74 protein-coding genes (2 of these 74 only partly in view) are annotated in these 115,343 nt (G+C 43.9%); 46 read left to right on the top strand and 28 right to left on the bottom strand.

Annotated features, from left to right (window positions below):
- A protein-coding gene (locus ONT18_RS14950) for an endo-1,4-beta-xylanase (protein WP_264906445.1) crosses the window boundary here: on the top strand, nt 1-577 show its final stretch. 1,655 nt of this gene lie to the left of the window's left edge; the window shows 577 of its 2,232 coding nt (coding positions 1,656-2,232); the start codon falls outside the window, past its left edge; it ends in the stop codon at nt 575-577.
- Nucleotides 578-604: 27 nt separating this feature from the next.
- Entirely contained in the window at nt 605-1,039 is a 435-nt protein-coding gene (locus tag ONT18_RS14955) for a hypothetical protein (protein WP_118150870.1), read from the top strand.
- A 577-nt stretch (nt 1,040-1,616) separates the two neighbouring features.
- On the opposite strand, the gene ONT18_RS14960 is transcribed toward ONT18_RS14955, so the two are convergent.
- Nucleotides 1,617-2,741, bottom strand: coding sequence for an ATP-binding protein (locus ONT18_RS14960; protein ID WP_218435378.1), 1,125 nt, complete (start codon nt 2,739-2,741; stop codon nt 1,617-1,619).
- 365 nt (nt 2,742-3,106) lie between these two features.
- Here ONT18_RS14960 and ONT18_RS14965 point away from each other — a divergent pair, with 365 nt between their 5' ends.
- From ONT18_RS14965 to ONT18_RS14980, 4 genes are all read left to right on the top strand, one after another.
- Complete coding sequence (locus tag ONT18_RS14965; protein ID WP_264906449.1) at nt 3,107-4,606, top strand: glycoside hydrolase family 43 protein; 1,500 nt, start codon at nt 3,107-3,109, stop codon at nt 4,604-4,606.
- Nucleotides 4,607-4,863: 257 nt separating this feature from the next.
- Nucleotides 4,864-5,652, top strand: a complete 789-nt coding sequence (locus ONT18_RS14970; RefSeq protein ID WP_264906451.1) for a DUF1593 domain-containing protein — start codon at nt 4,864-4,866, stop codon at nt 5,650-5,652.
- 312 nt (nt 5,653-5,964) lie between these two features.
- Nucleotides 5,965-6,756, top strand: coding sequence for an HNH endonuclease (locus ONT18_RS14975; protein WP_264906453.1), 792 nt, complete (start codon nt 5,965-5,967; stop codon nt 6,754-6,756).
- A gap of 3 nt (nt 6,757-6,759) precedes the next feature.
- On the top strand, nt 6,760-8,994 hold the full coding sequence (locus ONT18_RS14980; RefSeq protein WP_264906455.1) for a sialate O-acetylesterase: 2,235 nt from the start codon (nt 6,760-6,762) through the stop codon (nt 8,992-8,994).
- 412 nt (nt 8,995-9,406) lie between these two features.
- Here the strand turns inward: ONT18_RS14980 and ONT18_RS14985 are convergent, their stop codons facing one another.
- From ONT18_RS14985 to ONT18_RS15000, 4 genes are all read right to left on the bottom strand, one after another.
- Nucleotides 9,407-9,865 (bottom strand): hypothetical protein, encoded by a 459-nt coding sequence (locus ONT18_RS14985; protein ID WP_264906457.1) that lies wholly within the window; start codon nt 9,863-9,865, stop codon nt 9,407-9,409.
- 367 nt (nt 9,866-10,232) lie between these two features.
- On the bottom strand, nt 10,233-10,691 hold the full coding sequence (locus ONT18_RS14990) for a transposase (RefSeq protein ID WP_264906459.1): 459 nt from the start codon (nt 10,689-10,691) through the stop codon (nt 10,233-10,235).
- 159 nt (nt 10,692-10,850) lie between these two features.
- Nucleotides 10,851-11,762: an Rpn family recombination-promoting nuclease/putative transposase gene (locus ONT18_RS14995; protein WP_153113300.1), complete on the bottom strand. Its 912-nt coding sequence runs from the start codon at nt 11,760-11,762 to the stop codon at nt 10,851-10,853.
- 1,238 nt (nt 11,763-13,000) lie between these two features.
- The gene (locus ONT18_RS15000; RefSeq protein ID WP_437183742.1) at nt 13,001-14,875 is read right to left on the bottom strand and encodes a sialate O-acetylesterase; all 1,875 of its coding nucleotides are present in this window, start codon (nt 14,873-14,875) and stop codon (nt 13,001-13,003) included.
- A 394-nt stretch (nt 14,876-15,269) separates the two neighbouring features.
- On the opposite strand from ONT18_RS15000, the gene ONT18_RS15005 reads away from it, so the two are divergent.
- The 17 genes from ONT18_RS15005 to ONT18_RS15085 all read left to right on the top strand — a co-directional run bounded on the left by ONT18_RS15005 (nt 15,270) and on the right by ONT18_RS15085 (nt 44,745).
- A complete protein-coding gene (locus tag ONT18_RS15005) occupies nt 15,270-18,371 on the top strand; it encodes a SusC/RagA family TonB-linked outer membrane protein (RefSeq protein WP_264906464.1) in 3,102 nt (1,033 codons plus the stop codon).
- A 19-nt stretch (nt 18,372-18,390) separates the two neighbouring features.
- Nucleotides 18,391-20,187, top strand: coding sequence for a RagB/SusD family nutrient uptake outer membrane protein (locus ONT18_RS15010; RefSeq protein WP_264906466.1), 1,797 nt, complete (start codon nt 18,391-18,393; stop codon nt 20,185-20,187).
- A gap of 143 nt (nt 20,188-20,330) precedes the next feature.
- Entirely contained in the window at nt 20,331-20,858 is a 528-nt protein-coding gene (locus tag ONT18_RS15015; protein WP_264906468.1) for a hypothetical protein, read from the top strand.
- Nucleotides 20,859-20,874: 16 nt separating this feature from the next.
- The gene (locus ONT18_RS15020; protein WP_264906469.1) at nt 20,875-21,195 is read left to right on the top strand and encodes a hypothetical protein; all 321 of its coding nucleotides are present in this window, start codon (nt 20,875-20,877) and stop codon (nt 21,193-21,195) included.
- 330 nt (nt 21,196-21,525) lie between these two features.
- Complete coding sequence (locus ONT18_RS15025) at nt 21,526-22,551, top strand: hypothetical protein (RefSeq protein ID WP_264906472.1); 1,026 nt, start codon at nt 21,526-21,528, stop codon at nt 22,549-22,551.
- A gap of 24 nt (nt 22,552-22,575) precedes the next feature.
- Nucleotides 22,576-25,902: an RHS repeat domain-containing protein gene (locus ONT18_RS15030; protein ID WP_264906474.1), complete on the top strand. Its 3,327-nt coding sequence runs from the start codon at nt 22,576-22,578 to the stop codon at nt 25,900-25,902.
- Entirely contained in the window at nt 25,899-29,099 is a 3,201-nt protein-coding gene (locus tag ONT18_RS15035; protein WP_264906476.1) for a DUF6443 domain-containing protein, read from the top strand. Before ONT18_RS15030 ends, ONT18_RS15035 begins: the two co-directional genes overlap by 4 nt.
- Nucleotides 29,100-29,101: 2 nt before the next feature.
- Nucleotides 29,102-29,605 (top strand): hypothetical protein, encoded by a 504-nt coding sequence (locus ONT18_RS15040; protein ID WP_264906478.1) that lies wholly within the window; start codon nt 29,102-29,104, stop codon nt 29,603-29,605.
- 78 nt (nt 29,606-29,683) lie between these two features.
- On the top strand, nt 29,684-30,034 hold the full coding sequence (locus ONT18_RS15045) for a hypothetical protein (RefSeq protein ID WP_264906481.1): 351 nt from the start codon (nt 29,684-29,686) through the stop codon (nt 30,032-30,034).
- Between the two features lie 84 nt (nt 30,035-30,118).
- Entirely contained in the window at nt 30,119-32,629 is a 2,511-nt protein-coding gene (locus tag ONT18_RS15050; RefSeq protein WP_264906483.1) for a glycosyl hydrolase family 8, read from the top strand.
- Between the two features lie 154 nt (nt 32,630-32,783).
- The gene (locus tag ONT18_RS15055; RefSeq protein ID WP_264906484.1) at nt 32,784-33,347 is read left to right on the top strand and encodes an acetylxylan esterase; all 564 of its coding nucleotides are present in this window, start codon (nt 32,784-32,786) and stop codon (nt 33,345-33,347) included.
- A gap of 20 nt (nt 33,348-33,367) precedes the next feature.
- Nucleotides 33,368-34,858 (top strand): family 43 glycosylhydrolase, encoded by a 1,491-nt coding sequence (locus ONT18_RS15060; RefSeq protein ID WP_264906491.1) that lies wholly within the window; start codon nt 33,368-33,370, stop codon nt 34,856-34,858.
- 66 nt (nt 34,859-34,924) lie between these two features.
- On the top strand, nt 34,925-37,462 hold the full coding sequence (locus tag ONT18_RS15065) for a glycoside hydrolase family 31 protein (protein WP_264906492.1): 2,538 nt from the start codon (nt 34,925-34,927) through the stop codon (nt 37,460-37,462).
- 114 nt (nt 37,463-37,576) lie between these two features.
- Nucleotides 37,577-40,183, top strand: coding sequence for a xylan 1,4-beta-xylosidase (gene xyl3A, locus ONT18_RS15070; RefSeq protein WP_264906493.1), 2,607 nt, complete (start codon nt 37,577-37,579; stop codon nt 40,181-40,183).
- Between the two features lie 64 nt (nt 40,184-40,247).
- Nucleotides 40,248-42,644 (top strand): TlpA family protein disulfide reductase, encoded by a 2,397-nt coding sequence (locus ONT18_RS15075; RefSeq protein ID WP_264906506.1) that lies wholly within the window; start codon nt 40,248-40,250, stop codon nt 42,642-42,644.
- A 129-nt stretch (nt 42,645-42,773) separates the two neighbouring features.
- Nucleotides 42,774-44,405 (top strand): ATP-binding protein, encoded by a 1,632-nt coding sequence (locus tag ONT18_RS15080; protein ID WP_264906508.1) that lies wholly within the window; start codon nt 42,774-42,776, stop codon nt 44,403-44,405.
- A gap of 85 nt (nt 44,406-44,490) precedes the next feature.
- Nucleotides 44,491-44,745: a PD-(D/E)XK nuclease domain-containing protein gene (locus ONT18_RS15085; protein WP_264906896.1), complete on the top strand. Its 255-nt coding sequence runs from the start codon at nt 44,491-44,493 to the stop codon at nt 44,743-44,745.
- 405 nt (nt 44,746-45,150) lie between these two features.
- Here the strand turns inward: ONT18_RS15085 and ONT18_RS15090 are convergent, their stop codons facing one another.
- Both ONT18_RS15090 and ONT18_RS15095 read right to left on the bottom strand, forming a co-directional pair.
- Nucleotides 45,151-45,903 (bottom strand): LytR/AlgR family response regulator transcription factor, encoded by a 753-nt coding sequence (locus ONT18_RS15090; protein WP_264906510.1) that lies wholly within the window; start codon nt 45,901-45,903, stop codon nt 45,151-45,153.
- Complete coding sequence (locus ONT18_RS15095; protein ID WP_264906512.1) at nt 45,900-46,904, bottom strand: sensor histidine kinase; 1,005 nt, start codon at nt 46,902-46,904, stop codon at nt 45,900-45,902. The genes ONT18_RS15090 and ONT18_RS15095 overlap by 4 nt, the downstream gene beginning before the upstream one ends.
- 249 nt (nt 46,905-47,153) lie before the next feature.
- On the opposite strand from ONT18_RS15095, the gene ONT18_RS15100 reads away from it, so the two are divergent.
- Nucleotides 47,154-48,212: a DUF4848 domain-containing protein gene (locus tag ONT18_RS15100; protein WP_264906514.1), complete on the top strand. Its 1,059-nt coding sequence runs from the start codon at nt 47,154-47,156 to the stop codon at nt 48,210-48,212.
- Nucleotides 48,213-48,380: 168 nt separating this feature from the next.
- On the top strand, nt 48,381-48,908 hold the full coding sequence (locus ONT18_RS15105) for a hypothetical protein (RefSeq protein ID WP_367398936.1): 528 nt from the start codon (nt 48,381-48,383) through the stop codon (nt 48,906-48,908).
- Between the two features lie 98 nt (nt 48,909-49,006).
- Here ONT18_RS15105 and ONT18_RS15110 read toward each other — a convergent pair whose 3' ends face one another.
- The 8 genes from ONT18_RS15110 to ONT18_RS15145 all read right to left on the bottom strand — a co-directional run bounded on the left by ONT18_RS15110 (nt 49,007) and on the right by ONT18_RS15145 (nt 60,049).
- Nucleotides 49,007-49,483 carry a hypothetical protein gene (locus ONT18_RS15110; RefSeq protein ID WP_264906516.1) on the bottom strand — a complete coding sequence of 159 codons (477 nt, stop codon included), beginning with the start codon at nt 49,481-49,483 and terminating at the stop codon, nt 49,007-49,009.
- A 12-nt stretch (nt 49,484-49,495) separates the two neighbouring features.
- Nucleotides 49,496-51,700, bottom strand: coding sequence for a peptidase domain-containing ABC transporter (locus tag ONT18_RS15115; protein WP_264906517.1), 2,205 nt, complete (start codon nt 51,698-51,700; stop codon nt 49,496-49,498).
- 3 nt (nt 51,701-51,703) lie between these two features.
- Nucleotides 51,704-53,761: a hypothetical protein gene (locus tag ONT18_RS15120; protein ID WP_218414975.1), complete on the bottom strand. Its 2,058-nt coding sequence runs from the start codon at nt 53,759-53,761 to the stop codon at nt 51,704-51,706.
- Nucleotides 53,762-54,174: 413 nt separating this feature from the next.
- The gene (locus ONT18_RS15125) at nt 54,175-56,982 is read right to left on the bottom strand and encodes a type 2 lanthipeptide synthetase LanM family protein (protein ID WP_264906521.1); all 2,808 of its coding nucleotides are present in this window, start codon (nt 56,980-56,982) and stop codon (nt 54,175-54,177) included.
- A 257-nt stretch (nt 56,983-57,239) separates the two neighbouring features.
- Nucleotides 57,240-57,989, bottom strand: coding sequence for a hypothetical protein (locus ONT18_RS15130; RefSeq protein WP_264906523.1), 750 nt, complete (start codon nt 57,987-57,989; stop codon nt 57,240-57,242).
- Between the two features lie 32 nt (nt 57,990-58,021).
- Entirely contained in the window at nt 58,022-58,972 is a 951-nt protein-coding gene (locus ONT18_RS15135) for a relaxase/mobilization nuclease domain-containing protein (RefSeq protein WP_264906525.1), read from the bottom strand.
- The gene (locus ONT18_RS15140; protein WP_264906527.1) at nt 58,969-59,382 is read right to left on the bottom strand and encodes a MobC family plasmid mobilization relaxosome protein; all 414 of its coding nucleotides are present in this window, start codon (nt 59,380-59,382) and stop codon (nt 58,969-58,971) included. The genes ONT18_RS15135 and ONT18_RS15140 overlap by 4 nt, the downstream gene beginning before the upstream one ends.
- Before the next feature lie 184 nt (nt 59,383-59,566).
- Nucleotides 59,567-60,049, bottom strand: coding sequence for a DUF3408 domain-containing protein (locus tag ONT18_RS15145; protein ID WP_264906529.1), 483 nt, complete (start codon nt 60,047-60,049; stop codon nt 59,567-59,569).
- A gap of 397 nt (nt 60,050-60,446) precedes the next feature.
- Between ONT18_RS15145 and ONT18_RS15150 the strand changes: the two genes are divergently transcribed.
- Nucleotides 60,447-60,758: a helix-turn-helix domain-containing protein gene (locus ONT18_RS15150; RefSeq protein WP_008628599.1), complete on the top strand. Its 312-nt coding sequence runs from the start codon at nt 60,447-60,449 to the stop codon at nt 60,756-60,758.
- Nucleotides 60,759-60,840: 82 nt separating this feature from the next.
- Entirely contained in the window at nt 60,841-61,149 is a 309-nt protein-coding gene (locus ONT18_RS15155; protein WP_008145366.1) for a helix-turn-helix domain-containing protein, read from the top strand.
- A 238-nt stretch (nt 61,150-61,387) separates the two neighbouring features.
- On the opposite strand, the gene ONT18_RS15160 is transcribed toward ONT18_RS15155, so the two are convergent.
- The 3 genes from ONT18_RS15160 to ONT18_RS15170 form a co-directional block, all read right to left on the bottom strand.
- Nucleotides 61,388-61,750 carry a hypothetical protein gene (locus ONT18_RS15160; RefSeq protein ID WP_264903560.1) on the bottom strand — a complete coding sequence of 121 codons (363 nt, stop codon included), beginning with the start codon at nt 61,748-61,750 and terminating at the stop codon, nt 61,388-61,390.
- Entirely contained in the window at nt 61,747-62,958 is a 1,212-nt protein-coding gene (locus ONT18_RS15165; RefSeq protein WP_264906531.1) for a site-specific integrase, read from the bottom strand. Before ONT18_RS15165 ends, ONT18_RS15160 begins: the two co-directional genes overlap by 4 nt.
- Before the next feature lie 64 nt (nt 62,959-63,022).
- The gene (locus ONT18_RS15170) at nt 63,023-64,255 is read right to left on the bottom strand and encodes a site-specific integrase (protein ID WP_153083897.1); all 1,233 of its coding nucleotides are present in this window, start codon (nt 64,253-64,255) and stop codon (nt 63,023-63,025) included.
- A gap of 757 nt (nt 64,256-65,012) precedes the next feature.
- On the opposite strand from ONT18_RS15170, the gene ONT18_RS15175 reads away from it, so the two are divergent.
- The 18 genes from ONT18_RS15175 to ONT18_RS15260 all read left to right on the top strand — a co-directional run bounded on the left by ONT18_RS15175 (nt 65,013) and on the right by ONT18_RS15260 (nt 105,143).
- Complete coding sequence (locus ONT18_RS15175) at nt 65,013-66,359, top strand: glycoside hydrolase family 43 protein (RefSeq protein ID WP_264906533.1); 1,347 nt, start codon at nt 65,013-65,015, stop codon at nt 66,357-66,359.
- Between the two features lie 233 nt (nt 66,360-66,592).
- Nucleotides 66,593-69,103 carry a glycoside hydrolase family 5 protein gene (locus ONT18_RS15180; protein WP_264906534.1) on the top strand — a complete coding sequence of 837 codons (2,511 nt, stop codon included), beginning with the start codon at nt 66,593-66,595 and terminating at the stop codon, nt 69,101-69,103.
- A 492-nt stretch (nt 69,104-69,595) separates the two neighbouring features.
- Nucleotides 69,596-72,694, top strand: a complete 3,099-nt coding sequence (locus ONT18_RS15185; protein ID WP_264906537.1) for a SusC/RagA family TonB-linked outer membrane protein — start codon at nt 69,596-69,598, stop codon at nt 72,692-72,694.
- Nucleotides 72,695-72,707: 13 nt separating this feature from the next.
- A complete protein-coding gene (locus ONT18_RS15190; protein WP_264906539.1) occupies nt 72,708-74,618 on the top strand; it encodes a RagB/SusD family nutrient uptake outer membrane protein in 1,911 nt (636 codons plus the stop codon).
- Nucleotides 74,619-74,640: 22 nt separating this feature from the next.
- The gene (locus ONT18_RS15195) at nt 74,641-77,517 is read left to right on the top strand and encodes a SusC/RagA family TonB-linked outer membrane protein (RefSeq protein ID WP_264906541.1); all 2,877 of its coding nucleotides are present in this window, start codon (nt 74,641-74,643) and stop codon (nt 77,515-77,517) included.
- 51 nt (nt 77,518-77,568) lie between these two features.
- Entirely contained in the window at nt 77,569-79,380 is a 1,812-nt protein-coding gene (locus ONT18_RS15200) for a RagB/SusD family nutrient uptake outer membrane protein (protein WP_264906543.1), read from the top strand.
- 23 nt (nt 79,381-79,403) lie between these two features.
- Nucleotides 79,404-80,357: a DUF5627 domain-containing protein gene (locus ONT18_RS15205; protein ID WP_264906545.1), complete on the top strand. Its 954-nt coding sequence runs from the start codon at nt 79,404-79,406 to the stop codon at nt 80,355-80,357.
- 27 nt (nt 80,358-80,384) lie between these two features.
- Nucleotides 80,385-82,046 (top strand): endo-1,4-beta-xylanase, encoded by a 1,662-nt coding sequence (locus tag ONT18_RS15210; RefSeq protein WP_264906547.1) that lies wholly within the window; start codon nt 80,385-80,387, stop codon nt 82,044-82,046.
- On the top strand, nt 82,040-84,637 hold the full coding sequence (locus ONT18_RS15215) for a glycoside hydrolase family 98 domain-containing protein (RefSeq protein ID WP_264906549.1): 2,598 nt from the start codon (nt 82,040-82,042) through the stop codon (nt 84,635-84,637). The genes ONT18_RS15210 and ONT18_RS15215 overlap by 7 nt, the downstream gene beginning before the upstream one ends.
- A gap of 35 nt (nt 84,638-84,672) precedes the next feature.
- The gene (locus tag ONT18_RS15220) at nt 84,673-85,386 is read left to right on the top strand and encodes a hypothetical protein (protein WP_264906551.1); all 714 of its coding nucleotides are present in this window, start codon (nt 84,673-84,675) and stop codon (nt 85,384-85,386) included.
- A 165-nt stretch (nt 85,387-85,551) separates the two neighbouring features.
- Nucleotides 85,552-87,165, top strand: coding sequence for an alpha/beta hydrolase family esterase (locus ONT18_RS15225; protein ID WP_264906553.1), 1,614 nt, complete (start codon nt 85,552-85,554; stop codon nt 87,163-87,165).
- Nucleotides 87,166-87,544: 379 nt separating this feature from the next.
- A complete protein-coding gene (locus ONT18_RS15230) occupies nt 87,545-91,423 on the top strand; it encodes a response regulator (protein WP_264906555.1) in 3,879 nt (1,292 codons plus the stop codon).
- Between the two features lie 77 nt (nt 91,424-91,500).
- Nucleotides 91,501-93,915, top strand: a complete 2,415-nt coding sequence (locus ONT18_RS15235) for a glycoside hydrolase family 127 protein (RefSeq protein WP_301331985.1) — start codon at nt 91,501-91,503, stop codon at nt 93,913-93,915.
- Nucleotides 93,916-94,340: 425 nt separating this feature from the next.
- Complete coding sequence (locus ONT18_RS15240) at nt 94,341-96,908, top strand: glycosyl hydrolase 115 family protein (RefSeq protein ID WP_264906557.1); 2,568 nt, start codon at nt 94,341-94,343, stop codon at nt 96,906-96,908.
- Between the two features lie 218 nt (nt 96,909-97,126).
- Complete coding sequence (locus tag ONT18_RS15245; RefSeq protein WP_264906559.1) at nt 97,127-97,258, top strand: hypothetical protein; 132 nt, start codon at nt 97,127-97,129, stop codon at nt 97,256-97,258.
- A 159-nt stretch (nt 97,259-97,417) separates the two neighbouring features.
- Nucleotides 97,418-100,357, top strand: a complete 2,940-nt coding sequence (locus tag ONT18_RS15250) for a family 43 glycosylhydrolase (protein ID WP_264906561.1) — start codon at nt 97,418-97,420, stop codon at nt 100,355-100,357.
- Between the two features lie 105 nt (nt 100,358-100,462).
- On the top strand, nt 100,463-102,886 hold the full coding sequence (locus ONT18_RS15255) for a glycosyl hydrolase family 95 catalytic domain-containing protein (RefSeq protein ID WP_437183731.1): 2,424 nt from the start codon (nt 100,463-100,465) through the stop codon (nt 102,884-102,886).
- A 118-nt stretch (nt 102,887-103,004) separates the two neighbouring features.
- The gene (locus ONT18_RS15260; protein WP_264906562.1) at nt 103,005-105,143 is read left to right on the top strand and encodes a family 43 glycosylhydrolase; all 2,139 of its coding nucleotides are present in this window, start codon (nt 103,005-103,007) and stop codon (nt 105,141-105,143) included.
- Between the two features lie 82 nt (nt 105,144-105,225).
- On the opposite strand, the gene ONT18_RS15265 is transcribed toward ONT18_RS15260, so the two are convergent.
- The gene (locus tag ONT18_RS15265; RefSeq protein ID WP_118139904.1) at nt 105,226-105,972 is read right to left on the bottom strand and encodes a porin family protein; all 747 of its coding nucleotides are present in this window, start codon (nt 105,970-105,972) and stop codon (nt 105,226-105,228) included.
- 223 nt (nt 105,973-106,195) lie between these two features.
- Between ONT18_RS15265 and ONT18_RS15270 the strand changes: the two genes are divergently transcribed.
- Nucleotides 106,196-106,363, top strand: a complete 168-nt coding sequence (locus tag ONT18_RS15270; protein ID WP_022120089.1) for a 4Fe-4S binding protein — start codon at nt 106,196-106,198, stop codon at nt 106,361-106,363.
- A gap of 198 nt (nt 106,364-106,561) precedes the next feature.
- Here the strand turns inward: ONT18_RS15270 and ONT18_RS15275 are convergent, their stop codons facing one another.
- The 9 genes from ONT18_RS15275 to ONT18_RS15315 all read right to left on the bottom strand — a co-directional run.
- Complete coding sequence (locus ONT18_RS15275) at nt 106,562-107,983, bottom strand: tetratricopeptide repeat protein (RefSeq protein WP_264906566.1); 1,422 nt, start codon at nt 107,981-107,983, stop codon at nt 106,562-106,564.
- A 41-nt stretch (nt 107,984-108,024) separates the two neighbouring features.
- The gene (locus tag ONT18_RS15280; protein ID WP_118200629.1) at nt 108,025-108,990 is read right to left on the bottom strand and encodes a PstS family phosphate ABC transporter substrate-binding protein; all 966 of its coding nucleotides are present in this window, start codon (nt 108,988-108,990) and stop codon (nt 108,025-108,027) included.
- A 4-nt stretch (nt 108,991-108,994) separates the two neighbouring features.
- A complete protein-coding gene (locus tag ONT18_RS15285) occupies nt 108,995-109,843 on the bottom strand; it encodes an energy transducer TonB (protein ID WP_218434902.1) in 849 nt (282 codons plus the stop codon).
- 33 nt (nt 109,844-109,876) lie between these two features.
- Nucleotides 109,877-110,524, bottom strand: a complete 648-nt coding sequence (locus tag ONT18_RS15290; protein ID WP_022120093.1) for an ExbD/TolR family protein — start codon at nt 110,522-110,524, stop codon at nt 109,877-109,879.
- Entirely contained in the window at nt 110,525-111,169 is a 645-nt protein-coding gene (locus ONT18_RS15295; protein ID WP_022120094.1) for an ExbD/TolR family protein, read from the bottom strand.
- A gap of 30 nt (nt 111,170-111,199) precedes the next feature.
- A complete protein-coding gene (locus ONT18_RS15300; protein ID WP_022120095.1) occupies nt 111,200-112,036 on the bottom strand; it encodes a MotA/TolQ/ExbB proton channel family protein in 837 nt (278 codons plus the stop codon).
- 254 nt (nt 112,037-112,290) lie between these two features.
- Complete coding sequence (locus tag ONT18_RS15305; protein ID WP_006849146.1) at nt 112,291-113,484, bottom strand: pyridoxal phosphate-dependent aminotransferase; 1,194 nt, start codon at nt 113,482-113,484, stop codon at nt 112,291-112,293.
- A gap of 112 nt (nt 113,485-113,596) precedes the next feature.
- Nucleotides 113,597-114,808: a bifunctional 3,4-dihydroxy-2-butanone-4-phosphate synthase/GTP cyclohydrolase II gene (locus tag ONT18_RS15310; protein WP_264906572.1), complete on the bottom strand. Its 1,212-nt coding sequence runs from the start codon at nt 114,806-114,808 to the stop codon at nt 113,597-113,599.
- 28 nt (nt 114,809-114,836) lie between these two features.
- Nucleotides 114,837-115,343, bottom strand: partial view of an LptF/LptG family permease gene (locus ONT18_RS15315; RefSeq protein ID WP_264906574.1) — the final stretch only. Its footprint extends 1,392 nt past the window's final position; only the last 507 of its 1,899 coding nucleotides appear in the window; its start codon lies off the right edge, out of view — the gene reads right to left on this strand; its stop codon occupies nt 114,837-114,839.

A 115,343-nucleotide genomic window follows, 5' to 3' on the forward strand; every position in this document is an offset into this window, starting at 1 on the left:
GCTCTTTATCAACGATTATAACCTGGAGTCTGACTGGGACAGCAACAAGAAGGTGAAGTCGCTCGTTTACTGGATTGGCGTATGGGAAAAGAAGGGTCAGGAACTCGGCTGGAACACCAAGATTGATGGTATCGGATCACAGATGCACATCAGCTACTACGAGAATCCACAGACTCTGGAAAGCAAGAAGAAGGCCATCCAGAACATGCTCAAGATCATGGCAGAGACTGGCAAGCTCGTCCGTATCTCAGAGATCGATATGGGCTATGTAGATAAAGATGGCAAAGATGTTACTACTGCTCAGCTGGAGAAGCTTCCTATTGAAGAGCGTGTGGCTAAGGAAAAGGCTATGGCTGAACACTACAAGTGGATTATCGAGCAGTATTTCAAGATCGTTCCTGTCAGTCAGCAGTATGGTATCTGCCAGTGGTGTCTCACCGATTCACCAACAGACAGCGGTTGGCGCCCTGGACAGCCTGTAGGTCTTTGGAACCTCAACTATCAGCGCAAGCCTGCTTACGGTGGTTTTGCTGATGGTCTTGCTTCTTCTGCTAAAGGAGAAAGTGATGTAAAATAATTAATGATTAATTTAAAATAATAAACTATGAGGAAATTTTTATTGACTTTCGTGGCAATTATTGCATCGTGCATGGCCATGGCTGCATCGATTGCAGAAAATGAAGTGGATTATTCGTATCTACGAGGTACGTATACTACTAGTGCGTATCCAAATACTTATGAATTGTTAGAAGAAAATGGATTTCCTAAAAGAGCATGTACAATAGGCGTTCAAATGAAAGCTTTGCCTTATGGTTACCATTATTCTTGGAAAATATTAAAAGGTAATGGTGATGAGGTCCTTCAAGTACAACCTGGGACAAATTTTGCATATATAGGCCAGAATGGACACACTGATGTTTTTGAGTTTTCTATAAGCATAATAGATGAGACTACAGGTCATCCTATAATGTCAAGAGATATTAGTTTTGTATTTATTGAAGGTTTTAACAAGCCGATTGTTCCACCTGTTGGTCAATAAAGTTTTGTAAGTAGAACATTAGTTTTAGGTTTTATCATACAAAGATTAACCGAAAAAAGATGTTAGTCGTTAAGGTTGGCTGTGTTGTGATGACACGGTCAACCTTTTTGCATTTTTTTAATGATGAAAATATTCTCTTTCTCCTATGTGTCATTCTTGAAAGAGATTGTCTAGTGTGACTTCGCTGTTTACTATACTTGAATGGATGCCATTGGCAACACCAAATGTAAGCCTCGCTAGCCACGCCACCAATATTCAATGCCTTGCGTATTTGGCTGATATGGAACAAACAGAGTATTTTCCTTAAAATGGCACGAAAACGCACTTTTTCTCACTTTTTTTTCGAGAAAAAGTGCGTTTTCGTGCCAAAATCTTTAATTTGGCTTCCCAGAGAAGGACGTGATGTATTAGGCCATCCTACAAGCGGAATCTTTATTCACAAGGGTAGAAAAATTGTGATGAAGTAGTTAGGTTTTGTGATAAAATAAAAATAGTTTTGTTGTTTAGATGTCCTTTCACCTTTCATCTATCTTCTTGCATTTCAGATAGATGAAAGGTGAAAGGACTTTTTTGTTTCTTATAGGTGCTCTAGCCAATTCTCGGGAGTGATGATCGTTTTATCCTTCACATCGTATGTGTTTAGGAAGGAAGCAGGAAACTGAGTATTTGCTCTCTTTGGATTCCATTTCATTTCGAAGAGAGTAAACTGTCCGTCGCTTTCCTCGATGTAGTCTATCTCTTGCTGTTGGTTGGTTCGCCAGAAATAGCTGTTTACATATCTTCCTTCATACTGGTTAGCTTTTATTCTTTCGCTGATAACGAAGTTCTCCCACAAGGCACCAACATCTTGTCGAAGGGCCAAAGGCGCAAAGTTTTGCAATATGGCATTTCGGATACCATTGTCGTAAAAGTAAAACTTCTTGGCTCGTTTCAGTTCTGTGCGCAGGTTTCTGCTAAAACCATTTAGCTTGAAGATGATATAGCATTTTTCTAGCAAGTCTACATATTTTTCCACGGTTTTGCTGTCCGTACCTACTGTCTGTGCCAGCTCATTGTATGAAACTTCGCTAGTAACTTGCAGTGCTAAAGCAGTGAGTAGCTTGCTAAGCAATGCAGGTCGGCGTATACTCTCTAAGGTGAGCAAGTCCTTATAGAGATAACTATTGGACAGATTGTACAAGATGTCTTTTGCATCTTTTGTATGATTGATGACATCTGGGTATGAGCCATAGATGAGGCGATTCTCTAGTGTTTGCTTTACTGTAAGTAAGCCTTGAGATTCGAGTAATTCACCAGTGGACAATGGAAAGAGATGATACTCAAACTTTCTGCCGGTCAGTGGCTCATTGAGCTTGTTTTGTAATTCAAATGAGGAAGAGCCTGTTACCAGTAATTGTACTTCAGGGAAGTTGTCGGTAATCAATTTTAGGGTTAGCCCTATGTTTTCTACTCTTTGTGCCTCGTCTATCATGACAATCTTGTGTTTGCCAATGAGCAATTTTAGTTCTTGGCTATTCACCTGGGATAGCATTTCTTTTACTTCTGGCTCATCACAGTTTAATTGCAATATAGGTTCCGTACGTTTTTCAAGTATCATTTTGAAAAGCGTACTTTTTCCTACTTGTCTGGCACCTATTATAATAATAGCTTTACCACCAAACATTCTGGTCTCTATCGTTTCTTGTAGTTTCCTTCTTATCATTTTATTCTTATGTTTAAATCTTCTGCAAAGGTAATGAAAATATTCGCTAATCCAAAAAATAACACTGTTTTTTTGGATTATAATCCGAAAATTCGTACTGATTTTTTGGATTAGGGACATTTTTGAGCTATTTTTACCTTGTTAATAGGGTGCCATGTAACTTTAGTTTATACCCAATGTTACTTACGTCACTTGTAGGCATCAAGCCCTACGCTTGTAATCATTCAGTACTGTGAGGGCAGGTAACAAACCTGCCCTCCCAGTGCATTTTGATACGTTTGATAAAGTATTTGATATATGGCGCAAAGCCTATGTCGGATTATTCTTGTAATTTTGCAACGAATAAACAATTTAATCATATACGAATGAAAAAGAAAAATATCCAGACCCCTGTTTTATCAATGGCCATTGCTGCATGTATGATATCTCACCAGCAAAATGCGCAGGCCGGAGAAAATCCGTCCCTGCAAAATGATTCCGTGCCTTATGTAACCATGCCGGATGTTTCCCCTAAACTCACCACAGGGGATGGAAATCCCCTGCTGGATTTTATGTTTACAGCGGATCCAACTGCAGTAGAATATAATGGCAGAATTTATGTGTACGCAACAAACGATCAGCAACAATATGATTCAATAGGCGGTTACGGAAAAAACTCCTACGAATACATCAAATCTCTGGTGATGATGTCTTCCGATGACATGACAAACTGGACCTATCACGGAATTATTAAAACAGACAGCATCGCCCCATGGATACAAACATCATGGGCACCGTCGATCGCAAAACGTGAGGAAGCGGACGGCAAGACTCACTTTTACCTCTATTTCTCCAATAGCGGGGGTGGAACCGCAGTGCTGACATCCACATCCCCCATAGGACCGTGGTCAAGCCCGCTGAATCATAGTTTGGTAGACACAAACACTCCCGGCATAGCAGGAGAATGCAAAGCCGCTTTCGATCCGGGTGTAGTCATCGATGACAAAGGAAAAGGTTGGCTGACAGTAGGCGGAGGATGTGCTCGCATTATGCGTTTGGGAAAAGACATGATTAGTGTGGATGGCCCGATAAAGCCCATCAGGGCTCCCCATCATTTCGAAGCTAACGAATTAAACTACATCAACGGCACATACGTTTATACTTATAACATAGATTGGCAAGATTTTAGCGACTGGCCTCTCCCGACAGAGAAACCAACCACCTGTTGCATGAGTTACATGACTAGCAAAACTCCGCTGGTAACCAAAAGTTGGAAATACCAGCACAACTATATGAAAAACCCTGGAGATTATGGATTTGACTACAGCAACAATCATACACATCTACACAAATTCCGCGGGAAATGGTATGTATTCTATCACACAATGAGTTTGCAACATAGTTTCAATACAACAGCTGGTTTTCGTAATGTTTGTGTCGATGAAATACAAGTTGACGAGAATACTGTGAATATCCACATGGGTAATCAGACTCTGAAAGGCGTAAAACAGATACAGCCTATGAATCCGTTCATCATCCAGCAGGCCGAAACCACAGCAGCCACACAAGGTGTCAAGTTCACAAATGGAAAAAGCATCGGGGACATGTATGCCGTTACCGTTCCCAACAAGACTGGCATCATTGCTGTCAGAGGTGTGGAATTCAACAAAGTACCTTCCAGTCTGGAAATTAAGGCATCCGGAAACGGAATCATAGAAGTTCGCCGGGATAGGCCGGACGGAGAAGTCATAGCTTCAATCAAAGTCGGTACCCTGCAAATGAAACTCATAGAATCCCAACTTCAAAAGAATATGACAGGCACAATGGACCTCTGTTTTGTCCTGAAAGGAAACAATATCACATTCGACGAATGGAAGTTCAAATGATACCTTACTGATGACAAGGAGGGTGCATTGCCCATTATGATGCACTCTCCTTAACTTCCTGTACGTATCCCGCGCTGAGGAGACTTTGCATGGAAGCTGTGCTATCGTTGGATTCTCTTGTTTGTTTTTGCAACACTAAGATAAGTGAATTCTTCGACATGGCAAAATCCTGGGCCGCTCGGCTCTGCCGCTTGACTTTTTCAAGAACTTTTTGCTGCTTAGGTGTTTAAAAAGTTTAATTTATAATAGTGTCCCCTGTGGATTATGCCTTCAGTTCTCATCAATGGATCCGCAAGACTTGCGGCAAGGATATCCGCTTTTTCTGGGACGACAGCGCCTGGATCGTGCAGAACGCCATAGGAAGCCAGAATTGGAACGAATACGCAACTCATATACAAAATCACGGGAATCTAGGGAAAATATATCCGAAAAACAAATACGGAGTGGAAGGCGACACTCCTTCTTTCCTACATGTAACCCCAAATGGATTAAACGATCCGACCGTATGTAGCCAGGCAGGTTGGGGTGGCTATTTCCGATGGGGACTGTCACCAGACAGTCTGACAACATGCTACACAAATGCAGATCCGGCAGTCAGATGCATATCGGAGAAATATGAAAAATACTTCTATCCCGCAATATTCGCCAACTTCATGGCACGTATGGATTGGGCTGCATACGGCAAAGGAAACCGTAACCCGATAGTCATCGTAAATGGTGAAAAGGGATTGAACCCGATTATAATTGAACCAGAAACAGAAGAGGAATTCCAATTAAACGCTTCAAAATCTGTGGATCCGGATAAAGATAAACTGACATTCCACTGGTGGATATTGCCGGAAGCGGGTACTTACACCTCAACGGTAAGTATCAGAGAGGCAGACAAAGCTAATGCCATTCTACGTATCCCCCAGGATGCAGCAGGAAAAGAACTGCATATAATCTGTGAAGTGACAGACAATGGGACTCCGGCGCTGACCAGTTACAGAAGGGTCATCATCCGCCCAAAACTTGGCGAGACATTCAACCTTTCTGGGCAGCGATAAACATAACTATAAAGGCAATGTTATCAGAAAAAGATAATTCAGTAATTGATATTTAACATATAACAAATTCCCAGAGAAGGACGTGATGTATTAGGCTCATCTGTATATTTTTCCTTTTCAAATAGGTTTGATGGTGTATCATTTTCGTTATAATGTTGGCTATCAAACCTATTTGGTACTTCTCACAAAGTATTTGTTATACCACGCAAAGTCTTTTTCAGCCTTTTCTGTTATTTTTGCAAGCGGAAATGAGAAACATTTCTCGTTCCACGAATGAACAATTATTATCAATAAACTTAAAATTAAAAGCGTATGAAAAAGATTTTTACTTTGATTGCTGCTGCCTTGATGGCAGTTAACGTGAGTGCAGCTAACAAGGTGCTGAAGATTACTGGCACCGCTGACAAGGCTAATGCTTGGGATAGCCAGTGTTTTATCAACCTTAAGAATCTAGAGAAGGGCAAGCCTTATGTCGTGAAGTTTGATGTGTACACTACAGCTGGTACCGAATTCAAAATCGGAACAGAGGCTATTGACGAGACTCAGACAGAGCATATGACGGAGTGGAATGCTTCTGCAGTGTTCAGTTATACTGAGGAACTTACCTTGACTAATCAAAAGTCAGAGGCAGTAATAAACTTCCCTGGTAAGACCACGGTTACTTGTCACTCCCACTGTACTGCAAAGCCAGGAATGGAGATAGATCATACAAATGGTAATACCAAAAATTGTGATCCGGAAATTTTGGAGAATTATGAGTATGCTGCTACTGCACTCTTGCTGAATGTAGGAAAGATGCCTAAGGATGCAGCCATCTATATTGGTAGCATTAAGGTGTATGATGCAGATGGCACCCTCCTTTCAACAGAGAATTTTGATAATGCAACAGTTGGTGAGTATGATACTAATAAGACTGTTCACTATCCAGGTTGGCAGAATGCTGCTACATTTGAAATTGTAGAAGAGCCTACTACAGGCATTTCTAAAATTGAGAGTGCAAATGTAGCTAAGGATGGCAAGTGCTTCAACCTCGCTGGTCAGCAGGTAGGTAAGGGTTACAAGGGCATTGTGATCAAGAATGGTAAAAAGATGGTTATCAAGTAATAGATGAGACGTTTTACAATGCTCGCATCTCTCCTCATGGTTCTGTGCCTACAAATGGCGGCACAGACCTGGGAAGATGTAAAAGTGGGGACTTCTACTCGCAAGACCCTCACTTATGTACCAAGGAATGTAGAGAAATCACCAGCTCTGGTGATTTCTCTTCATGGTATGAATCAGGACCCTGGGTTTCAGCAGAATCAGACGCAATGGAATGCGCTGGCTGATACCGAGGGTTTTATTGTTACTTATCCGCTGGGTAATAACAGAATGTGGGATACCAGCGGTATGGGTGATGTGATGTTTGTGGAGGCTGTCATGAAGGATATGGAGCTGAAGCACCATGTGGACAAGAACCGCATCTATCTCTCGGGTTTCTCTATGGGTAGCTGGCTGGGGTATCATTGTCTGGAAACGCTTGGCGATCAGATTGCTGCCTTCGGACCAGTAAGCGGTGTGGATATCGGTGAGCAGCCTAGAGCTAACCGCATGGTGCCTATCATGCATATTCACGGAACCGCTGATGATGTGTTCAAATATACGGGCGATCCTCATCACATGGCTGGCGGTTATCCTAGTATTGAGGAATATGTAAAGAAGTGGGCAGCCTACGAAGGTTGTGATACAAGCAATCCGCAGGTAATCCGTCCTTATCCTGCCGGCAGAAATACTGCAAATGATACCCGTACTATATATAATAATGTGAACGATGATGTAGAAGTGAACCTTATCTCTATTGACGGTAAGGGACATTGGCATTCCAACGAAGCAAACGGGGTAAATTCTACCCAGAAACTGTGGAACTTCTTCAAGCGTCATCAGTTGAACCAGCATTCTACTCCAGATCCTAATTTTCAGATTTATCTTTGTTTCGGACAGTCGAACATGGAGGGTAATGCCGTTATCGAGGCCCAGGATAAGACGGGTGTGAACCCTCGTTTCATGGCAATGTATACGCTCGATAATGCCAGTGCCGGATGGACAAAAGGCAAATGGCATACTGCTACTCCGCCTCAGGCTCGTCCTTACACCCGTCTGTCGGTAGTAGATTATTTCGGAAGAAAGATGGTTGATAATCTGTCTGACGAGGTGAAGGTGGGAACCATCACCGTAGCTGTAGGCGGTGCTAGCATCGATCTCTTCGATAAGGATAAGTATCAGTCTTATCTCAATGATGCCAATACACCCGACTGGCTCCGCAATTATGCCAAGGAGTATGGCGGTAATCCTTACGCCCGTCTTATCGAGTTGGCTAAGATAGCACAGAAGAGTGGTGTTATCAAGGGCATCCTGCTGCATCAGGGCGAAACCAACAACTGCGATCAGACCTGGCCTTCTAAGGTAAAGAAGATTTATGAGGATATTCTTGCTGACCTGGGACTTGATGCCAAGAATGTGCCATTGCTCGTGGGCGAGTTGGGACAGAAAGATCAGGGCGCAGCCTGCTGGGGACATAATGCCATCATCGACAATATCGCAGCTACGATTCCTACTGCTCATGTGGTTTCTTCCAAGGATTGTCCGCTGCAGAGCGATAAACTCCATTTCACAGCAGAGGGCTATCGTATGTTTGGTAAGCGTTATGCCGATGTGATGCTCGAACTTCTGGGTGTGGTACCTGTGGAAAACCGCAACTATTTCATCCGTTACGAGAGTACTGTGGGCGAGAACCTCTGGGACCGTCAGGCTGTCTACACCTTGCCAAAGGCTTTGGAGAAGGGTGCCAAGTATTCGCTGACCATGAAGATGAGAACTTCAGCAGATTGCGCTGAGCTGGGATTCTGGCCTATCTGGAATGCAAGTGAAAACAAGAACCAGTGGGGTGGAAGTGATGATGTGCAGTATGAGGCAGCCTATCCTATAGAGGCTGGCGACTGGAAGACGCTGACCTGGAATTTCACAGCCAACTTCACCTTGGATACCTTCCAGTTTGTATTTGGCAAATACGGTGGTACACTCGATATTGACGACATGGTGTTGGTGAAGGAAGGAACATCAGAGAATCTGATAGCCAACGCCGATTTCTCAGCCCGCAATATTCAGGGCTGGAGCATCAACTGGAAAGGTCCAAGCTATTTTCTTGACAACGAAGCCTATGCATCAACAGGCATCGAGAAGCCAGCTGTGGCAACCATGATGAAATCTGCGGATAAGGCATACTACACCCTTCAAGGTGTGAAGGTTATTCGTCCTACCAAGGGTATCTATATCCATGGTGGTAAGAAAATCGTGATTAAATAACAAACTGAAGTTTCGCATGTGGTTTAAGTACGGGCTGAAGGTCCAAAAGCTCCAGAAGCAGCACGCCCTGAAAGGGCAGAAGCTCCTAGCCCAGGGCATCGCCCTGGGTATAATGGCAATCAGTAAGGCGCCCTGTAAGGGCAAAAGCTTTATATTTTGTCTGGAGTTTTAAAGCTTTTGCCCTTACAGGGCGACAGGTTTGCGTCCGTAATTACCCAGGGCGATGCCCTGGGCTAGGAGCTTCTGCCCTTTCAGGGCGTATGGGGCTTACATGCGAAACTTCTGTAACGAATTAATCTATATAATATAAATATTAAACAAATGGTATAAAAAATCCCAGAATCGCTTTTCCAAGCGGATCTGGGATTTATTATGGTGATATTTGTCATCAATATCTCCGCTATTATATTTTTTATGTATTGCTCAGATTCTTAATGATTTCCAAAGGTAGCTGGGTAGCTTTGGAAACCTGTTCGGCAGAAAGTCCCATTGCCAGCAATCGTTGTGCTGTTTCTGTGTTGGCCTCATGCTTGCCTTCTGCTCTACCTTTCTCCATACCTTTTTCCATACCTTTCTCCATGCCTTTCTCCATGCCTTTTTCCATACCTTCTTCCATTCCTTTCTGATATCTGTCATCCAGAAGGGTTCTTTCAACACTTACCGAATCCCAAAACTTGTCATAGGCTCTGAGCTCGGCATCTGTAAAACCGGAAATCTCCAGTTCTTCTGTTGTCGGCAGATATTGTTGCTGTCGTATCAGTTCATCTTCATTGAGTGACTGAAGGGTATTCAGAAGGTTTTTCAATCGATCGGGATGATTGCCGAATATCTTCTTGAACGTAAGGTCTGCCTTAGGATCTAAGTACTTCATAACCATCTGTTTTAAAATTCTATAGCGCAAAGTTACGGTTTTATTTTCATATCTGCAAGGGATTTCTGGGAAAAGTTTATGAAAAAGTAAGAGATTGCGTTTCTTATGTGACAGGACAAGGGTCTATATGCCACGATGACAAGTGGTGTATAGACCCTTGATTATATGGAGATTTTCGTAATCTACATCTCCGCTTTCAGCATCTTTATCTCCTCTGTCGAAGGAAAAAGAAGAAGCAGAACGTAGGCTAAACGCAAGCAGCACGCCCTGAAAGGGCAGAAGCTCCTAGCCCAGGGCATCGCCCTGGGTATGATAGCAAACAGCAAGGCGCCCTGTAAGGGCAAAAGCCTTACAACACCAATCTTCCTTAATCCCGGAACACGAATTTTTCATTATATTCCACATTATATAATTCCAAGAATGCTCTATATTCCTCTGCAAACGAATGCTTGGTGTGATGCTCTTTCTGATTATCAATATATTGCGATGTTTTGTCCACAACGGATTGACTGATGGAATATGCGGCATAACCACCCTGCCATGCGAAAAAATGATAATAACCCGGATCAAGGTCCTTTATCCATCTACTGCTGTTTCGCTTGATTTCCTCAACTATTTCGGAAATCGTGACATCTTTTGATAATATGAACAATACATGAACATGATCGCCTATACCACCAGCCTTTATCTCGGTACATCCCGCTGTCTTTACAAGTTTGCCGATATAACAATGGAGTCGTTCCAAATCATTTTCACGGATTTGGGGGCTCGTTGATTTGATGTGGAAAATCAAATGGATGTAAATCTTTGATAAGGATTGCGCCATATTTTTAAAGCTTTTGCCCTTACAGGGCGTTGGTTTGTATATCATAATACCCAGGGCGTTGCCCTGGGCTAGGAGCTTCTGCCCTTTCAGGGCGTGTGGGGACATGATGGTGTTCTGATGCCTGGGGCGTGTGGAGCTTACATGCGAAACTTGAGTTTTTTATGTATTGCTCAGATTCTTAATGATTTCCAAAGGTAGCTGGGTAGCTTTGGAAACCTGTTCGGCAGAAAGTCCCATTGCCAGCAATCGTTGTGCTGTTTCTGTGTTGGCCTCATGCTTGCCTTCTGCTCTACCTTTCTCCATACCTTTTTCCATACCTTTCTCCATGCCTTTCTCCATGCCTTCTTCCATTCCTTTCTGATATCTGTCATCCAGAAGGGTTCTTTCAACACTTACCGAATCCCAGAATTTATCATAGGCACGGAGTTCGGCATCCGTAAAGCCGGAAACTTCAAGATCTTCTACGGCTTTTCCAATCTCTGGATCATTGAGCAGGTCGGCAGGAATATCCTTCGTATTGGAATTTATTTCTGTGAGGAAACGGAGCCACAAGACCATCATGCGCTTATCGGCAATGGAATGAGGAGTGAACTTAGGGAGTTCAATGAAGGTGAAATGCAAGCCCTCGATGACCTTATTGCTGTCCTTATCGTGCACGATGCGGTAGTTGTGAATGAAATCCGGAGTATCATGCGCAAAGATATCATTTATCAGGTTGAGAGAATATACGGGTTGGAGTTCGCTGTATTTTCCTCCCTTTTTTGCCTGACTCACATAGAGCTTAGATGCATTGAACAGTACTCGCTGCTGGAAAGCGTCAGACCATTCCATCTGCATTTCCACGCAGAACTTCCTGCCTCTGACATCGGTGCAGAGTACATCCACTATGGTGTTCTTGCCCCCTTCGAGCTGAGGCACAAGTTCTGTAGGCAGATACTTTATCTCGTGTATCTGCTCTTCTTCGCTGAGTGGCAGGAGGGCGTTCAGGAGACTGATCAGTCTTTTAGGATGATTGCCGAATATCTTCTTGAACGTAAGGTCTGCCTTGGGATCTAAGTACTTCATAACCATCTGTTTTAAAATTCTATAGCGCAAAGTTACGACTTTATTTTCAAACCCGCAAGAGTTTTCTAGGATTTTTAAAGGTAAAAAAGTAAAAAGGTAAAAAAGTAAAGATTTTGCTATCCCCAATACTATCTGATAACTTTTTCTAAAACTTTTCGACCTGTACGGTTGAAATTACCCACACGCCCTGAACCAACGGTCATCGGCCGAAGGGAATTGAAAATCGCTGGCCGAAGGGTAAAGCAAAGGTAAAGCCCATAAGCTCCAGAAGCAGCACGCCCTGAAAGGGCAGAAGCTCCTAGCCCAGGGCAGCGCCCTGGGTATAATGACAATCAGCAAGGCGCCCTGTAAGGGCAAAAGCTTTATTAATGGTCTTGTATTTTAAAGCTTTTGCCCTTACAGGGCGACAGGTTTGCGTCCGTAATTACCCAGGGCGTTGCCCTGGGCTAGGAGCTTCTGCCCTTTCAGGGCGTATGGGGCTTACATGCGAAACTTCAGTAACGAATTAATCTATATAATATAAATAATGAACAAATGGTATAAAAAAATCCCAGAATCGCTCTGCCAAGCGGTTCTGGGATTTTTTATGTCTGATAGTTTGCCATGATGTGCTTCCGTTTGCCTACAGATATGGCTGCGTGGGGTTAAGAATATGACTGCATTGGGTTACGGATACGACTCCGTTGGGTTACGGATACGACTCCGTAGGCTAACGGAGACGTATCCTTCGGCTTGTCGAGATATCTGCGTCAGCTGATTGAGTCACTTGAGTTAGCTGATTGAACTACTTGAGTTAGCTTACTGAACTACTTGGGTTAGCTGATTGAACTACTTGAGTTAGCTGACTGAGTTATATCAGTATTCTGTAGTATTACATGTGTATTTTTTTCTAATTTAATGCCACATTTGCCACACTTATACTTAACTCTTTGATTATTAGGGGATAACGTGTGGCAATAAGGTGTGTTTTTATTGTCACCTTATTGCCACCTATTACCACTTTTGGCATAAAATCAGCAAAATAACGGTGTTTTTGAGGGATTTGCTACGTCCTGATGCAGTAAAAAATGCGTCCCGATGTAGCATTTGCTACGTCCCGACGCAGCAAAAGTTACGTCCGGACGTAGTAAAAGATACGTCGTGACGTAATTTCAGTGCGGGAATTCAATGGCAAGAAGTATATAAATAAATCCCAGAATCGCTCTTCCAAGCAGTTCTGGGATTTATTGTGTCTGATAGTTTGTTTACCACTTAAAGAGGGGAGGAACAAATTCCTTGAAGCAGCGGCGCCAGGTGAGCCACTCATGATGAGTGCCTGGTGATACATAAACATCGAGCTTGATGCCCAGCTCCTTCAACTGCTGTGCCATCTTCTCGGTACCGAAGTTCTCTTCCGAACCGCAGCCCATAAACATATAATGAATGTTCTTGTTGTATTTCTCTGCATCGGCAAAAACTCCATTGAAACAGGTCTTTACATCCACGCCAAAGAGTGCACCGCTAAAGGTTCCAAGGGCAGAGAACTTGTCCATGTGAGGCAATACCGTGTTGAATGTCTGGCAACCGCCCCATGACAATCCAGCCATCGCACGATGCTCACGGTCGGTATAAGTGCGGAATGTCTTGTCAACCATCGGAATCAGATCCTTGATAATCACATCATAGAAAGAAGCTCCATAGTGGCTGCGCTCTTCATCTACATTCTTGCCTGGACGGGCAACGAAAGGCTTCTTTACATCGCCACTCTCCATGACCACAATCATAGGCTCTGCCTTGCCTTCTGCTATCAGGTTGTCCATGATGTGCTGCATCATTCCCTGCTTGCTCCAGCCCGTCTCGTCTTCGCCCATGCCATGCTGCAGATAGAGCACAGGATAGCGCTTGGTGGTGTTGGTTTCATATTCGGCAGGGGTGTAAACCATGGCACGGCGGAATTGCTTCTGGGAGGCTGCATAGTAAGATACTGAGCGAACCTGACCGTGGGCTACGCCCTGCTGAGGACGATAGTAGTTGCCTTCTGCTCCTTCTGGAACTTCCAGACCGCCTGCTTCACGGCAGCAGCCGAAGTAGGTTTCGCTGGCAGGGTCAACTACCTGCACGCCATCTACATTCAGAAAATAGTAGTGGAATCCTACTACCAGCGGATCGCTCACGCCGTACCAGTCGCCATCCAAATCCTTTTTCATCTCATATTGCTTGCCGCAGATGTCGAAGATTACTTTCTTTGCCTCAGGAGCATGGAGCTTTACATAAGCTCTGCGGTCCTTATCTACACGCGGATAGTTGCTGTCTGGAATGATTCCCTGCAGGGCGAGCATCATGTTTGCATAGCGCTTGCCCATGGTGCGGTAGCTTTCTGCGATGAAGTGGAGACCGTCGCCACGCTGTGGACAGCCCTTTGAAGAAATGACGTGGGCTGTAGGAATGGTCTTGGCAATATCATCAACGATGGCGATATGTGCCCAGCATTTTCCGCCCATATCCTTCTGTACGGTTTCGCCTACGAGCAGAGGTACGTCTTCTGCCTTCAGATTCAAATCCTTCAAGATGTCGTTATAAACAGTCTTTACTCGGTTAGGCCAGTTGGCATCGCCGTTGTTGGTTTCGCCCTGATGCAGGAGGATGCCCTTGATAACACCCTGCTTCTTGGCTATTTTTGCCAGTTCTATCAGTCGGGCGTATGGATTTCCGTTGTACTGGGATGCAAAGTTCTTCATCCAGTCGGGTTGTTTCTTGAGATAAGCCTTATAGGTACGCTTATCGAAGAGGTCGATGCTGGCTCCGCCCACGGCCACGGTGATGGTTCCCACCTTGATGCTGTCTGGCAGGTTATCCACCATCTTTCTTCCGAAATAGTCAACAGAAGTCAGTCCTGTAGAGGGTCTTGCCTGTGGCGGCACAGCGGTGTGCCATTGTCCCTTCTTCCATCCTGCCTTTTCATCATCCACGGCATACATAGCCTGGAATCTCGGGTTCACGCCCGTTCGGTCGATGTCTTCGATAGCCGCATTTCCTTCCATGTTCGACTGTCCGAAGCAGAGATAAATCTGAAAATTAGGATCAGGCTTTTCCTGAACCTTACTGCCCGTTTTCTGTGCCATCATAGGTAGGCACGCCATCGCGAGCATCGATGCTAAGATTGATAATCTATTCATAGTTTATATTTAATTAAATTATTAGATTGATTTTCATCTTCTGTTCTGTTTGCAAAGTTATGAAAAGATTTCCATACGTGCTTTGTCTCATATATCAATAACTTTTCCCTTTGTTATATAATAAGGTGATTCTTTTGTCTCAGGTTTCAGAATATGTTTCATTTTGTTTCTTTTGGGGTAGATGTTATTTGTGATAAAGTATTTGTTACTTGAGATAAAATGCGTTTTAATGTTTTTATCTATTTTTGCGACGTGTTTCAGCATCCTTAATGAAATTTTAGAGAATTTAGGATGTATATATAATAATGTAATATTAAACAACTGACTAGTAAAGTAAAACTATTAATCTATTTTTAAGATGAAGAATTTAAAAATGATTGAAAAGCCGTTTGTTTTGCTATTCCTGCTCTGTTTGCTTCCTTTGGGAGTTTCGGCTCAGAGCATAGTGAAAGGTATAGTGACTGATCCAAGTGGAGAACCTGTGATTGGTGCTACTGTTAAAGTAGAAGGTAGCAAACTGGGTGTTGTTACCGACTTGGATGGTAAGTTTAGCGTTGATGCTGCTCCTGATGCAACATTGACTATTACCTATGTGGGTATGGAGCCTAAGACCGTGAAAGCTGAGGCTGGTAAAACCCTTTCCATTACCTTGAAGGATGATTCTAAAGTTCTTAATGATGTCGTTGTCATCGGTTATGGCGTTCAGAAGAAGAGCGACCTGACTGGTGCAGTTGCATCTATCAAGAGCGATGACATCAAGGGTTTGTCTGCTACCGATGCCGGTGCTGCCCTCCAGGGTAAGGCTGCCGGTGTACAGATTATCAACTCGGGTGGTCCGGGTGAGGCTGCCGATATCCGTATTCGTGGTTATTCTTCCAATAGTGGTAATATCGGTCCGTTGCTCATTGTCGATGGTCTGAAGGTGGATAACATCCAGTACCTGGATCCATCTATGATCGAGAGCATGGAGGTATTGAAGGATGCCGCTTCTGCTGCCATCTATGGTGCGCAGGCGGGTAATGGTGTCGTTATCATTACTACCAAGACGGGTGCAGCCAATGGCGGTAAGGCTCAGATTTCTTACAGCAGCAAGTTCACCATCCAGTCTTTGGGAAAGAGGGCTGAAATCTTTGATGCTCCTGAGTATATTGAGTATCATAAGTACTTGGGTGATATTGATGATGCCTTGCTCCAGAAAAACGGTTATAATGGACAGAATACCAACTGGTATGACGAGGTATTTGAGAATTCCTTGGCTCACCAGCATAGTCTCACCGTGCAGGCAAGCAATGGCAAGGGCCGTTTCCTCGCCAGCTTGAATATCCTGAACAATGATGGTATCGTTAAAGGTAGTAAGGATACTTATAAGCGTTTCACTGGTCAGATCAATGCCGATTATGATGTTTACAAGTGGTTGAACATTACTACCAATACATCTTTTGAAAAGTGGAAGACCAAAGGTGTAACTAGAGGTTATGGTTCATTGCTGAACTCTGTGGTTTCTATCGATCCTTTGACTCCAGCTTATATCAGTAATGTGGAGGATTTGGCTCCTGGCATGAAGGCACAGGTAGAAGCCGGTGGCCCTGTTCCAAGAGATCCAAGCCATAACAATGACTACTATGGTACTTCTAAATATGTAGAAGATGCTACTGGTAACCCTCTCTATCAGCGCGACCGTCATGATACATGGAATTCTGGTATCAATGTACGTGGTACCGTTGCTGCCAATATCAAGCCATTCAAGGGCTTTACATTTACTTCTCGCTTAGGTTATCGTATCACTCAGAGTAACTATCATAACTACGAGACTCCATATTGGTTAACATCTATGGCACATAGTGAAAACTATACCATTGAAGCGAATACCAATAATGGTTTGTACTATCAGTGGGAGAACTTTGCCAACTATTTGACAACAATCGGCAAGCACACTATTGGTGCCATGGCAGGTATGTCGTTTACCAAGAATCATTGGGATAACAGTTCCATCAGTTCTACAGGAGGTAACATACTCACATCTTATGAGCCAAACTTCCATTACATCAACTACTTGTTGGCTGATGCAACCAAGAATGTAGGTAACGCTCCTTCAGATGCAACAGAGTTATCTTACTTTGGCCGTGTATCTTACAGCTATGACAACCGTTACTTCATGCAGGTTAACTTCCGTCGTGATGCTTTCGATACATCAAAACTTTCAAAGAAGGCACGTTGGGGTAACTTCCCATCAGTTTCAGCAGGATGGGCTATCAGCAATGAGAAGTTCTTCAAGGACAATATAAGCCGTGATGCCATTTCTTTCTTGAAACTTCGTGGTTCTTGGGGTCAGAATGGTAACGTCAATATCTTGAGCGATTATCGTTATGCTTCTACCATAGCTCTTAATCAGAGTTTCTATCAGTATAATCCTTCTATCGGAGATGGTAAGCTGACTTTAGGTTCTAAGCCTTCCGGACTTGCTAACCCAGACTTGAAGTGGGAAACTTCAGAGCAGGTTGACCTTGGACTTGATGCGCGATTCCTTAACGACCGTTTGACTTTGGGCTTAGACTGGTATCGTAAGACAACCAAGGACCTCTTGATTGAAATCACTCCTATTCCAGAGATTGGTGTAAACACGAGAGTTGTTAATACAGGTAAGGTACTTAACTCTGGTCTTGATTTCGAGTTGGGTTGGAGAGATCACATCAAGGACTTTAAGTATAGTGTGACCGTAAATGGTTCAACTCTGAAGAATGAGGTGAAGGAGGTTTCTAACCTTGTAAGCCGTTTGACCGAAGTAGGTATCGATGGATTCAATAACCAGCTTAAGCCTACATTCGAGGCTGGCCATCAGGTATGGTATTTCCGTGGTTACAAGTATGCAGGTGTAGCCGAAGATGGTAGCGCTCTCTATTATAATAAGAATGGCGAAACAACTTCAGCTCCAACCGATGAAGATAAGCAGGATTTGGGCTCAGGTATTCCTAAGTTTACTTATGGTATTACTCTTAATGCAGAATATAAGGGCTTTGACCTCACCGTATTTGGAACAGGCTCTGCTGGCAACAAGATTTACAACTTGATGGTTTCTGCAGACCGTCCGTTGATCAATGGAATTGATACCTACTGGAAGGATTCTTGGAGAGCAGACCGCACCAATGCTAAATATCCTGATATGAAAAAGGTTGCTACAGACTGGAAGTTCTTCAGTTCTGATGCTGCTGTGTTCAGTGGCTCGTATTTCAAGATCAAGCAGATTCAGTTGGGTTATACATTGCCAAAGGCTATCTCTAGCGTGGCAGGTATCAGCAATCTTCGTGTATATTGCTCACTGGATGATTTCTTCACCATCACCAAGTATCCTGGTGCTGATCCGGAGACTGCTTCTATCAACAGTGGTGCTTCTCGTGGTTTTGATAATGGTACTTATCCAACTTCCAAGAAGGTGGTATTTGGTATCAATGTAACATTCTAACCTTTAATATTCAAAAACAATGAAGAAAATATTATTTTCAACAATATTGGCTCTTGCTGCTACAGGAACAATGACGCTCACTACATCTTGTGAGGATCAGCTTGACATTGAGCAGAAGGGTGTAATACTTACCGAGAACTTCTATAAGACCGATGCTGATGCAGAGGCAGCCCTCGTTGCTGCATACGAAGGCTTTATGTGTAATGTGGTGGGACGTAACCACGATGGTGGTGGCCCAAGTATTTATACTCCATTGAAACTGATACTCAATGAGTGTGGAGACGATGTGTTGGCAGCAGGTGCCAACTCTGGTGATAATACGTTTGGTATCATGCTCAATCAGTTCTATTATGATGCTGAGGCTGAAGTGCCAAAGCATATGTACACAGGCCTCTATCACTCTGTATATACCTGTAACCTTGTACTCGATCACTTTGCCAAGGGTACTACCGCTGTGCAGAAACGTTGCGCCGCAGAGGCTCGTGTGCTTCGTGCTTATGATTATTTTCTGTTGGCTAATCTTTGGGGTACTCCACCATTGGTAACTAAAGCTCTGGATCCTTCTGCACAGCCTTTTAATTGTGATAAGGATCCTGAGCATCCTATGAATCACCAACAGTTGATAGAGTGGATTGCGCAGGAATGTGAGAATGCTGCCAACGATTTGGATGAGCGTAAAAGTAAGGATGACAAGGATGGAGCAGTGAAGGTAACCAAGGGCTTTGCATATGCTCTTGCCGGAAAGGCTTACCTTTTCGCCGGTAAATATGAAGAGGCTAAAATTGCCCTTAAAAAGGTTATAGACTCGGAAAAGTATGATCTTGTTCCTGGTGAGCAATATGCCGACAACTTCCATATCGAGGGTGATGCCAACGAGGAGAAGGTATTTGAAATCAACTTCGAGTATAATACAGGTAAGTCCAATTGGGGTGGTATGATTCAGCGTTCTAGCTGGATGGAGACCAACTATTGGGATTGGCGTGCTGATCACTTTGTGGTTTCTCCTAACAAGGTTTATTGTGGCGGCGTTGATGGCTGGGGTGGCCTTGGCGTGCCTCAGTGGTTTGGTGACGAATTCTATAAAAATGATGGTGATCACTCTTATCGCTTGAATGCTACTTTAAAGCATATTGATGATGCGGTTTATCATATGCCTTACGGCAAGAAAGAAATCGATAATATGACTGACGAGCAGAAGAAAACCAGTGACAAGATTGGCATCAATGACCCTGTTCAGGGACTCTACGGCAACTCTACCTGGTTGGCGTTCAAGCAAATAATGAGAGCTCCTGATACTCAAGGCAAGAAATATGGTGATAACATTCGCTTGAATAATTATCTTGTCATGCGTTACGCTGAGGTTTTGCTCAATTATGCAGAGGCTTGTATTCAGACAGGCGATCTGGATGAAGCTAAGAAATATATCAATAAGATTCAGGAACGTGCTGGTTCCAAGACAGTCAGTGAAACTGTTGATATGGATGTGTTGATGAAAGAAAAGTCATATGAACTTTGGCTTGAAGGCTGTCGTTGGTTCGATATCATGCGATGGAATGATACAAAGGCCAAGGAGCGTTTGACTAAGGCTGGTACAGTCGTGCCACATTTGTTTGATAAGGTTTTCAGAGCTCCAAAGGCAGACGACCAGGATGTAACTTGGGAGCATGGATCAGAAGCAAACAGCCGTTTCTATACGACCAACACTCCTGAGACTAATTTCAAGGTAGGTTTCAAGGAGGGCAAGCATGAGTTCTTCCCTTATCCACAGACCGTGTTGGATAAGAACCCTAACCTGAAGCAGAATCCTGGTTGGTAATCATGAAGTTGTTTTGTTAATATAGTGTTTTTAGTTTAAAGAACTATAGATTGTTTGACAATTAGGGGGTGTTTTGAAAAAAAGCACTCCCTTTTTTTCTTCTTTAAAGGAATTTGCATATGAAAACATGGATCATTAGAATAATGAAAAATTTAATTGTATTTATGCTGTTGTTTTGTATGCTTTCTTGTACACAGGAGAGAAGAGAACGACATATGGTTTCTTTTATAGTTAAAGACTTGGAAAGATATCCAATGGGTAAGAATTCTTATTTGATTGTAAATTCTAAAGATGTACCAATATGGTATAATCGCATTAAAGGTTCATATTGGGTAGGTCCTTTTTATGAGGATTTGATACAATCTCCTTTTGGATTCTCTTTTTCTAGTGGAAATGTATACAAAATTGCAGCTAGTGAGAATGTATATATGTTTGATAAACATATGAAAAGCAAAGATACTATCTCGATTTGTTATGCTGTTCGGGATTCTGTACCAATTGTTAATTCTGAAAATGCTAGTGATACGATGTTTATCAATAAAACTCCATTTATTAATTATACCAAAAGAGCAAGGATGTATAAAAGACATCGAGATAGTGTTTGGGTTAATTATCAACCCGATACGCTTGTAATGCCTAAAATTAAACGAGATACATTAATAGAAAAATAATATAGTTTATCGTCTTATGAAAAGATTTATAATACTTGTAGTATTCAAGGATGGAGCAAATGCGGACGTGGAGTATTTCTATGATACCAATGGCGCATTGGTCAAGGACTTGAACAAGGGCATCAGCAATATAGAGTATGATATTCTTGGTAACTTGAAGTGCATCACTTTCTCTAATGGCTTCAAGACGGAATATATCTATGATGCCGCTGGATACAAGCTAAGAACCACCCATGAATCAGCCGTAACAAATACGACTGACTACATCAGTAATTTTATATTCGAAGATGGCAAACTGGATAAGTATCTCTTTGATGGTGGTTATTGCTATATTTAATTTGCAAAAACAATTATCGAAATGATGAAAAAAATATGTTTTAATACTTTTGTTATGTATACATTTTTATATGTTATTTTCCCAATTGGTATATTGGATGCTGGATATAAACTATGGAGATTTATACTATATAGGCGAATCATTGTTTAGTCGTACTAAGATAGGATATGATGCGGTGGAGAGCTTATATAACCAGATTATGTTTGGTATGTATTATAGTATTTTGTCATCAATTATTTTAATTTTATTGATTAGAAAATATTACAAAAAATGATGTTTACAATGAATAGAAACCTGCTTTTTACAAGCTTGATGTTATGCTGTAGTGTAATGGCTATATCACAACAAGCCAAACTTTCTTGCTTCACCAATAATCTTATAGTTGGTGATAGTATCCGTTATGACTTAGTGGATATAGAAAAACTCTGTATCCCAGAGAATGATGAATCGACATGGGATTTCTCAAATCTTAAGTATTTGGGAAAGGAGAGAGAAGTGTCCTTCTATGGTAAGGATTCTGCAAAGGTTAGGATGATAGGGCAAGACGAGATGCTGGATTTCGTGCAAACTACAGCAGGCTTGTACTTGTCTCAGATACAGACATCCCTTGTGAAGATAGATTTCGTTGATACTTTTGAGTATCTTCGCTATCCCTTTGTTGCTAATGACTCCTTAGTGTGTAACATCAAAGGGCACGGAACTTATAGTTCAAAGATAAATTTTGTTCTGAGGGGAATAAGTAACACTAAGGCTATTGATATTGGAAAAATCATCCTTCCAGACAATGAATCTTTGTCCAATACCTTATTAATCAAGAGGAGTGTTAATGGAGTCATTATTCCTTTGAATGATAGCACGGAAGTAATGCCTAATGCCGAAAAGATGCAGTTGGAGGTTAATTCTTATGATTGGTATGCCCAAGGTTATCGCTATCCTGTGTTCAAGATATTGCTGGCATCTTTGAAAAATGCCAATCGAGAAATCTTGCAGAGAAAATATGCTTGCGTGGCCAATGTTGAGTGCTTCGAAAAGTTGGAAGATTCTGAAAATGTAAAGTTGCGAGCTGGGCAGCAAGGTAAGGAAACTCAAGAGCCGAAGACGTCTTCTCATATCACCTATCACGTAACGATTTCGGGTAAGCAATTGCACATAGCATATTCCTTGTCCTCAGACAGTCAGCTGCGGTTCGTGCTCAGTAACACATCAGGTATGCTCTTGAAGTCATTCAACCAGTATCAACCAGCAGGTGATGGATATGAGCAAGTAATAGATTTTGGCAATTTGCCACGAGGTGAATATGTCTTATATATTAATGTAAACAATCAGATGCTTTCAGAGAAAGTCTCCGTTGAGTAATTTAACTATAATAATGCGTTTCTTATGAAAAGTTTTATTTTCTATGATTTCTATTCAATGCAGCAGAGGAGTTGTAAAAATATACTCTGTTTGTTGTTTGTTGTTTGTTGCAATGTTCCATTTTCATTTTCCCAAGAAAACTCTTTGAGCATAGATAAGCTGTTACCAGATTTTAATCATCTGACTCCAGAGGCAGCTTCATTAGGAAAATATGGAACGATTGCGATGACAGAATATACAGGTACCCCGAACATTAGAATACCATTGCTTGAGGTGAAGTCTGGTGACGTATCATATCCAATAGAACTATATTATGATGCCTCTGGAATAAAAGTGGAGCAAAATGCGACTTTCGTAGGCTTAGGATGGAACTTAAGTTGTGGTGGCTATATAAAACATATTGTTTGTGGACGCGATGATTTTCTGCAAACACCTAATAGTCCTCAAAGTTATTTTGAAAGCAATTTTCATGTGTACTCGGCTTATAGTCCTTTTTATGCCCATTATATAGCTAATATGGGTATGGTTGTGTCGGGCTCATCTGTTGATATTTGTTTGCCACCAGGAAATGAAAAGCAGTATTTAATGTATTCTGATCTAGTCAGGGGATTTTATACTCCAGATGTTTTCCAAGGTAATTTTTGTGGAAACTCAGTATCGTTCTATATTGACAGGGAAAGGAATGTGGCAATCCCATTGGATGAGAACACTAGCAAGTATAAAATTGTTATTTCTGATTTTCAATATCATTATCCTGCAAATATTATATTGACGGATGAACATGGCGTCACCTATGAGTTTGAGGCTTTTAAGGAATATTCGAATAAGGATTCATATTTTTTGACTCATATATACGGATTGGATGGAAAAAACGGTAAGAGCCATATAGAACTCCAGTATGTTCAGCATTTTATGAATTATAGTAAAGGTATGGGAAGCGTAAAGACCTTTTATTCACAAGCAAAGCTTGATGAAAAAAGCAATTATCCCAATGATATAGGAGGCCAAATGATGTCGCTTATGGGTGAGAATAAAACGTATATTAATACAACAGGTGATCCTTCTGGATTTTTTTACAAAGTATATCCTTCCAAGATAATCACTTGTCGTGATTCTGTCAGTTTTAGCATAGCAGATAGAATGGATTTAGATGGTGCAAAATCAATTGCCGGCATTGTAAGAAAATCTACTGTTAGGGGCAATGTTCTTGACAGAATATCTTTTAGTTATGATTATTTTAAAGAATCTTCTCCTCAGAATGGAACTTCTGGTAAACGTCTGAAACTTACAGGGGTAAAGGTTAACTCTAAAATATATGAGCTGGCTTATGAAAATTCAGAACTGCCTTCTCCTAGAAGCCTTTCTCAGGATTACTGGGGGTATTTTAATGGTATTGATAATGGTCGTACATTATGTGGCTCGCCAAGGTATAGCTTACAAGGTGAATTGGTGAACCCCGTATCTTATCTGGGTAATGCCAATCGTTATGCATCGGAAAAATATTCTAAGGTAGGAGTGTTGACTAAACTCACATATCCAACAGGCGGCTATTCATGTTTTGAATATGAGCCTAATCGCTTTGATGACGAATATTACTATCCGGATGCAGCCGATAGGTTTGTTGTTTCTGTTGTTGGGTGTAGTGCCAATGCTTATGGTACTGGAGGATTTAGTCATCAAAAGAAGGAAATCACAGTGACGGAAACAACAGAATATAGCTTTCGTGTTTCTTTGTATACCCCAGACTTGAACAGATATACAGCAAAAGCTTGTTTGAAAAATGAGGATACAGGTGAGATTATTAAAAGCTATTCAACTTCTGATTTTTCGATTGGAAGTCCGTATGGCAACACCATGCGATTGACATTGGCTCCAGGAAAATACTCTTTGGAGGTTGAGGTGCCGGAGTGCAAAGGTTCTTCGATACCTGTGGCAGAATGTTCCTTAAGTTATCAGATAGTAAAAGTAAGTGATACTTCTGGAAGAGAAAAAGGAGGAATGTCACTTGGCGCAGGTTTACGAATTAAGAATATCAAAAATTATGATTCAACTAATGAATTGCTTGGTGAAACCAGATATGAATATCAAAACGGCAAGTTGTTGATACCTACACAAAGATTGGAAAAACATTTTGTGGATTATTCATATATTGGTGTAAATGATCATGTGGAAAAATCCGTAAATGTTGCTTTCGATTATGCAAGTTCTGAACCAAGTTATTCTTACATATGCTCGTTGAGTAATCCGGCAATGGTTGGCTATTCTAAAGTCACTAAATATGACTTAGATTCTTCTGGCATGTTGTTGAAAAAGACTTTGACAGAGTATTATAACCAAGGGTATAGTCTGGACAATAGTATCAATGCGAGGGTTAATAATGCTTTCTTTTATAATTCGAAGGGTTATTTGAATGGAAAAATAAAAAGTGAAACGGTGTTTTCTACAGATGGCATGCCTTTGCGTAAGTTGGAGTATTCGTATGATAAGAAAGAGTTGGGATATGCCTTGTTTCCAAAATGTGTGCCTACTCATCTGCCAAGTCGATCCCTAACAGTAGGAAAATTTGATTTAGCTATATTGAGGAAACCTATAGAATGGTGTTATCTTACAAGGGCAAAAGAAATCAATTATGAACAGGGAAATGTCAAGCTCGCCAAAGACATAAACTATTCGTATAATCAACAAAATATGCAAATATCGTTAGAAAATATTGCAGATGAGTATGGGAAACAAACGGCTGCTACGTATTATTGGTATCCGTGTGATGATAAATCAGCAGGCTCGGCTTTACTTGTTGACAAGCATTGCATGAGCAAAATCACAGGGCAAGAGTTCTATCGTAATGGTACTTTTACTGGAGGCGGACGATATGATTTTACACAATCAAATGGATTGCCTGTAATAAATAAGTGCTATTCGATAATACCTAGCAGAACTTTGGTGACAGAAGCTACTGTTGATGCTTATGATGAGCATGGTAATATATTGCAATATGAGGGAAAGGATGGTGTGCCTGTAACATTGCTATGGTCTTATAATTATCAATGTCCTGTTATGAAAATCGTAGGGGTGACCTATGCAGAAATGAAAGGTCTCTCAAGTTATGTCGCATCATTGGGTGGTCGGAATTACTTATCAAAAAGTATGCTGCTGTCTATTTATGAGGCTGCGCGAAATAAGGGATGCCAAACGACAGCTTATGTGTATGATGAACGTTTGAATATATCGTCTGTCATCAATCCAAATGGATACGAAACGAGTTATTCCTACGACTCGGAAGGCAGGTTGGAAAGCGTTAGAGATCATATTGGTGTTTTGCATGGATATTCATATAATTTCAAACAAAGATGAGAATAATAAGAATTGTAAGTATGTTGCTTCTTCTTTGTGCCTTGACCATTTCTTCCAAGGCACAAAGTCCTACTCAAAACTATGTGATGAGTAAGGAGGTGCTTGACGTGGACGGAACTCACGCCATAACGACTGTTACGTATTATGATGGTTTGGGGAATCCTGTGGAGACTGCAACCAATGGGCTTGGTGGTACAGGAAAGTATGCCTATACATTACAGGAACATGATGCGCTTGGCAGGGAAAAGCAGAGCTGGCTTCCTGGAACAGCGCAGTCAGGTTGCTCCTTCGTGTCCCCCTCTGAACTGTCTTCCTCTCTCATAGCTTTTCATAACGACCAAAATCCGTACTCATTGAATCGTTATGATGTCTTGGATAGACAAATCTCCACATTAGGGGCAGGTGAGTCATGGCACAAGGCGAAGAAGTCTGTAAACCAACGCTACAGTTCGAATGAATCGAATAGCGTGAAACGTTATCAAGTGAGTGGGTCGGGTACTTTAGAGGAAAATGGCTATTATGCAGCCAAATCCCTTTCTATGTTGGAAGAGACAGATGAAGATGGAAAAACTAAGCAGACCTTTAGCGATTTATTTGGTCATAAGGTGTTGGAACGTAGGGATGGAAACAACGACACCTATTATATATATGACAATATCGGTCGGCTTCGCTATGTGCTTTCTCCGTCTTATCAGGAATATTCAGATTTGCAAAAGTTTGGCTATGAGTATCGTTATGACAAATATGGCAGATGTGTGTGGAAACGTCTGCCAGGTTGTGAATATCAACAAATGTGGTATGATGCGGCCGACAACTTGATGTTCTCTCAAGATGGCGAACAACGCAAGAAGGGGTTGTTCGTGTTCTACCTCTATGACAAAATGAAACGCGAGGTTCTCATGGGTACGACAACCAGCATGAATGCCTCATGCACTTCTGCTTTGGCTACTTATGGAGAGCTGTCCTCGGGCTTGTGCAACAGTGGCTACACCCCATTAGGAAACTTAGGTCTTAGGAATGAACAGCTTCTAAGCGCCAAGTATTATGACAGCTATAGTTTTTTGAATCGTCAGATGGTCAAGAAGCTGACCTCGAAAAGTTTGTCAGCGAAGACTTCTGGTTTGCAGGAATCCTACAATATTGGCTCACAAACAGGTATTGTGACACGAAACACGGATGGTGACCTCTTGGCTTCCGTGTCCTACCATGACTTGCGTGGGTTGGTCGTTGAGTCAATGCAGATCAAGCCTGATGAAGTATTTTTGAGGCAATCCATCAAGTATAGTTTTACAAGAAAACCAATTGAAGTCAAGGCGGAATTGACGAAAGGCGACATGACAAAGAATGTTACTCAGCTGTATGTTTATAATCCAAACAATGATAAAATCGAGACAATGACAATACAAGTTGGAAATGTAACAAGGACAGTGGCATCGTATAGCTATGATGACATCGGAAGGCTCGTCTCTGTCAATCGAAGCGGCAACGCTGGCAGCGTGCATTACGCCTACAATATCCGCAACTGGCTTAAGGAGACGAAGTCAGACAGATTCAAGCAGAATCTGTATTATGAGTCCACAAAGGAAAATCCATGCTTCAATGGCAACATCAGCCGTATGCAATGGCAATCAAGCAAGGACAATGTGCTCCGTGGCTATGACTTCATCTATGATGGCTTGAACCGCTTGGAGGAATCTGCCTATGGAGAGGGGGCGGACTTGAGCCAGAGCAAGAGCCATTACTCCGAGCATGTGTTGTCATATTCTCCGAATGGCTCCATCGAGCGATTGCAGCGATATGGCAAGAAGAACAATGGGTCGTTTGGTCTCATTGACGACTTGACGTATGCGTATAATGGCAATCAGATCAAGTCGATTTCAGACAAAGCAGGTAGTCTGCTGTATGATGGCTCCTTTGATTTCAAGGATGGAGCCGATGCGGACGTGGAGTATTTCTATGATGCCAATGGCGCATTGGTCAAGGACTTGAACAAGGGTATCAGCAATATAGAGTATGATGTCCTGGGCAACTTGAAGTGTATCACCTTCAATAATGGCTTCAAGACGAAGTATGTCTATGATGCAGCTGGCAATAAGCTGCGAACCACCCATGAGTCAGTCGTGACAAACACGACCGACTACATCGGTAACTTCATATTTGAAAATGGTAAGCTTGACAAGTATCTCTTCGATGGTGGCTATTGTTCCTTCGACAATAGCCAGAATCCTACGTTCCATTATTACGAGAAAGACCATCTTGGCAGCGTAAGAATGGTTGTAAACGAGAAAGGTACAATAGAGCAGGTAAACCATTACTATCCATTCGGAGGTGTATATGGTGATTTGTCATACAATGCAGAAATCCAGAAAAGCAAATACATTGGTAAGGAATTCGACCATATGTATGGTTTGGACTGGTATGACCATGGTGCAAGAATGTATGATGCGGCTGGCTTGTTTTGGGATAGAAAGGATCCTTTGTTTAGTAAATATTATTCTTTAAGTCCATATTTGTATTGTGGAAATAATCCCGTATTGTATCTCGATATAGATGGCTTGGATTGGTATCAAGAAAATGGGCTTTACTTGTATTCGCCAGACGTGCACTCTGGTAAGAACTTGAAGAAAGGGCAAATATATATGGGTAGTTCTTTTACCACAGGCAAGGGAAGTAATTTAGCTACTTATAATAATGATGGTAGTGTTATGTTTGCAAATGAAACTCAGGCATATAACTATATATGGCAAAAAGCAAATTATAAGAAGCGTGAAGTTGGAGGCTTCTTGTTGCAAAACAACAAAGTGTTAGTATTGCCTGATTATAAAAATGACGCTACGACGACAAAGCTGAATGCTTATGAAGGATATTCTTTTCAAGGGCGAATCCTTTCAAATAAATTAGGACGTTATACTGTAAAAGCCCAAATACATAGTCATCAGAACCGTTTCACTTCCGCAGAACCATCTTATTATGTTGGCAATACCTATGGAGATGCAGGTTTATCAAAGAACCATTTTAGCATGCCTGTTTTTGTCATGGGGCATGATAATGTGCTTTATCTTATTCGAGGAGTAAAAAGTAACCATGTGGTAGAAGTTTATCCTTTAAACTGGGGACAAAAATCTTTGGGAAAATTACTAAAAGGTAATATTAAATTATCAAAAGAAATTTTTAAATTAAAGCCAATAATAAAATGAGAATGTATATAAAAATAGTAATCTTTATTCTTTCTGTTCTATTAATGGGGTGTAGGGACAATGTATTTGATAAAATTCTTTGCGATTTAGAAACAGATTCACTGAATTATGCATCATATCTAATTATAAATTCTAGCTATATACCTATTTGGAAACAAAAAACCAATGGATATTGGGTTGGTCCATTTTATAAAGGTCTTTTATTTCCGCCTCATGATAAATTTATAAAAAAGAGATATATATATAAAATGTTTAGTAATCGTAACATTTATATGCTTGACAGTACCAATCAAGAAGGATTTGTAACTGATTTTGTTTACTGTAAGCAAGATACGATACCATTAATGGATGGTAAGGATACTGTGATGATGAGTTCTGATTCTTTTGTTACTTATACAATGAAAGCAAAGCTGTATGAGGAAGAAAATGGTAAAGTCAATGTTAATAACCAACCTGATACATTGGTAATGCCTGTTGTAAAAAAAGACGAACTGATAGGTGAGTAATTTTGCAATATTTTGATATTAGTATGAATGTTACTCAACATAAAAAAGTATAACAAATATAATAACAAAATAGAGACAATGACATTAAGTGCCGGAAATGTAACAAGAATGGTGGCGTCATATAGTTATGATGACATCGGAAGGCTGGTCTCCTTGAAGCGAAGCGGCAATGTGGGTGTCATAAACTATGCCTACAATATCCGCAATTGGCTGAAAGAGATGAAATCTGATAGATTCTCTCAGAATCTATGGTACGAAACCACAGGAGCATACCCATGCTTCAATGGAAACATCAGTCGTTTGCAATGGCAATCAGGCAAGGACCATGTGCTCCGTGGTTACGACTTTGCCTATGATGGCTTGAACCGCTTGGAGGAATCCACCTATGCGGAGGGTACGGAAAAACAAGATAAAGTTTTTGCAACATGAGACAAAGTGTATATGAAGGAAAATATGTAATTTTGCAGCATCAACTAATAATTTTAATATAAAAGAATGAATGTTCGGAAAATAATGAGATGCATTGCTTTGGCTGTATTGTCTTATGACACAGCCTTGGCGCAGAATCCAATCATCAATAGCCAGTTTACGGCAGACCCAACGGCTCGCGTGTTTAATGGGAAGATATATCTCTATCCTTCTCATGACATACCGAGTCCGATAGAGAAACTGAAGACTTGGTTTTGTATGCCTGATTATCATGTCTTCTCATCCAGCAATCTGACGGATTGGCAGGATCATGGAGTCATCGTTTCGCAAGACAAAGTACCTTGGGTACAGGACGGCAGTTATACGATGTGGGCTCCTGACTGTGTAGAGAAAGACGGGAAATATTACTTCTATTTCCCTGCCGCTCCGAAAGGGGAGGAGAAGGGATTCGGAATAGGTGTGGCGGTTGCTGACCAGCCTGAAGGACCGTTTATGCCGATGTGGAAACCCATAGAGGGGGTTCATGGTATAGACCCTTGTGTGCTGATAGATAAGGACGGACAGGCTTATATCTACTGGGCTGGAGCTGGTTTGCACATGGCTAAGCTGAAACCAAACATGACGGAACTTGCCTCGGAACCCAAACTGGTAGAGGGATTGCCTGAGGGATTCAAGGAAGGACCATTTGCCTTCGAGCGTAACGGCAAGTATTATTTCACCTTCCCTTGGGTACGTGAAAAGGATGGAACCGAAACGCTGGCTTATGCCATGGCTGACCATCCGATGGGACCTTTCACATTCAAGGGCATCATCATGGATGAGTCGCCTACGAAGTGCTGGACCAATCATCATAGCATCGTGGAATATCAGGGACAGTGGTATCTCTTCTATCACCATAATGATTATTCGCCTAAGTTCGACAAGAACCGCTCGGTGCGAATCGACTCTCTGAACTTCAATCCTGACGGAACGATACAGAAGGTGATACCTACGCTAAGAGGTGTGGGATTGACGAAGGCACGTTCGCGTATTCAGATTGACCGCTATTCTGCGCTGCAAGGCAAGGGTATTGGTATTGATTATCTGGATAAGAACAACTGTTTCGCCGGCTGGAAGACTCTCTTCTTTAAATCGAATACTGCCCTTATATATAATAAGGTGGATTTCGGTAATGAGAAGGTGGAAGAAATCACCATTCGTGCCAAGTCTTCAAAGGGCGGTGTGCTCGTGGTAAGAGCCGATGGCAAGAAGGGTAATATCATCGCTAAGGTGAAGATTCCAAAGTCGGCAGCTTGGAAGAATGTCCGAGCCCAGGTGCTCCATGCTCCTCAGGGCGTTCATGCTCTCCATGTATCCTTGCAGAGTGGAGCCGATGTTGAGGTAGACTGGCTGGGCTTTGATGCGTTGCCTTGGGAAAAGGGTGCTTTCGAAACTCACCAGTATCGTAATCTCTTTGCCGAGATGGGCTATAAGCAGGCTGATATTGACAGGAAGGTGAACGAAGTGTTCAACGATGTATTCTACGGTAAGAACAAGGTCTATTTCGAGGTGGGCGATTCCATGGGATATGTCAGCGATATAAAGAACAATGATGTGAGAACCGAAGGCATGTCGTATGGAATGATGGCTGCCGTGCAGTTTGACAAGAAGGACATCTTCGACCGCCTCTGGCGATGGAGCAAGAAATACATGCAGCATCAGGAAGGACCTTATAAGGGCTATTTCGCATGGAGCTGCAAGACTGATGGAACGAGAAATGCGCAGGGTGCCGCATCGGATGGTGAACTCTATTTCGTAACTTCGCTCATCTTTGCATCCAACCGATGGGGCAATGATACGGGCATCAACTATCTGAAGGAAGCGCAGCATATTCTGGATTGCAGCATGCAGAAGGCGGGAATGGACCGCACAGCTCCGCTCATCAATCTCGAACATCAGCTCATCACCTTTACGCCCGATCATTGGGGCGGGAAGTTTACCGACCCTTCTTACCATCTCCCTGCCTTTTACGAGGTTTGGGCGAAATGGGCTAACGACGGACGGTCCCAGTTCTGGAAGGAGTGTGCTGAGAAAAGCCGTGAGTTCCTGCATAAGTGCATCAATGAGAAGACGGGCTTGAACCCCGACTATTGCAACTATGATGGCAGTCTGATGAAGACGGGTCAGTTGCTGGGTGATGCATTCCGCTACGATTCATGGCGTGTTCCTATGAACATAGCGCTCGATTATTCCTGGGTTTGCAAGGATAAGGAGTGGCAGCAGAAATATGCCAATACGCTGCAGAACTTCCTGTATAGTAAGGGCATTGATTCTTTCCTGGACCAGTATAATGTAGATGGAACGATGGTAGAAGATATTCTGCCGGCAGGTACGGCTCCTAAGGCACTCCGCCATTCCATCGGTTTTGTTGCCACTTCGGCTGCGGCTTCATTGGTCAGCAATCATGTGAAGGGCAGGGAATTCGTCAGTCATTTCTGGAATGCCAAGCATGAACCGGATAAAGAAGGCTTCTTCGATGGCTACTACGACGGACTGTTGCGTCTCTTCGCCTTCATGCATCTGAGTGGCCGTTATCAGATTATCGAACATCAATAATAATGAATAGTCTATGTACAACATTTTTAATAAAATAGTTAGATTGTTTTGTTTATGTGTATTCCTTTTTGGACATTCCTCTGCGGATGCCCAAAATAGGAATTTACCTGCAGACATCAATCCTTATTTCGGACCAGTCGGGAAGCAGGCTGTCATGCCTAATGCGGCTGGCTTTATTCAGAGATGGTTGCTCCTGGAGCCCATCTCTATGCCGGTCAAGAGCAATGTCGTTTTTACTGATTCTTATCTGAAGGAGATATTCCATACGCAGTATTTCCCTAAACAGATGGAAACAGTTCCTAAGGATGGAGCCGTCGTGAAGGTGGGCAAGGAAAAACTGAAATGGCATGCGCTGGACAGTAAACTGTTTAATGTGAAGCTCTTCCGTTTCGCTACTTCGTTTAAGAAGCCCAAGTATGGTGTCTTGTTCTGGGCGGTTACCATTATCGATTGCCCTGAGGAGATGAAAGACGTCCGCTTGTCTGTTGGCTCGAATGGTGCTTCCATGTGGTGGCTCAATGGCGAGGAGGCGGTGATGCTCGAAGGCGACCGAAGAATGGTTCGCGATGATGTGGTTTCTAAGAAACTTACCTTGAAGAAAGGTAGGAATATCCTTCGTGGTGCAGTAATCAATGGACCTGGTATGAGTGACTTCTGTGTCCGATTCATCGACGGACAGGGCAAGCCTGTCAGAAACCTGTCTATTCACGTGAAGTAGTGCAATCAATAAAGAAAGTTATGAAACAGAACAATATATTTTTCAGATATTTTAGCCCGGTTGCTGCTCAGCAGAAACTTTATGCCGCTGCTTTGGTTGCCTTGTTGTCTTCTTCTGCTTACGAGGCAGAAGCCCAGGTGGGCGAACCTTTCATTCATGACCCTTCTACCATTGCCCTGTGTGATGGAAAGTATTATACCTTTGGAACGGGTGAAGGCGGAATCTGGTCGGAGGATGGCTGGACCTGGCAGGGTGGTGCTGTTCGTCCCGGAAGAGGAGCGGCTCCTGATGTGTTGAAGATTGGCGACCGTTATCTTGTAGCCTACAGTGCTACGGGTGGTGGATTGGGAGGCAGTCATCGCGGTGATGTCCTGACGATGTGGAACAAAACGCTCGATCCGAAATCGTCTGATTTCAAATATACTGAACCGGTGGTGGTCGCCTCATCCTTAGATGATGAAGACTGTGATGCCATTGATGCGGGCTTGTTGCTCGACCCTACTACCGGCAGACTCTGGCTCAGCTATGGTACCTATTTCGGATTTATCCGTCTGGTAGAACTCGACCCAAAGACGGGTAAGCGGATGGAAGGCAACGAACCCGTCAATATCGCCATCGACTGCGAAGCTACTGATTTGATTTACCGCAACGGCTGGTATTATCTTCTCGGCACTCATGGCACCTGTTGCGATGGTCCTAATTCTACCTACAATATCGTGGTGGGACGTTCGCGAAAGATAACCGGTCCATACGTGGATAATGTGGGCAGAGAGATGTTGCAGGGCGGTGGAAAGATGGTGATTGCAGCCAACAATCTGAAGACGGGTCCCGGTCACTTCGGACGCTATATTGAGGAAGAGGGTGTAGAAAAAATGTCGTTCCACTATGAGTCTGATTTCAGACAGGGAGGACGAAGCGTGTTGGCTATCCGTCCTTTGTTGTGGAAGAACGATTGGCCTGTGGCTGGTGATGAATTTCATGCCGGAACCTACGAGATAGAATCGGAACGAAGAGGCTATGCCCTGGAGATTGCCGTAGATTTCGTGAGAATGCAGCGGGATATCGAACCTTTCTGGATCAAGCCGACCAAGCCTCTGAAGAATATCGAACCTCAGACCTTGAAGGAGGTAGAGGCAGAATGGCCTAAGGGCGAGGTGAAGGTGAGAATGAATGATTATATGTTCCGTCCTCATCAGAAGTGGAGTATCATGCCTGCCGGAAAGGGTGGTTATCTGGGTGGTCCTTATTATAAGATCTGCATAGAAGGCACTACTCGCTATCTTACCGCAACCGCTCAGCATGATGTCATCGCCAAACCTGAATTTACGGGTGAAGATGCCCAGCTTTGGCGCATCGAACAGCTTACCGATGGCACCTATCGCATCATGCCTAAGGCTGTGCCAGGCACTGAAGAGAAACTTGCATTGGTTTCACTCGGCGATTGTACCCCAGGCTTGGCTCCCTTCGATTTCAATAGCGATAATTCTAAATGGAATTTCAGGCAACAATAAATTCATGATGAATTGACAATCGAGAAGCGTCCCAATCATAAACCCTCTAATAAAATAAACAGAAGTATGCTAAAGAATTTATCTTTCATTGCCCTTTTGGGCATCGCTGTCGTTGGTGTTCCAAGTGAACTCAGCGCCAAGAGCGTAAAGGTGGCAGGCACCCAGAAAGGTACGGCTGCCAAGTCTATCACCCGTCAGGTGGCTCAGCAGAATGTAACCATCGAATTCTATTCTCCATCCATCGTCCGCATCTTGAAATCTGATGCCGGACTTGGTGCTCCTGTTCAGAAGAAAAGCTATTCTGTCATCTTGAAACCTCAACAGATGAAGGGCGTTCAAATACAGGAAAACGGAGATATTGTAAAAATCAATTCTAGTTTTATTTCCGTTGAACTGAATCAGCAGACTGGCGAAATCCGCTTCCTTTCGAAGGATGGAAAGTTGCTGCTTACTGATACGAAGACCCGTCTGGAAGCCCGCAAGGATGAAGCCAACAAGGGCAAGTACCGCATAGAGCAAGACTTCCGTCTTGCTGATGACGAGGCAATCTATGGTCTGGGACAGTTGCGCGATGTTTACATGAATCAGCGTGGTCGACAGAATATCGTACTCTGGAATAATAATACTTATATCGCCATCCCTTATTTCACCAGTGAGAAGGGCTATGGTCTTTACTGGGACAATGCCGGAAAAACCTATTTCAATGATATTGTAGCATCCAGGGATAATGGCAACCAGCCATCATGCACTTCCTTCACCAGTGAAGTAGGAACCTGTGCCGACTACTATTTCATGTACAAGGATGGTACACAGGATGGAGTCATCGCCAGCATCCGTGAACTGACCGGACAGGCTACGATGTTCCCGAAATGGGCGATGGGCTTCTGGCAATGCCGTGAGCGCTATAAGACCAGCGATGAACTGGCGGGCGTATTGGATAAGTATCGCGAACTGAAGATTCCTACTGATGCCATTGTGCAGGACTGGCAGTATTGGGGATGCGACTCCAACTGGAATGCGATGAAATTCCAGAATCCATATTATATAAATAAGGTGGGCGACCCAGCCTATGCCAAGTATCTTCCTACCGATATGAAGCAGATGAAGGCACAGGAAGAACCCCGCCTGAAGAGTCCGGAAGAGATGGTGAAGTATGTTCACAAGAACGATGCCCATCTGATGATTTCCATCTGGGCAAGTTTCGGTCCTTGGACAGAGCAGTATCGTGAACTGAAGAAGATGAATGCCCTCCTTCCTTTCGATACCTGGCCAAGAAACAGTGGCGTGATGCCATACGATGTCTTCAATCCGAAGGCTCGCAACCTCTACTGGAAGTATCTTACTCATCTCTACCAGATGGGCTTTGATGCCTGGTGGACCGATTCTACGGAGCCAGACCATTTTGAGAAGCCGGGCGATGAGAACTATCAGACCTTCGATGGTTCATGGTTGGGCGTGAAGAACGCCTTCCCATTGTTGCACAACAAGAGCATCTACGAGCACCAGAGAGCGATGAAGGGCAACACAAAGCGTTCGCTCCAGATGACCCGAAGCGGCAGTCTCGGTATTCAGCATTATGGCACCATCTGCTGGAGCGGTGATGTGCTGGCTTCCTGGAACGAGATGAAGAATCAGATTCCATCGGGCTTGAACTTCTCGCTCTGCGGTATCCCATTCTGGAACACCGACCTAGGTGGTTTCTTCTACTGGGAGTTTGAACAGAATCCAAAGAACCCAGCCATTCAGGAATTGCAGACCCGCTGGATGCAGTGGGGAACCTTTATGCCATTGATGCGTAACCACTGTTCTTCGCCGATGGTAAGCGAACTGTATGAATTCGGAAAGCAGGGCGACTGGGCTTATGATGCTATGATTAAGGCCATCAAGCTGCGCTATCGCCTTTTGCCTTATATCTACAGTACGGCTGGCGACTGTGTACAGAATAGCGGAAGCATGATGCGTGCCCTGGTAATGGATTATGCGGCAGACAAGAAGGCTTCCCGTCTGAACGATGAGTATCTCTTTGGCCGCAACATCCTGGTGAAGCCGGTAACCGATCCTTTATACACCTGGAAGGATAAGGAGAAGAAGGGCCATACCATCTATCCTGATGTAAGGAAGGCAGCTGCGCCTGTGAATGTTTACTTGCCAAAGGGTAATAAATGGTATGATTTCTGGAGCAACACCCAGTATGAGGGCGGTCAGGATATCCAGCGCCTTTGTCCTGTCGACATCATGCCTGTATTCATCAAGGCAGGTACCATCCTGCCATTCGGTCCTGAAGTGCAGTATAGTTCAGAGAAGCCTTGGGATGAACTGGAAATTCGTGTCTATCCTGGTGCTGATGGTAAATTTACGCTCTATGAGGATGAGGGTGACAACTATAATTACGAGAAGGGTAAATTCTCGGAAATCCAGTTTGTTTGGAATGAAGCAGACAGAACCCTGAACATCGCTCCACGCAAGGGCAGTTATAAGGGAATGCTCCAGCATCGCAGATTCCATATCGTATTGGTGGATGCCAATAGTGGAGCGGGCGATCAGCCTATGCAGGCAAGCAAGAGTGTGGAATATGACGGAAAGGCTGTAAAGATACAGATGTAAGTGTTACATCATATAAAGTATTTGATACTTGTGATAAAGTAGTATTCTGCTTTTTTGTTTATCTTTGCAGCGCAAATAACAATTTAATATACCAATAGCTTAATAGTAATTACAATGAACAAGAATGTTATATACGCAGCTTTGATGTTTGTGGTAACTATGTCTTCCGGCAATGCCTCAGCGCAGCAGTTGCCTTATCAGAATCCAGCCCTCTCGGCTCATGAGAGAGCGGTAGATTTATGTGGTCGTCTCACTTTGGAAGAGAAAGCTTCTCTGATGCTGGATGATTCGCCGGCTATCCCACGATTGGGAATCAAGAGATTCCAGTGGTGGAGCGAGGCACTGCATGGTGTGGCGAACATGGGAGATGTAACCGTCTTTCCGGAACCTATCGGAATGGCAGCTTCGTTTAACGACAGAATGGTGTATAGAGTCTTTGATGCAACATCTGATGAGATGCGTGCCAAATGGAATGAACTGCAGCAGAAGGGAGGAGATGTAACCCGTTTCCATGCTTTATCTGTCTGGACTCCAAACGTGAATATCTTCCGTGATCCTCGCTGGGGACGTGGACAGGAAACCTATGGTGAGGATCCTTATCTTACCAGTAGGATGGGATGTGCCGTGGTGCGCGGATTGCAGGGACCTGAAGATACGAAATACCGCAAACTCTGGGCTTGTGCCAAGCACTATGCAATTCATAGCGGACCAGAATGGGCTCGCCATACAGACAATATTACCGATGTTACACCGCGCGACCTTTGGGAAACTTATATGCCTGCCTTCAAATCACTGGTGCAGGATGCCAAGGTGCGTGAGGTGATGTGTGCCTATCAGCGTTGGGATGATGAACCATGCTGCGGCAACACCCGCCTTCTGCAGCAGATTCTCAGGAATGAGTGGGGATTCAAGTACCTGGTAGTTTCCGACTGTGGCGCTGTTACTGATTTCTGGGAGAATCATAAGGTTTCGAGCAATGCCAGAAATGCGGCAGCTAAGGGCGTATTGGCTGGAACCGATGTAGAATGTGGATTTAATTATGTATATAAATCGGTGCCTGAGGCTGTGAAGTATGGTGCCCTGACTGAAGAAGAAGTTGATAAGCATGTGATTCGTCTGCTCGAAGGTCGTTTCGACTTGGGTGAGATGGATGACAACAAGATAGTTTCATGGTCGAAGATTCCTGTATCTGTGCTTTGCAGCAAGGCGCATCGCCAGCTCTCGCTCGATATGGCTCTGCAGACCATGACGCTGCTCCAAAACAAGAATGAGGTATTACCTCTCGATAAAAAGGTAAAGAAGATTGCTTTCATCGGACCAAATGTGGATAACGAACCGATGATGTGGGGAAACTATAATGGTACTCCACGACAGACAATTACCATCCTGGATGGTATCAAGAATCGTTTGAAGAAAAACCAGGTCGTCACTTTTAAAGGGTGCGACCTGGTGAACGATCAGACTTTGGATTCTTACTTCGACCAGTGTAGCATGGATGGCAAGATGGGCTTTAAGGGCACTTTCTGGAACAATCGTGAAATGAACGGTAAGCCTGTTACCATCACCCAGGAAAAGAATCCTGTGCAGGTAACTACCTATGGCCAGCATTCGTTTGCACCTAATGTGAAGTTGACGGGCTTTTCTGCCAAGTATGAAACCGTATTCCGTCCTAAGCAAAACGCCAAGGTATTACTCGATGTGGCTGCCTGCGGTCATTATGAGGTTTATCTGAATGGTGAGAAAAAGTCAGAGAAGAGTGATTGGCGTACTGTAGAATCCCGCATCGAGTTTGAGGGCGAGAAAGGTAAGGAGTATCAGATAGAAATACGATATGCTGAGATGCCAACCTATAATGCGGATATGAAGATCAATATCGGTCATGAGAATCCTATCGACTATCAGGCTTCGCTCAAGCAGTTGAAGGATTGCGAGACAGTAGTCTTCGTAGGTGGCATCTCTCCACAGTTGGAAGGTGAGGAAATGCCTATCGAGATTTCTGGCTTCAAGGGTGGTGACCGCACCAACATCGAATTGCCTAAGGTTCAGCGCAATTTCCTGAAGGCTTTGAAGGAGGCGGGCAAAAAGGTTGTCTTTGTCAACTGTTCGGGTTCGGCTATCGCTTTGACTCCAGAGACAGAGAGTTGCGATGCCATTCTCCAGGCCTGGTATCCTGGTCAGGAAGGTGGTGAGGCAGTGGCTCGTGTACTCTTCGGAGAGTACAATCCTGCCGGCAAGTTGCCAATCACTTTCTATCGCAATTCCAATCAGTTGCCTGATTTCAAGGATTACAGCATGAAGGGCAGAACCTATCGTTATATGAACGATGCGCTCTTCCCATTCGGTTACGGCTTGAGCTACACTTCTTTCCGTATTGGCGATGCTACACTTTCCAACTCTATCCTGAAGAAGGGTGAGAAGATTACCTTGAAGGTGCCTGTAAGTAATGTTGGCAAGAAAGATGGAACCGAGGTGGTGCAGGTGTATGTGAAGGATCCTGCCGATATCGAAGGACCATTGAAAAGCTTGAAGGCTTTCGAGAGAGTGGAGGTAAAAGCCGGTGCAACAGCTCAAGCCGTCATCACCCTGGACAGCAAGAACTTCGAACTCTTCGATGCTGCAACCAATACCGTCCGTGCCAAGGCAGGAAAGTATGAGGTTTATTACGGCAGCAGTTCGGCTGATAAGGATTTGAAGAAACTGGATGTTTCTATTGAATATTAAGTAACGGTATACTAATTAATATATACTGCTTTCAATAGTATCAATCCAATAAAATAATCGAATTATGAAAAGAATCCTTTGTGTACTTATTGCAGCCATCTGGCTCTGTACTTGCTGGGCAGGGAATGGCAAGAAACCTATTGTCTGGGAACAGCCGGTAGCTGAATCGAATCAGCTATTTTATGATCCTTTTCAATCTCAACTCAACATCTATCGTGTGGAATTCGCAGATGATGAAACACGAGTGTTCATGCACATCACTTTTCCCCCACACTATTGGGTAAAGTTTGTGAAGGAAACCTATCTCCTTGCTGATGGCAAGAAATATCTCGTCAAGAGCTGTGATGGACTGAAACTTGACGAAGAACACTATATGCCAAGCTCAGGCAAGGAGGATGTGGTCTTCCACTTCGCACCGCTCCCCAAGAAGACCCGAAAGTTTGACTTCCTGGAAGGTGACGGCAAGAAGAACTTCAAGATATTTGGCATCGAGAATATCGATACCCGCATCAAACAGCTCTTCTCCTCGCTTTGGCGCAACGATGCGACCGGCGATTGGGAGATAGGATTCTATGAAGATTTCGCCATCTACGACTGCCGTTACTGGCAATACAAGCAGAAGAATCAGAAGGGCGACAAGTACTCTTTCATCCTTACCGATGGCAAGAGCGACCTGGCTGTCAACATCGACAAACCTCAACATGGCAAGCGCACGATGACCATCAACGGCAAGAAAGCCGAATATTCGCTCATTACCACTTCCACCCTTCCGGATTATCCGCAGAAAGATGAGACCACAAGTCTGAAGGATACTCATAACAAGCCCGATACGGCTATTGTTGTGGGATGGCTCAGAAATATGCCTAAGGAATTTTGGGATAGAGGGCAGGAGTATAGTGTGCAGTATTATGATCTCTTTTCCACATTCACGGAATTGAGCAATTGTAGCAAGCTCGATTCTCTTGGCAGATTTGAGATCAAAGTGCCTCTCATCAACTCTACCGAGGTTTTCATGGACTGGAAACATACTTATATCAACACGGTATTGGAGCCAGGTGAGACCTATTATCTGCTCTATGACTTCAAGTCTGGACATTCCATCTTCATGGGCAAGAACTGTCGCTTGCAAAACGAACTGCTGGCGCATCCTATCCCAATGATTAACGCAGACTATGCAGGTAAGGATGAGAATAAGGTTCCAGCCCAGGAGATGATGCAGATTCTTGAATCCAGATATAAGGAGGCTGAAGGGAACTTACGAAAACAGATAGAAAAATCGGCATCTATTTCCAGATGTTATCAGGAGTATGCGGCTCAATACCTTCTCTGCATTTATGCTACGGATATCTTGCAAGGAGCATATAGCGTAAAAGACAATGTTTTCCCTCAGGAATATGTGAGCCAAGTGGAAAAAATATGGAAGGAGATTCCGCAGCCTTATACTCAGTTTCGTGACTATAGTATGCTGACTAATGATCTCATCGGCCAGGAAAGAAGGTTAAAGTACAGTACCCCCATGGGAAGGACCTATGGATTCTTATCCACCAATTCTTATCCGGAACTGTTGAGAAAGCACAAGGCTCTGGGGGATATTGCGATAACCGATTCAGAAATTGCTACGGTGGAACAATGGGCTAAGAATCTGGATGCCATAACTATCAAGCAATATCAGACGACAGATGCCAAGGAGCAGGAGAAAATAGTAAAAGCTTTTTCCAACTCAGTCCTTGACAAGCGCGCTACGGCTATCATTGGTAGAGAAGATATTGCCAAGATGCTTAAGGATGAGACTCCTCTCATCGATGTATATTATGCCCAGCATATAGCTGATAGCATGGGATGCAACCAGCAGCAGAAAGATGTCATCATCTCCAAGGCCTTTCTTCAGATGTTGGAAAGACTAGCCATGCCACTCAATAGTTATGGTCTTGACCTGGCAGAACACAGCATCAGTTCTGAAGTTCTCAGGGAGAAAGTATTGGCAGAACACCGTAAGTACCTGTCTTTGCAGAACAAGGATATTACAATTAGTATCAAGACAGCTCCGCAGGATATGAGCGATGGGGAGAAGCTTCTTCGCCATATATTGGAGCCTTATAAGGGAAAGCTTGTATTGCTGGATGTCTGGGGAACCTGGTGTGCCCCTTGCAAGGAGGCTCTAGCCCATTCGAAGGAAGAGTTCGAACGCTTGGCACCATACGATGTGGTATATCTATACATGGCAAGCAGAAGTCCGGAAGAGTCATGGAAAAATATCATCAGACTGAATAATCTGGTTGGCGACAATATCGCCCACTACAATTTGCCAGCGCCTCAGCAGAGTGCCATCGAGAACTATCTCAACATTCGCTCCTTCCCATCCTATCGCCTCTTCGACAAGGAAGGAAATCTGGTAGATGTGAAAGTGGATGCTCGCCAGCTTGACAATCTGGAGAAAATCATCAAGGAACTGAACAGATAGTAAGAATACTGATAAAATCCCCTTCAAGGTATTGGGTGCACAGTTGAATACATAATAAATCCCGAAATCGCTTGGCGGTTTCGGGATTTTTGCTTATCTTTGTATCTGTTTAAAGATTAACAAGTAAACATGAATACAGAGCAACAAAAGATAGAATACAAGAGTCTGCAAAAGATTCGAACAGGAGAGAAAGGATTCAAAGAGCTCTCCACTACTTGTGTGGCTTTAGCCAATGCACAAGGTGGACAAATTATGATTGGCGTAGAAGACAAGACAAAGAAGCCTGCTCCCAATCAGGTTATACCGCAAGAAGAGGCAAATAGTGCTGTTACAAGATTGCGTGGACTCTGTTTCAACGTAGGTCTTGCTGTAGGCGACGTTTGTGCAGACGAAACTGGCAGCCAGTACTTTGCCATCACAGTATTCCCTTCACTCCATTCATATGCCACCACTTCTGATGGCAAAATGTACATCCGTGTCGCAGACAAATGCGAGCCTGTGCGTAGTGAAGATATTCAACGTGTAGGAGAAGAGAAAGGAGCTTTCCAATGGGAACTTGTGCCAACACGATTTGAATTGGAAGATGAGAATAAGACGAATCTCTCTAAATTCGCTAATGATATACGCCAATCTGATAGAGTGAAGCAGCATGTCAAGCAGCTCGATGATATGGAAATTGGCGAACAGTACCATCTTCTTGACGGCAACAAGATGACTAATCTTGGTGTCTTATGGATTGGTACAGCCAAACAGCGTAGCCGTATTTGCTATCCTATCACTGTGCAATATATCGTATATGATGACTTGGAGAACAAAACCAACAAATTGGAATGGCGTGACAATACACGTAATCCGAAAGAACTTTTGGAAGATATTATGGACAAGGCTGTAGAGTTGACCTATAGCTATGAGATGCCTAATGGACTCTTCCGTAAGACAGTACGCTATTATAACGAGAACTTAATCAGAGAGCTGCTTGTTAACAGTTTGGCTCATAGTTCAAGAACCATCTCTAACGACATCACAATCAAGGTGTATCCAGGTTATATCAGCATCTCCAATCCTGGTGGTCTCCCTTTGGGTGTAACCAAAGACAACATCCTTCATACTAAGCACAGACGTAATCCGAATATGATTGAGATACTGACTGCACTTGGATTGATGGAAGGTGAGGGCTCTGGCTATGACTTGATTTATGAGTTGGATGCCGTTGAAGCAAAGAAACAACCTGAGATAGAATCAACATTCAACACAGTCACAGTATATCAAAGTGCAGAGATTACGGATAAAGAAGTTGTTCGCCTGATGGATTATGTTGACCATAATTATCAGCTTTCCCAAAAGAACAAGATTGCTTTCGGTATCATAGCCAGAGAGAAACGCATTGCCGCAACCGATTTATCTAAAATCCTCCAGCTATCTGCAGAAGAACGATTGAGAAGCTATATTGATAACTTAGACAAAAGCAATCTGATAACGAAAGGTGGCGTCAAGAAAGGATCATTTTTCCAAATCAATACAACTTTGCTGAAAAATGCAAAATCTAACATTGTTACTAGTTTGAAGACTATAGAACCACATGTTCTTAAGGCACTAATTATGGAAGATCTCCGTGTGCATCCTTTGAGTAAAATATCTGATATAGCAGAGCGCATTCCTGATATAGATATGAAAGAGATTCGAAAGATGCTCTATTCTATGGTTGGGAAGGAGATAGAAAAAGAGGGCACTCGATTTGATAGTAAATATTATATAAAGTAATGGCATAAAAAAAAAGGTCTGAAAAAGAAAAAACTGTTAAAAATCATGTATTGAACTAATAATCAGCGACTTTCTTTTTTTCAGTATTCTTTTTCTACTCCTATATTTCATAAAAGAGATTTTAAGTCTCGGTATAAGAACAGACATTACGATGGAAACAAAGGATACCATCTATGTGATAGAACTGAAATTTAATAAGTCGGCACAAGAGGCTCTTGACCAAATCAACAACAAGCATTATACTGATGCTTTTGCCCTAAGGGGCAAAACCGTGGAAAAGATTGGTATGAACTTTATGATTGATGAAGATAAGACGATTGTATTGGATTGGGCAAAATAGGCTTTATGTTAATGGGGTTAACTCGCTCTAATTTGGACTTTGATTGAAAATCAAGAAGTTGGGCGTTTGCCTATATTATATAGGTAACAATATGGAAACGAGCGGACTTCTGCTCGTTTCTGTATTTTGCAATATGCAAAGAACACCTCAATTTGGGGGCAAAGATACGATATTTTTCTAAATATCCAATGATTTACAAGAGGAATTTTATGGAAATTAGAACTTTTTATAGTAAAACCTTGCTTCGCAAGTAATTTGAGATTAGAAACATCAGTGAATCCAAATTTAATGTATATTGTCTGTTTCCACAATTTTCACTGTGGTACGACTCCCAACAATATGTACCACAGTGAAACTTCTTTTTTTATATAGTTGTGCGAAAAAACATCAAGTCAATTCTTGTCATCATCTGTCGAGCCAATTCTTCAATTTCATGATTTTGTCTTTGCTGACCACAATTCGCAACTCAGGAAATCCATGAAGGCTAATGGTCATTTTGTATTTGAAGAAATTGGTGAGTTTGTCAATGCGCTCGATATTTACCATATATTGGCGGCTGACACGGAAGAACAAATTGGGATTTAATTGCAGCTCCAAGTCATTCAAAGATTGGTTGATGGGTACAGAATTACCATCACTAAGGTATGCCCTAACGACACCATTTTCTGATAAAAAATAACTAATGTCAGTTGTCTTGACAAGTTTGAAGCCATCATAGATATGCACAAGGAAATAGTCTCTCCATTTCTTACCTGTTGCCATCCCCATTTTCTCCATCAGAGCTGAGTAATCTATGACTTTATTGCACAGGGCTTTAGCCTTTGTTAGAGCTTTCGCCAATTCTTCTGTCAATATCGGTTTCTGAAGATAGGCGATGCCATTGCTCTTGAATGCTTCCAAGGCATATTCATTATAAGCCGTGGTAAATATCACAGGAGAAGTTGGGGCTATCTCCAAGAAAGCCTCGAACACATCACCATCGCCCAGTCTTATATCCGCAAAGATTACATCCTCGTCATGCGGATTTTGCAGATAGTCGATGACCGCTCTCATTGTTGTTAACGGTCCTTGTATTTCCATAGAGTTGTCTATGTTTTGCAAGAGGCGTTTCAGTCTTGAAAAACCACGTTCTTCGTCTTCTATGATTAAAACTTTCATGATTTTGATAAGATTGGAAGTTTAACTTCAAAATATTTATTGTCGTTACTAACGACTAGTTCCTTTCCTAATAGACTATAGCGCAGACGCAAGTTTGACAATCCCTTTTGTGTTGTAGGTAAAGTGCTCTTTATCGGATTCACTACATTTCTAACGATAATATATTCGCCATGACAATACACTGAGATAAAAAGCGGTCTTTCCTTGGTATGACAGTTATGCTTTATCGCATTCTCTACCATCATTTGTATCGCCAATGGCAAGGTCTCATTCTTGCATATTTCCAGTTCTTCGGCAATTTCCACATGTATGGTATGAGGAGAACTTATCTCTTGAAGCTCACAATAGTTCTTCACGAAATGAATCTCTTCATGTACTGGCACCGTCTCATCATCCAGATGTGTGACTACATATCTATAGATTTCAGAGAATTTCAGAGTGAAACTTTCTGCCTGTACAGGATTCTCCTCAATCAAGTCTGCCAACGTGTTGATGCTGTTGAATATGAAATGCGGATTCATCTGCAGACGCAAGAGATTATTGGTAAGCACTACGTTTTCCTTCTCTTTTCTGATGAGGATGGAGCAATAATATAGGCACGCATTCACCATGGTCAGCAATGTGGCGATTAATCCAAAAACATATAATCTGTCCCAATATACATCGTTCCCAGCATGCCAAAGGCTATCAAATATGTTTTCAAATGCAACAGCCCAAACAGAATTGGCTAGCAACAACAATAGGATATGGGTGACAAAACGAGGATTGCTTATCTTGTTTTTTACAAAAATGTCACCCAAGGAAATAGAAACCCACAAAGAGAATAATGTGTAAAAGGAACAATATACTATGTCGAAGCACAAGTCCTCGAAAGTGACACCTGTACCCACAAACGTATCAAAGTCCATCAGTGCCCATAGCAAGTAGGAAAAGATGCATGTGGTGATGGATATGATGAACCAACTCTTTATAAAACCATGATATTTCTTCATATTACTCATTTTTGCTTGCAAATTTAGTTTTTTTTTTCGAGATAGACAATAGTAAGAACCATGAATGACGAAAAAACACTCATGAATCCGCTATTTTCGCTTATGAACCATTCATAGCATAGTAAGATAAGGTTCATCTGTGGTTTTGAGTGATTCACACCTCAATTTCTCCGAATCACGATGATTGTACTTGCATAGTCTGAAATATCTTAATACTTTTGCACTCGAAAAATTTAGGTTAAATCAAAAATAAGGTAAATGAAAAAGTTAATTTTAGCAATGTGTACAGCTTCACTTCTGTTCTCATGTACAGATGATGATAGCCTAAGTACAAACTCAGCCCCAGTAGCAGACAATAATGGAATTGAGGTTGTAGAAGTATCCAATGGAAATGTTGTACAAGGTACACGAACATTGGGGGATGGAGAACTTGCGCTGAAATTTGATTCAGAGGCTAGTTTCCAGAAGTTCAAGAACGAGTTACTTAACGAGTCTAGTTTCGCAAGAACCGAGACTATTAGCAAATATGGCATCAAGAATCTTTATGATTTAGCAGATGATGCAGACGCAGAGCTTGAAAAGATTGGTAATGAGGCAACATCATTATCTGATTTCAACGCTAAATACTCAGAGTATAAAAAGAAGTATGAGGGACTGTTGATAACTGATGCTTCGGACAATTCTGATGTATCATTGTATGTACCTAATGCTGATTCACCAGAATCATATATTGCGAATAAGGATGGCTATTTCGTTGTTGGAAATGAAGTCAGAAAAATTAGTGTAAATTCTGAAAACTATCCAAATTATCCATCCCTCCCATCTATCCCTGGTCAGAAAGCACCATCACAGGAAGGTACAGTTGCTGGCACTAACAAAGTGGAACTCAGACCACGCAGCAACACCAAGATATATTTTGAAGCGTATGCTCAAGGGTATTATCTTCGAGTAAAGATGAGTGCTAAGAAACATATGTGGTATGGGTGGAAAAATGACCCACACCGTCAATATTTCTTTGATTCCTATCTTGACAACAACTTTGTCTATCTCGGACAAGGAAAATATGGACAAGAAGCCATTGTCAATAGACTTCCTAGATATATCTTCAATAACGAGAAGGCAGTAAAGAATGGCTTTGACATCATTTTAGGAAAGAGACAGACCGCTGCTAAGTTTACTGGAGAATTCCATGTCTGGTCAGACTTAACTTCAGAACATGACAAAGATGGAAATGACATAACAGAGAAAGTTGGAAATTTTGTCATGCCTAAATGCTTGGAAAGCAAAGCCCAAATTGTAAAAATAGACATTCTATAAAATTATAAGACGATGAAGAAAGTATTTTTAGCTATGCTTATCATGGCAAGTCTCTTACCTTTGTGCAGCATGGCACAACAGGGAGTCAAGGTGGATTTACATACTGGTACAAACTTGTCAGGTTTTGTTGGTGGAAATTCCTATGTAGCCCAAGATCAAAAAATGAAAATGGGTGCAAGTGTAGGTGTTGGGGTATCCTATGAAACAAGCAAGAACTTTGTCTATTCCTCGGGAATTGATTTCTTAATGACGGCAGGTAGCTATACCGCCATGTCAGACTACTATAATGGTGGACTTACAGCTGCATTTCCTGCGGTAAATTCAAGAGAACTATCCATCCAAATTCCTGTCAAGTTTGGATATGACTTCACTCTGGGTGAGAAGTTGCATTTCATTCCTTCTGTTGGTGCGTATGGAAGATTTTCCATGGTATCTATCAAGGAGAATGTAACCGAGAATACAGATGGAAAGTCTGGTAATAGCTTCAAATGGAACAGCTTCAACAACTATCAACATAATACCAATCGCCTTGATGGTTATAAGCGATGGGATGTTGGAGGCTTAATTGAAGGAAAGTTTGTTTATGCCAATCGTTATGCTGTAACATTAGGCTATTCTCGTGGTTTTCTTGACAAGTCACCTCAGTTTAAATTCAAGAACCACAGCTATCATCTGACATTGGGATATACATTATAGTGGTTCTCCTTGATTTTACAACAACAATGAAGACACTTTGTGGCAATTCTTGTAAAGAATAACCACAAAGTGTCATTTTTTATATTTGCTTACTAGAATTATCCAAATACCTGCTGCCACAACGTTTTGTTGCTTACGATGATCCTGACATCGGCTTTCATATACTTTTGCAGTATAGGAATATTTTGTCCCTGTGTGCTCACAGTGGCTGTAGCCATAAAATAGTTGCCATCTTCCCTATGTATGAGTTTGGCATTATGGCTTATGATGTTGCAGTGATAAGATGCATTGTCGTTGCCCTCGAAAGAAACATGAGCTGTCCTTGGCTCATCGAAAAGATGCAAATACTTATATGGTACAAACACTTGCACTGTTCTTTGATTGAGAACCTCACCATTAGCCTCTATGGATATAGGATAAGGTATCTTATAAAAAGCGACTGCGAAGGCGAGGACTATGATGGTAATGATTATAGTCCCCAAGCTGACGAGGCGAGGAGGAACCTTGCCTATCACGTTCCTCACCTTCTCACTTCTCAACTCGATATTATCTGATTCTCTTTCTTTCTGTTCCATGTCAAAAACATTTTAGTTTCCCAATTCCAACTGATTCTTCACAAGATTATAGTATGCCCCTCGCTTGGCGGTCAAAGACTCATGGTTGCCAACCTCAACGACCTTACCATGGTCTATGACTACGATTTGGTCGGCATTCTTCACCGTACTCAGTCGATGAGCCACAATCACGACAGTCTTACCCTTATAGAATTTATCCAAGTTCTCCACAATGTTTCTCTCATTGTTGGCATCGAGCGAGTTGGTCGCCTCGTCAAGGAAGATGTAGTCGGGATTCTTATACACCGCTCTTGCTATCAAGATACGCTGTTTCTGTCCCTGGCTCAGTCCCACTCCATCACGTCCAATCTTGGTATTGAACTTCAGCGGCAAGGCCATCACATAATCCTTGATGCAAGCTATCTCGGCTGCTTTCAACAACCGCTCCTTGTCTATGTCACCATCATCAACAGCAATGTTTCGTGCGATACTCTCCGAGAAGATAACACCATCCTGCATGACAACGCCACATTGTCTGCGCCACCATTTCTTGTTGAGCTTATTGATGTTGGTATTTCCTATGTTGATTTGCCCCTCCAAGACAGAATAATAGCCGAGCATCAAACGGATGAGGGTGGTCTTTCCACTGCCAGATGCGCCAACGATGGCTGTCACCTTACCTTGCGGAATGTGAATGCTCACATCGTCTATGGTCTTGCGCAAAGCATGTGGGTCGTACTTGAACATGATGTTCTTGATGTCAATGCCCTCATTCTTATCTTCAATAGAAGTTAGCAAACCTTCCTTTCCATTTTCATCATCCATCTGGTGAATCTCGTTGATTCGCTCCAAGCTAATCTTCACATCTTGCAGAGAATAGAAGAAGTTCATCAGTTGCTCCACTGGTGAGTTGAGCTGTCCGATGATGTATTGCACGGCAAGCATCATACCAAGTGTCATTTGCCCATGTATCACGGCGGTTGCAGCCACTACCGTGATGATGATGTTCTTCACCTCGTTGATAAAGATACTTCCTGCCTCCTGTGTCTGTTGGAGTTTGAGTGATTTCATCTGCACCCCAAACAAGTCTGCTTGCGTGTCCTCCCATTCCCATCTTCTACGTTGTTCACAATCCTGCAACTTGATTTCCTGCATGGAGGTGATAAACTCATAAGTTTTGTTATTGTTGATAGCTTGCTGCTCAAACAATTCATAGTCGAGCACCTTTCTCCGTTTCAAGAACAAGGTCATCCATCCGCCATAGAGGATACTTCCCAACAGGAAAATGACAAACACCAATTTATTATAGAAGAACAGTACCACCGAGAATACCACGAAGGTGAGCATGGCAAACGTGATGTTGAGCGTCTGCTGCGTCAAGAAAGTATTTACTCGGCTATGGTCGTTCATTCTTTGCATCAAGTCGCCCATGAGTTTCGTATCAAAGAAAGACATAGGCAGTTTCAATAGCTTGATGAAGAAGTCACTTACTAATGATATGTTGATGCGTAAGGATATGTGAAGCAACAACCATCTGCGGATAAAGTCTATTGCCGTCCGGCTGATTGTAAGCATCAACTGCCCCAAGAGTATCAGCCAAACAAAACCTATATCTTGGTCCTTGATACCGACATCCACGATAGATTGGGTAAGGAATGGCAGGACAAGCTGCAGGAGGCTTCCGACTACCAGACCCAAGATGATTTGTCCGAAATACTTGCGGTATTTCTTCACATACCCAAAGAGAAAGCGGAAAGACCTCTTTTCTTTGATTTTCTCTTCACCTTGCATCTTATAAGTAAAGAACGCAGGAGTGGTTTCCAAGAACATAGCAATGCCCTTGTCCTCACCATTGGAGTTCGTGCTTATCCAATGTTGTTTGAACTCGTCTAAGGTATAAGCAACCAATCCCTTCCCTGGGTCTGCTACATAGAACTTCTTGGATTTCTTAATCTTATATAAGACCACAAAGTGATTCTGATTCCAATGGAGAATACAGGGCAATGGAGCTTCGTTTAACATGGCGATAGAAATTCTCGCACATGCCGTATGTAATCCAAGAGTATTAGCTGCTTCATTGATTCCTAACATTGAAACACCTTCCGTTGTGGCAAAGCAAAGTTTCGACAGAGAATCTAATGTATATTCCCTGCCGAAATATTTACATACCATTTGCAAACTGGCTATGCCACATTGCATGGAATCATGTTGATGAAAACTTTCTATCGTTTTGGTCATTGATTAATACATTTTCATGATAGCACTATCAATATTCTTATTAACTTCTATTTCTCCACGTTCTGATTTCTTGCCATAGTTAAAGTTGTAAGTCAGAGTTAAATTAATATTACGCCCATCAGCATCGCTAAAATTCCACGAATTTCTATTATAGCATCCATACTCCATTGTTATATGTTGCTTGTCGTAACGTGAAAATGGGTTACGTGCTAAAGCCTCAATTGTCAATGACTTATGAGCCCAATTCGCTTTCCATTCATAGGTGGGGCGACGGTTTATGAGCCAGGGTTGGCGAATATCAAGCGATTTATAAGGGGTAAGATAATCAAAACTAAACATCCATTCCCCTGCAAGATAAACCAAGCCACTTTTTATGCGTAAACTGTTGTGCGACATATTATAGGCTGAGCCCCTTAATGTATTACATTCTTCAATTGTCGTGGCATTCAAACGTAAATGTTCATTCAATAAATTATAGGTGCAACTTACACTAAACATATTGCCGTAGAAAGTTCCCCCATTTATACGAGTATCAAAAATCGTATTCGTGTTAGCTGTATACTGATGTACTATGTTATCAAAATAAATGTTGCTATCATAGGATAAAGATAAATGCAATTTACCTATCTGTCCATTATATGAAAGAGTGTTTCCTAACACTTTCATTGGGACAATATCTGGATTACCACAAGTTGCCTCAAAAAAAGATGTCGGAACAACCATAGAATTCTTTTCTGACGGCTCAAATAGGGTATGCGTAAAAAGACCATTTAACGAAAAAGAATGCTTGCTATTAATGGCATAATTTCCTCCATAAAATGCGACTGGTATACAGTAATTGTCATGTACGGAGTTTAAAGATACGGCAGTATTAGACAAACCTGCAGAGACATAATAATAGTATTTCTCACTGTATTTGCTAAGTTGAAGTAATCCAACAGTAACATTGGAAGTCAGTTGCTGTTTACCCATTGCAGTTCCAGCATAATCATCAGTATAATGTTTATAATCATTACTCAACACCCCTGTTAGGGTAAGACTATTTTTCAAAGTTTTAGAATAACGTATATTTCCATTCAGCACAAAGTTGTCTTCTATTACTTTAGAACTTAGGGATGATTGTTCTGTTTCTGCATACAGACTGTAGTATTTATTGTGCCCCATAGAAGCAGATGCTGTAATGTCAAAAGCCTGCTCTTTCGGCAACCATAATGTATAATTTGCATATGCAGATGGTGCTATAGATTGGCTATTATTGGCTATAGTCCGTCTCGTTGTGCCATATGGTTCTGTGTAGGAAATACTCTGTATGGTGTTGGTATTTGGCGTAGCTTGGCGAGTAAAGCCCACATAAGTATTTAATCTATGGCTGTTACCCATTGAGGTTAAACGCAATCGTATGGCTTGCCCGTTGTTTTTTTTCAACGAGCTTTCATCATTATAATTACGTTCCAGAACGGATTTGTCCGAAAAGGTAAACATATCATTTCCTCCTGTATAGCTATGGTCTCTATGCCAGTCACCTATGGCTGTTAGCGAAAGTGAGTATCGTTTCTTATTGAAATCAGCAAAAGCTAGATATTCTCCCGATTTGTAAGCAAATCCTTCGTTTGCAGACAAATACACATTGCCTCCATAATTCATTTTTATCGTAACAAAATTAACCAATCCTGCTTTACCCGCATATTTGCCGCTTGGAGTTCTTATATATTCTATTGTACGAATGTTCTTTGCGCTAAGAGATGCTACATCTTCAGGTAATGCCTCCATACCATTAATGCACAAAACGACCTCTCCTCCACTATGAGTAGTAATACTACGAGTACGTGCCGATACTTCCAAGTCAGGAGTCTGCATAAGATACAGTAAATTAAAACCGTTAGCAGAATGTTTTTTCTCGAGTTGAGTTGGTATCAACAATGTCTTGTTGCTCATTTCTATCTGACCTTCTGCGGTCACAACAACCTCTGGCAATTTTTCATTTTTAAGACTATCTGTTTGTGCTTTAACATCTGTTAAAAAAACAAGCAATGAGCAAAAAATAATTAAGTATTTATACATTTAAGATATTATGGAGTAATTTATATATATATATTTAAAGATGATAAAATCATGGATGGGCGTGTCAATATATGCTTGACACTCCCATCCACACAGAATACTAAACGTAGCCTCGTTACTCTAGTTCTTATTTCTTTATTGTTGGTAAACTAGGTCGTGGCTTTGGTTTTACTATTGGACATACGCAATTGCAAGTTGAAGTAGAAACACAGCTTTGGCTGCTTCTTGATGAGCCGCAAGAACCTTGAGCGGCAACAGTGTGTGCTTGTCCTCCAAGCACAAGCATTAGTGACTCCTTGTTCAAAACAGAAAATTCGTCTGTCAGAACTGATTTCAACTGATTAAACTTTTTCATTGATTAAATATATTTAAATTAGCCTACTCTATAAGCTTTTCGGCAACTGCTTTATTCCTTAGTGCAATAATGTGGAGCGAGAGATTTCAAGACATAAAATACTAGGAACCTTATTCCAATCATAAAATTTTAGAAGTTGGTATCCTATCCCTGCAAATCCCATAAACAAACCTACTTGACTATTTCGGTTGTCATCTCCACAAATAACATCTTGCCCCTTACTTATCTCTGTTGCTATTGAATTAACCCATTTCAAGGCTTTTGTATCATTTCGCATGGACAACAAGTGTAGTATTTCTAAATTTCCCATAGAACCATGGCAAACAGAAAGATTGTAGCCAATTCTTTTTTCAACCTGCTTGATTGCAACATTTAGTTCTTTCATCATTATCTTGTCGGAAAAACCTTCTGACGCTAAGATTAGTCTTGATAATGCTATTCCTGTTGCACCGTGACACCAACTTCCGCTATCTTCTTCATATGAAGTGTTGCGTCCATCAATCCATCCTTGGATTTTATCTGAGTAAAAAGAGCGGTCATGAAGTAGGGAATGTTTAAATGCTTCCAAATATCGAATTTCACCAAATTGCTTATATAGCAAAAACATTGCAGTTGCCATAGAAGAACTACCATGAGCAAAACCTCCTAAATTCAATTCTTTCTCACCAACAATCTTATTGCCATCAGTGTATGTCCAATACATTTTTCCGTTTATATTTTTGGCAAGTTGCAACAACCTTTCACCACTCGCTTTCAAAATAATCAATTTATCGGTTTCCTTCATTAATTTGCATTGAGTCGTAAAAAGGATTACGCCAGCTAATCCTGACATATAATCAAATTGAGTTGTAATTGGTATCAATTCCTTCACCTCTTTGACTATTGACTGATATATAGAAGTATTGTATAATTTAGGAAACGTTTCCATAATATATAATAATCCCATAATACCGGACAATGGGGATATGGCAATTTCGTTCTTCTTTACACCAATATGAGCAACATCTCTATTTTCACACAATTGCCTAAAAATTCCAAGAGCAATTTTTTCATGTTGCTGCTCATGACTATATGTGAACAACGTTAGATAAAACAGACATACTCCCAAAAGTCCATCATATAAAGAGTCATTCATCAAACATACTTGAAATTTTCCATCATAGACATTTCTTGTTCTACATACAAATCCTATTTCATTATCGATTTGTATCATTCGTTTACGAATCTCTTTCTCTATTCGTTCAATTGCTTGCCATAGAACATTTCTATCTATAGAATCTTTCCCAACAGGTAAAATGCGCTTTTTATTTGTATCGGAGACTCCTATAACATCTAAAAAGAAATTTACAGACTCATCTATCATGCACAATTGTTCTTCCTGCACTTTTGAGGAAAGTGCAGATAACTTTTCAGCTATGATAGTAGCTCCTTTGGACTCAACAGGAATCCAATCATCTACAACGATGTCATTCGGCAAAGTATATAGAGAATTCTTGTTTAAATACATGAAATAGTAGGGTATATCTCCCTTTTCTATCTGACTTGCAACAGAGTGTATAAGAGGAATACTTAACAAACCATAAGATTCTTTTCTTATAATAGGCTCTATAAGTTCCTCTATATTCTTGCCTCCGTGCAGATATGGGGGAGTTACCATCTCGGTTAAAATGTAAGAATATATAACCGTTGGATGCAATAAAACCCTTGAACGCATAAAGTTGAAATCATAAGAGTAGATATAGCTTAATAAGTCAAGTTTATGAGCTCTCATGAAGTTACATGCATCAGTAAACCCTTTTTCTAAATCTTGAAGAGTTTCTGCCGTGATAGGATAAGATTTTCCTTCTTTTTTAGGCAAATGAAAATTAGAATCATCAAATTCAAATAACACTGATGAGATTTGCGACCTATCATTTGCTCCATTAAACATCCAATCTGGCAAGATACCTGTTTCAAGGACAGAAGACTGTAAGTACGCACTGATTTTAGTGCTATCCAAATGTTTAAACTTCTTTGATACAACTGATTCGCAGTCAATTATATATGGGCAATTTCCAATTACTATCAAGTTATCTGGAATTATATCTTGTGCACCTAACAGATATAATAAAGCCTGTATTTTTCCAAAATTATAATAGTACTCATTGATAGAATCACTATTCTTCATGTCACAAGGTTTCACTTGAAAATGCCAAGAATAGTTTTCTCTGTCTATGAATGCAGGTATTCCAAATTGTATAGACAATCCCATCTTATCAAGGGCTGATATTATGCTCATGATGAACTTTTCATTAGCAGCTCCTCTTGGCTTGTAATATAATTTAGTACCATTGAGAAACAATACTGACGAGACACAATTACCTGCATGCAAATCCCCTTCAAAAAGACTAATTTCATCAATCTTTGATTCTTTCATTGCAAAACTTTCTATATCTGCTTTTAAGGCAAAAAGAAGCCTGTCAATATGAAGCATGATATTGACTGTATAACTCTCAAGTATAGAAAGTAACTTTGGGTATTTTTCAAAGAAATATATTATCCACTCATCATTGGAAGATAATTTGTCACGAAAGAATTGACTTTGCTCTTCTTCGGTATAACCTTTCAAGAAGTTATTTTCTTTTGCTAAATTATATTCAAATGGATATACAAACTTCAAATAATTATTGTAAGCATAAGACACGACTTGATACGAAAGTTGCCCAACAATGTCATTCATTTGCACAAATGGATATTTATCTATGATTTTGGCTATTGCATCATAGATATAATTGTAATAAGGAAACATAAAGAATCCCTTTCGCTCTTGCATATCTTTGCAAGTTGATTTTTGTGAATACTTTAATATTTCAAATTTTAAATCCATAGCAAATTACTTTTAATGTACTACAATTTGTCTTCGTCCCAAAAGGTTACTTTCAAGACTTAGACATGAATTCTTGTGCAAATATACTATAAAAACTAATACGTTAACCAACTTATCATTACTATTTAATAAAGTTTAAACAAAATGTCTGTATTCTTGTCGAAAATGCATCATTATTATTATGTTTTCGCCGTACATTAGCGTGACATGTTATGCTTTTTGCGATTATGGTAACAAAATTACGCTTGCGGTGGTCTCTATTTTGCAAAGTTATAATTTCGTCTTATAATCTTAGACTCATGCAGCAAATGATTTGCAATACTATCTTTGTACAATGCTAATTTATACATCTCATAACTATGACGAACAGAATCCTCATAAGCAGTAACACGATTTCTTACGTCGTTTATAACATTTTCATCTCGTTGCACATTGAAATGTTTCTCAATGTAGCGAATGTTCGGGTCATCAGCAGGAAGTACCATCTTCAATGCCCTATACTTCAAGTCTGCCTCCTCCCAATCTTGGTGCTCTCGCCATTGGGTGAGATTGCCCCAAATGGAAATGACAAGAGATAAGACCAAGCCACCAATAAAAAGAAGAACATTCTTTGAGGTTGGCTCGAAGCGATGGGTTACAACCTTCTTTTGAGGTGATTTGTTCAACACTTCAAGTTTGTCCTGCAATACCTTCGAGAAAACATCATTCTCTTGTCTCATCTGCTTGACTGCATCAACCAAGAACTTGCTTCGCTGCTCATTTTTGCCAAGTTCAACCTTAATAAGGTCTGCAAAAACGACAATGGCATCTCTTAATTTGGATATTTTACCTCTGACTTCCTCTTCCTTGGTAAACATCGCATTGATTGACTTATCCAACTTGGTTATGTCATTACTTGCAGGAACGGTTTCCGCTCCTGCGTTCTTTGTGGAGACAGAAAGTTCATCAACTTTCTGCTCCAATCTCTCAACTGTGCCGTAGATGGCTTCCAATAGTTCTTCTTTCATGTTCGATTCTAATTTTAAGTTTGTAACTTGCATCAAAGGCTGAAGCCCTTTCTGCGTTTTCTCTTTTTCTTCTTGGCGGATTCATCCTCTGGGAATGGCTCATAAGTTTGGGCATTAGACGGAGCGAACAAGCCGATGGAAGAAATACCACTCCAAGGGTCTTGGGTATGTTCTGCCGTTGGTTGAGTCTGTTCTACTTGGTGACAACTTGGTTGTCCTCCCTGCATAGATTCGACTCTTGGCGATACACGATTATACTCTGTGCCAAGTCTTGCATCCAACTTGACAAAGCTGTATTCTCGGCTAATCTGCGTACCCTTGAAGCTATATCCATCCTTGCAGAAACGGATGCCTTGAACCTTGGTTTGCTCCTTGTCCTTATAGACAAACTCCAAGAGAACACCTCGCTTTGCAAGCTCATTCTTGAACTTCTGCCAGCTACCTGCGGTTTTCAAGACATCCTTGACAACATTGTGAATCTCGTATTTGGCACGCTCAGCATTGCGTAACTTGCGAGTGCTAGTCTTGCTCTTGTCAGTTCCGTAGGTCAACCCATACTTGGATTTAAAAGCCTTGGTCACTTGCTCATTACGCCTGTAATCATTCCTGTCTGATATGAGCTTGCCCTCGTTATTGATGCGGTTATACACGATATGACAATGTGGATTGTCGGTGTTGTGATGCCTTACGATGATGAATTGAGTATCTTTTATCCCCATCATCTGCATGTATTCAAGGGCTATCTTAGCCATGAATTCATCCGTCAAACGTGGCTTGTCCTCGGGCTTGAAGCTCAAAGCTATGTGCCCCACAGTCTTCTTAATCCTTGGATTTAGCTGTCTTTGCAGCTCAAAACTTTGTACGATCTCGGCATTCGTGCCGAGTAACACTCCATCGGATGCAAGGATTTTCGCCTCGTCCTTGCCTGTCACGTAGCGGACGCAACCACCAAAGGATGCACCTTTCTTTAGCTTGCCTATCATGGTGTATCCTCCCTTCTGTTCATTCCGCTTGGATTAGGTTTGGAATTTCCTTGCCGATACTCGACAAGGACGGTTTTCAATCTCTTTAACAAGTCCACCACATACACATGGGTTTCCTGGAAACCTCTCTGATGCGACAGCTTGGTAAGTTGGTTGAGGTTGTTCGCCATGCCAATGAGGTTCTTGGCGATGGCTACCGTCTCTGCATTGTGTCCGCTGACCACCACGCCGTTCAAGGCGGACTCACGGATGTACTCCGCCAACTTGCGGTTGGCTTTTCTCGCCCTCAGTCTCAAAGCCTCGTAGCTTGGCTTAGAGAACTTCACCGTGACAGACTTCGACAGCTTGCGAACCCTGCCCGTAGGCGGTCTTCCACCCTTTTTACTGTTCTGTTTCTGTATGCTTGTCATTCGATATACTGTTTACAGTTGGTACACCCACTTTCTGCGACCATCGGGAGCAAAGTTCCTCCGCCCTCATGGTGGAGCGAGGCGTTTTGGGGTTCCCAAAACATAACCTCGCTACCTCTCAGAACACGTTAGTTGGAACTACAGCCTTTCGGCTATCCATGTCCAAGGTCGCAGACCTTAATTCTCACAATTTGCGCCAAGCCTCGAAGTCCTCTTCATAAAGGCTTAGGTGGTGGCGCACGATGTTCTCGATGATGCCCGATACGCTCATGCGCCTTCCTCCGAGGATGCGGACGACACGATCAAGACGGTCTCGTACATCGGAACTGACGAAGACTGGCTTGCGGTCGTCAATCCTTGGAACTTGGAGGAAGGTCTGCTGATACTCCTCTAATGTCGCCTTGCGCTGCTTGCCGCTGATGCGCTTCTGCGGATTCGGTGGCGATTGAGCCTCGTTCGTTGATGTTTCCTCTCTATAGGGAGTTGTTGCAGCAACTTTCTCTACAATTGCTCTCAACTCTGGGTTCTCTACATCATCATAGAGAGAATTATAACTACTTGGATTGGCTTTGTTGCCATACGTAGATGGTTTAACAAAATCCAAATACTCTTTTTCCATCAGCTCCTTTTGCTCAGGAGCCAAGACTGCATCTTTTGTTCTTGCCATAGCTTATGCTGTTTTATTTGTTAGTATAGTGGTCACGGTTTGCACCATTGACCGATTGTCGGGTGCAAAGTAAGTTTACTGAGTGCAGCCATGCAACTGATTGGGTGTAACATGGCAATTTAGTTGTGGCTTGCTTATTTGCATACCGAGATAGTTGTGAGAACTTCAACGTATTTCTCAACTCATCATTGTTCATGCATTCGTTGCAGCCGTGCAAGTTTTTCTTGTTGTTTTTGGCGTTGAAGTCGGCAAACCCCGGCAACATACTGCCACAGAAATTGAAAACGCTTGTTTTTAGATTGCCGTGCCTTATCTTTGCACTCACAAACGTGGAGCACAGCATATGCGTGGAGCTTTGCGACATATAACATAGTATTAACTTAGAAAAAAGAAAAGTATGGGATTCATCGTATTCGAGGAAGAGGCATTCAACTATCTTGATGCCCAGTTGGAGAACTTCGTGAAGCGCATGGACAGAATCCGTGAGCGCAGTGAGGACAAGACCATGAACAAGTGGCTCGACACGCAGGACGTGTGTCAGACGCTCAACATCTGCCCACGGACAGTGCAGACGCTTCGGGACAACGGAACTTTGGCTTATACGCAAATCAGCCACAAGACCTACTACAAGCCGGAGGACGTGATGGCTATCGTAGCAGTAGTGGAGGACAGGAAAAAGGACATGCGCTTTCGCAAGCGCACAGGTTAGGCTGTCAATATACAACAGCCACTTTATCCAATGCAGCAAGTAAACCGAGTAACGTAAGTATCAACAATAAAACGAGACAACTATGAGCAATGAAGTAATGACAAGAAACAGCGAGTGGATGAACCACATCGTGAACCACCTCAACCGAATGGTTGACAATTTTGAACGTGCCGTGATGAACTACCGCCCCATGCTTGGCGGTGAGCGCTTCATGACGGACAAGGAGCTTTGTGCCAGGCTGCAACTGAGCCGAAGAACCCTGCAGGACTACCGAAACAACGGTGTCATCCCGTATATCCAGCTTGGCGGAAAGATACTCTACCGCGAGTCCGACATTCAGAAGATTCTGATGGCTAACTATCGTGAGGCGTACAGAATGAAGGGCTTGTAGGAGAAATACATGTCCTTGATGAGTGGGGTGAAATGAACAAGGCGACAACGTATAACTTACCGAGCGTGGTTGTTATAGGTTGTCGCCTCGTTTTATTGGCTATACCGAGTTGTTCGTGTTTGCCGGGTATCATTTGTGTTACCTGTATAAATCTAATACCATGCTAAAACACACTGCGGTGGTTCGCCCAAGTGGCTGGAGGCGCAAAGCCTCCAAGGAACGTTGCTTTATGGCAGGTCTATGCCATTGCATTCTCTGTAAAGATACAGACCAGTTTAGTGCGGCTTGTCTGTCTGCCGATGACGGACTGCATGATGAACTCCCGAAAGGCTCGGCTCTCAATGCTGTCAATACGGAAGGCTACCGCAATGACGAGTTCAAGGCTATACACATCATAGCTGATGCGGTCGTTCTTCCTGACATGACGGCGTACACCCTGCTCTTTCAGAATGCCGTCCTTGAATACAGCCTTGACAGCCTTGCGCACATAACAGCCGAATATATTATACATGTCGGCAATCTCCTGCATGGTCATCCATACAGTATCGGTCGGCATGGATACCGTTCCGCTCTCGCTGATAGTTATAACTCCTCTGTTCATTTTCCAATAGTTTTTTCGTTCGATAATCTGTTCCTTTCTCGCTTGGCAATAAGCTTATCCATGTCATTTGAAATCTTCTGCTCCGTCACCTGCGCATAGACCTGTGTGCTTGTAATGTCTGCGTGTCCCATCATCTTGGCTATGCTGCCGATGGGAATGTCCTCGTTGAGCATCAAGACTCCGAATGTATGGCGGCTGGCGTGGAATCCCAACTTATTACTTATGCCAAGCACCATTCCAAGGGTATGCACATCAAGATAGATGTCTTTCTTCTCACCCAGTGGAAAAACAGGCTTGCTGTCGTCCGTGGTATTGTAGAGCGAAAGAATCTTCTCGGCTATCGGATGGAGCGGCACGAAGAACTCCACGCCTGTCTTCTCTCTTTCCTTGCGGATGAACTTCCTACACTCGGAGTTCTCACTGATATGGTGAGGGTACAGTTTCTTTACATCTATATAGGATAAGGAGGTGAGCGAGGCAAAAATGAAACATCTGCGTGCAAGCTCCGTTCGCTCGTCAGCCATCGGGGTAGAGAGCATCTTGATGAAGTCTGCCTTGCTGATATGGGTCATCTTCGGGGCTGCCTTCTTCTCATACCCTATCTTGGCTATGGGATTGAAGCGGATAATGCTCCTGTCCACTGCCTTGTACATCAACATGTTCAGCCAGAGAAGGCAATGGTTCACGTAGCTGTCGATACGTCCCTGGTCTCGTTTCAGGAATAGCTTGTATTCCTCCCCGAAATTCTCGTCTATGTCCTCAAAGGCGATGTCGTCCTTATCCAACGAATGGACAAAGGCTCTCAGGTTCTTCTGCCATGTCCGCTTGTGCAGAAAGGTTTGTCTGGCTTTTGAGGTTCGATACCATTCCACGATGGTATCACCAAAGTTCAGCAAGAACCTTCCTGTCGTGTCCTTGTCCTTCAACACAGCCTTCAGCATTTCCACGGTGATGATGCCGTTGGTGGTAAGAAGTGAGTTGTATTTATCCTTGACCTCAGCAAGGAAACTTGCCAATCGTCCGTTGTCCCTTGCGTTCCGTACCTCTCCCTTCTTGGCGTTCCACTCCTGTGGGGTACAGGATATGCCTGTGGAAATGGCTGCACTTTTGCCGTCAACGGTGATGCGGCAAAGTATGTTGGCTGTTCCGTCTGCCTTCACCTTCTGTCTGTTGATGTAAGGCAAAATTGAAAATGTACTTCTGCTCATAGTTGTTGTCCTTATAATATAATAATGTAGTTGAAACTGTAAAAAGAAAAGTTGAAAGCCTTGTTCATAATGCGAGAATAAAGTCCTTCTCGGTTGCAGCGATGAACTTGTCCATGTCCTCAAACAGCTTCTTTTGGGTTACTCTCGCATACCGCTGCGTCATCTTCACATCCTTGTGACCGAGCATCTTGCAGATGGTCTCCATCGGCACACCAGCCTCCAGCGTAATGAGGCTGGCGAACGAGTGTCGTCCCGAATGGTAGGAATAGGTCTTGCTCGTTTCCGCCAACTTGCAGATGGTGATGAGATCAATACGAACACGATTCGTGCTCAGCAATGGGAAAAGGGTATCTCTTGCCCCGTCCTCGTATTTCGCCATCAGCTCCAACGCCTCGGGCAGGAGTTTCACCCTGGCAAGTGTTCCGGTCTTCTTGCGGTTATAGATGAGCCATTTGTCACCATCCTCCAACACCTTGACATTGGCTTTCGTGATGGAAACGGTGTCTATGAAGGCTGTTCCTGCATAGCAGGCGAAAAGAAACAGGTCACGGCTAACGGATAGTCTCGGCTTGTCTTCGGGCAGTTCCACATCACGGATTTTTATGAAATCAGACATGCTGAGAGCCTTGGGTGTCGTAACCCTTGGAGTGCCAACCCGATAATGGGCGAACAGCAGGTTCTTGCACAAGCCTCGCTCAAAGGCAATGCGGCACATCTTCTTGAAGAGCGACACATAGATGGTGATGGTTCCTGATGAAAAGCCTTTCTCGTCAAGCAAGTAATGGTGAAAGTCACTGATGAAAGGCTCGGTCAGCTGTCCGAAAGCCAAATCAGTCAACCTATACTTCTCCCCGATGAACTCAGCGAGATTCTTGCGAATCTTTCTGTAAGTCCAGACACTGCTCTTCGACATATCGATGCCCTCATGGGTGCTGAGTTCACTGATATGCTCGTCCACGAAGGAGAGAAGGGTGGTCTGTGTCTTGACGCTGCCCTGCAAAGCCTCCTTGACATCCTTAGCCTCGAAGTCCGTTCTCTTTTCCACAAGCACATCGAAAGCCTTTTGGATGGAAAGCAACAACTGCTCGATGTCCTTGTTGGTTTCCACGGCTTCCTTGCTCTTGCCCTCCAATCGGCTGGCACGAGGATTCCAAAGCGATGGAGTGCAAGACAACTTGCAGGAGAACTGCGCCATAGTCCTGTTCACCGTGATGCGTCCCATGATGGGAGCTTTTCCATTCTTGTCCATTCCGCTCTTTTTTAGGTAGAGCAACACCTTGAATTTTTCGATTTTCATAACGCTTACATTTTGAGTGTGCAAATATAATCATTTTGTAAGCGTTCATTGATACGCAAAACATTGAGAATCAGCGCAATGAAATCCGTTGATGCACAAAGTTGCCTTTCCGCATTGTTACCTGCTTTGCATAGGTAACTGTGGCTCACGATTTAGTAACTGAACTACTTCAATATTCCTCACTCGCTTGCTTTATGCCGATTTGGCAACTTTGTGCAAATCTACTCATTCCCAACTGTTTACGTTCCAACCTCTCTTATTCTCCTTTGGCTGCTTTAGAGCTTTATGTTAAAAAAACTAACTCATAGCTTTCTCCTCTAAAACTCACCGTTTCTTGGGGCTGAAGTCTGCGTTTTCTATTTGGGAACTCATTGACAGGATGGAAATCCTTGTATTTCTTTATGATTTCATGCTAAAAAAATAACACGGACAAATTGAATTTGTCCGGACAAATTGTCCGGTGGTTTGTAATGCGTTGATTATTGGGCGGTTATGAGCGTCCGGACAGGCAATCCGGACAAATTCAATTTGTCCGTGTTTTATTTTTCTTGTTGAGTACTGATAGCAGTGCAGGCTATCAGCCTATGCTGGCAAGCAAGAGGGTGGAATATGTCGGAAAGGCAGTAAAGGTACAGATGTAAGTGTTACATAAAATAAAGTATTTGATAATTATGAAAAAGTAGAATTCTGCTTTTTTGCTTACCTTTGCATCCACAAATAACAATTTAATCAACTAATAATTAATTTAAATCATAAAATGACTAGATACAGAATGATTTTATCCCTGCTTTTGGCTGGCATGGGAACTGCAGCAACTGCACAGAACATCAACTTGCCTATCATCCAGACCAAGTACACCGCCGATCCTGCACCTTATGTGCACAACGATACGGTTTATCTCTATACCACCCACGATGAGGATGGGGCTGAAGGGTTCCTGATGAAAGACTGGCTGCTCTATACCTCAACGGATATGGTAAACTGGCAAGACCGCGGTGCCGTGGCTTCATTGAAAGACTTCAAGTGGTTCAAGGGCGAGAATGGTGCCTGGGCAGAACAGGTCATCGAGCGCAATGGCAAATGGTATATGTATTGCCCTATCCACGGTCATGGCATCGGAGTGCTGGTAGCAGATAATCCATACGGACCGTTTAAGGATCCTATCGGAAAGCCTCTGGCATGGGAGGGCGACTGGTTCGACATCGACCCTACTGTATGGGTAGATGATGATAACCAGGCTTACATGTATTGGGGCAACCCGGAGTTGAAGGCAGTGAAACTGAACGAGGACATGATTTCTTATTCTGATTCCATCATGCACTTCCCGAAGATTCAGGATTATCAGGAAGGTCCTTGGTTCTGGAAGCGCAATGGCAATTATTATCTGGCTTATGCTTCTACCTGCTGTCCTGAGGGCATCGGTTATGCGATGAGCAAGAATCCGCTCGGACCGTGGGAATATAAGGGACATATCATGAACCATACGCCTCGTACTCGTGGCAATCATCCGGGCATCATCGACTATAAGGGCAAGAGCTATTGCTTCGGCTTGAATTATGATATCTTCCGTTTGAAGACGGGGCGTCATGCCGAGCAGCGTTCTGTTTCTGCGGCCGAAATGACTTACAATCCTGACGGAACCATCCAGGAGTTGCCATACTTCCAGGACTGCAAGTTGGAGCAGATAGAATGGTTCAACCCTTATCGCCAGGTTGAGGCTGAGACGATGGCTTGGGGCTATGGATTGAAGACGCAGCCTAAGAACGAATGGGCACAGAAGGACAGATGGAACCAGGTGGTTACGAATATTGATGAGGGAAAGTATATCCTCGTGAAGGGTGTTGACTTTAGGAAGGGTGCAAGTAAGTTTGAGGTTTCTGCCTCCTGCCACATGTTTGGCGGCAGCATTGAAATCCGTCTTGATGGGGTAAACGGCCAGTGCATCGGCAAGGTGGATATCAAGAACACCAAGGATGAATACAAAACCTTCTCAACCCAGGTGAAGAAGGTAAAGGGTGTTCATGATCTCTACTTCGTCTTTAAGGGAGGCGACATCCAGAAGCAGAACCTCTTCTTCCTGGATTGGTGGAAGTTTGGGGAGTAAACAAAAAGATGACATCGCCATATGCGGTGTCATCTTTTCTGTATTATGAAATAGACACTCTTGGATAATCATTAGACTATGAAACCAATCATAAAGCATTTGTTACATGAAATAAAGTTATGATTCGAAAAAATCGCTATTTTTGCAGCGTTTTAACTGTGTAAATCAGAAAAGCCGGTGAAACTGTCGGCATTATAACAATTATAAACTTTTATATTTCAACCTAAAAACAAATGAAAAAGAGATTTTTGGCGATATTGGCGGCTGTGTTGCTACCGTCATGTCTGTTCGCCCAGTTTGGAGTGGTTTCGCCGCTTCATGTGAATGGCAATCAGTTGAATGATGCCTATGGCAACAAAGTGGTTTTGCATGGTGTGATGGATACACCGAGTCCTTACTTCAACAAATATCGTTGGGGGTATAGCTGTACCGACAATAACATCTCGGCATGCATAAGCTATTATGACAAGATTTTTGGAGCACTCCAGAATCCTGCCAAAGGTACCTATTGTAATATCTTCCGTCTTCATCTCGAACCAGGCTGGACCAATGATCCCAACAAGAAGTCAACGGGTTCTGATACTGGAGAGGCTAATATATCGCGTTTCAGTGCTACCCGTTTGCAGAAGTATCTTGATGCCCTTTATCTGCCTATTGCGCAGAAGGCCATCAATCATGGCTTGTATGTGGTGATTCGTCCTCCAGGCGTATGTCCTAAGGATTTGAAGGTAGGAGATGCTTATCAGAATTATCTTAAAACGGTGTGGAACATTGTTTCCAGCAACAGTTGGGTGAAGAATAATTCAGGCATCGTATCCCTGGAACTTGCCAACGAGCCTGTTCATATATATAATAGGTATGGTCAGAGTTCTGCCACAGCCATGCGAGATTATTTCCAACCAGTGGTTGATGTGATTCGTAAGAATGGCTTCAAGGGTATTATCTGGATTCCTGGCACGGGCTACCAGAGCCAGTATGAGAATTATGCCTCTTATCCTGTTTCCGACAGCAACTTCGGCTATGCCGTGCATGTATATCCGGGATGGTATGGGGCAAGTGATACCAACTATGATTCCAACGCTTTCATCTATAATTTCCAGAAGCAGGTGCCTGTTGTAAAAAATAAACCGATTCTTGTTTCTGAGATAGACTGGAGCCCGGAGAAACCAGGTGCCGGTAAGTATAATGAGTTTGGACAGTGGGTGGCCAGCAACCTGGGTTCATGGGGAACTGCTACTACCAGCAAATGGGGTAATGCCTGGAAGAAGGTGATGGATCATTTCGGAAACATCAGCATGACGCTGACCAGTACTGATGATTATCTTGATATCGACAACTTCCTGAAAACTGGTCAAATCAAGGCAGGCTTGGAGGCTAACCCTGAGGCATGCGGTCTGACCTGTTTCTACTGGTATTATGAGTATTCTAAGAAAGACTATGCTCATAAGTCTGCTGGTACGTCTTCTTCTAACCAGAATACTCAGCCTTCTACTTCTGCCAATACCCAGGGCGAGAACATCATCAAGTCGTGGGGCAATGGCAGCGGATTCGTTCCTTCGGGATGGACGGTGGCAGATAATGGCACTCAGGTTTATGCCGGCAATAAATCGAGCGGTCCACGCATCATGAATTTCTCTGGTGATTTCAAGAATGCTTTCTATGTGAGAACTGTTTCTGCCGATAAGGCTGGCTATATAGAATATGGTAATACAAATGGTTATACCCTGCCTCTGGTATATGGCGAGTATGAGCTGAGCTGCAATGTGGCAGCCTGGAAGGGTGCTCCATATATGAAGGTGGAGGTGTTCGACCCTCAGAATGCTGTTCTTGCTTCTACCATCGTCAAGGCAAATGGCAATGCGAATGGCAAGGCGGGTGCTTATCTCTCGGGTACCAACAAGGTATTTCTCTCGTTCTATTCCATGATTAAGGGCAATTACCGTGTACGTTTCACCCCTGTGGCAGATGCCAAGGGCACAGGTGGTGCCTGGGTTGAGGCTCTGGTAGGCAATGTGGCTCTTTACTTCAAGGGAAATCCGCTGGCACTGAATGCCGTGGGACAGGTTCCTGCCGGATGGAAGATTGTTGATGCCGGAGAGCAGAAGGCTGCTGGTGCTGCTGGCATTGGTCCACGCATCTTCAAGTTTGCCGGTGGTGATTTTTCTACGGGTCTTTACATCCGTCAGAGCGATGCCGGCAAGGCAGGCTACGCTGAGTTTGGTTCTACTTGGGGCTATGGCTTCTCGTTGAAGCAGGGCAGCTATGTATTCTCTTATAATGCCGTGGCGTGGTCGGGGTCTCCTTATCTGAAGTGTGAGGTTCTCGACGAGAGCAACAACGTGCTGGGTTCTCAGATTATCCAGTGTACCAAGAATGTGAACAAGAACACCGGTGCAAATACTTATGGCAGCAATAGTGGTCAGGTACGATTCACCGCTTCCCGCACGGGTTACTATCACTTCCGCTTCACTCCTGTAGCAAACAGCTGGGGTGGCAGTGGTTCATGGCTTGAGGTAGTGGTAGGTCATCTGAAGATTTCCATGACCAGTGCTTTCCGTTCAAGAAGCATCGATGGCGGTTGGAACGATGGCACTACGGGCATCGGGCAGGTCGAGAGTGCTGAGAATATCAGCGGTCAGGAGACCAGACAGAACTCTGGCTGGTACACGCTTCAGGGTCAGCGAGTAGAACACCCAACCAAGGGTATCTATATCCATAATGGCAAGAAGGTGGTTTTGAGATAAAATATGTGAGATAGATTGTTAAATGTGAAAGATGGCCTCGCAAAACGTGAGGTCATCTTTTTATTTTTTTGTCTTTTTCTTTATTATGTGTTATCATGCAAATATTTTGGAACATCTGCCAAACAGTATTTTTGAGTTTTGTAGTAATTTTGCAGTATATACAATAATAAGATATTTATTTTTAGATTTATGCTTTTATAAAAAGAAAACAGTTCATATTGATGAACTGCAAGACTGTTGTGAAACAGGTTTAATTGTTTTCGGAAGTGGTGCATAGTGATATGCGCCATTTTTTGTGCTATAACATGTTTCTTTTTTTTAGTTTATCATAAAATACAGAAAATGTGTTAGTTACGGTGTGCTGTAACAAGAGATGAAACAATTGGAACATCAAGAAAACACGTTCTCATGACAGTTTTCTACCTTTGCAGCCGTGTTCTTTAACCAAGAAGTAATAACACCTAGAAACAAACTTAATTAAAATGATACAACATGATTGAACAAGTGTTTACATTTAAACGGACAGCAGCTCTATGCCTCGTGGGAGCCTTCTGCAGCTTGAACGCACAAGCCCAGAAGATTACCGTGAAGGGTAGTATTGTTGACGGCACAGGAGAGCCACTGATTGGTGCTACTGTGAAAGTGAAGGGTGATGCCACTTCGGGTGTCATCTCCGACATGGATGGTAACTTTCAGATTGCAGTACCTTCTGAAAATTCATCCCTTGTCATTACCTATATCGGTATGGAATCTAAAACGATTAAAGTAGGTAAGAAAAGACAGTTTAAAATTACCTTGACTGATGACAATACATTGGGCGAGGTAGTAGTGGTTGGTTATGGCCAGCAGAAGAAAGCCTCTGTTGTCGGCTCTATTGCACAGACAGATGCGAAAACCTTGAATCGTCATGCCGGAGTTTCTTCTTTGGGTCAAGCTCTGACAGGTAATCTTCCAGGTGTCGTTACTTTCTCTTCTACGGGTATGCCAGGTGAGGAAGATCCTAAGATCGTAATCCGTACCCAGACTTCTATCAACGGTTCCAATGACCCTCTCGTCCTCGTGGATGGTGTGGAGCGTGCCATGAACACCGTTGACCTTTCTTCAGTAGAGAGCATTTCCGTATTGAAGGATGCTTCTGCCACTGCCGTTTATGGTGTGAAGGGTGGTAATGGTGTCATCCTCATTACTACCAAGCGTGGTAAGGAAGGTAAGGCTGCCGTACACGTGAAGGCGAATGCTACCATGAAGGTGGTTTCCAAGTTGCCTGAGAAATATGATTCTTACGATACTTTCCGTCTTCTGAATAGAGTGGTAGAGCGCGAGCTGAACATCAGCGACGAAAAATCCTGGGGTTCTTACAAGCCAATGGCTATTATTGACAAGTATCGTAACCCTGCTAATGCTGAGGAATGGGACCGCTATCCTAACGTGGATTGGCAGAAGGAACTGTTCAACAACACAGCCATGTCTTACAATGCCAGCGTGGATGTTTCGGGAGGTACCAAACTCGTGAAATATTTTGCAGCTATTGACTTCTCTCATGAAGGTGACCTGTTCAAGGACTTCACCAGCGGTCGTGGCTATAAGTCTGGTTTCGGCTATAACCGTGTTAACATGCGTGCCAACCTGGACTTCAATCTGACCAAGACTACTCTGTTCTCTACCAACCTTTTCGGTAGTAACGGTGTCCGCCATTTCCCTTGGGACAAGGCGAGTGATTCCAGTGCTTATTGGGCTTCTGTCTATCATGCAGCTCCAGATGCCATGCGTCCTATTTATTCTGACGGAACTTATGGATACTATGGTCCACGTAAGGCCGACTGTCCTAACTCTGTGATGAGCCTTGCCCGAAGCGGTGTGGAGAACCGTACCAATACACAGATTACCACCGACTTTATTCTTACCCAGAAACTCGATTTCCTGACCAAGGGTCTGAAGTTTGTTGCCAAGGTTTCTCTTGACAATACAATGGTAGAGGAGAAGCGTGGTATCAGCGACCAGTATATGGATCCGCAGCTGAAGTGGATTAACCCTGATGATGGCTCAGTTTCCTATGACCAGAGCGTGGATTACCATGAGTCTGTGGCATGGACCATCAATGGCGGTAAGGTAAAAACGGATGCAACTTATCGCCGTCTCTATTATCTGGCTCAGCTCGACTGGAACCGCAAGTTCGGCAATCATGAAGTGGGTGCAATGGGTGTATTCAACCGCAACGAATATGCCAACGGTTCTTCTTTCAAGCATTATCGTGAAGACTGGGTGTTCCGTGCCACATACAACTATGCGATGCGCTACATGCTCGAGTTGAACGGATGCTACAACGGTTCTGAGAAGTTTGGTCCCGACTATCGCTTCAAGTTCTTCCCATCAGCTTCTCTCGGTTGGACTATCACCGAGGAGCCATTCATGAAGAACATCAGGAAATATGTAGATATGTTTAAGGTGCGTGCATCCTGGGGTCGCATCGGTGATGATTCTACCGGAGGTTCTTATCTCTATACCGACCAGTATTCTTATGGTGGTAAGACCTATCTGGGTGGTGATGCCACTTATGATTCACCTTATACTATATATCGCCTTACCCGTATCGGAAACCCTAACGTGCGTTGGGAGACATCAGAGAAGCGCAACCTGGGTTTCGACTTCGGATTCCTGGGCGGACTGATTACCGGTTCGCTGGATGTATTTAGCGACAAGCGTACCGATGTGCTCTTAACCGACCGTTCCATCCCTTCTTACTATGGTATGAACTACACGGTTGCCAATGTGGGTTCGGTGGATGCCAAGGGTTACGAGTTGAGCCTGAAGGTGAACAAGGCATGGAACAAGAATCTGCGTACATGGGCAAACTTCAATATGACCCATGCTACCAACGAGATTAAGTTTGCCGATGATCCAAAGCTTCAGGCAAGTTATCTGAACAAGGCGGGTTATGCCATCGGTCAGAACCATAGTTACATTGATCATGGTTTTATCCGCAACTGGGATGATCTCTATGCCGTACCTACCTGGGGTAGCCATGATTCAGAGAAATATACGGGTGATGCCATTATTTCAGACTTCAATGGTGACGGTCAGATTACAAAAGATGACATGGCGCCTTATCAGTATACCTCTATTCCTGAGAATACCTTCAGTACTACATTGGGAGCAGAGTGGAAGGGCTTGAGCGTAACGGTACAGTTCTATGGTGTAACCAATGTTACCCGCGAGGTGAACTTCCCAACCTTTGAGCGTGAAACCCACATTGCCTTTAAGGAGGGTTCTTACTTCACGCCATCCAATCCGGGTGGAGAGTTGTCTTTGCCACGCTGGACCACAGTGGCAGACGAGGGAAATGCCGGTACCCGTTACTTCTATGACGGTGCTTTCCTGCGCTTGAAGAATGCCGAGATAGCTTATACCTTCAGGGGTGCTTGGGTGAAGCGAATGCACTTGAATTCACTCCGTGTATATCTGAATGGTGACAACCTGCTGCTCTGGACCAATATGCCTGATGACCGTGAGAATAACTTCAGCGGCAACTCGGCAAATGGTGCTTATCCAACCGTACGCAGATTTAACTTAGGTTTCGACCTGACATTTTAAATGAATCGTAAATATGAAAAAGTTTTATAAAATATATACATTGCTGTTTGCGGCAGCCCTGTCTCTCTCTTCAGTATCATGTACTGATTACCTTGACAAGGCACCGGGCAGTGATATTGCCCCAACGGAGCCATATAAGAATTATACCAACTTTCAGGGTTTCTTGGAGCAGTGCTACAACGACATCCCTGGTCTCGCATCTACATCCTGGTATCATGGCTGCTGGAACTATGGCGAGGATGAATACTGGCAGCCATCAGAGACCCGTATGCTCACTAATGCCATCGACCAGGGAAACTATTGGGCATGGGACGAGGTGCAGTATTCTCCATTCCATTCGGGTATCGACCTGGACGGCAATCATGATGTGAACCGCGATTTCAAGGGGCGCCTCTGGGGTATGTGCTGGCAGGGAATCTATGCCACCAACCTGGGCTTGGAAAATCTGGGCAACCTGGTAGATGCTACCCAGGAAGAGAAGAACCTGATTGCAGGTCAGCTCTATTTCTTCCGTGCATTCTTCCACTTCCAGATTATGCAGTATTGGGGCGGTATTCCATACATCGACTTCCTGATTCCATCTGTTGCCGTGTTCAACTATCCACGCCTCACCTATCAGGCATGTGCCGACAAGGCAGCCGAAGACTTCAAGAAGGCTGTTGAGCTGCTGCCTGTAGATTGGGATAAAACAACCGTGGGTAAGCAGAACGTGGGCAAGAACAAGTTCCGTCCTAACAAGATAGCAGCTCTCTGCTTCCTGGGCAAGAACTACTTGTGGGCAGGTTCGCCGCTGATGAATGAAGTAAGCAAGGAGAATCCTGACTTCAAGAATGTTAACGGATATAATAAGGAGTATTGCCAGAAGGCTGCTGAGGCATTCGGCGAGGCTTTGAAGATCAACAAGGAAACAGGACTTTACCAGCTGTCTTCTTATGAAAATTACATGAATATCTTCTATACCTATGATCAGGGTCAAAAGATTCCTGGTGAGAAAGAGGCTATCTTCTACGAGAATTCAAGTAACAACAACTGGATCTGGAATCAGGTGACAGACTACCGTCCTACCTGCCTTATTCAGGCTGGTATCAAGGTTTATCCTACTGCCAACTATGTGGATTACTTCGGTATGGCAAACGGTAAGCCTATCAAGGACATCACGAAGAAGGATCCCGACAGCGGCTATGATCCGGAATATCCGTTCAAGAACCGTGACCCTCGCTTCTACGACCTCTTCATCTATGATGGTGTGAAGTGTGTGAAGAGTGCAGGAAAAGATGCAGATGTGCAGTATGCTTCTCTTTATACGGGGGGAAAGTATCGTACGGCAACATCTGCCAAGGACTGCTTTACGGGATATTGCCTGAAGAAGTTCTGTGATCCATACCGTAATGATTTTGATGATAGTGGTGCACGTGCTAAGTTTATGCGCGTACTCTTGAGCATGATTCGTCTGGCAGATGTTTATCTGATGTATTCCGAGTCGGTGGCTCAGGGTTATGGCTACAAGGCATCAAGCCAGGCATTCAATCTGAGTGCCGTGGATGCCGTGAACATCGTCCGCAACCGTGCGCATGTGGATAATATTGCTGATGAGTATCTTACCAATCTGGATGGCTTTATGAGCGAGCTTCGCCGTGAGCGTGCCGTAGAGTTGGCTTTCGAGGGACACCGTTTCACTGACCTTCGCCGCTGGCTCCTGATAGACAAGGCTCCTTACACCCAGAAGATGGCTGTTTACTTCGACCGTGCAGCCGACCAGAAGGATGTTGACCGCTACGACGATCCAAAGAAAAATCACGTGCTCAACCTGAAGGAGGAGCCATTGATTACCCGTAAGTTTACTTCAAAGCATTACTGGTTCCCATTCCTGAGAAAGGATGTCAAGATGTATCCTGAGTTCTCTCAGAACCCTGGTTGGGAATAATTAAACAATTCGAGAATTTATTATGAAACATAATATATTTAATAAGAGAATGTCATTGGCGCTAGCTTCCATGCTAGTTGCCAGTGGTGTGGCAAGCGCCCAGGAAATGGCCGACACTACCAAGGTAAACGTGGCTTTCGGTCAGGTTTCCAAGGCTGACCTGATGGGCGGTGTCAGCGAGGTGAATGTCGAAGAGCTGCTGAAAAAGGACTACAGCGCCAATGCACTCAATGATCTTCAGTCGCTCATTGGTGGTTATAACGGAAATGTTTGGGGACAGGGTGCACTTGTTCTCGTAGATGGAGTTCCCCGTGAGGCTAGCACCATCAATGCCACCGAGGTGGAGAAGGTTACCGTGCTCAAGGGCGCTTCTGCCGTAGTACTCTATGGTGCCAAGGCTGCCAAGGGCGTAATCCTCATCACTACCAAGCGTGGTAAGGTGCAGCCATTGAGCATCGCCGCCACCGTCAATACGGGCATCTATACACCTAAGGCTTATCCTGAATATCTGGGTGCGGCTGAGTATATGACGCTCTATAACGAGGCGATGACCAATGATGACCCTACACAGCCGCTGAAATACTCTAAGGAGCAGATTTACAATACGGCTGCAGGTACCAATCCTTACCGCTATCCTGATATGGATTTCTACAGCAGCGACTACCTGCGCAAGTTCAACAACCGTACGGATGCTACGATGGAGGTGAAGGGCGGTAGCCAATTTGCCAGATACTATGCCAACCTGGGCATGACCTACAACAACAGTCTGGTGAAGTTTGGCGAGCATAAGAAGGACAAAGATAATTCCTTCCGCGTGCGTTCTAACATTGATGCTACCATCACCGACTGGCTGGGTGCTTACGTGAATGTAGGCATCAACATCACGGACAACTATCGCGGACGTCCTGAGGACTACTGGTCAACAGCTACCAACATGCGTCCTAACTGGTACTCCGGTCTGTTGCCAATCTCCATGATGGATGCCAACAATTCAGCCTTGCAGCAGATGATAGCAGGCTCTAAATTCCACGTGCTCGATGGCCAGTATCTGCTGGGTGGCAACAACGATAACCAGTCTACTTTCTTTGGTGATGCGCTTGCTGCCGGCTACGTGAAGAATCACTCCCGTACCTTCAACTTTGATGTGGGTGTGAAAGCCGACTTCGATCAGTGGGTCAAGGGATTGAGCTTCGAGACTGCTTTCAGCATCGACTACTGGAACAACTACTCTGAGGCTTACAAGCTCGACTATGCCGTTTATGAGCCTACCTGGGCAAATGTGAACGGACAGGACATGATTATCGACCTGAAGAAATATGGTAAGGAATCAAGCAGTACGAGCGAGTATATCGGTGCATCGAAATATTACCAGAACACCACCTTCCGTGCTCAGTTTGACTATAAGAATACCTTTGGCGGAGTTCACAACGTAAATGCCACTTTGGCTGGCTGGGGTTACTCCAAGTCGAATTCCGTGGACGAGAATCATGAGAGTTCATCTGGTGTAAAGGGTTCTTCTTACCACCGCACCACCAATGCCAACCTTGCCCTTCGAGCAGCTTACAATTATGCTCAGAAGTACTATGCAGAGTTTGGTGGTGCCCTGGTTCATTCATCCAAGCTGGCAGAGGGTCATCGCAATGCTCTTTCTCCATCAGGAACACTGGGTTGGAGAATCGGTCAGGAAAAATGGTTCAAGAATGCACTTCCTTGCTTCGACGATTTGAAGCTGAACGCTTCTTACTCTGTGCTCAACCAGGATATCGATATCTCTGATTATTATCTCTACCAGGGATACTATGAAGTGAAGGGAGGTTACTACACCTGGAACGAAGGCGGTGGCAACGGAACTCACACCACACTCTCTAAGCGTGGTAGCAACTATGGTCTCGATTTCGTGAAGCGTAAGGAATGGAGAGTAGGTCTGGAGGGTTCACTCCTCAATGGTACCGTAAGTTTCGACATGAACTATTTCCATCAGCTTACTTCGGGCTTGCTTACTGCGGGAACTGCAACCATCTATCCTGAATGGATGAAGAGTGACGGTTCTTTCATCACCTCCCTGAACTACAACGAGGATATGCGACAGGGCTTCGACTTCGCCGTAAACTTCAAGAAGAACATCGGCAAGGTGAAGGCACAGCTCGGACTCACAGGTATGGTGTTCGACTCAAAGGTTAACAAGCGTGAGGAGAAAAACGAATATAGCTACATGAACGCACAGGGTCAGGCTCTCGACGTGATGCGCGGTTATGTCTGCGAAGGCTTCTTCACACAGGAAGATGTTGACCACATGAAGGCAAACCTCGATAAGGACGATCCTAATTTTGTGCCAAACCATACCTTCGGTGAAATCAAGGCTGGTGACCTGAAGTACAAGGATATCAACGGTGACGGCAAGATTGACAGCAACGACCAGCAGGTGATGGGTAAGTATGGATGGGGTGCAACTCCTTTCTTCTATGGTGTAAACATCACCTTGAACTGGAAGCAGTTTACCCTCTTCATCGCCGGTACAGGTCAGATGGGTGCCAAGGCTTTCAAGAGCAACGACTGGATTTACAACCAGAAGAAATATACCTCTGTGGTTCGTGGACGCTGGACACCTGAGACAGCCGCTACCGCTACCTATCCACGTTTGACAGCCAAGGACAATACCAACAACTTCCGCAACTCAAACTTCTGGATTTACAGCACAGACTGCTTCAACCTCAACAAGGTGCAGCTGACCTACGATATGCCAAAAGAGTGGTTTGAGAACAAGGTAGTAAAGGGTATGAGTGTTTACGTATTGGGCGAGAGCCTTCTCACCATCAGCAAGCATCGCAAGTATATGGAAACCAGCTATGGTTCACCACAGTGCCGTTTCTACAACCTGGGCTTGAAGATGATGTTCTAAAGGCTGATGAAATCATATCTTAGATATTGAAAAATTAGACAATAAAGAATTATGAAATTAAGAAATATATTCATGATATTGGCTTCTGCGGCATTGTTGACAGCATGTGATGATGTCTTTACTCCTGCTGCAGAAAACATGAAGGACATCAACGAGATGGAGAATGATCCTACCATGGCCAGGGGCTTCGTGCTCACCGCTTACCGTAACTTGCCAAATTACGAGGTGGGCACAGGAACGGATGTAGCGACGGATGATGCCGTGACGAATGAGAAGGGAGCCAACTGGTCTAAGTATGCCACGGGCTCATGGACCGTTCAGAGTTGGGACCCTACGGGTCGCTGGAACAGCGACCTGTCTTCCATGCAGTATTTGTATATCTTCCTGAACTCAAACGTTTCGAACATCGGGTTCCTGAAGAATGTCAATGAGAACAAGCTGATGCAGCGACGCCTGACAGGTGAGGCATACGGACTTCTGGCTACCCATGCCTATTATCTGCTTCGTGCCCATGCCGGATTTGACAATGAAGGAAAGTTGCTCGGCACACAGCTCTTTGACGGATTTGTAGGAACGGATGCTGATTTCAACCAGCCTCGCAAGACATTCCAGGAGCATGTAGATTTCATCCTGGCGAACATCGAGAAGGCTGACAAGCTGCTGCCTATGGATTATGAGCCAGTGACAAGTGACGACAAGGTGCCAGCCAAGTATGACGATATCCTGAATGTGCCTGAGGTGGCATCTGTCAAGGATGGCAAGATGGGTATATATAATAAGGTGATGGGCGAGAATGCACGCCAGCTGATCAACGGACTGATTCTGCGTGCCATCAAGGCTCGTACCTTGCTGCTTGCTGCAAGCCCTGCCTTCCAGGATCCTGCCCAGAACAATGTAACCTGGGCACAGGCTGCTGATGCAGCTGCCGAGGTGGTTGACTATGTAGGCGGTCCATCAGGTTTGCCTTCTACAGGTCTTACCTACTACGACAACGATGCAGAGATGAAAGCCTTGCAGACTGGTTCCAATCCTCCTGAAATCATCTGGCGCAGTACCAAGAATGCAGAAGAGATTGATGACGAGAAGAACAATTTCCCTCCATCACTCTACGGAAGCGGCAGAACCAATCCTACCCAGAATCTGGTAGATGCCTTCCCTGATGCCAAGGGTTATCCTATCACCGATGCACGCAGTGAATATGATAAGAGTAATCCATACGCCAACCGTGACCCTCGTCTGGCTAAATACATTATCTATAATGGAGCCACAGCGGGCGTTGATAACAAGGTAATCAAGACGGGTAGCTCTTCTGGCGATGACGGTATCGGCCGCCGTGATGCTTCTACCCGCACCGGTTACTATATGAAGAAGATGTTGCGCATGACTGCCAACTGCAATCCTAGCAACACATCTAAGGTAACCAAGTATAGCTGCAAGGCACGTTTCACCGAGTTCTTCCTCGACTATGCTGAGGCTGCCAATGAGGCTTGGGGTCCTAAGAACCCTGGCACACATGCTTACTCAGCATACGATGTGATCAAGGCAATCCGCCACCGTGCAGGTTTGACAGACGACACTTATCTCGACGAGTGTGCCGGCAACCAGGCTAAGATGCGTGAGCTGATTCGCAACGAGCGCCGCCTGGAGCTTTGCTTCGAGGGATTCCGCTTCTGGGATTTGCGTCGCTGGAACCAGTTGGACAAGTTGACATCTGTTCAGGGCATCGATTGGAACAACGATACGTTTACCATCTTGCCAAATGTAGAAGAGCGCCATTTCGATAGCTATATGAACTATGGTTATATTCCATATTCAGAAGCTTTGAAGTACTCTAATCTCCATCAGAACAAGGGATGGAAATAAACCAGTTAAAAATGATAATGAAAATGAAAAGTTTTAAGTTATTGAATACAATAGGCATTGCTGCCATGACTTTGTTGATGGCCGCTTCCTGCGAGAGCGGTGACAAGGAATTTGGATATGACGGAGAAACTACTGTCTATTTTGCCAATGCTGGTTATGTGCGCACCGTGGAGCTGGGTGAGGATCAGGAAGCTGACCTTACCGACGATAACAACCACATCATCAACATCAAGGCATATTGTGCAGGTGGCTATGGCAACAATAATAACGTTACCGTGGACTATATTTCTGATGCCAGTCTTTGTGATGGCTATAAAATCAATGGCGCTGCCATCCAGGTGATGCCATCCAGTTACTATCAGATAGAGAACCCTAACCAGTTTGTCATTGCCAAGGGACAGCAGATGGGAGGCGTAAGAGTGAAGCTTACTGATGCGTTCTTCAACGATGACAAGAGCTATGAGCAGGGCTATGTAATTCCGGTGAAGCTGACAGGTGCCCAGGGTGTTGACAAGGTGCTGGAGTCGAAGAATACTACATTCTGCCTTGTGAAGTTCGTCAATCCTTGGACTGCCACTTATCTTCGCCAGGGTAAGGATGTGATCAACGGTAAGGAATCTCACCGTGCTTATCCATATATTGAGAAGGCTGAGGTAATCAAGGTGGTGACCAAAGGCTTGTACAAGGCACAGATGACTGTGGCTGTGAAGGATGCAAGTGGTATAGACCATCAGGTGAACGTGCTGATGACCTTCAACGGTGATGACTGCACCATCTCTTCCGGTAGTGACGGAGTTCAGGTTTCGGGTAGTGGTAAGTTTGTCAAGAACGACCAGCTCTTGGGCGAGTTTAAGCGCAACACGCTCTATTTGAACTACAATATCAAGAGCGATGCCTTGGGTACGGTTGAAACCACAGATACCATGGTGGTCCGCAATCGTGGCATTGGTTTCCAGACTTTCACTCCTGAAAAGTAAGAACATTTTTAATTTGATATCAGAATTATGAAAAAAATACATAATATCCTCTTGGCCAGTGCAGCAGCAACCTTGCTGCTCACTGGTTGTGTGGAGGACTTCGATACAAGCTATGCTGCAGGCGAAAAGCCTGAGAACGTAGCGATGGACGACCTTACCAGAGGTTATGAAGTCCTGAAGAACTATACAGGCATGAAGTTGGGAGCAAACTTGACCATTGCAGATTTGAAAGCTGCCAATACTAGCTTTAGTACCGTTTTGGCGAACTTCAATGAAGTGAATATCGCAGATGGCTTCTCTCATGCTGCTGTGGTTGCTGATGATGGTACGGTCAGTGCCGATGCATCAAAAGATGCAGTTGATGCTGCTATTGCCGCAGGACTCGCTCCTACAGCTTCCCTTTTTGCACCTAACGCATGGAACATGACTGTGATGAAGGAGGCTACCAAGGATACTTGGGTAGATGGTGAGAATGTGGATCTCCATCAGAAGTATGATTTCGAAAGCAGTGCCATCGGTGATGTCTTCGGAACAGACAAGGATTCCAAAGTGGCAAAGGATCCAAAAGGAAAGAACGGAAAGTCGCTATGCATCAAGAAGGCAGCCAAGTTCATCGAGTTTCCTGTGAATCTGCCTGAGGGTGCTTCCCTGTCAACAATCAAAACCATCTCCTTCGATTATTATTCTTCAAATGTCAAGAAGGATGTGGTTATCAGAGTAAAGGTGGGTGACAAAACCCTGCAGTTGAGAAACTTCGGTATTCCTACCAAGGCAAAGACTTGGGAAACATTCAAGGTGGATTTGTCAAAGGTTAACCTCACAGAAACATTTGATGCAGATGCTCTGAAATCTTCCAACATTACTCTGGTAATTGGTCAGGCAGCTGTACCTCAGCAGGTTTACGTTGACAATATTGATGTTTACTCTCCATATCAGAAGCCGGGTCATTTCGACCCTCGTCCAGCAGACGAGAAGGCTGCTGATGTAAAGAAGGCTATGTTTGCTTACGTTGATTCCGTTATGCAGAACTATGGAGACAAGGTGCAGGCATGGAATGTGGCTTCCAACCTGATAGAAGATCTCTTCTATACCTTGAAGTCTTCTGAGAACATGGTAGCTGATGGTGAGTTCTATCCTAACGACTACATGGATGAGAACTGGGTGGCTGATGTATGCAAGGAAATCCATTCAAAGAAGGCTGATGCCAAACTGTTCTACAGTGAAGAAAATCTGCTGGCTAATGCCGAGAAGACCGAGGCTGCCATTAACTATATCAATCAGTGGAATGAAGCAGGTGCAAAGATTGAAGGCATCGATGCGAAGCTCGACGTGCCATACAACAGCAGTTCTTTGGCAGAAACTAAGGCGAATATCGACATTCTTCTTGCTAAGTTGAAAGCTTCAGGCTTGCAGGTACGTCTTTCAGATATGAATGTATATCTGGCTGATGCTGGTGGAACTGTAGCCGATCAGAGCAAGGCTACATTCGAGGATTACAAGGGAATGGCTGAACTCTATGCCTATATTCTGAACAAGGCACAGGATGTGTTGGGCGACAAACTCTATGGGGTATCTTTCTCTACTATCAATCAGGGTGCTACGGGTGTAGGATTGTGGAATCATTTCAATCGCCTACCTACTTACGTGGGTGTGGTTAATGGACTTCAGAAAACAGAAATAAAATGGTAAGAAGATTATTTATATTTATTTTTGGGATACTGACATTCGCAGTGGCGCAGGCTCATGACGGGCCTGCCCTGCGAAGAGTTATCTCGCCATCCCAGCCGGTATGGATTATCCACATCGACACCTGGAATTCTCCGAATCCGCAGGCCATCATCAATATGGTACCTGAAGACATCAAGCCTTACGTGGTGTTCAACCTCTCGCTCTCTGCTACGGAGAGTATCTGTGCGGATGGTAAGAAGGTGGTGGATTCATGGATGAAGGTATGTGCAGAGAACCGCGTCTGGACCATGATCCAGCCTGCCAGTGGCGGATGCAGCGCTTTTGATGACGATGACCTGGAACTCTATGAGAGCTACTACAAGAACTATCCTAACTTTCTGGGATGGAACTATGCCGAGCAGTTCTGGGGATTTGATGAGGATCGTAAGCGCGAGAACGGAACCATTCATACGCCATCTTTCCTGAAGCGACTGGAGCTCTTCACCCATCTCATGAAGTTTGCTCATCAGTATGGCGGCTACCTTTGTGTGAGCTTTACGCAGGCATGCTATTCTGCCAATATGATGCCTGTGGCATACATGAAGCGTAATGCCGAGATGAACCGACTGCTTTCTACAGACAAGGAACATTTCATCTGCTGCGAGAAGTACACCATGAAGAATGGTTTCTATGATATCGAGAGCAACTGTCTGGGTGCTTATCTGGGTGGATATGCCGGCCAGTATGGTATTCGTTTCGATATCTGCGGCTGGATGGAAGAACAAGATAAACTGGATGAGAATGGCAATGCCATCAAGGACCCTTCGGATGCTTCAAAATTTCTGAAGGAGTATTACAATGATTTCCCTAAGGCTTGTGGTGCCATTCCTATCTTGGAGCATGTGGCATTGACAGGTGAGACGGTGATTGACGGTCCTGAGTTGGTGACGACTGATAACCTGCGTGAGATTGCGACTTCCAAGACTGCCGATGGCTATACCCGTCGCAACTGGGCTTGGTTCAATCACTTTAAAAATATCAACATCGATATGTTCCGTAAGATTCTGGATGGAACCATCAGAATTCCATCTCGCAGCGAGGTGATTGAGCGTACCAAGATTTGCGTGAAGAATGATATCAAGCCAAAGAATATCTATTCCAGCCAGAACGAGATGGAACCATACGTTTCGCCTAGCGGACTGTATGATGGCCTCTATCGGAGCGAGCAGGATGACAATGGCACACAATGGCCTAACTCCACCTTGAACAACAAATGGTGGTTGAAGGTTTCAGGACGTTATCCTGCCATCCCTGTGGTGTATGATCTCATCGACGAAGAAGCCAAGAAACTGCAGGTGGCTATCAAGAGCAGCGAGTATGCCAGCAACCCTACTTGGAGTAACGTGACCAGCAAGAAGGCTTATATGAACAAGCTCTTCAAGCAGGAATATACGGGTGATATCTATGCTTCGCGTCTGGAGAATACCTGGGTTTGCTACAACCCTTATCAGTATAATGAGGAGCATGTTCAGTTGGCTGCAGAAAATCGTGGTATGAAATATATCCGTAAGTACTGGGTAAACAATGGACGCAGTGCCAAGGGTACATTGAAACCTGCCTACAATACCTGTAGCCAGATTAAGATGAACCTCGCTCCATATTCTTTGGTTCACATGCGTGAGTATTCAGACAAGTTGAGTCTCTACATGCAGAACTACCGTATCAAGGATGGACTCCGCTATGGTGTGGGTGATGGTAGATTGCAGGATGACAAGAATCTCCCTGAATATGCCCAGCAGACTGATACCATCATTGTAGTGGGAGCCAGTGCTCAGCCTACTATCTCGTGGAAGGATAATTCAGAGCATTCAGCAAGTACTGTTACCACAGAATGGAAGAGTGGTCAGTTTACGGTTTATGTAAAGCATAATGGTCCGTTGGAGTTGACCATCGATAACTGTAAGGGCACTAAGACTACAGGAAAGTTGAAGGATTCTGATGTGACTGCCGCTGTCATTGAAATTCCTGCCATGCCAGAGGCGTATGAGGGAGAGATGCAGTATGAGTTTGAAAACTTCGATTACAAGAATGTGGGTGGTTGCTATGGCAACGCTTGGAACAACGGTTTCCGTGGATACTATGGTCAGGGCTGCTTGAACCTGGGTACCCAGAAGGGTGCTTCCGTTCGTGGCTACATTCCTGTTACCAAGCCAGGTAATTACAAGGTGGCTATCCGTTATCAGGCTTCTGCAGGTGATGCCGTTGTCAAGGTTATCTGCGGCAATCAGGCCAAGCAGGTTACACTGCCAAAGAATGCTTCTTCCAACAAGGAATGGTCGGAAGTGGAGTTTGACATGGACATCGCTGATGTCAAGGGAAATATGACGGTTAACTATGTGAGCGGAAAGAGAGCTGTGCTCGATTGCGTCCGCTTGAACTACAAGGGTGCCTTGACGGGTATCGCCGGTGTAACCACTGATGCCGACCAGGTAGACCATGTAGAGTATTACGACTTGCAGGGCATGCGCTTATCTGCAGCCAAGCAGGGTATCAGTATCAAGAAAGTTTATCTTCGTAGCGGTAAGACCTATACGGAGAAGATTTATAAATAACTAGTTATTAATAACAATTTTAATTTTTTACGATTATGAACACAACAATTAAGAGTTTAGCAATGGTTGCCATTGCATTGTTCGCTGGTTTCGGTTCTGCTTCTGCACAGGAAGAGAGTACAGATGAGGGTGTTGAATTGACTAAGGACATGTACCACGTATGGGATGGTGTCACAAAAGATGCAATGCCAACTGAAGATCATGTTTATGTGGACTGGAATGTGGGTGCAGCGGAGCCAGTTAGTGGAGTTATTTGTGGTGATGGCAATGTTACGGAAACATTGTATGCCGACTTGTCTGCCTATCATTACATGGTAGTTTATGGTGAAGGTGTCAATCCTCGTTTCATGTTCAACCGTACCGTTAAGGGAGGTCAGCAGGCTGATGGTGGTATGATTGCCATAGAGAACAGAGCTTTTGATGAAAATACAAATGCTATTGTTATTGATTTGAAGAAAGATTTGGTTCGCACTGTTCCTGGCGAAGAGCCTACAATTGATGATTTTGCTCACTTGGTTACTATCAAGTCTGGATGGGGCGGTCCTTGCCTTATTTCTACTATCATGCTTTACAATGTTCTTCCAGCGGAACTCGGAGGTGATGCTACTGGCATCAAGAACGTTCATGTAGCTGGTGATGCAGCTGTAGCAACATTCAACGCTGCTGGTGCTAAGGTTGCAGCTAACGCCAAGGGTCTTGTTATCAAGAAGTACCAGAGTGGTAAGGTTGTTAAGGTAATGAATAAGTAATGGCAGAATTTCTACTCCTTTTGTGTAACTAGGGAGTAGTCCCTAGTTCAGATGTTCGGCAAGGTATTTGTTGAATCCAGCAGATACTTTGCCGATTTTTTTTGTGTCATAACAACAGACAATTATAACAACAGATAATCGTATAACTGATAATTATAACTTAAAATGAAAAGAACAACTTTCTTGCTGTGCTTGCTTTTTACCTTGTGCATGCAAGTGGTAGCTGCCGATCATACCTATACGCAGAAGGCAGTGAAGCAGACAGTAAAAGTGGGTACTGCTACACGAGAGATGCTGGTGTATGTGCCTGCCGATTTGCCCGAGAAGGCTCCAATGGTCATCTCCATGCATGGATTCAGCCAAAATCCTGATTATCAGATGGGGCAGACCCATTGGAACGAGGTGGCGGACACGGCTAAGATCTTGGTGGTTTATCCTCAGGGAAACAATAATTCCTGGGACATCTCAGGCTCTGGCGATGTCAAGTTTATAGAAACCATCATGAAGACGATGCAGAAGAAATATAAGGTAGACAAGAATCGCATCTATATCTCTGGCTTCTCCATGGGCGGAATGATGACTTATCATTGTATGACCAAATTGGGAACTGTAGTTGCAGCCTTTGGTCCTGTGAGTGGTATCCCTGTCGATTATCGTGAGCCTGTGGCTCCACGCCATGTGCCTATTATGCACATCCATGGCACGGGAGATGATGTCGTGAAATGGGGAGGCGATCCTAACCATGCTGCTGGAGGCTATGGCAGAATAGATGATTATGTGAAGAAGTGGGCTACTTATGAAGGTTGTGATGTGGATAATCCGGAGGTGATTCGCCCTTATCCTGCATCCATGAGTTATGCTGCTGCCACTCGTACTCGCTATATTAATAAGGTGGATGGTACGGAGGTTACGCTCATCGCCATTGATGGTAAGGGACATTGGCACTCTGACGATCCTAATGCAGTCTATTCTACCCGCGAGCTTTGGAACTTCTTCAAGCAGTATAAGCTCGATCTTCCTGATAATGAAGATTCTAGCGAGGCTAAGGGTGAGGTGTTGTTCTCTGACAATTGGGAAGACGAGGTCATCAACGTAGGTGAAGGCGTGCCTGCTGGGTGGAAGCGCATCAATAGCATGAATGATGGGAGCCGCAGCGATGAGAAAGCGAACGGCGCTGCCAATACGGGTGGTGCTCGTATCAAGGATTTCGTGGCTGGTGGTGATTTCAATACAGGATTCTATCTCAGTGCCCGTGATTTCGACCAGTGCAAACTCTCTTATGGCTTGTATGATGGGCATCGTCTGCACTTGATTCCTGGCAAATACCAGCTTTCTTTCAATTCTTCTTATTGGAATGATGGTTCCGAGAATGGTGCCGTCGCTTACGATGCAGGCATCGTCGGCATTGGCGACAATAAATCAGTCTTGTTGGAACAGAACCTGGACTCGGAAGGCAACTTGAAGGAAAATTCCAACCAGGTGGTGAAAGGCTCTCTGGCTCACTTCTTGAACTTCACGATAGAGAAAGAAGGTGACTATGAACTTTATTTCTCCATGTCTTCTGGTTGGGCTGCCGTTATCCTTGGCAATGTGAAGATAAGAAAGGCGGATACCGGTACGGGTATCACTGATTGTACAACCGATGCCTTCGGAAAAGGTGTTGTCACGACTTATAATCTGGCGGGTCAGCGCATCAGTGGTCAGACTAAGGGCTTGGTTATAGAGCAGATTCAGTTTGCCAATGGTAAGAAGGTTTCCAGAAAGGTAATCAAAAAATAGTAAACTGGGTAATAGTTGGTGCATAACAGTTGGTCACCGCATGCACAACAGCTGTTGTGCATGCGCATATCAGCTGTTATGCAAGCGCACAACAGCTGTTGTGCGACCGGAGATACTGATTGTCTCAACAACATATCCTATCTCTTCCAACGACATATCCTGTCTCTTCCAACGACAAGAAGAGGGTGAATCATAAACTTATGACGCATCCTCTTTTTGAGTATATCGTATAATAAACTTTATCTCTTGTAACTTTTGAGTAAAAAAACAGGTAAAGAATGCAAATTCTTGGGCTTTCTTTCTTTTTTCTAGCAAAAATTATATAATTTTGCATCATTCATCATGTAAATAACAATTATATATATTCAATCATAAACCTATGAAGCGTTTTTTACTTTTTGGAGTTCTTTGTCTCGTGCAAATGTTGGCAACCTTTTCTTATGCCAACTCTGGACGACTTTATACATCAAACGACCTGTCGAGTAGCCTGATTCGATGTATCATACAAGATAAGTATGGTTTCATTTGGGTGGGTACCAATTATGGATTGAACCGTTTTGACGGCTATAATTTCAGTACCTATCTTTGCAATCCTGCTGATATCACCACCATCCAGGATAATGAAATCGTAAAGCTCCATCCTTACAGCAAAGAGTTCCTCTTTGTGGCAACAAATCGTGGACTCTATAAATATTCCTATCTTACCAATAGTTTCCAGCATATCGTATTGGAAAAGAAAGATGAGAAGATAAGAGTAAGTTCTCTTATTGAGGATGGAAAGCATAATCTCCTGATAGGTACATCCGGGTATGGTGCCTATAGGTTGGATATGACTACAGGTAAAGTTACTCGCCTTTCAAGGAAATCTGCAAATTCAGTGGATAATTTCTTTGCTATGCTGTTCTTCGATGCTGAGGGATATCTGTGGCAGGCTAATCATACAAAGGTGTTGAGAAAATATAAATACGATGGCAAGTCTATCAAACTGGTAAGTGTATATGAACCTAAAGAACTGTTTGGCATCCGTAAATTATATGCCACAGACAAGAAGGGGTTCTTTGTGGCGCATACGGGCGGCATTATGCGCTATGATTATGCCTCGCATCGTTTCTCACGCTACGATTTCGATTTTTCAGCTCATCAGGGGGCAGGATTTATCAGCGCTGTTACCTTGGATAAGTATGGCAATTTATGGTTGGGTACTTCGGGAGATGGAACTTTCAAGATACCGCATGGAAGCAGAAAGGCTTATCGGGTGGAGTTGAATAATCAATCGTTTATCTTTGATAATGCGCATATCAGCGATTTGCTGATAGATAGAGATGGTAATCAGTGGTATGGATGCTATATGAAAGGACTTTTCTTGTCGAATAATGATAAGAATGTGTTCCATCCGGTTTCTTTGGATGAATTGGGGGCTGGTATGGAAACCATTTCGTCTGTAGTGGGAGTTGCTGACGGATTGATGCTTTTTGTGGTCAAAAATCATGGGTTGTATCTCTTGGATGAGAAGACGGGCAATACCAAGCTACTACAAAGTCCTGCAGGACCAATCAAAGTGTACTCGGATTTTCGGAAGAAAGTTTATGTATATGGCCGTGATGGCATTTATGAGTATGATTGGAAGCATCAGACTTACCGGTTGTTGCTGCCAGCCAATGGACTTTCTCTAGATGGTATGCAGGTAGATGCTGCTGGTAATATTTATTTTACGAGCCCGGGCAACGGACTTTATGTATGGAATAGAAAGAGTGGCAAGATGACGCAATATCTGATGGATGATAAGCGTCCACACAAAACCATTTGCAATAACTGGATATCGGAGATCAGGTTAGATTCCCGGGGATGGCTCTGGTGTGCTACAACCAATGGTGTGTCGTGCATGGATACCAAAACCGGATATTTTGATGTCATTCTTTCTCGGCCTTTGTTAGAGGGTAAAACGTGCTATTCTACATTAGAACTGTCGGATGGTAAGATTGCTATTGCCACAGAGATGGGGCTTTATCTCTATGACAGGAAAAATCAGCAGACTACCCCTTGGCCTCATTCCGAGAGTATTAGCGGATTGAGAATTTATTCGCTGAAGAAGGATGCCTGGGGAAACCTATGGATGAGTACTGCGCAGGGTATCTGGTGTTATTCTAGTAAAGCTAAGTTGTTTTTCTCTTTTGAAAAGGGTAACGGACTCTTGACCAAGGAATATCTGGCAGGAGTAGCAGGTTCTACACCGGATGGGGTTATCTGTTATGGAAACTCCGAAGGATTGACTTATTTTAGGCCTTCTGAGGTAAAGGATTATAATGAGAAAATGTCTGCCATTTATCTGTCGGAGGTGTTGCTTGATGGAAAGATGGCTCCCTTTATCGGAGATAATCTGAGTGTTCCGTCTGATTTCAAGTCGATAGTGCTCAATTTTTCCCTGCTTGATTATCAGAGCGTGGGCAACATCGTGTTTCAGTATCGCATCAACGGCGGCAAATGGATCAGCAATGCGGCTGGCGACAATAGCTTCAACTTCACAGGTTTGTCGTATGGACATTATCGTATAGAAGTGCGTACCTATTGCAACGGCAAGTACTCTATATATAATAAGGTGATAAAACTGAACGTGTTGGCACCTTGGTATCTCACAGTTTGGGCTAAGCTTATCTATCTGATCCTGGTTCTCGGCTTTATGGCTGCTGTCATCTTTATCTATCTGCACAAGAAAAAAAGAGATCTTGAAGAGGCTAAGATGCAGTTCCTCATCAATGCCACCCACGATATCCGTTCGCCGCTTACTCTGATTATGGAGCCTCTGAAGAAATTGAAGGAGCGATTGGGAAATGCTGAGGAGTATCATGAAGATATTGATACCATGGACCGAAACGCACAGCGTCTGCTCACCCTGGTGAATCAGATTCTCGACAAGCGACGCCTGGACAAGCATCAGATGAACCTTTCGTGCAGGGAAACCAACCTGGTGGAGTTTTCGAGGGGATTGGTTTCACTCTTCACTTACAATGCCAATCTGCGTGGTATTCAGATAAAGCTGGAGATGCCAGAGACGCCTGTGAATGCATGGATAGATCGTAATAAACTGGATAAGGCGATAGCCAATCTGCTGTCTAATGCCTTTAAATATACGCCTAATGGCGGCGAAATCATCTTCCGCATTGAGAAGCAGGATAAGAAGGTGCTCCTGTATGTGATTGATAGCGGCAAGGGATTGGGAAAGAACGATGATGCCAAAACCCTGTTTGAACGCTTCTATCAGGGAAAGAATTCTGCTGATATGCATCTGGGAGGTTCGGGCATCGGCTTGAATCTATGCCGATCCATTGTAAGGCTTCATGGAGGTGATGTATATGCGCATAATCGTGAAGACGGGAAGAGCGGTGCCTGTTTCATCATAGAATTGCCTTTGGGTAAAGAGCATCTCAAGAATAATCAGATTTATTCGGACAACAGGGATACCAAAAAGAAACAGCAGCGAGGTGCGGCTAGCAGAAACAGTAAAATCCTGCTAGTGGATGATGATATCGAAATCTGCCGTTATCTCAAGTCGGAACTGAGTGACTGGTATCGCTTTGTAATCTGCAACAATGGCAAGGAGGCGCTGAAGCAGCTGCTTTCTGGTGATTTCGACTTGGTGGTAAGCGATGTGGTGATGCCGGAGATGGATGGTATCACGCTGCTTAGAAATATCAAGGGCAATGCCAATATCAGCCACGTGCCAGTAATCATGCTTACTTCCAAATCGGAAATCAGCGATAGGCTAGAGGGTATTAAGCTAGGAGCTGATGCTTATCTGGCAAAACCATTCAGTCTGGAGGAACTTCATCTCACGATAGACAATCTCATCGACAATGTACGTCGCCTGAAGGGTAAGTTCACTGGAGCTCTGAAGCAGGATGACAAGGTGGAGAAGGTAGAGGTGAAAGGCTACGATGAGGAGCTGATGGAGCGTATCATGAAGGTAGTGAACGAGAACTTGAGCGATTCTGACTTCAATGTAGAGAAGATGTGTGATGAGGTGGGCGTAAGCCGTACTCAGCTGCATCGTAAGTTGAAGGAAATGACCGGTGTTCCTACTAGCGAGTTCTTGAGAAACATCCGTCTCAATGAGGCTGCCCGATTGATAAGAGAGCATAAAATCAACATTACGCAGGTTTCATATATGGTGGGATTTGCCAATAACAGTCATTTCTCCACTGCATTTAAGAAATATTTCGGTATGTCGCCTACAGAATATGCGGCAAGATACTCTGAGTAAAGTTTTTGAAACACTAAAATAAGTCATTATGATTGTTTATTCGTAATTTTGCAGCGTTAAACGAATAAATAATCATAATGATGAATACAACGAAAATCTTGGCTTTCAGAAAGCCGTTACTGATGATCGCTCTGCTGAGCATTGCGCCTGCCTTGGGTGTTGTGGCGCAAGATAAACTTTATAAGGATGAGTTCCCGCTGGGCGACATCACCCTTCTTGACGGACCATTGAAGCATGCTCGCGACTTGAACGTGCAGGTGCTCCTGAAATATGATTGCGACCGCATGCTGGCCCCTTACCGCAAGGAGGCTGGCTTGCAGCCTCGTAAACCTTCTTATCCCAACTGGGATGGACTGGACGGACATGTGGGCGGACATTATCTGTCGGCTCTTGCCATCAATGCGGCCACAGGTAATGAGGAGTGCCGCAAGCGCATGGAATATATGATATCCGAACTCCAGCTGGTGCTTGATGCCAACAATCAGCGCCATGACGCCTGGTGTCATAACTATATAGGTGGTGTTCCGAATAGTGCCAAGATGTGGACGGCTTTCAGTAAAGGAGATTTCGGACCTTACTTCGGAACATGGGCACCTTTCTATAACATTCATAAGATGTATGCAGGACTTCGTGATGCATGGGTCTATTGTGGAAATGAACAGGCAAAGAATCTGTTTCTGAAGTTCTGCGATTGGGCTGTGGACATAACGCATGATTTGAGCGACGGACAGATGGAGAAAATGTTAGGCAATGAGCATGGAGGCATGAACGAAGTGCTTGCTGATGCATACGCTATTACCGGAGAGCAGAAATATCTGAATTGTGCTCGCCGATTCTCTCACAAGCTGTTGCTGGTGCCAATGGAAGAAGGCAAGGATTGTCTAGACAATATGCATGCCAATACACAGATTCCGAAGGTTATCGGATATCAGCGCATCGCTGAGTTGGCTCATGATGTGCAATATCACAATGCCAGCGAGTATTTCTGGGAAATTGTGACACGTCAGCGTTCGCTGGCTTTGGGAGGAAACAGTCGACGTGAGCATTTTCCTACTAAGGAAACATGCATAGACTATATCAACGACATCGATGGTCCGGAGTCTTGCAATACCTATAATATGTTGAAACTGACAGAGGACTTGAATCGAGTGAAACCTGATGGAATGTATGGTGACTTTTATGAGACTGCGATGTTCAACCATATCCTCTCTGCCCAGCATCCGCAACATGGTGGCTATGTCTATTTCACTTCTGCCCGTCCTCGTCATTACCGCAATTATTCTGCTCCTAATAAGGCAATGTGGTGTTGTGTGGGAACAGGTATGGAAAATCACGGAAAGTACGGACAGTTTGTCTGGACGCACGATAAGGGTGTGAAGGCGGAGGATGATGCGCTCTATGTGAATCTCTTCGTGGCTTCCGAATTGAATTGGAAGGATCGAAAAATGATTCTTCGCCAGCAGACTGCCTTTCCTTATGCAGAAACATCTGTCATAGAAGTAACCAAGGGTAAAGGGACTTTTATCCTGAAAGTTCGCAAGCCATCCTGGTGTGACAACTTCACCGTGACAGGTGTTGGCTTCGATATCAACAGTTATGAGGAGAATGGTTTTGTTTGTATCAAAAGAAAATGGAAGAAAGGAGATAAGTTAAAAATCTCTATGCCTATGCACGCTTCCATCAAACCGATGGTCAATGTGCCTCAGTATGTGGCAATCATGTATGGTCCTATCCTGCTCGGCATGAAGACTGGAACGGAGGATATGCGTTCGCTCATAGCAGATGACAGTCGTTTCGGACAGTATGCCGGTGGAAAAAAGTTGCCTCTAAACAAGGCTCCAATCCTTTTGCCAAAACATCTCAGCGATATTGCGAAGGACTTGAAGCCTATTTCTGGCAAGCCATTACACTTTAAACTTGGTACCCATATGGAGAATGCCATCGAAGGTGAATTACAGCCTTTCTTCGAGATTCATGATTCTCGCTACATGATGTATTGGTTGGCTCTGGGTGAGAATGAATATAGGAATTATATGCAGAAGTTGGCTGCAGAGGAGAGGGAAAGTCAGGAATTGGAGGCTCGAACTGTGGATAAGGTAAGTCCGGGAGAGCAGCAGCCTGAGACTGACCATCGCATGGAGGCTGATGCTACTGAGCATGGCAATACAGAAGGTGTCTTCTTCCGCGATGCGAAGGATGGACATTTCTTCAGCTATCTGATGCAGACTAAAGGAGAGAGTAATCTTAGTCTCCAACTTAAGTTCTGGGGGCAGGATGAGTGGCGCACTAGTGAGTTTGATATCTACATTGACAATCAACTTCTGACAAGTGTAAACAACAGTCATCGTTGGCGCACCACCCAGTTTAAGACCGTTGATTATGCCATTCCTTCTGAGTTTGTTAAGGGCAAGGAGGAAGTAAGAGTGAAGTTTGTGGCCCATAAGGGAAAACAGGTTGGTCAGATTTATGGAGTTCGACTTGTGAAGAATTAATTGATAAGGAACGTTTATATCAGAAAAGCTGATTTCGCATGTTACGAGGTCAGCTTTTCTGTTTTAGACATCCATCCAAGGGTATCTATATCCATCGGGGAAAAAAGGTGGCTTTGTGGCTGTCATCACATAATCGTTTTATCATATTTTTATTGATGTGGAAATGTATGCCAAAGTGTTTGGAACATGGAGAAAAGTTGTTCTTGGAGCAAAGTTGTACCTTTGCATCAGAAAAGAAAGAGAATAGGTGGGGCACCTGCAAAAGTGTGTGGATGTGATATACTAAAATTTATCCCCTTCTTCTCTATTTTTCATAATTTCTCTATTTACAATAAAATTACAGTATGAAATTTCAAATGAAAATCAACTTTCCATGGTCAAGGCCTCTCTTGGCCTGTTGTTTTGTGATGTTTGCCCTCACTGCAATGGCTGATTCCTTTATCAGCTTCCGACAGCAAGGGGGAGCATTTCCTATTTCCACCGCCTCTCAGATGTCTGGTATCTGCATGGATGCTCACGAAAAACAAGGTGTGAAAAGAGCAGCGGAAGACCTGCGTAAGGATATCTATACCGTGTCGGGTCGTTCACCCAGAGTGTGCTGCCAGGGCGAGGATGTGGTGCGTTATCCCATCCTCATTGGTACATACGGAGTGAGTGAAGCTATTACTCGCCTTGCCAAGAAAGGCATCTTGCCAGAGCGTTCGCTCAAGGGCAAGTGGGAGAGCTTTGTCATCAAGACCATTGATCATCCTGCCAAGGGCATGGAGCGTGCCTTGGTGGTGGCAGGTAGCGATATGCGTGGCACCATCTATGGCATTTACGAGATTTCCCGACAGATGGGGGTGTCGCCTTGGTATTGGTGGGCGGATGCGCCGATAGCCAGGCATGAGGAAGTCTTTGCCAAGCCATGCTCCGTGGAGAGTGGAGAGCCGAAGGTGAAATATCGTGGTTTCTTCATCAATGATGAGTTCCCTTGTATGACCACCTGGGCTAGAAATAAGTTTGGGGGCATGAACGGCCAGATGTATGCCCATGTCTTCGAACTCCTTCTTCGCCTCAAGGCAAACTGCCTCTGGCCTGCCATGTGGGGCTCGTTCAAGGAATACAAGCCTTTGGTACCTATCCTGAAGGATGAGAACGGACTGTATGAGGGCAACTGCTTCAATGAGGATGATCAGGAGAATGCCCGACTGGCTGATGAGTATGGCATCGTGATGGGTACCTCGCATCATGAGCCGATGCAACGCTCGCAGCAAGAGTGGATTCGACATAAGAAGAACTATGGCAACGGTGAATGGAACTGGTTGACCAACAAGAATGCCATCAAACGTTTCTTCCGAGAGGGAATCGAGAATAGCAAGGGTTACGACAAGCTCGTGACCATCGGTATGAGAGGTGACGAAGACCGTCCGATGACCGATGCAGGTAGTAGAGAGGCTAACTTCCGGCTGATGGAACAAATCATTTCGGAACAGCGAAAAATCATAGCTGATGTCACCAGGAAACCAGCCTCCGAGACCCCACAGGTCTGGACACTCTACAGTGAGGTGCTCGATTATTATGACCAGGGACTCAAGGTGCCCGATGATGTCATCGTGATGCTTTGCGATGACAACTTCGGTCATGTGCGCCGACTTCCTGATAGAAAGAAAAATTTCCACAAGGGCGGCTATGGTATGTATTATCATGTAGGCTATTATGGTGCGCCGAGAGCCAGCAAGTGGCTCACCATGTCGCATATCGCCGAGATGTGGGAGCAGTTGCAAGCCACTTATCAACATGGTGTGGATAAACTCTGGATGCTCAATGTCGGTGATATCAAGCCCCATGAGTTTGCCATCGACTTTTTTATGAACATGGCATGGAATCCCGATGCCTTCGATGCCAGCAACCTGGAGCAATATGCACAGGGATTCTGTGCCCAGCAGTTTGGTGATAAAGAGGCGAAAGAGGCTGCTCGTCTCTTGATGAGTTATGGAAGATATGCGTCTAGGGTGCAAGCCGAATTGCTGGATGACAAGACATACAATTTGCAGATGGGAGAGTTTAAGGGCGTACGGGATGAATTCCTGGCCTTGGAGGCACGAGCCCTGCGTCAGTATATCACCCTGGATGAGACTGCGAAGGATGCCTATCAAGAGTTGGTTCTCTTCCCAATACAGGGCATGGCTAATCTTTATGATATGTATTACTCTTTGGCGATGAACAAGCAACTCTATCGTGAGGGACGTATTGAGGCTAATACATGGGCAGATAGGGTGGAGGAATGTTACAAGAGAGACTCCTTGCTCTGCGACAATTATAATCACCATATCGCCAATGGCAAGTGGAATCACATGATGGATCAAGTGCATATCGGCTATCAAAACTGGCATGCCCCGCAGCATCAAGTTATGCCTATGGTATATCGCATTCAGCAGAGTACCCCTTTTGCCGTTACGCAGCCTAGTACAGGCTACGTGTTCGAGCAAGATGGCGGCATGGTGGTGATGGAGGCAGAGCATCTCTTCTCACTGACACCTGCTGAATCAGAGAAGTCGCAGTGGAGACTCATCCCTGGTTTAGGACGGACGAAGTCGGGTATAGCTCTCTTCCCATATACCCAGCCAACAGCAGGAGCGTATCTTACCTATAAGATGAGATTTAAGGCAGATATGGATTCGGTGGATGTACATCTTATTACCGATGCAGTAATGCCATTTGTGCTGGGTGGTCATTATGTGGCAGTGTCGCTGGATGGTGGCAAGGAAGAGATTGTAGGGCTGAATCAGAATCTGAACTGGGAGCATAAGTACGACTTGATGTATCCTACAGCCGCATCGCGCATCATTGAGAAGAAGGTGAGGATGGCTGTAGAAAACACGGGGAAGGCTGAACATACCTTGAGGCTTCGTCCTATGCAGCCTGGTATTGTATTTGAGAAAATACTCATAAATCTTGGTGGGTATAAACCTACTCATCTAGGAATGCTAGAGAGTCCTTACGTGAAGTAAGGGCGCTCTCTATACTCCATGTCGGAAAGAATATCTTCTCGGGTTGGAGAAAGTATCATTCCGGGTGCTAGGAAGTAACTTCTCCATTGTTGCCACTAGGCTCAGCAGACCTGCTGAGCCTAGTCAGCAGGTCTGCTGACTGCAGTCGGCACCTCTGTCGAGCCAAGTGGGAACACCTTGTTGTCGTAAATCTATAACCTCTTTAGGCGTACGAATGGTTGGCAGCTACGTTATCATCTGCTGTCAAGCATACGCTTCATGTCGTGATGATAGACCCTGAGATTGTCTTGGAGCAGGTGGTTATCAATCCAGATAACAACAGATACAGCTATTTCGGGCAAAACTTATAGGTAAAGATGTAAAAACGGTGTGTTTCTTTTGAAATGCACCGTTTTTTTCTTACATTATGGTTGTTTGGCTAAAGTATTTGTAACATACAGCAAAGTAAAATGTCTGTTTTATTGCTACCTTTGCACTCAATAATAGGAACTAATAATTTTAGATAAACAATGAACAATAAGTTTTTGATTGCTTCGGCATTGTGTATGAACTTGGGCGCAACAGTGAATGCGCAGAATCCAATTATACAAACCCAGTTAACTGCCGACCCTGCACCGATGGTGGATGGGAATACCCTCTATGTCTATACCGGACACGATGAGGATGGGGCAGACTTCTTCTGGATGAACGAGTGGCGTGTGTATTCCACCACCGATATGGTAAACTGGACCGACCATGGTTCTCCACTCGACCTGAGTTCTTTTTCTTGGGCGGATGACCGTGCCTGGGCGGCACAAACCATCAAGCGAAATGGTAAATATTACTGGTATATCTGCGCCCACTCCAAGTTGAGTGGTGGTATCGCCATCGGTGTTGCCGTGAGCGATTCGCCTACGGGTCCTTTCAAGGATGCACTCGGCAAACCTCTCTTTGATAATGGTCAGTGGGATAACATCGACCCTACGGTCTGGATAGATGATGATGGGCAGGCATATCTCTATTGGGGCAATCCTCATCTCTATTATGCCAAGTTGAATGACGACATGATTAGCCTGAAGGACGGAGTGGACCCTAAGGAAGCCATTGATGACAAGCGACAGGTGGGCAGAATCCACATGACCGTGGATGGCTTTGGTGCTCCTGATGTGGAGAATCGTGACTCTACCGTGAAATATAAAGATAATTATACCGAGGGACCTTGGTTCATGAAGCGTGGCAAGAACTATTATATGCTCTATGCTGCAGGTGGAGTGCCTGAGCATATCGCTTATTCCATGAGCAAGAAGCCTTTCGGACCATGGAAGTATATGGGCGAAATCATGCCATTGGAAGATACGGGTTCCTTTACTAACCATTGCGGTGTGACCGACTTCAAGGGAAAGTCTTATTTCTTCTATCATACGGGTAAACTGGGTGGCGGATTCGGACGCAGCGTAGCTGTGGAAGAATTCAAATATAATGCCGACGGCACATTCCCAATTATCCACCATACTCAGGAAGGAGTGGCTCCTATCGCAACCCTCAATCCTTACAAGCGTCAGGAGGCTGAAACCATCGCTTTCTCTAAGGGAGTGAAGTCGGAGCAGACCGATGATACGGGTGTTTATATCTCTGAAATTCATACAGGTGATTATATCAAGGTACGTGAGGTGGATTTTGGAAATGAGAGTCCGGATGCATTTGCCATCTCAGCGGCGTGCTCTTCGCTTGGAGGTTCGCTGGAGGTTCATCTCGATAAGGAAGATGGCGAACTGATAGCTAAACTTGATGTTACCAAGACGGGTGGCTGGGAAAAGTGGAAGACTTTCTCGGCACAAATGCTAAAGAAAGTGACAGGAAAGCATGATATATACTTCGTGTTCAAGGGATTGAAGGGAAGCAAACTCTTCAATTTCGACTGGTGGAAGTTTGAGAAGAATTTCGCCAATCCTGTGGTTTGGGCTGATGTGCCTGATGTGGATGTAATCCGTGTGGGTGACAGCTTCTATATGGTAAGCACCACCATGCATCTGATGCCGGGTGCGCCTATCATGAAATCGAAGGATCTTGTGAATTGGGAAACCGTGAACTATATCTTCCCAAAACTTACCGATTCGCCTAAGTATGACATGAAGGAGGGTACGGTGTATGGTCGTGGTCAGTGGGCCACTTCGCTGCAGTATCATCGTGGCAAGTTCTATGCGCTCTTTGCTCCGAATGATAATCCTGGTGGAGAGACTTATATCTGTACAGCCGATGATATCGAAGGCAAATGGACTATCCACAGCCGTTTGCAGCATTTCCATGATGCCGCTCTCTTCTTCGATGACGACGATAAAGCATACGTGGTTTATGGAACGGGAGAGATGGTGCAGCTGAATACCGACCTGACGGATGTGGTGCCAGGCAGCCATCGTAAACTCTTTGAGCGTGATGCTGATGAAACGGGTTTGCTCGAAGGCTCCCGCATGATCAAGCACAACGGCAAGTATTATCTCCTGATGATTTCGTGGCCACAGGGACATCCTCGTCGTGAGGTTTGTTATCGTGCTGATAAGATAACGGGTCCTTACGAAAAGAAGGTGATTCTGGAAACGGAGTTTGCCGGATTCAACGGCGTGGGACAAGGTACGATTGTAGATGATAAGGATGGCAACTGGTATGGCATCGTATTCCAAGACCGTGGTGGTGTGGGCAGAGTGCTCACGCTGGAGCCATGTACCTGGAAGGACGGATGGCCTATGCTGACCGATGAGAAGGGCAATATTCCTGCCGAGATGCAGAAGCCTGTGCTGGGCTACGACGGCAAGGGACTCGTGTATAGCGACGATTTCTCGAAGGATAAACTGGAATTGCAGTGGCAGTGGAACCACAATCCTGTGGATAATGCCTGGTCGCTCACAGAGCGCAAGGGCTGGCTCCGCCTGAAGACATCCCGTATTGTTCCTAACATTTTCCTGGCTCCTAATACCATCAGTACCCGTACCGAAGGACCAACCTGCGAGGGAATCATCAAGATGGATGTGAGCAAGATGAAAGATGGCGATGTGGCTGGTCTGTCAGCCTTCCAGGGTGATGCAGCCCTGCTTTCTATCGTAAAGGAAGGCAAGAAACTCTTTGTGGTTGGTACCAAGGAGAGTGTAGCTTTGACAGAAAAGGAAAAGGCTGTGACTGATGTGAAGCGTGAGGAGGTGTATCGCCAGCCTTTGAATCTGAAGCAGGATAAGGCAACGAAATCAAGCATCATCTATCTGAAGATGAGTTGCGATTTCCGTCTTCATCAGGATCTCGCCACCTTATTATATAGTATAGACGGCAAGACTTGGATTCCTGCCATCAAGGATTTCAAGATGCAATATGATTATCGCCGCTTCTTCATGGGTACCCGCATCGCCATCTACAACTATGCCACAAAGGCTGCTGGCGGATATGTGGATGTAGATAGTTTTGAGTATTCTAAAAGAAAATAGGTTTAAAGTTTGAGATATTTTTAATTTTGACGGCACAAAGTGATGGAAAATCAAAAAGTTTCCTTATCTTTGTGCCGTTTTTAATTACTAATCAATGCTGACTTTATGAACAGAAATAATATGATTTTGGGGGCTTGGGTCTTGGGACTATTGTTTCCGATAGAGATGATGGCTAAGACAAGTTGCATAGATAATAGTACTCGACTTTGGTATAACGCTCCTGCCCAACATTGGTTGGAGGCTTTACCTATAGGAAATTCTCATTTGGGAGGTATGGTATATGGCGGAACCACGGATGAGAATATCCAGTTGAATGAGGAAACATTCTGGAGTGGTGGTCCCCATAACAACAATAGCAAGAAATCTCTGGAGAATCTGCCAAAGGTGAGGGAACTCATCTTCAATGGCAGGGAAGAGGAGGCGGCGGCTCTCATCAACCAAACCTTCATCCCTGGACCTCATGGCATGCGCTTCCTGCCGATGGCAAATCTGCATATCACCATGAAAAATCAGGGAAAGGCTGAGCAGTTTGTGCGCAACCTGGATTTGAAGAGGGCAATTGCCACGACTTCTTTCGTGATGGATGGCGTAAGATATACCCGTACTACCTTTGCTTCGCTGGCTGATGGCGTCATCGTTAGCCACATCAAGGCGAGTAGAAAGGGGGCTTTGAATATCAATGTTACCCTGGATTCGCCTTTTGAACATCAGACTCAAAAAACGCCTTCAGGGGTTATGCTGAAGGTGAAGGGACAAGACCAGGAAGGCATCAAGGCGGCTCTCACTGCCGAATGTGTGGCGGATGTAAGGACGGATGGCACCGAGGCAACCATCATCGTGAGTGCTGCCACTAATTTTGTGAACTATCACGATGTGTCGGGCAATGCAGCCCAGCGCAATGCTGACTATATAAATAAGGTGAAACTGATGAGCTATGCACAGTTGGAGAAACGCCATGTGGAGGCTTACCAGAAGCAGTTCGCTACTTCTTCTCTGGTTCTGCCAACCGATATCAATGCTTCGTTGCCTACCAACCAACGCCTGGAGAAATTTGCGGGCAGCAAGGATATGGCGATGGTAGCGCTGATGTATAACTATGGTCGCTATCTGCTCATTTCCTCTTCCCAGCCTGGTGGACAGGCGGCAAACCTGCAGGGCGTTTGGAACGACAGCAAAAATGCACCTTGGGACAGTAAATATACCATCAACATCAATACGGAGATGAATTACTGGCCTGCCGAGGTAACGAATCTCGGTAACACCACGGAACCTCTGTATTCGCTGATTAAGGATTTGAGCGTAACGGGAGCACAGACGGCTAGGGAAATGTATGGCTGTCGTGGCTGGATGGCACATCATAACACCGATATCTGGCGCATAGCTGGTCCGGTGGATGGTGCGCAGTGGGGCATGTTTCCGAATGGCGGAGCCTGGCTCACTACCCATCTCTGGCAGCATTATCTCTATACGGGCGACAAGGCTTTCCTCAAGCAGTGGTATCCGGTAATAAAAGGTGCTGCAGAGTTCTATCTTGACTATATGCAGAAGTTGCCGGGCACCGAATGGAAGGTAACCGTGCCGTCGGTGAGTCCGGAACAGGGACCTATGGGTAAGAGAACTGCCGTAACGGCAGGTTGCACAATGGATAACCAGATAGCCTTCGATGCCTTGACCAGTGCCGTGAAGGCTTCTGAAATATTGTGTGTTGATGAGGCTGAGCGCAAGGCGATGCAGCAGCTGATTTCTCAGATTCCGCCAATGCAGATAGGAAAGTACGGACAGTTGCAGGAGTGGCTCGTGGATGCGGATGATCCGAAGAATGAACATCGCCATATTTCGCATCTCTATGGATTGTATCCATCCAATCAGATTTCTCCTTTCTCTCATCCGGAACTGTTCCATGCCGCAGCCACCACTCTGAAGCATCGTGGCGACCAGGCTACGGGCTGGAGTCTGGGTTGGAAAACGAACTTCTGGGCACGTATGCTCGATGGCAATCATGCTTTCAGAATCATCAGCAATATGCTTCGCCTGTTGCCATCTGATGCGCAGGTAAAGAAATATCCTGATGGCAGAACCTATCCGAATCTCTTCGATGCCCATCCGCCATTCCAGATTGACGGCAACTTCGGAGTAACAGCCGGTATCGCCGAAATGCTCCTGCAGAGTCATGATGGAGCCGTGCATCTCTTGCCAGCCTTGCCTGATGCCTGGAAAGAAGGAAGCGTAAAGGGACTTCGTGCCCGTGGCGGCTTTGTGGTGGATATGGACTGGAAGAATGGCAGACTGATGAAGGCGAAGATTCGTTCCACCATCGGAGGCATCCTGCGTCTTCGCTCATACGTACCACTGAAGGCGAAAAAGCTGAAGAAGGCAGAAGGAAAATGTCCAAATATCCTTTTTGCATCTGCAGAAGTGAAGCCTGTAATGGAACAGCATCGGATAGCAGAAGGAGTGAAGGTTCCTATTCCTGACGTATATGAATATGACTTGGAAACAGAACCAGGAAAGACTTATCTGATTAAATAATGTCATAAAATCACATTTGTTGCCATAAAAGTATCATTTTGTCCACCTCAGGTTGGATAATTATTCGTACTTTTGTGGCAATATTTTTTATAATAATCTTTTAGACCTATCAATGAGAATGAAGAAATTATTATTTGCAACCTGTTGCATCGCTTTTTTGAGCGGTTCTTTGGGAGCTGCGGCGCAGAAAAAATCTGCAGCCAAGAATGTTCTGACACAGACTTTGAAAGGGAAGTCTTGGTCGGCTGATAATGGTAATGGTACCTTTACCAATCCTTTGTTTTATGATGAGTTTTCTGACCCTGATATTATCAGAGTAGGGGAGGATTACTATCTGGCGGGTACCACGATGCACAGTGTGCCGGGACTGGTGGTGCTCCATTCCAAGGATCTCGTAAATTGGGAGTTCTCTTCCTATTGCTTCGACCGCTTTGATGATTCTGATGATTTCAATCTCCGTAATGGCAAGGAGGCGTACGGACAGGGTATCTGGGCGCCTGCCATCCGATATCACAACGGAAAGTTCTATATTTTCTCCAATATCAACGGGCATGGATTGCAGGTGTATATCTCGGACAGTGCCAAGGGACCTTGGACGCATCATAAAGTTAATGGCGACATCTACGACCTCTCTGTGCTCTTCGATGAGGATGGCAAGATTTATGCCGTGCACAAGTATGGCAACGTCACCGTTACGGAGTTGAAGCCTGATTTGAGCGGTCCGGTAGAGGGCAGCAGCAAGGTGGTGATTCCTGAAGGCAATGCGATGGGTGAGGGACATCATGTTTATAAAATCAATGGTATGTACTATATCCTCTCTGCAGATTATTCACCGATGGGCCGCATGCAGTGTGCCCGAAGCAAGAGCATCTGGGGACCTTATGAAACTTGCGTAATTAGCGAGCGTGAATCGTATGGTTATGCTGCGGGATGGAGCGTAGGTAACATGGGAATCGGTCGGCCTTTGCCGGAAGATGGTTTCAATTTCCAGAACAACAAGCCTAATGGTCTGAACCTGGGATGTGCTACCATTCATCAGGGTGGCATCGTGCAGGCTCCTGACGGGAAATGGTGGGGCGTTTCTATGCAGGACTTCAATGCTGTGGGAAGAACGGTGTGCCTGTCGCCTATCACTTGGGTTGACGGCTGGCCTTACTTCGGATTGGAGAAGAACCTGGGACGCTCGCCTCGTACCTGGTTCAAACCGAATGATATGGTAAAAACACCACAGGCTCCATACGACAGATGTGATGATTTCTCGGGTAAAACTTTTAAACCGGTTTGGCAATGGAATCATAATCCGAATGACAATATGTGGTCGCTGAATAAGGAGCGAAAAGGATGGCTCCGTTTGCATTCCATGCCTGCCAAGCAACTGCTTTGGGCAAAGAATACATTGACGCAGCGTGCCATCGGACCGGTATCTTATACATCTGTAAAGTTGGATGCTTCCCGCTTGAAGGTAGGTGATGAGGCTGGTTTGGGTGCCATCAATACGCCATACGCTTCATTGGGCGTTGTCAAGACGGATAAGGGGTTGAACTTGAGATGTTATGACCAGAATACCAACAAGGAAGTGTTGAAGCCGTTGGCTAAAAGTAAGGTAGTATGGTTGCGCCTTTGGGGTGATTATGACAAGAGCCAGTTGCAATATTCCTATTCTCTGGATGGTAAGAACTGGGAGAATATCGGTGAGCAGATGCTTTCACCTTATCAGTTGAAGACCTTTCAGGGGGTACGTGTGGCACTTTATGCTTTCAACAAGAAGGAATTGAATGGCGGTGTGGCTGATTTTGATGATTTCAAGGTGGAGGAGCCGATGGCAGACAGAACTGCCAATCTGCCTATCGGAAAGACCATAAGATTCTCTAATCTCGCTGATGGCAGTCTGATGGATGCTACTGGACATGGATTGATGCATAGTTCTGGTAACCGGAACGACATGAGAAATCAGGTGAAGTTTGTTGTGGAGGATAGAGGTAAGGGAAAGATTGCTTTGAAGACGGCTGACGGACGATATGTTTATATTGCTGGTGCTGGTTTATCTGGTGATGTTCGTCTGACTTCAGACTCTTCCAAGGCAGAGGAGTTTGTATGGCAGGATATGCTTTATAACCGCTGCATGCTGCTTTCTCTGAAGACTCAGCGTTATGTGGGTAAGAATCCTGTGGATGGAAGTCCTTATTCTGCAGATTACCAAGGTGCTGATGCCGGCATGAAGAACGGCTGTGTTTTTACATGGGAAGTTGTTGAGTAAAGATGTCTATTCTTTATAAATTAGAAGAGGCAGACTCTCGCTGTGGGGAGTCTGCCTCTTTTTTTTATGTGATATTGTTCGATTATTCGAAATAGAATGTAAGTGCTATCATTTTGCTATGTGCTGACTTAGCTGATAGTGTATATGGAAGTGTACTCTTGTCTTTTACATTTTTGATGTGATTCTTATCGTATGTATCTGTTATTCCATACATGAATTTTAATTCAGGGCGAAGTTTGAAATAAGGCAGATAGAAATCACACCCCAATCCCAGTTCTAGGAACAGATCTGTTTTCTTCAGTTTGATATAATCTTCGTTCTTGCTGTTCAGATTCATCATCGGGTTGATTCCTGCCATGATGTATGGGCGGTGATTGTTGAATCTCTGTGCTGCAAATATCAGGTCGAGGGCACTGGAAATGTAAGCCGTCTTCATCTCCTGTTTCTGTTGGATCGGATTACCGGCTCCATCTTTTTCCAGCATGTTGTAGAAGGAGAGATGTCGGGTACCGAAATACATGGCTGGTGCTATGCGTAGCTGGAAGTGGGTGTTGAGACGGAATTCTCCTAGTACACCTACTGTAAATCCTGTATCCCATCTGTCCTGGTCTACTGTTACACAGCTTTGCTGCTCAATGCCGTCAGCATCAAGATAAGTCACCGGTCCTGCATTCTGGAATTCTATATCCTGGAAGTGGGTGCCTACTAATACACCGAAGTGGAATGGGCGCAAATCGGTATAAGGACGGTTTTCTACCGTTCTTTCCTGTGCGCCAGCCTGGATTGTGATGGCAAGGCTTATGATGAATGTCAATAGTTTCTGTTTCATATATTTATAACGGAATATTCCTCTTCATATTGCTTTCCGTTTTATTTCGATTATGTATAAATTAATCTAATTCTTGAAAATTCTTATACCTAATTGTAGGTATTTCAGAAATTATTATTATCTTTGCACCATAATTATTAGGTAATATACCTGATGTTATGAAGTAAGACAAATTAAAAGCATATTATACAAAAACATTATAAACATTTAAACATTAATAATTATGGCATACGTAATTGGTGACGATTGTATCGCTTGCGGTACATGTATTGATGAGTGTCCATCAGGTGCAATCTCTGAGGGCGATAAGTATTCAATCAACCCAGACCTCTGCACAGAGTGTGGCACTTGTGCTGATGTTTGCCCTAACGAGGCAATCAGTCTTCCTTAATCTATAAGGTAGATACTTTTAGTTACATAAAACATTGAGAGCGGTTCCTTTGGAATCGCTCTTTTCTTTTTCTATTGTTTAAAGATTTTGTTTTATCGTTATTTCCTTTTATTTGCTTATAGTACAAATCAAATAAACTAAAAGGGGATTGCATCAATATCTGATGCAATCCCCAATATGTTGTAGTTAATGTTATGCTTATTCGCCTGGCTTGAGACCTGCCTTCTCGTAAGCATCGTTAGCCAATTTGTTCTGTGGATCAAGCTTCAGAAGCTTATCCCAGTATGGCTTAGCTGTATTGAAATCCTGCTTGTCGTAGGTATAGATGAAGCCCATATACTGGTAAGATGTCTTCAGGTAGCTGAGCTCATCTTCATCACACTGCTTTGCTTCCAGCTCATTGATTACTTCTGTATAAGCAGCAATAGCCTTGTCGTCCAACTCGTTCTGGAAAGCAGTGTTACCCTCCTGAAGCTTAGCAAATGGCTTCAATGTAGGATATTTCTCTGCTAACTTAGCGTATACGCTGATAGCCTTGTCGATGTTCTCAATCTTCTTTGCTGGATCTTTCTTAGCCTTGTTTACATAGATTTCAGCAAGCTTCATGAAGTCTGTAGGAGCAGCATTTGGATTCTTATCCATGTACTGCTGGTTGTACTCCAATGCCTTGTCTTCATCGCCCAACTCCTTGTAAGCCTCAGAGATATACTGCAATGGCTTAGGATCGTCTGCCTTCATCTCCAATGCCTTCTGGTACTGAGCAATAGCCTCATTATACTGTTTGTTGCCAGCCAAAGCCAAACCATAATAAGCAACGATACTAGCATTTTTCTTGATAGAATCTGTGTTCATTACGATGTTTGAATGCTTTAGAGCGGATTCAAAGTTCTTTACGTCAACTGCAGCGCGCATAGCCAAAACCTGCATAGCTGCATCCTTAGGGAACTTCTGGATACCACTTTCGCAAAGGCTCAAACTTTCTTCCTTCTTTCCAACGATGTAAGCTGTGAAAGCATATTCGTACTGAGTATACTCTTCAAGTGTGTTTGGCTTAGCCTTTGAGAAATACTCATAAGCCTTCTCGTAGTTGCCAGCGCTGAAGAAGTTGTGACCTGCTTCTGCCTCGATAGGGTAGTTAGGGTTGATTTCTCTCAGTTTGTTCAAAGCTTCCGCACTTGCCTGTGGGTCAATTTTACGGTAAACGTTAGAATAGCTGATGTATCCCTGAGGATTCTTAGGATCCATTGTCATACACTGACCATACCATGTAGCAGCCTCACCACCATTGTCCTGCATTGCATAGATGTCACCTTTCAGAATGTAAGCGTCACCATAGTTCTTGAACTTAGCGATGACAGCATCAGCAACAGCATTAGCCTGATCATAGTTCTTGTTCATTGCAAGAAGGTTACCCAAAGCTACCAATGCCTTAGGATCCTTTTTGAACTCCTTCTGGTATTCCTTGATTTCCTTGGCAAAAGCCTTAGGATCTGCATTACCAGCCTTCAATGTAGTCTCTATAGGTTTCAGCATGTCCTTATAGTTGACATCCTGTGCCATTGCAGGTGCTGCCAATCCCATGACGAGCAAACCTGCTACTAAATATTTAATTGCTTTCATAATTCTACTTTTTTATATGTGTCTCTTTCTTAGCTTTTTCTTTAGCGTTTTACATTAACGGTCTTTATAGTAATGTCACCTCTGTATGGAAGTAAACCGGTCTTGAACAGAATGAGCTGACCTCTTGGGCCTGAAATGTAGTTTGCGAAGCTCCAAGGCAATGCCCTGTGAGGGTCAACTACAATAGCATATAATGTTCTGACGAACGGATATCTTCCATCCAGCAAGTATGCCTGATATGGTTGCCAGCTGTTATATGGTGTTGCCACATCTTTGATAGATACTCGCATGACATGAATATTCTTCTTAAATGTAGTGTTGGTTGAATCACGGCGGTCGTTGAGCCAGTTAGATCCAATTACACCGATTGAGCCTGGGTTCTGATCCACATAGTCGATAACCTCTTTACTAGTTTTTGCGGCCATGATTTTTGCACCCATTTTAGCTCCGTGCAGTACAGAGTCTACTACATAATTGGTTGTTGCAGAGCGGGTATTATCGAAAATAACTTCGATGTCACCTCTCTTAGAACCTTTCACAATATCACTCCATTTTGTTGCCTTACCCGTAAGGATACGTTTGATATCTTTTACCGTAATACAAGTATCATTGTTTTGCTTGTTTACAATAAATGCCAATCCATCGTAACCGATAGGAAAAACAGAAGGAATTACATTGCTTTTAGACTTCAAGTAGGCTATTTCACTATCTTTCAAATTACGTGTAGTGAACAAGAGCGCTGTTTTGAAATCTTTAATCATCTGAAGTCCGGTGACTTCATCTGTATACTTCGGCTTGAGTTTAGCTTTTGGGAACTCATACTCAAACTGACTTCTTTCTTCGTCAATGATAGGACTCAAACTCTCGTCAGCCACAAATTCAATTGTGCCTGAAGTAGGAGTATCAGTTCTACCATCTTTGGCTTTCTTCTCGCCACATGACGAGAAGAAAGCCATTGATAGTACTGTTAATCCTATACCTAAAAAAATATAAGATGTTCTTTTCATTCTATTACTGCAATCTAAATACAACTGGTACAGTATACTTAACACGTACAGCAGAACCGTTTTGCTTACCAGGTTTCCACCTAGGCATGCTCTTAACGACACGCTGTGCTTCACGGTCAAGTGAAGGGTCAACTGAACGAGCTACCCTAACATCAGAGATAGAACCATCACGTTCTACCACGAATGATACGATAACACGACCCTGTACACCATTCTCCTGTGCAACGACAGGATACTTGATGTTGCTTGCAAGGTAAGACATCAAAGCTCCATTTCCACCAGGGAATGAAGGCATCTCCTCTACAACATCGAAGACCTTAGTAGAAACTTCTGGTTTTGGTGCTGGTGGTGGAGGTGGAGCTACCGTTGCAATATCACTTCTTACAGCTTCAATTGTACGGTCCTTCACACCTTCCTTGTTTTCAGTACCGACTGCAACTTTTTCATCCAGTTTATCCATCTGCTTAACCTGGTTTTCCTCTTTTACGAGTTCATCCTTCTTAATGACAGGTGCGGTAAACTTCTGAGTTTCGCGAGCCACAGGTATCTCCTTCTTTGGTTCAATCTTTGGCTTCACTGGCTCCTTCTTCTTTTCTTCCTTCTTAGCCTGCTGCTGGAGTTTAGCCAACTCCATAGCTTCCATATATGCCTGCTGTTCTTCGGCCTGTTTCTGTTCGATGACTTTCCAAGCCAAGAATCCACCCACGAGAGCTGCAGCAATGACCAAGATCAGAAGAGCCTTGATGTTTCGGCCAGAAGTACCCTTACGGAGCTGGTATGCACCATACTCCTTGTTCTTTCCGGCGAAAACCATATCGACCCATTTAGGATCGTAAAGATCTATTTTTGCCATTTCTTTCTTGTTTAAAATTGTTTGTTACTCATCTTACATCTTAACGTTTCTAGACTTGAGAAGTTTCTCGTCGTCTGCGTTAATCTTATCGATGACGTAAGTACCAATGTTTGAAATCTGCATTTCGTCGAGAGCGTCAACCATATTCTTGTAAGAAGCATTGTCGGTAGGCTTGATGACGATGGTAAGAGTAGGAATCTTTCCGTCCTTCAAGTTACCAGCCTTCAAATCGCTCAACTTCTTCTGATAGATGCTATCAGGATACTGCTTAGGATTCTTCTGACGGTCCATGTTCAACTCCTTGACAGCAAGTGCGATTCTTTCTACAGGGCGTGTGCCGTTTTCTGTAGCGTGCTCTCTCAAGACCTTACGGATGCCCTGGCTGCCCCATGTAGTCTCCTTGATCCATGATGGGTCATCGTACTTAGGAATACCTGCACCATAATAAATCTTGTTGTCTGCTGTTACGTAGAGTGTCACAGTCTCAGAAGCCTTTGCTTCGTTCTTCTTGTCCTCTGGTTGGTTGTCATCATTACTTGGCATAGTCAGCTCCATAGTCTGAGGTTTGCTCAATGATGTACACAGCATGAAGAACGTGATAAGCAGCATGAGCATATCCACCATAGGCGTAAAGTCTACGCGGACATTCATTTTCTTTTGTTTGCTTTCTTTCTTTGCCATTTATTCGTCCCCCTGTTTTTTTAACTGTGTAATCATATAGTAATGACTCTCGTCCATATCCTGGAGTTCGTTCATCACTCTCTTAACGGTCTTGTAAGGTGTAGAAGCATCTGCCTTCAGGGCAATCTTGATGTCCTCGTTTACGTTACGAGCTGCGTCAACCCACTGCTGGAACTCGCTCATACCGCCCTTAATACTGTCGAGAGGAATACCTTTAGTCTGGAGATACTGTGGACGCTTAGAAGCGTTCATTGTCAGATAAGTACTCAAGTCGTTCATTGGTACACCAAACGTACCTTCGCTCTTGAATGTCTCAATCTGCTTTGGATTCAATGACACGCCGAATGCTCCTGTCATTGTGCTCAGTGTAGCTCCCAACTGATCAGTATTATCAATACTCATAAATACTTGGCCCTCGCCGGTAGGATTACCAGCCTTGTCCTTTTCTGGACTTACCAAGATAGTCAAGACGCCGTTCTCTGGCACCTTAATCTCAGACACAGATCCTGGTGTGTTAACCTTTACAGGCTCATTCTTTACGAATGTAGAGGTGAGCATGAAGAAGGTAAGCAGCAGGGTCATAACGTCTGACATAGGCGTCATATCGATCCAGACGTCACTCTTCTTAATTTTTACTTTACCCATAGCGATAAAATTTTAAAGGGTTAGCAAAAATTAAGCCTCTTCTGCGTGGTTAGCTTCGTATGTCTGAGCAATTGAGTAACCTACCTCGTCGAGTGCGTATGTCAACTTATCTACCTTGTTGGTGAATGTGTTGTAAGATACAACGGCACACCATGATGTCAAGATACCGAATGCGGTGTTGATCAACGCCTCAGAAATACCTACAGAAAGTGCTGCTGAGTCAGCGCCACCACCTTCACCCATGGCCTGGAATGACTTGATCATACCGGTTACAGTACCGAGAAGACCTGTCAAAGTACCAAGTGTTACGATTGTAGCGATGATAGGCAAGTTCATTGTCAAAGTTGGCATCTCTAACTGAGTTGCCTCTTCGTGAGCCTGCTGGATCTTAGCTACCTTCTGAGCCTTCTTCAAAGATGCGTTAGCACCAGACTCCATAGACTTGTAAGCGTTCAAAGAAGCCATAACAACGTTAGCTACTGTACCGCGCTGCTTGTTGCAGAGCTGCTCAGCCTTAGCGAAATCATTTGCGTTCAAAGCTGCCTTGATGTTTGCAACGAACTTAGGAAGAGCACCTTTACCTGTAGCGGTCTTAAGAGCCAACCAACGCTCGATTGTCATAGCCAACACTGTGAGCAACAATGTGTGGATAACTGGTACGATTACACCACCTTTGTAGATAGTACCCCAAATGTCTGCTGGGTGATCCTGTACACCTGGATCCTGGAAGTGCATGTCGTTACCGAACCATGTGAAGAACAATGTGAATGCGATGATAGCACATACCACGATGATCCAGAATGCGCCTCTTACTCCCTGAAAGCCCTCAGACTTCTTAGCTGGGGCTGCTTGTTTTGTAGTTGCCATAATTTTACTTTTTTTTAAATTATTAGTTAATAAATTATTAATATTTTCTTTTTTTCTTTCTCGCTTCGTAGACCTTGAATGTGTCGTTTGTCAATAAACACAGTTGGGTTATCTATTTTGCATTGGCAAAGATAATAAATTAAAGTTTACTATCAGCCTAATTAAGAAGTTTTAACGAGATATTGGCTTATTTTATACCAATATCTCGCATTTTTCTTACATTTTGACCCTTGAAAATGGTCTTTAAGCCATTTTTATTTCAACTTGCCCAAAGCTTCCTTGATGCGCTTGATAGCTTCAACGATGTTCTCGTCGCTTGTTGCATAGCTCATGCGGAAACAGTCTGGATCACCGAATGCGTCACCACCTACGGTGGCTACATGTGCTTCCTCGAGAAGGTACATGGCAAAGTCGGTTGAATTGTTGATGGTCTTCTCACCATTGCTCTTGCCAAAGTAGCTGTTGCACTTAGGGAAGAGATAGAAGGCACCCTGTGGCATGTTTACCTCAAGACCTGGAACCTCTTTAGCCAACTTTACAATCAGGTTGCGTCGGCGCTCGAAAGCTACGCGCATTTCCTCTACTGCACTCTGGTCGAGTGTGTAGGCTGCTTCTGCTGCCTTCTGGCTGACAGAACATGTACCGCTGGTATACTGTCCCTGGAGCTTGTTGCAGCCCTTGATGATCCATTCCGGACCAGCCAGGAAACCGATTCTCCATCCTGTCATGGCGTAAGCCTTAGATACACCATTGGCAATGATAACCTGCTCCTTCATGCCCGGTTCCTGAGCAATGCTGTGGTGCTTGCCGATATAATTGATGTGTTCGTAGATTTCATCTGCCAACACAAATACTTCAGGATGCTTCTTGAGTACTTCTGCCAGTGCTGCCAACTCTTCCTTAGAGTATACGCTACCGGTAGGGTTGCTTGGAGAACAGAGAATGAGCATCTTGGTCTTCTCTGTAATGGCATTCTCCAACTGCTCTGCTGTCATCTTGAAGTCCTGGTCGAAACCGGCATTTACAATGACCGGAGTACCTCCTGCCAATTTCACCATCTGTGGGTAGCTTACCCAATATGGTGCAGGAATGATAACCTCGTCGCCTGGATTTACGAGTGCCAATACAGCGTTGCAGACGCACTGCTTACCACCAGTACCAACGATTACTTCATTGGTAGTGTACTCCAAACCATTCTCGTTCTTTAATTTGGCTACAATTGCTTTTCGCAAGTCAGGATAACCTGGTACTGGTGAATAACGGGAATAGTTCTCGTCAATAGCCTTCTTTGCTGCCTGTTTGATATTGTCAGGAGTGTTGAAGTCTGGTTCACCTACGCTCATGTTGATTACATCAATACCTTGAGCTTTCATTTCACTACTCTTCTGTGACATCGCCAGCGTTGCTGAAGGTGCCAATCTGTTTAAACGATCAGATAATTGTGCCATAATTTTATTCTTATATTTGTTTATCGTGTGCAAAAGTAAGCAAATTATTTCTTTTTCGGAAGAAAATTGAGCATTATTTCATGTTTTGTATTGAAATAATAACATAATTTTATTATCCGAGGTGTAAAGTATGCCCCATGCGGTCTCTCTTGGTCTTGAGATAACGCTCATTGTACTTGTTTGGTACAACTTCGATAGGTACATTTTCTACGATTTCCAAACCGTATGCTTCGAGACCTACGCGCTTTACCGGATTGTTGGTGAGCAGACGCATTTTGTGTACACCGAGATGGCGGAGCATCTGTGCACCGCAACCATAGTCGCGCTCGTCTGGCTTGAAACCGAGATGAGTATTGGCGTCAACGGTATCATAGCCTTCTTCCTGGAGTTTGTAGGCTGCAATCTTGTTCATCAGACCGATGCCGCGTCCTTCCTGCTGCATGTAGACAACAACTCCCTTTCCTGCCTCGTCTATCATTTGCATGGCCTTGTGGAGTTGCTGACCGCAGTCGCAACGCTTGCTGCCCAGAATGTCGCCAGTAGCGCAAGAAGAGTGAACACGGACCAGGATAGGTTCGTCTTCTTTCCATTCTCCCTTGATGAGTGCCATGTGTTCCAGACCATTGCTAGACTGGCGGAACGGAATGAGGCGGAAGTGGCCGTATTCTGTAGGCATGTCAACCTCTTCGCCCACTTCGATGAGTGATTCTTTCTTGAGTCGGTATTCTATCATGTCTTTAATAGAAATAACCTTGAGGTTCCATTCTTTTGCCATCTTCATCAGTTCTGGCAGACGTGCCATGGTACCGTCTTCATTCATGATTTCCATAAGTGCGCCTGCTGGATAGAGGCCTGCCATTTTACAAAGATCGATGGCTGCTTCTGTGTGTCCGCTTCTTCTTAATACTCCGTTATCTTGTGCGTAGAGCGGATTGATGTGACCCGGTCTGCCGAAAGTCTGTGGGGTAGAATTCGGGTTGGCAAGTGCTTTGATGGTTTCGGCACGGTCGTGTGCAGAAACACCGGTAGAGCAGCCTTCCAGTTTATCTACGGTTATGGTGAATGGTGTTCCCAATACAGAGGTGTTCTCTGAAACCTGATGAGGCAAGTCGAGCTCATCGCAGCGGCTCAGGGTGATAGGGGCACAGAGTACACCTCTTGCGTGTTTCAGCATGAAGTTTACTTTTTCTGCGTCTATCTTCTCTGCGGCAATGATGAGGTCGCCTTCGTTTTCGCGGTCTTCGTCATCAACAACAATGACGAACTTTCCTTCCTTGAAGTCTTTTACTGCATCTTCGATGCTATTTAATTTGATTTCTGACATGTTTGATACCTTATTATATAGTTACATTTTACTTTTTCTGTTCTCTAATCCGTTGGATGATGTCCGTATTGGTCTGACTGATGACCTTGAGGTCACGGAACAAGCGCAGTCGGAATCGCCACATTCTCAAATATAGCAGTGTGCCCACAGGGAAAATGATGGCTGCAATGATGTTGAGCCATTTCCGCTCGAATGGGCGTGTATGTGCCTTGACAGAAAGAACCGGATATTGGTTCATGTCGTGCAGGATATACTTGTTGGCGGTGTTGGTCAAATCTTCTATTACCTCTTCCAATTCTGCATTGATTCTTTCTATCTCATGATCAGGCTCGTATTTGAAGAATACATTGATGACGTTTGGAAGATGAACCAGTTTGTGCTCCTTATTATATAAGGTGATGTCTTGGTTGATTCTTTCCAGTTTCTCTGCATCCGCCTGATAGTCCGGGTCGGTGATGATGACTTCCTTGCCGAAGTAATGGCGTTTCTGTCGTAAACCGAGCAGTTTCATGAAGAACTCTTTGTAAACATCCAT

Source organism: Segatella copri, from assembly GCF_026015295.1.
Classification (GTDB): Bacteria; Bacteroidota; Bacteroidia; order Bacteroidales; family Bacteroidaceae; genus Prevotella; species Prevotella copri_C.

Coding starts and splice junctions, on each gene's coding strand:
- ONT18_RS14955 (WP_118150870.1), top strand. CDS start 605: ATGAGGAAATTTTTATTGACTTTCGTGGCAATTATTGCATCGTGCATG.
- ONT18_RS14960 (WP_218435378.1), bottom strand. CDS start 2,741: ATGATAAGAAGGAAACTACAAGAAACGATAGAGACCAGAATGTTTGGT.
- ONT18_RS14965 (WP_264906449.1), top strand. CDS start 3,107: ATGAAAAAGAAAAATATCCAGACCCCTGTTTTATCAATGGCCATTGCT.
- ONT18_RS14975 (WP_264906453.1), top strand. CDS start 5,965: ATGAAAAAGATTTTTACTTTGATTGCTGCTGCCTTGATGGCAGTTAAC.
- ONT18_RS14980 (WP_264906455.1), top strand. CDS start 6,760: ATGAGACGTTTTACAATGCTCGCATCTCTCCTCATGGTTCTGTGCCTA.
- ONT18_RS14985 (WP_264906457.1), bottom strand. CDS start 9,865: ATGAAGTACTTAGATCCTAAGGCAGACCTTACGTTCAAGAAGATATTC.
- ONT18_RS14990 (WP_264906459.1), bottom strand. CDS start 10,691: ATGGCGCAATCCTTATCAAAGATTTACATCCATTTGATTTTCCACATC.
- ONT18_RS14995 (WP_153113300.1), bottom strand. CDS start 11,762: ATGGTTATGAAGTACTTAGATCCCAAGGCAGACCTTACGTTCAAGAAG.
- ONT18_RS15000 (WP_437183742.1), bottom strand. CDS start 14,875: ATGGCGTGCCTACCTATGATGGCACAGAAAACGGGCAGTAAGGTTCAG.
- ONT18_RS15005 (WP_264906464.1), top strand. CDS start 15,270: ATGAAGAATTTAAAAATGATTGAAAAGCCGTTTGTTTTGCTATTCCTG.
- ONT18_RS15010 (WP_264906466.1), top strand. CDS start 18,391: ATGAAGAAAATATTATTTTCAACAATATTGGCTCTTGCTGCTACAGGA.
- ONT18_RS15015 (WP_264906468.1), top strand. CDS start 20,331: ATGAAAAATTTAATTGTATTTATGCTGTTGTTTTGTATGCTTTCTTGT.
- ONT18_RS15020 (WP_264906469.1), top strand. CDS start 20,875: ATGAAAAGATTTATAATACTTGTAGTATTCAAGGATGGAGCAAATGCG.
- ONT18_RS15025 (WP_264906472.1), top strand. CDS start 21,526: ATGGCTATATCACAACAAGCCAAACTTTCTTGCTTCACCAATAATCTT.
- ONT18_RS15030 (WP_264906474.1), top strand. CDS start 22,576: ATGAAAAGTTTTATTTTCTATGATTTCTATTCAATGCAGCAGAGGAGT.
- ONT18_RS15035 (WP_264906476.1), top strand. CDS start 25,899: ATGAGAATAATAAGAATTGTAAGTATGTTGCTTCTTCTTTGTGCCTTG.
- ONT18_RS15040 (WP_264906478.1), top strand. CDS start 29,102: ATGTATATAAAAATAGTAATCTTTATTCTTTCTGTTCTATTAATGGGG.
- ONT18_RS15045 (WP_264906481.1), top strand. CDS start 29,684: ATGACATTAAGTGCCGGAAATGTAACAAGAATGGTGGCGTCATATAGT.
- ONT18_RS15050 (WP_264906483.1), top strand. CDS start 30,119: ATGAGATGCATTGCTTTGGCTGTATTGTCTTATGACACAGCCTTGGCG.
- ONT18_RS15055 (WP_264906484.1), top strand. CDS start 32,784: ATGCCTAATGCGGCTGGCTTTATTCAGAGATGGTTGCTCCTGGAGCCC.
- ONT18_RS15060 (WP_264906491.1), top strand. CDS start 33,368: ATGAAACAGAACAATATATTTTTCAGATATTTTAGCCCGGTTGCTGCT.
- ONT18_RS15065 (WP_264906492.1), top strand. CDS start 34,925: ATGCTAAAGAATTTATCTTTCATTGCCCTTTTGGGCATCGCTGTCGTT.
- xyl3A (WP_264906493.1), top strand. CDS start 37,577: ATGAACAAGAATGTTATATACGCAGCTTTGATGTTTGTGGTAACTATG.
- ONT18_RS15075 (WP_264906506.1), top strand. CDS start 40,248: ATGAAAAGAATCCTTTGTGTACTTATTGCAGCCATCTGGCTCTGTACT.
- ONT18_RS15080 (WP_264906508.1), top strand. CDS start 42,774: ATGAATACAGAGCAACAAAAGATAGAATACAAGAGTCTGCAAAAGATT.
- ONT18_RS15090 (WP_264906510.1), bottom strand. CDS start 45,903: ATGAAAGTTTTAATCATAGAAGACGAAGAACGTGGTTTTTCAAGACTG.
- ONT18_RS15095 (WP_264906512.1), bottom strand. CDS start 46,904: ATGAGTAATATGAAGAAATATCATGGTTTTATAAAGAGTTGGTTCATC.
- ONT18_RS15100 (WP_264906514.1), top strand. CDS start 47,154: ATGAAAAAGTTAATTTTAGCAATGTGTACAGCTTCACTTCTGTTCTCA.
- ONT18_RS15105 (WP_367398936.1), top strand. CDS start 48,381: ATGGGTGCAAGTGTAGGTGTTGGGGTATCCTATGAAACAAGCAAGAAC.
- ONT18_RS15110 (WP_264906516.1), bottom strand. CDS start 49,483: ATGGAACAGAAAGAAAGAGAATCAGATAATATCGAGTTGAGAAGTGAG.
- ONT18_RS15115 (WP_264906517.1), bottom strand. CDS start 51,700: ATGACCAAAACGATAGAAAGTTTTCATCAACATGATTCCATGCAATGT.
- ONT18_RS15120 (WP_218414975.1), bottom strand. CDS start 53,761: ATGTATAAATACTTAATTATTTTTTGCTCATTGCTTGTTTTTTTAACA.
- ONT18_RS15125 (WP_264906521.1), bottom strand. CDS start 56,982: ATGGATTTAAAATTTGAAATATTAAAGTATTCACAAAAATCAACTTGC.
- ONT18_RS15130 (WP_264906523.1), bottom strand. CDS start 57,989: ATGAAAGAAGAACTATTGGAAGCCATCTACGGCACAGTTGAGAGATTG.
- ONT18_RS15135 (WP_264906525.1), bottom strand. CDS start 58,972: ATGATAGGCAAGCTAAAGAAAGGTGCATCCTTTGGTGGTTGCGTCCGC.
- ONT18_RS15140 (WP_264906527.1), bottom strand. CDS start 59,382: ATGACAAGCATACAGAAACAGAACAGTAAAAAGGGTGGAAGACCGCCT.
- ONT18_RS15145 (WP_264906529.1), bottom strand. CDS start 60,049: ATGGCAAGAACAAAAGATGCAGTCTTGGCTCCTGAGCAAAAGGAGCTG.
- ONT18_RS15150 (WP_008628599.1), top strand. CDS start 60,447: ATGGGATTCATCGTATTCGAGGAAGAGGCATTCAACTATCTTGATGCC.
- ONT18_RS15155 (WP_008145366.1), top strand. CDS start 60,841: ATGAGCAATGAAGTAATGACAAGAAACAGCGAGTGGATGAACCACATC.
- ONT18_RS15160 (WP_264903560.1), bottom strand. CDS start 61,750: ATGAACAGAGGAGTTATAACTATCAGCGAGAGCGGAACGGTATCCATG.
- ONT18_RS15165 (WP_264906531.1), bottom strand. CDS start 62,958: ATGAGCAGAAGTACATTTTCAATTTTGCCTTACATCAACAGACAGAAG.
- ONT18_RS15170 (WP_153083897.1), bottom strand. CDS start 64,255: ATGAAAATCGAAAAATTCAAGGTGTTGCTCTACCTAAAAAAGAGCGGA.
- ONT18_RS15175 (WP_264906533.1), top strand. CDS start 65,013: ATGACTAGATACAGAATGATTTTATCCCTGCTTTTGGCTGGCATGGGA.
- ONT18_RS15180 (WP_264906534.1), top strand. CDS start 66,593: ATGAAAAAGAGATTTTTGGCGATATTGGCGGCTGTGTTGCTACCGTCA.
- ONT18_RS15185 (WP_264906537.1), top strand. CDS start 69,596: ATGATTGAACAAGTGTTTACATTTAAACGGACAGCAGCTCTATGCCTC.
- ONT18_RS15190 (WP_264906539.1), top strand. CDS start 72,708: ATGAAAAAGTTTTATAAAATATATACATTGCTGTTTGCGGCAGCCCTG.
- ONT18_RS15195 (WP_264906541.1), top strand. CDS start 74,641: ATGAAACATAATATATTTAATAAGAGAATGTCATTGGCGCTAGCTTCC.
- ONT18_RS15200 (WP_264906543.1), top strand. CDS start 77,569: ATGAAATTAAGAAATATATTCATGATATTGGCTTCTGCGGCATTGTTG.
- ONT18_RS15205 (WP_264906545.1), top strand. CDS start 79,404: ATGAAAAGTTTTAAGTTATTGAATACAATAGGCATTGCTGCCATGACT.
- ONT18_RS15210 (WP_264906547.1), top strand. CDS start 80,385: ATGAAAAAAATACATAATATCCTCTTGGCCAGTGCAGCAGCAACCTTG.
- ONT18_RS15215 (WP_264906549.1), top strand. CDS start 82,040: ATGGTAAGAAGATTATTTATATTTATTTTTGGGATACTGACATTCGCA.
- ONT18_RS15220 (WP_264906551.1), top strand. CDS start 84,673: ATGAACACAACAATTAAGAGTTTAGCAATGGTTGCCATTGCATTGTTC.
- ONT18_RS15225 (WP_264906553.1), top strand. CDS start 85,552: ATGAAAAGAACAACTTTCTTGCTGTGCTTGCTTTTTACCTTGTGCATG.
- ONT18_RS15230 (WP_264906555.1), top strand. CDS start 87,545: ATGAAGCGTTTTTTACTTTTTGGAGTTCTTTGTCTCGTGCAAATGTTG.
- ONT18_RS15235 (WP_301331985.1), top strand. CDS start 91,501: ATGATGAATACAACGAAAATCTTGGCTTTCAGAAAGCCGTTACTGATG.
- ONT18_RS15240 (WP_264906557.1), top strand. CDS start 94,341: ATGGCTGATTCCTTTATCAGCTTCCGACAGCAAGGGGGAGCATTTCCT.
- ONT18_RS15250 (WP_264906561.1), top strand. CDS start 97,418: ATGAACAATAAGTTTTTGATTGCTTCGGCATTGTGTATGAACTTGGGC.
- ONT18_RS15255 (WP_437183731.1), top strand. CDS start 100,463: ATGAACAGAAATAATATGATTTTGGGGGCTTGGGTCTTGGGACTATTG.
- ONT18_RS15260 (WP_264906562.1), top strand. CDS start 103,005: ATGAAGAAATTATTATTTGCAACCTGTTGCATCGCTTTTTTGAGCGGT.
- ONT18_RS15265 (WP_118139904.1), bottom strand. CDS start 105,972: ATGAAACAGAAACTATTGACATTCATCATAAGCCTTGCCATCACAATC.
- ONT18_RS15270 (WP_022120089.1), top strand. CDS start 106,196: ATGGCATACGTAATTGGTGACGATTGTATCGCTTGCGGTACATGTATT.
- ONT18_RS15275 (WP_264906566.1), bottom strand. CDS start 107,983: ATGAAAGCAATTAAATATTTAGTAGCAGGTTTGCTCGTCATGGGATTG.
- ONT18_RS15280 (WP_118200629.1), bottom strand. CDS start 108,990: ATGAAAAGAACATCTTATATTTTTTTAGGTATAGGATTAACAGTACTA.
- ONT18_RS15285 (WP_218434902.1), bottom strand. CDS start 109,843: ATGGCAAAAATAGATCTTTACGATCCTAAATGGGTCGATATGGTTTTC.
- ONT18_RS15290 (WP_022120093.1), bottom strand. CDS start 110,524: ATGGCAAAGAAAGAAAGCAAACAAAAGAAAATGAATGTCCGCGTAGAC.
- ONT18_RS15295 (WP_022120094.1), bottom strand. CDS start 111,169: ATGGGTAAAGTAAAAATTAAGAAGAGTGACGTCTGGATCGATATGACG.
- ONT18_RS15300 (WP_022120095.1), bottom strand. CDS start 112,036: ATGGCAACTACAAAACAAGCAGCCCCAGCTAAGAAGTCTGAGGGCTTT.
- ONT18_RS15305 (WP_006849146.1), bottom strand. CDS start 113,484: ATGGCACAATTATCTGATCGTTTAAACAGATTGGCACCTTCAGCAACG.
- ONT18_RS15310 (WP_264906572.1), bottom strand. CDS start 114,808: ATGTCAGAAATCAAATTAAATAGCATCGAAGATGCAGTAAAAGACTTC.